The 104,699-nt window shown below is 62.5% G+C and carries 90 protein-coding genes and 3 pseudogenes; 27 read left to right on the top strand and 66 right to left on the bottom strand.

What is annotated here, in order from left to right:
• Nucleotides 1-39: 39 nt before the first annotated feature.
• Genes hisD through J1C49_RS10230 form a run of 3 tightly spaced genes read right to left on the bottom strand, consistent with a single transcriptional unit; the run spans nt 40 to nt 2,907 of the window.
• Nucleotides 40-1,368 (bottom strand): histidinol dehydrogenase, encoded by a 1,329-nt coding sequence (gene hisD / locus J1C49_RS10240; protein WP_227445721.1) that lies wholly within the window; start codon nt 1,366-1,368, stop codon nt 40-42.
• 1 nt (nt 1,369) lies between these two features.
• Nucleotides 1,370-1,858 carry a hypothetical protein gene (locus tag J1C49_RS10235; RefSeq protein WP_227445720.1) on the bottom strand — a complete coding sequence of 163 codons (489 nt, stop codon included), beginning with the start codon at nt 1,856-1,858 and terminating at the stop codon, nt 1,370-1,372.
• Complete coding sequence (locus J1C49_RS10230) at nt 1,855-2,907, bottom strand: ABC transporter ATP-binding protein (RefSeq protein ID WP_227445719.1); 1,053 nt, start codon at nt 2,905-2,907, stop codon at nt 1,855-1,857. Before J1C49_RS10230 ends, J1C49_RS10235 begins: the two co-directional genes overlap by 4 nt.
• Before the next feature lie 275 nt (nt 2,908-3,182).
• Between J1C49_RS10230 and J1C49_RS10225 the strand changes: the two genes are divergently transcribed.
• The 4 genes from J1C49_RS10225 to J1C49_RS10210 all read left to right on the top strand — a co-directional run bounded on the left by J1C49_RS10225 (nt 3,183) and on the right by J1C49_RS10210 (nt 7,601).
• Nucleotides 3,183-4,418, top strand: a complete 1,236-nt coding sequence (locus J1C49_RS10225) for an ABC transporter substrate-binding protein (RefSeq protein WP_227445718.1) — start codon at nt 3,183-3,185, stop codon at nt 4,416-4,418.
• Between the two features lie 129 nt (nt 4,419-4,547).
• Entirely contained in the window at nt 4,548-5,576 is a 1,029-nt protein-coding gene (locus J1C49_RS10220) for a carbohydrate ABC transporter permease (protein WP_227445717.1), read from the top strand.
• A gap of 4 nt (nt 5,577-5,580) precedes the next feature.
• Complete coding sequence (locus J1C49_RS10215) at nt 5,581-6,465, top strand: carbohydrate ABC transporter permease (protein WP_227445716.1); 885 nt, start codon at nt 5,581-5,583, stop codon at nt 6,463-6,465.
• A gap of 110 nt (nt 6,466-6,575) precedes the next feature.
• Nucleotides 6,576-7,601 carry an ester cyclase gene (locus J1C49_RS10210; protein ID WP_227445715.1) on the top strand — a complete coding sequence of 342 codons (1,026 nt, stop codon included), beginning with the start codon at nt 6,576-6,578 and terminating at the stop codon, nt 7,599-7,601.
• A 116-nt stretch (nt 7,602-7,717) separates the two neighbouring features.
• On the opposite strand, the gene J1C49_RS10205 is transcribed toward J1C49_RS10210, so the two are convergent.
• On the bottom strand, nt 7,718-8,110 hold the full coding sequence (locus tag J1C49_RS10205; RefSeq protein WP_227445714.1) for a DUF302 domain-containing protein: 393 nt from the start codon (nt 8,108-8,110) through the stop codon (nt 7,718-7,720).
• A 632-nt stretch (nt 8,111-8,742) separates the two neighbouring features.
• Between J1C49_RS10205 and J1C49_RS10200 the strand changes: the two genes are divergently transcribed.
• Genes J1C49_RS10200 through J1C49_RS10175 form a run of 6 tightly spaced genes read left to right on the top strand, consistent with a single transcriptional unit; the run spans nt 8,743 to nt 14,679 of the window.
• Nucleotides 8,743-11,601: a monovalent cation/H+ antiporter subunit A gene (locus J1C49_RS10200; RefSeq protein WP_227445713.1), complete on the top strand. Its 2,859-nt coding sequence runs from the start codon at nt 8,743-8,745 to the stop codon at nt 11,599-11,601.
• A 1-nt stretch (nt 11,602) separates the two neighbouring features.
• On the top strand, nt 11,603-11,983 hold the full coding sequence (locus J1C49_RS10195) for a Na+/H+ antiporter subunit C (protein WP_227445712.1): 381 nt from the start codon (nt 11,603-11,605) through the stop codon (nt 11,981-11,983).
• Nucleotides 11,980-13,530, top strand: coding sequence for a monovalent cation/H+ antiporter subunit D (locus J1C49_RS10190; RefSeq protein ID WP_227445711.1), 1,551 nt, complete (start codon nt 11,980-11,982; stop codon nt 13,528-13,530). The genes J1C49_RS10195 and J1C49_RS10190 overlap by 4 nt, the downstream gene beginning before the upstream one ends.
• Before the next feature lie 3 nt (nt 13,531-13,533).
• Nucleotides 13,534-14,025 (top strand): Na+/H+ antiporter subunit E, encoded by a 492-nt coding sequence (locus J1C49_RS10185; protein ID WP_227445710.1) that lies wholly within the window; start codon nt 13,534-13,536, stop codon nt 14,023-14,025.
• Nucleotides 14,022-14,291, top strand: a complete 270-nt coding sequence (locus J1C49_RS10180; RefSeq protein WP_227445709.1) for a K+/H+ antiporter subunit F — start codon at nt 14,022-14,024, stop codon at nt 14,289-14,291. Before J1C49_RS10185 ends, J1C49_RS10180 begins: the two co-directional genes overlap by 4 nt.
• Nucleotides 14,292-14,301: 10 nt before the next feature.
• Nucleotides 14,302-14,679 (top strand): Na+/H+ antiporter subunit G, encoded by a 378-nt coding sequence (locus J1C49_RS10175; RefSeq protein WP_227445708.1) that lies wholly within the window; start codon nt 14,302-14,304, stop codon nt 14,677-14,679.
• Between the two features lie 396 nt (nt 14,680-15,075).
• Here the strand turns inward: J1C49_RS10175 and J1C49_RS10170 are convergent, their stop codons facing one another.
• Entirely contained in the window at nt 15,076-15,492 is a 417-nt protein-coding gene (locus J1C49_RS10170) for a VOC family protein (RefSeq protein ID WP_227445707.1), read from the bottom strand.
• A gap of 308 nt (nt 15,493-15,800) precedes the next feature.
• Nucleotides 15,801-16,544 carry a hypothetical protein gene (locus J1C49_RS10165; RefSeq protein ID WP_227445706.1) on the bottom strand — a complete coding sequence of 248 codons (744 nt, stop codon included), beginning with the start codon at nt 16,542-16,544 and terminating at the stop codon, nt 15,801-15,803.
• Between the two features lie 378 nt (nt 16,545-16,922).
• Here J1C49_RS10165 and J1C49_RS10160 point away from each other — a divergent pair, with 378 nt between their 5' ends.
• Nucleotides 16,923-18,584, top strand: coding sequence for a thiamine pyrophosphate-dependent enzyme (locus J1C49_RS10160; protein WP_227445705.1), 1,662 nt, complete (start codon nt 16,923-16,925; stop codon nt 18,582-18,584).
• A gap of 216 nt (nt 18,585-18,800) precedes the next feature.
• On the opposite strand, the pseudogene J1C49_RS10155 reads toward J1C49_RS10160, so the two are convergent.
• Nucleotides 18,801-21,913, bottom strand: a pseudogene (locus J1C49_RS10155) (efflux RND transporter permease subunit).
• 4 nt (nt 21,914-21,917) lie between these two features.
• Nucleotides 21,918-23,063 carry an efflux RND transporter periplasmic adaptor subunit gene (locus tag J1C49_RS10150; protein ID WP_227445704.1) on the bottom strand — a complete coding sequence of 382 codons (1,146 nt, stop codon included), beginning with the start codon at nt 23,061-23,063 and terminating at the stop codon, nt 21,918-21,920.
• Between the two features lie 87 nt (nt 23,064-23,150).
• On the opposite strand from J1C49_RS10150, the gene J1C49_RS10145 reads away from it, so the two are divergent.
• The 3 genes from J1C49_RS10145 to J1C49_RS10135 all read left to right on the top strand — a co-directional run bounded on the left by J1C49_RS10145 (nt 23,151) and on the right by J1C49_RS10135 (nt 26,116).
• Nucleotides 23,151-23,765 carry a TetR/AcrR family transcriptional regulator gene (locus J1C49_RS10145; protein WP_227445703.1) on the top strand — a complete coding sequence of 205 codons (615 nt, stop codon included), beginning with the start codon at nt 23,151-23,153 and terminating at the stop codon, nt 23,763-23,765.
• 169 nt (nt 23,766-23,934) lie between these two features.
• Complete coding sequence (locus tag J1C49_RS10140) at nt 23,935-24,486, top strand: fasciclin domain-containing protein (RefSeq protein WP_227445702.1); 552 nt, start codon at nt 23,935-23,937, stop codon at nt 24,484-24,486.
• Between the two features lie 766 nt (nt 24,487-25,252).
• Nucleotides 25,253-26,116 carry an amidohydrolase gene (locus tag J1C49_RS10135; protein WP_227445701.1) on the top strand — a complete coding sequence of 288 codons (864 nt, stop codon included), beginning with the start codon at nt 25,253-25,255 and terminating at the stop codon, nt 26,114-26,116.
• 662 nt (nt 26,117-26,778) lie between these two features.
• Here the strand turns inward: J1C49_RS10135 and J1C49_RS10130 are convergent.
• The 22 genes from J1C49_RS10130 to J1C49_RS10025 form a co-directional block, all read right to left on the bottom strand.
• Entirely contained in the window at nt 26,779-28,500 is a 1,722-nt protein-coding gene (locus J1C49_RS10130) for an ABC transporter substrate-binding protein (protein WP_227445700.1), read from the bottom strand.
• 80 nt (nt 28,501-28,580) lie between these two features.
• Nucleotides 28,581-28,853 (bottom strand): DUF2160 domain-containing protein, encoded by a 273-nt coding sequence (locus tag J1C49_RS10125; RefSeq protein ID WP_227445699.1) that lies wholly within the window; start codon nt 28,851-28,853, stop codon nt 28,581-28,583.
• A gap of 253 nt (nt 28,854-29,106) precedes the next feature.
• Nucleotides 29,107-29,979 (bottom strand): carbohydrate ABC transporter permease, encoded by an 873-nt coding sequence (locus tag J1C49_RS10120; protein ID WP_227445698.1) that lies wholly within the window; start codon nt 29,977-29,979, stop codon nt 29,107-29,109.
• A gap of 1 nt (nt 29,980) precedes the next feature.
• Nucleotides 29,981-30,850 carry a carbohydrate ABC transporter permease gene (locus J1C49_RS10115; protein ID WP_227445697.1) on the bottom strand — a complete coding sequence of 290 codons (870 nt, stop codon included), beginning with the start codon at nt 30,848-30,850 and terminating at the stop codon, nt 29,981-29,983.
• Nucleotides 30,850-31,944, bottom strand: a complete 1,095-nt coding sequence (locus J1C49_RS10110) for an ABC transporter ATP-binding protein (RefSeq protein ID WP_227445696.1) — start codon at nt 31,942-31,944, stop codon at nt 30,850-30,852. Before J1C49_RS10110 ends, J1C49_RS10115 begins: the two co-directional genes overlap by 1 nt.
• A 9-nt stretch (nt 31,945-31,953) precedes the next feature.
• Nucleotides 31,954-33,042: an ABC transporter ATP-binding protein gene (locus J1C49_RS10105; RefSeq protein ID WP_227445695.1), complete on the bottom strand. Its 1,089-nt coding sequence runs from the start codon at nt 33,040-33,042 to the stop codon at nt 31,954-31,956.
• A 21-nt stretch (nt 33,043-33,063) separates the two neighbouring features.
• Nucleotides 33,064-34,656 carry a glycerol-3-phosphate dehydrogenase gene (gene glpD, locus J1C49_RS10100; protein WP_227445694.1) on the bottom strand — a complete coding sequence of 531 codons (1,593 nt, stop codon included), beginning with the start codon at nt 34,654-34,656 and terminating at the stop codon, nt 33,064-33,066.
• A gap of 285 nt (nt 34,657-34,941) precedes the next feature.
• Entirely contained in the window at nt 34,942-35,997 is a 1,056-nt protein-coding gene (locus J1C49_RS10095) for an ABC transporter ATP-binding protein (RefSeq protein WP_227445693.1), read from the bottom strand.
• On the bottom strand, nt 35,997-37,262 hold the full coding sequence (locus J1C49_RS10090) for a hypothetical protein (RefSeq protein ID WP_227445692.1): 1,266 nt from the start codon (nt 37,260-37,262) through the stop codon (nt 35,997-35,999). The genes J1C49_RS10095 and J1C49_RS10090 overlap by 1 nt, the downstream gene beginning before the upstream one ends.
• Nucleotides 37,259-38,476: a carbohydrate ABC transporter permease gene (locus J1C49_RS10085; RefSeq protein WP_227445691.1), complete on the bottom strand. Its 1,218-nt coding sequence runs from the start codon at nt 38,474-38,476 to the stop codon at nt 37,259-37,261. The genes J1C49_RS10090 and J1C49_RS10085 overlap by 4 nt, the downstream gene beginning before the upstream one ends.
• A gap of 409 nt (nt 38,477-38,885) precedes the next feature.
• Nucleotides 38,886-40,118 carry a carbohydrate ABC transporter permease gene (locus J1C49_RS10080; RefSeq protein WP_227445690.1) on the bottom strand — a complete coding sequence of 411 codons (1,233 nt, stop codon included), beginning with the start codon at nt 40,116-40,118 and terminating at the stop codon, nt 38,886-38,888.
• Nucleotides 40,119-40,284: 166 nt separating this feature from the next.
• The gene (locus J1C49_RS10075; protein WP_227445689.1) at nt 40,285-41,640 is read right to left on the bottom strand and encodes an ABC transporter substrate-binding protein; all 1,356 of its coding nucleotides are present in this window, start codon (nt 41,638-41,640) and stop codon (nt 40,285-40,287) included.
• A gap of 45 nt (nt 41,641-41,685) precedes the next feature.
• Nucleotides 41,686-42,783 carry a LacI family DNA-binding transcriptional regulator gene (locus J1C49_RS10070; RefSeq protein ID WP_227445688.1) on the bottom strand — a complete coding sequence of 366 codons (1,098 nt, stop codon included), beginning with the start codon at nt 42,781-42,783 and terminating at the stop codon, nt 41,686-41,688.
• 109 nt (nt 42,784-42,892) lie between these two features.
• On the bottom strand, nt 42,893-43,588 hold the full coding sequence (gene urtE / locus J1C49_RS10065) for an urea ABC transporter ATP-binding subunit UrtE (RefSeq protein ID WP_370639397.1): 696 nt from the start codon (nt 43,586-43,588) through the stop codon (nt 42,893-42,895).
• Nucleotide 43,589: 1 nt separating this feature from the next.
• The gene (gene urtD, locus J1C49_RS10060) at nt 43,590-44,330 is read right to left on the bottom strand and encodes an urea ABC transporter ATP-binding protein UrtD (protein WP_227445686.1); all 741 of its coding nucleotides are present in this window, start codon (nt 44,328-44,330) and stop codon (nt 43,590-43,592) included.
• Complete coding sequence (gene urtC, locus J1C49_RS10055; RefSeq protein ID WP_227445685.1) at nt 44,327-45,583, bottom strand: urea ABC transporter permease subunit UrtC; 1,257 nt, start codon at nt 45,581-45,583, stop codon at nt 44,327-44,329. Before urtC ends, urtD begins: the two co-directional genes overlap by 4 nt.
• Before the next feature lie 169 nt (nt 45,584-45,752).
• Nucleotides 45,753-47,708 carry an urea ABC transporter permease subunit UrtB gene (urtB, locus tag J1C49_RS10050; protein WP_370639395.1) on the bottom strand — a complete coding sequence of 652 codons (1,956 nt, stop codon included), beginning with the start codon at nt 47,706-47,708 and terminating at the stop codon, nt 45,753-45,755.
• Between the two features lie 102 nt (nt 47,709-47,810).
• A complete protein-coding gene (gene urtA, locus J1C49_RS10045) occupies nt 47,811-49,058 on the bottom strand; it encodes an urea ABC transporter substrate-binding protein (protein ID WP_227445727.1) in 1,248 nt (415 codons plus the stop codon).
• A 375-nt stretch (nt 49,059-49,433) separates the two neighbouring features.
• Complete coding sequence (locus J1C49_RS10040; RefSeq protein WP_227445684.1) at nt 49,434-50,627, bottom strand: CaiB/BaiF CoA-transferase family protein; 1,194 nt, start codon at nt 50,625-50,627, stop codon at nt 49,434-49,436.
• A gap of 489 nt (nt 50,628-51,116) precedes the next feature.
• Nucleotides 51,117-51,569, bottom strand: coding sequence for a response regulator (locus J1C49_RS10035; RefSeq protein ID WP_227445683.1), 453 nt, complete (start codon nt 51,567-51,569; stop codon nt 51,117-51,119).
• Nucleotides 51,554-52,798, bottom strand: coding sequence for an ATP-binding protein (locus J1C49_RS10030; RefSeq protein ID WP_227445682.1), 1,245 nt, complete (start codon nt 52,796-52,798; stop codon nt 51,554-51,556). Before J1C49_RS10030 ends, J1C49_RS10035 begins: the two co-directional genes overlap by 16 nt.
• Nucleotides 52,795-53,550, bottom strand: coding sequence for a response regulator (locus J1C49_RS10025; protein WP_227445681.1), 756 nt, complete (start codon nt 53,548-53,550; stop codon nt 52,795-52,797). Before J1C49_RS10025 ends, J1C49_RS10030 begins: the two co-directional genes overlap by 4 nt.
• A gap of 214 nt (nt 53,551-53,764) precedes the next feature.
• Between J1C49_RS10025 and J1C49_RS10020 the strand changes: the two genes are divergently transcribed.
• On the top strand, nt 53,765-55,702 hold the full coding sequence (locus tag J1C49_RS10020) for a HAMP domain-containing sensor histidine kinase (protein ID WP_227445680.1): 1,938 nt from the start codon (nt 53,765-53,767) through the stop codon (nt 55,700-55,702).
• 63 nt (nt 55,703-55,765) lie between these two features.
• Here J1C49_RS10020 and J1C49_RS10015 read toward each other — a convergent pair whose 3' ends face one another.
• The 10 genes from J1C49_RS10015 to J1C49_RS09975 form a co-directional block, all read right to left on the bottom strand.
• The gene (locus J1C49_RS10015; protein ID WP_227445679.1) at nt 55,766-57,106 is read right to left on the bottom strand and encodes a sigma-54 dependent transcriptional regulator; all 1,341 of its coding nucleotides are present in this window, start codon (nt 57,104-57,106) and stop codon (nt 55,766-55,768) included.
• 3 nt (nt 57,107-57,109) lie between these two features.
• Nucleotides 57,110-57,235, bottom strand: coding sequence for a hypothetical protein (locus tag J1C49_RS21715; protein ID WP_255670650.1), 126 nt, complete (start codon nt 57,233-57,235; stop codon nt 57,110-57,112).
• A gap of 4 nt (nt 57,236-57,239) precedes the next feature.
• Nucleotides 57,240-58,544 carry a c-type cytochrome gene (locus J1C49_RS10010; protein WP_227445678.1) on the bottom strand — a complete coding sequence of 435 codons (1,305 nt, stop codon included), beginning with the start codon at nt 58,542-58,544 and terminating at the stop codon, nt 57,240-57,242.
• A gap of 6 nt (nt 58,545-58,550) precedes the next feature.
• Nucleotides 58,551-59,771, bottom strand: coding sequence for a formate dehydrogenase subunit gamma (locus J1C49_RS10005; RefSeq protein WP_370639396.1), 1,221 nt, complete (start codon nt 59,769-59,771; stop codon nt 58,551-58,553).
• A 226-nt stretch (nt 59,772-59,997) separates the two neighbouring features.
• Nucleotides 59,998-60,591 (bottom strand): formate dehydrogenase FDH3 subunit beta, encoded by a 594-nt coding sequence (fdh3B, locus tag J1C49_RS10000; RefSeq protein WP_227445676.1) that lies wholly within the window; start codon nt 60,589-60,591, stop codon nt 59,998-60,000.
• A 13-nt stretch (nt 60,592-60,604) separates the two neighbouring features.
• On the bottom strand, nt 60,605-63,505 hold the full coding sequence (locus tag J1C49_RS09995) for a formate dehydrogenase subunit alpha (RefSeq protein WP_227445675.1): 2,901 nt from the start codon (nt 63,503-63,505) through the stop codon (nt 60,605-60,607).
• Between the two features lie 186 nt (nt 63,506-63,691).
• A complete protein-coding gene (locus J1C49_RS09990) occupies nt 63,692-63,895 on the bottom strand; it encodes a twin-arginine translocation pathway signal protein (RefSeq protein ID WP_370639394.1) in 204 nt (67 codons plus the stop codon).
• Nucleotides 63,896-64,003: 108 nt separating this feature from the next.
• Nucleotides 64,004-64,609, bottom strand: a complete 606-nt coding sequence (locus tag J1C49_RS09985) for a molecular chaperone (protein WP_227445725.1) — start codon at nt 64,607-64,609, stop codon at nt 64,004-64,006.
• 11 nt (nt 64,610-64,620) lie between these two features.
• The gene (locus tag J1C49_RS09980) at nt 64,621-65,274 is read right to left on the bottom strand and encodes a DUF3306 domain-containing protein (RefSeq protein WP_227445674.1); all 654 of its coding nucleotides are present in this window, start codon (nt 65,272-65,274) and stop codon (nt 64,621-64,623) included.
• A gap of 31 nt (nt 65,275-65,305) precedes the next feature.
• Nucleotides 65,306-65,842 carry a DUF3305 domain-containing protein gene (locus J1C49_RS09975; RefSeq protein ID WP_227445724.1) on the bottom strand — a complete coding sequence of 179 codons (537 nt, stop codon included), beginning with the start codon at nt 65,840-65,842 and terminating at the stop codon, nt 65,306-65,308.
• Nucleotides 65,843-66,214: 372 nt separating this feature from the next.
• On the opposite strand from J1C49_RS09975, the gene J1C49_RS09970 reads away from it, so the two are divergent.
• Nucleotides 66,215-68,164, top strand: a complete 1,950-nt coding sequence (locus tag J1C49_RS09970; protein ID WP_227445673.1) for a 4Fe-4S binding protein — start codon at nt 66,215-66,217, stop codon at nt 68,162-68,164.
• Here J1C49_RS09970 and J1C49_RS09965 read toward each other — a convergent pair.
• Nucleotides 68,158-68,895, bottom strand: a complete 738-nt coding sequence (locus tag J1C49_RS09965) for a cytochrome c (RefSeq protein WP_227445672.1) — start codon at nt 68,893-68,895, stop codon at nt 68,158-68,160. The genes J1C49_RS09970 and J1C49_RS09965 overlap by 7 nt on opposite strands.
• Nucleotides 68,896-68,963: 68 nt before the next feature.
• Here J1C49_RS09965 and J1C49_RS09960 point away from each other — a divergent pair, with 68 nt between their 5' ends.
• The 4 genes from J1C49_RS09960 (at nt 68,964) to J1C49_RS09945 (ending at nt 71,486) form a co-directional block, all read left to right on the top strand.
• On the top strand, nt 68,964-69,155 hold the full coding sequence (locus J1C49_RS09960; RefSeq protein ID WP_227445671.1) for a DUF6494 family protein: 192 nt from the start codon (nt 68,964-68,966) through the stop codon (nt 69,153-69,155).
• Between the two features lie 3 nt (nt 69,156-69,158).
• Nucleotides 69,159-70,223 carry an Mrp/NBP35 family ATP-binding protein gene (locus J1C49_RS09955; RefSeq protein WP_227445670.1) on the top strand — a complete coding sequence of 355 codons (1,065 nt, stop codon included), beginning with the start codon at nt 69,159-69,161 and terminating at the stop codon, nt 70,221-70,223.
• Nucleotides 70,224-70,296: 73 nt separating this feature from the next.
• Nucleotides 70,297-71,010: a biotin/lipoate--protein ligase family protein gene (locus J1C49_RS09950; RefSeq protein WP_227445669.1), complete on the top strand. Its 714-nt coding sequence runs from the start codon at nt 70,297-70,299 to the stop codon at nt 71,008-71,010.
• Nucleotides 71,007-71,486, top strand: a complete 480-nt coding sequence (locus J1C49_RS09945) for a DUF6505 family protein (protein WP_227445668.1) — start codon at nt 71,007-71,009, stop codon at nt 71,484-71,486. The genes J1C49_RS09950 and J1C49_RS09945 overlap by 4 nt, the downstream gene beginning before the upstream one ends.
• Before the next feature lie 50 nt (nt 71,487-71,536).
• On the opposite strand, the gene J1C49_RS09940 is transcribed toward J1C49_RS09945, so the two are convergent.
• Nucleotides 71,537-72,346, bottom strand: a complete 810-nt coding sequence (locus tag J1C49_RS09940) for a response regulator (protein ID WP_227445667.1) — start codon at nt 72,344-72,346, stop codon at nt 71,537-71,539.
• 76 nt (nt 72,347-72,422) lie between these two features.
• On the opposite strand from J1C49_RS09940, the gene J1C49_RS09935 reads away from it, so the two are divergent.
• Genes J1C49_RS09935 through J1C49_RS09925 form a run of 3 tightly spaced genes read left to right on the top strand, consistent with a single transcriptional unit; the run spans nt 72,423 to nt 74,919 of the window.
• Nucleotides 72,423-72,641, top strand: a complete 219-nt coding sequence (locus J1C49_RS09935; RefSeq protein WP_370639393.1) for a NepR family anti-sigma factor — start codon at nt 72,423-72,425, stop codon at nt 72,639-72,641.
• On the top strand, nt 72,638-73,189 hold the full coding sequence (locus J1C49_RS09930; protein ID WP_227445665.1) for a sigma-70 family RNA polymerase sigma factor: 552 nt from the start codon (nt 72,638-72,640) through the stop codon (nt 73,187-73,189). Before J1C49_RS09935 ends, J1C49_RS09930 begins: the two co-directional genes overlap by 4 nt.
• Complete coding sequence (locus tag J1C49_RS09925; protein ID WP_227445664.1) at nt 73,186-74,919, top strand: sensor histidine kinase; 1,734 nt, start codon at nt 73,186-73,188, stop codon at nt 74,917-74,919. Before J1C49_RS09930 ends, J1C49_RS09925 begins: the two co-directional genes overlap by 4 nt.
• A gap of 92 nt (nt 74,920-75,011) precedes the next feature.
• Here J1C49_RS09925 and J1C49_RS09920 read toward each other — a convergent pair whose 3' ends face one another.
• The 11 genes from J1C49_RS09920 to J1C49_RS09870 all read right to left on the bottom strand — a co-directional run bounded on the left by J1C49_RS09920 (nt 75,012) and on the right by J1C49_RS09870 (nt 87,609).
• Nucleotides 75,012-76,277 carry a glycerate kinase gene (locus J1C49_RS09920; RefSeq protein ID WP_227445663.1) on the bottom strand — a complete coding sequence of 422 codons (1,266 nt, stop codon included), beginning with the start codon at nt 76,275-76,277 and terminating at the stop codon, nt 75,012-75,014.
• A gap of 76 nt (nt 76,278-76,353) precedes the next feature.
• Entirely contained in the window at nt 76,354-77,352 is a 999-nt protein-coding gene (locus J1C49_RS09915) for a LacI family DNA-binding transcriptional regulator (protein ID WP_227445662.1), read from the bottom strand.
• Between the two features lie 94 nt (nt 77,353-77,446).
• Nucleotides 77,447-78,610 carry a dihydrodipicolinate synthase family protein gene (locus J1C49_RS09910; protein ID WP_227445661.1) on the bottom strand — a complete coding sequence of 388 codons (1,164 nt, stop codon included), beginning with the start codon at nt 78,608-78,610 and terminating at the stop codon, nt 77,447-77,449.
• 39 nt (nt 78,611-78,649) lie between these two features.
• Nucleotides 78,650-78,961: a Dabb family protein gene (locus J1C49_RS09905; protein ID WP_227445660.1), complete on the bottom strand. Its 312-nt coding sequence runs from the start codon at nt 78,959-78,961 to the stop codon at nt 78,650-78,652.
• Between the two features lie 162 nt (nt 78,962-79,123).
• Nucleotides 79,124-80,716 (bottom strand): GMC family oxidoreductase, encoded by a 1,593-nt coding sequence (locus J1C49_RS09900; RefSeq protein ID WP_227445659.1) that lies wholly within the window; start codon nt 80,714-80,716, stop codon nt 79,124-79,126.
• 16 nt (nt 80,717-80,732) lie between these two features.
• Complete coding sequence (locus J1C49_RS09895; protein ID WP_227445658.1) at nt 80,733-81,491, bottom strand: 3-ketoacyl-ACP reductase; 759 nt, start codon at nt 81,489-81,491, stop codon at nt 80,733-80,735.
• On the bottom strand, nt 81,488-82,966 hold the full coding sequence (locus J1C49_RS09890; protein WP_227445657.1) for a GMC oxidoreductase: 1,479 nt from the start codon (nt 82,964-82,966) through the stop codon (nt 81,488-81,490). Before J1C49_RS09890 ends, J1C49_RS09895 begins: the two co-directional genes overlap by 4 nt.
• A 1-nt stretch (nt 82,967) precedes the next feature.
• Nucleotides 82,968-84,071, bottom strand: a complete 1,104-nt coding sequence (locus tag J1C49_RS09885) for an ABC transporter ATP-binding protein (RefSeq protein ID WP_227445656.1) — start codon at nt 84,069-84,071, stop codon at nt 82,968-82,970.
• A gap of 344 nt (nt 84,072-84,415) precedes the next feature.
• Entirely contained in the window at nt 84,416-85,324 is a 909-nt protein-coding gene (locus tag J1C49_RS09880) for a carbohydrate ABC transporter permease (protein ID WP_227445655.1), read from the bottom strand.
• Nucleotides 85,324-86,226 carry a carbohydrate ABC transporter permease gene (locus tag J1C49_RS09875; protein WP_227445654.1) on the bottom strand — a complete coding sequence of 301 codons (903 nt, stop codon included), beginning with the start codon at nt 86,224-86,226 and terminating at the stop codon, nt 85,324-85,326. The genes J1C49_RS09880 and J1C49_RS09875 overlap by 1 nt, the downstream gene beginning before the upstream one ends.
• A gap of 135 nt (nt 86,227-86,361) precedes the next feature.
• On the bottom strand, nt 86,362-87,609 hold the full coding sequence (locus tag J1C49_RS09870) for an ABC transporter substrate-binding protein (protein ID WP_370639392.1): 1,248 nt from the start codon (nt 87,607-87,609) through the stop codon (nt 86,362-86,364).
• 246 nt (nt 87,610-87,855) lie between these two features.
• Here J1C49_RS09870 and J1C49_RS09865 point away from each other — a divergent pair, with 246 nt between their 5' ends.
• Nucleotides 87,856-88,899: a LacI family DNA-binding transcriptional regulator gene (locus tag J1C49_RS09865; RefSeq protein WP_227445653.1), complete on the top strand. Its 1,044-nt coding sequence runs from the start codon at nt 87,856-87,858 to the stop codon at nt 88,897-88,899.
• 29 nt (nt 88,900-88,928) lie between these two features.
• Here J1C49_RS09865 and J1C49_RS09860 read toward each other — a convergent pair whose 3' ends face one another.
• From J1C49_RS09860 to J1C49_RS09835, 6 genes are all read right to left on the bottom strand, one after another.
• Entirely contained in the window at nt 88,929-90,449 is a 1,521-nt protein-coding gene (locus tag J1C49_RS09860) for an aldehyde dehydrogenase family protein (protein ID WP_227445652.1), read from the bottom strand.
• On the bottom strand, nt 90,450-91,217 hold the full coding sequence (locus tag J1C49_RS09855) for an enoyl-CoA hydratase/isomerase family protein (protein ID WP_227445651.1): 768 nt from the start codon (nt 91,215-91,217) through the stop codon (nt 90,450-90,452).
• Complete coding sequence (locus tag J1C49_RS09850; protein WP_227445650.1) at nt 91,214-92,785, bottom strand: acyl CoA:acetate/3-ketoacid CoA transferase; 1,572 nt, start codon at nt 92,783-92,785, stop codon at nt 91,214-91,216. Before J1C49_RS09850 ends, J1C49_RS09855 begins: the two co-directional genes overlap by 4 nt.
• A complete protein-coding gene (locus J1C49_RS09845; RefSeq protein WP_227445649.1) occupies nt 92,785-93,786 on the bottom strand; it encodes a Gfo/Idh/MocA family protein in 1,002 nt (333 codons plus the stop codon). The genes J1C49_RS09850 and J1C49_RS09845 overlap by 1 nt, the downstream gene beginning before the upstream one ends.
• 179 nt (nt 93,787-93,965) lie before the next feature.
• The gene (locus J1C49_RS09840; protein WP_227445648.1) at nt 93,966-94,640 is read right to left on the bottom strand and encodes a cupin domain-containing protein; all 675 of its coding nucleotides are present in this window, start codon (nt 94,638-94,640) and stop codon (nt 93,966-93,968) included.
• 61 nt (nt 94,641-94,701) lie between these two features.
• On the bottom strand, nt 94,702-95,448 hold the full coding sequence (locus J1C49_RS09835) for a sulfite exporter TauE/SafE family protein (protein WP_227445647.1): 747 nt from the start codon (nt 95,446-95,448) through the stop codon (nt 94,702-94,704).
• Nucleotides 95,449-95,705: 257 nt separating this feature from the next.
• On the opposite strand from J1C49_RS09835, the gene J1C49_RS09830 reads away from it, so the two are divergent.
• Nucleotides 95,706-96,806 carry a molybdopterin-dependent oxidoreductase gene (locus J1C49_RS09830; RefSeq protein ID WP_227445646.1) on the top strand — a complete coding sequence of 367 codons (1,101 nt, stop codon included), beginning with the start codon at nt 95,706-95,708 and terminating at the stop codon, nt 96,804-96,806.
• Nucleotide 96,807: 1 nt separating this feature from the next.
• On the top strand, nt 96,808-98,397 hold the full coding sequence (locus J1C49_RS09825) for a thiamine pyrophosphate-binding protein (RefSeq protein WP_227445645.1): 1,590 nt from the start codon (nt 96,808-96,810) through the stop codon (nt 98,395-98,397).
• Nucleotides 98,398-98,433: 36 nt separating this feature from the next.
• Here J1C49_RS09825 and J1C49_RS09820 read toward each other — a convergent pair whose 3' ends face one another.
• The 3 genes and pseudogenes from J1C49_RS09820 to J1C49_RS09810 all read right to left on the bottom strand — a co-directional run.
• On the bottom strand, nt 98,434-99,045 hold the full coding sequence (locus J1C49_RS09820) for a glutathione S-transferase family protein (RefSeq protein ID WP_227445644.1): 612 nt from the start codon (nt 99,043-99,045) through the stop codon (nt 98,434-98,436).
• A gap of 386 nt (nt 99,046-99,431) precedes the next feature.
• Nucleotides 99,432-100,340, bottom strand: coding sequence for an NAD(P)-dependent oxidoreductase (locus J1C49_RS09815; RefSeq protein WP_227445643.1), 909 nt, complete (start codon nt 100,338-100,340; stop codon nt 99,432-99,434).
• Between the two features lie 223 nt (nt 100,341-100,563).
• Nucleotides 100,564-100,934, bottom strand: a pseudogene (locus J1C49_RS09810) (transposase); the annotation flags it as partial.
• A gap of 371 nt (nt 100,935-101,305) precedes the next feature.
• On the opposite strand from J1C49_RS09810, the gene J1C49_RS09805 reads away from it, so the two are divergent.
• On the top strand, nt 101,306-101,479 hold the full coding sequence (locus J1C49_RS09805) for a hypothetical protein (RefSeq protein WP_227445642.1): 174 nt from the start codon (nt 101,306-101,308) through the stop codon (nt 101,477-101,479).
• Between the two features lie 195 nt (nt 101,480-101,674).
• On the opposite strand, the gene flbT is transcribed toward J1C49_RS09805, so the two are convergent.
• From flbT to J1C49_RS09785, 4 genes and pseudogenes are all read right to left on the bottom strand, one after another.
• A complete protein-coding gene (gene flbT / locus J1C49_RS09800; protein WP_227445641.1) occupies nt 101,675-102,103 on the bottom strand; it encodes a flagellar biosynthesis repressor FlbT in 429 nt (142 codons plus the stop codon).
• Nucleotides 102,100-102,477: a flagellar biosynthesis regulator FlaF gene (gene flaF, locus J1C49_RS09795; RefSeq protein ID WP_227445722.1), complete on the bottom strand. Its 378-nt coding sequence runs from the start codon at nt 102,475-102,477 to the stop codon at nt 102,100-102,102. The genes flbT and flaF overlap by 4 nt, the downstream gene beginning before the upstream one ends.
• A gap of 69 nt (nt 102,478-102,546) precedes the next feature.
• On the bottom strand, nt 102,547-103,905 hold the full coding sequence (locus tag J1C49_RS09790) for a flagellin (RefSeq protein ID WP_227445640.1): 1,359 nt from the start codon (nt 103,903-103,905) through the stop codon (nt 102,547-102,549).
• Between the two features lie 398 nt (nt 103,906-104,303).
• Nucleotides 104,304-104,593: pseudogene (locus tag J1C49_RS09785) on the bottom strand (integrase core domain-containing protein); the annotation flags it as partial.
• Nucleotides 104,594-104,699 lie beyond the last annotated feature (106 nt).

Raw genomic sequence — 104,699 nt, 5'->3', positions numbered from 1 at the left:
CCGGGGCGGGTTTACCCGCCCCCACAATCAGGCAATCCGCTATTCCGCCGCATCGCGCGGGGCGGCCGCCGCACCGTATGGCACGTTGCGCCCGCCATAGCGCCGCACGCGGATATTGCATTGCTCTGCATGGCCGACAAAACCTTCGAGCATGCACAAGCGCGAGCCATATTCGCCCACCATCGCCGCCGCTTCATCAGTCAGCACCCGCTGGTAGGAATGGGTCTTGAGGAATTTTCCAACCCAAAGCCCGCCGGTGTAGCGCCCTGCCTTCTTCGTCGGCAGCGTATGGTTGGTGCCGATCACCTTGTCGCCATTGGCCACATTGGTGCGCGGCCCCAGGAACAACGCCCCATAGCAGGTCATGTTCTCAAGGAACCAGTCGTCGCGATCCGTCATGACCTGCACATGCTCGTAGGCCATTTCATCGGCCACGGCGAGCATCTCCTCATAGGTGTCGCACAGGATGACATCGCCATAGTCACGCCAGCTTGCGGCCGCGGTCTCGGCGGTCGGGATAATGCCCAGAAGCCGGTCAACCTCCGCCATGGTCTCTTCGGCCAGTTTGCGCGAATTGGTGATCAGACAGGCGGGCGAGTTGTAGCCGTGCTCGGCCTGCCCGACCAGATCCGTGGCGCACATCTCCGCATCCACCGTTTCGTCCGCGATCACCATGGTCTCTGTCGGCCCGGCGAACAGATCGATGCCCACCCGCCCGAAAAGCTGCCGCTTGGCCTCGGCCACAAAGGCGTTGCCCGGGCCGACAATCATGTGCACCGGGTCGATTGTCTCGGTCCCGATTGCCATCGCGCCCACGGCCTGAATCCCGCCAAGCACATAGATCTCATGCGCCCCGCCCAGATGCATCGCCGCCACGATGGCCGGGTGCGGCGCACCGTCGACCGGCGGCGCGGAAGCCACGATACGTGGCACACCCGCCACCGACGCGGTCAGCACGGACATATGCGCAGAGGCCACCATGGGGAACTTTCCGCCCGGCACATAGCACCCGACAGACTGCACCGGGATGTTGCGATGACCGAGCACGACGCCCGGCATGGTCTCCACCTCGATATCGGTCATGGACGCCCGCTGCGCTTCGGCAAAATTGCGGATCTGGTCCTGCGCAAAACGGATATCCGACATGTCCTGTGCGGAGACTTTCTGCATCGCCGCGTCGATCTCGGATTGCGTCAGCCGGAAAGCCGCCGGCTCGTATTTGTCGAACTTCGCGGAAAGCTCCCGCACGGCCGCGTCGCCACGACTCTGGATATCGGCCAATGTGGTTTCCACCATCGCGCGCACGCGCGCATCGTCCTCGGCAACCTCGTTGGCCGGCTTGCCACTCTTGAGATGTTCTACGGTCATGTCACGTCCCTTCCGCTGCCGGGGACCCATGCGCGTCCCGGCCCTGTCTGTCCCGTCCTGCGCTGCCAAAGGCATCGCGACCGGGTGTCTTCCGCATGACGGCGCCATCGCCAGAAAGCGCGCCATCCGCAATGTGCCTGTCTGCCACCCGGAGGGTCGCCCTGCCGGGGCTGCGCAGCCACTTGGTGGTGCGCATCACCCCCACGGAGATCCTGTCACGGGTTCCCTCGCAAAAATCGAAACGCTCCATCCGATTGCCAGCCGCGCTGCGACCAACACGCTCGGCACCGGCCGCGCCGAGCGATCCCGGCATGCGCTCTGCGGGACCGCCGATCCCGCGCCGCACGTCGTAGCCCACACCGCCAAACCGCAAGAAACCCTCGCGAAGCTGCAGCAACAGGTCCGTGTTCTCGCACCCCTTCGCATCGTCCCTGAACCGCGGCGCCAGAAGGCATGCAGCGCTTTGCCCGACATGCGTCGCCGGCGTCATCGCGAGATCCGCTCACCGGTGGTTGCGTCGAACAGGTGACAGGCTGATGCCGGGATGTGGGCAGAAAACGCGTCGCCGATTTCCGCACGGAACTCCTTGGACGCCTTGACCGATGCCAGCGCAGAGCCGGAGCGGACCGTCACCATGGTCGCATCACCCAGAAGCTCGATGGAATAGACCGGCGCGGCCAGTTCTCCGGCGGCTCCCTCCGCGACCGAGGCATCCTCGGCGCGATAGCCGAGCGTCACGGGGCCGTCGGGCCCGGTCAACCCTGCAATGCGGACGTTCTTTCCGGTAAAGACACCATCCTTGAGCGCGCCCTCCAGCAGGTTCATCGCCGGGTTGCCGATGAAACTCGCCACAAAGGTATTGGCGGGCGTGTCATAGATCTCGGTCGGCGTGCCAACCTGCTGCACCACCCCCTTGGACATGACCACAACCCGATCAGCCAGCGTCATCGCCTCGATCTGGTCATGGGTGACATAGATGGTGGTGACCTTGAGCTCGTGGCTGAGGTTCTTGATCTGCGCCCGCGTCGAAACACGCAGCTTGGCGTCGAGATTGGACAGCGGCTCGTCCATCAGGAACACATTGGGCTGGCGCACGATCGCGCGGGCAAGGGCCACGCGCTGGCGCTGGCCGCCGGAGAGCTCCGCAGGGCGACGATGCAGGAAATCGTCCAGCTCGACCATCGCGGAGGCCCGCCGCACGCGCTCGTCATGCTCTTCCTGTGGCACCCGGCGGATCTTCAGCGGGAACCGGATATTCTCGTAGACATTGAGGTTGGGGTAGAGCGCATAGCTCTGAAAGACCATCGCCACGTCGCGGTCCTTGGGGTCGAGGTCGTTGACCCGCTTGCCATCGACGAGGATGTCGCCTTCCGTCGCCTCCTCAAGACCGGCGATCATGCGCATTGTCGTGGTCTTGCCGCAACCGGACGGACCGAGCAGAACGAGAAATTCCCGATCCGCAATCGTCAGGTCGAAATTCTGCACGCCGACGAAGCTGCCCCAGCGTTTGGAGATGTTGCGCAGTTGGATTTCGGCCATGACACGCCCTTTCCATTGCATACGTTTGCATAAGTGTAGAGGCGATTCTCACGTTCCAGCAAGGCATATTTGCATGCAGCATGAATTTTGGTCACAGGCCAAGAATTTCTTGAAATGACGCTATGACCTCGCGCATGCTTGCAAACGAATGCAAGCTCCGCCGATTCGATCTGGCGTGCCTGCGTCCCCGGGGTCGCGTCACGTGCGGGTCCGGGCACAAACAGATCGCGCCCCTCCCCGGGGTGCGCGGCCAACAGGGAGACATGGGGACCATGATGACTTTGAGACTGGGTGCGCTCAGCACCGCCTTCGCCGCGCTCGCGGCCACCACGGCAATCGCATCCTGCCCGATCGAAAGCGGATCGATCCGCGTTCTGTCGAACGAGTTCGGCGCGCTCCGCGCGGTCAATGCGGCTGCGGCGGACTGTGCGGGCGAAGGGGTCGAGGTCGTGCTCAACCAGACAACCGAGCACCGCGACCTGCAAGTCGCCGCGCTGACGCCGAATCCGGCGGAATACACCTCCGCCGTCGTGGCGAACTCATCCATCGTTCCGCTCATGAACGAAGGTCTGATCCGTCCGCTGGACGATCTGATCGCTGAATACGCCCCCGATCTGCCCAAGCTGAACCAGGTCAGCGTCGGCGGCAACGTGATGGCCATCGCCTTCATGGCCAACGCCCAGCACCTCTATGTGCGCACCGACATCCTCGAGCAGGTCGGCAAGGAGATCCCGACCACCTACGAGGAGGTGCTCGACGTGCTGGCGGCCATCGAAGAGGCCGGCATCATGGAGCACCCCTTTGCGATGAACACCAAGACCGGGTGGAACCTCGGCGAGGAATTCATCAACATGTATCTCGGTCACGGCGGTGAATTCTTCAAACCCGGCACCGCCGAGGTTGCGATCAACAATGAGACCGGCCTCAAGACGCTGGAAATGCTGGCCGCACTGAACGCATACGCCAATCCCGATTTCCTGACCTTTGACAGCAATGCGACCCAGGCGCTCTGGGAATCCGGCGAGCTGGCGGTGGCCTACATGTGGGGCTCCCGCGGCGGCGGCATGCTCGATGACGAAGGCTCCACGCCCGAAGTTGTGAACAACACCAAGCTCGTCGCGGCGCCCACCGTGGATGGCGGCTCGCTGCCGGCCTCGACCCTGTGGTGGGACGGGTTCACCATCGCCAAGAACATCTCCGACAAAGACGCCGCGGCGACCTTCCAGGCGATGGTGCATGGGATCGGTCCGGCAACCGTGGAAGCCAACCAGAGCGAAGCGGTCTGGCTGAGCTCCGCCTACCAGCCCGGCCCTCAGGCCGAAGGCGTCTCTGCAACGGCGCAGGCCGGTGCAAAACCCTACCCGATGCTGCCCTATATGGGTCTGTTGCACACTGCCCTCGGCAACGAGCTCTCCGCCTTCCTGCAAGGGCAGGAAAGCGCGGAACAGGCGCTTGCCGATGTCGAGGCGGCCTATACCGAGGCCGCGCGCGAGCAAGGCTTCCTGCAATAAGCGTCCGGGCCTGACCACGGCCCAACCCTGACAAGCGGACGGGGCGCGCTACGGCGCCCCGTCCCTCCCCAGCCCCTACCGCGCCGCCCGGCCATTCCGGCCCCTGCGGGCGAGACACGGGATCCAGCCATGCCCCATCGCACGTTCCTCTGGTTCATCCTGCCGTCACTGGCGGCGATGATCCTGTTCATCTTCTTTCCGATCATCTCGGTTGTGATCCAGTCGCTCTATGTGGAGCATGAACAGGTCGTGATCACTTCGGAAAACTGTGGCCCCTTTGGCTGCCAGACGGAAACGACCGTTGATCTCGAAGCCACGCAAGAGCTGCGCGACGCACAGCCGCTCGGCCGGTTCAACGGGCTTGGCACCTATGTCAATCGCGGCCACCTCGCCACGCAGGAACTGGCCACCGCCTGGGCGGAGAGCGAAAGCCTCGGGGCGTTCTGGGGTCAGGTGATGAACCTGCCCTTCTACCGCGCGCTGGCCTTCACGCTGACCTACACCTTTGTCTGCACGCCGCTGGTGCTGGGGCTTGGACTTGCCATCGCGCTCGGGGTCAACGGCCTGCCGCGTGTCTTCCGCGGGCCGACCATCTTCTTCTCCCTTTTGCCAATGATCGTGACCCCGCTGATCGGCTCGCTGATCCTGTTCTGGATGATCGACGCCGAAGGGATCATCGGCAAATCGCTTCAGGTGCTCCTCGACGATCCGGAGCTGTCACTCAAGGCATCGCCCACGCTCACCTGGATCACGCTGATCATCTACGGCGTCTGGTCTTCCGCGCCCTTTGCCTTCGTGATCTTCTATGCCGGGCTGCAAACCGTGCCCGGCGAGACCCTCGAAGCCGCGATGATCGACGGCGCCAGCCGCTGGGAACGCATCCGCTACGTGGTGATCCCGCATCTCGCGCCGCTCGCGGTATTCGTGACGCTGATCCAGCTGATGGACAACTTCAAGGTGTTCGAACCGATCGTCGGCTTCTCCGCCGAGGCCTCGGCGCAATCGCTGAGCTGGATCATCTACAACGACCTGCGCGGCGACACGCAACGGTTCGGATCCGCGGCCGCCACGTCGATGCTGACCATTATCGGGGTCGCCATCCTGCTGTCGCCTGTGCTGATCCGCACATGGCGCGACTTCAACCGCAAGAGGGTCTGAGAGCATGAGCAGCGTTACCGCACAAAAGCGTTCCCAAACGCTTGTCATCGTCTCGACAACGCTTGTCGTGATCTGGCTGATCCTCGCCGCCTTCCCGTTCCTGTGGACCCTCTGGGGCAGCTTCAAGGTGCAGGCGGATTTCTTCTCCAAGGCCGACTGGACCAACGCGCTCACCGGCACCTTCACCGAACAGGCCACCGGCTCCGCCTTTACCGGGCGCGCCTATTACGGCGCTTGGGTGCAGGAGGAGTTCTGGCTCGCCGCGGTGAATACCGTGATCGTTGTGTTCTGCGTTGTGGTGATCTCGCTCACGCTGGGCACACTGGGCGGCTACGCGCTTGCGCGCTCGGGCTACCGCTATGCGTTCTGGCTGCTGATGGTGGCGCTGGTGTTCCGCGCGATGCCGCATATCACGCTGGTCTCCGGCTATCTGTTGCCGTTCTTCGAATGGAACCTCTGGGGCCATCTGCCGACCTCGATCATCGTGCTTGTGGCGATCAACCAGCCCTTCACGCTCTGGATGCTGCACTCGTTCTTCCTCAACATCCCCAAGGATCTCGACGAAAGCGCGATGGTCGACGGCTGCACCCGTTTCGAGGCGTTCCGCCATGTCATCATCCCGGTGATGTGGCCCGGCGTGATCACCACCGGCCTGTTCAGCTTCCTTCTGGCCTATAACGACTTCGCCGTGACCGCGATGCTGCTCAGCCAGGACAACCAGACCATGGTGCCGAAGGTGGCGAGCTTCCTCGGCTCCACCTTCGAGGAAGGCAACGTGATGTTCGCCGTGGCCTCCGTGGTCTCGGCCACCGCGCCGCTTTTCGTGCTGGTGCTCTTCTTCCAGCGCCAGATCGTCTCCGGCCTCACCGCAGGCGCGGTCAAGGGCTGACACCCGGCGCGGACCGCACCCCAAACCACGGCGGCGGGATGGTCCCGCCGCCTTTTTCATCCCAAAGCCCCCTCACAAGCCCGCCACCGGCACCCCTCACAGGCACCATCATGAACGACCAAGCCGCCACACTCGACCCGGCCCTGCAAGACGCCAAGGCCGTTGCCACGCGCTACTACACCGCTATCGACGCCGCCGATCCGGCAGGCATCGAAGCGGTCATGGACTATCTCACGACGCCCGATTTCACATGGCACGGCTATTGCCCCTTCGAGGAGATCAGCGCCGCGCCGGACGTCGCGCGCGAGTTCTGGGCCCCGCTCAAGACTGCGCTGGTCCATATTCAACGACGGCAGGACATCTTTTTTGCCGGGCGCAACCACATGGACGACAACGCCAGCATCTGGGTCGTGTCCATGGGCCATCTCATGGGTCTGTTCGATGCGCCATGGCTCGGCATCCGCCCGACGCGCAAACTCACCATGCTGCGCTATTGCAGCTTTGTGCGCGTCGTGGGCGACAAGGTGGCCGAAGAGGCGATGTTCTTCGACATCCCCCACCTGATGATGCAGGCCGGCCAAAACCCCTTCCCGCCGCAAACCGGCGCATCGCTGGTGCAGCCGGGCCCGATGACCCATGACGGCCTGCTGATGGACGCGCAACCCGCCGCCGAAGGCGAGAAAACCCTCGCCCTGATCAATGCCATGATCTCCGACCTCGGCACATGGAATCTCGGCCTGCCGCTCACGGAAGAGCTTGCGCGCACATGGCATGACGACATGCTCTGGTGGGGCCCCGCGGGGATCGGCGCGACCTACACGATCGAACGCTACGCCGAACAGCATTCCGGCCCGTTCCGCGCCAGCTTCACCGACCGCGCCAAGACAAAGCACATCGCGCGTCTGGCCGAAGGCGCCTATGGCGGGTTTTTCGGCTGGCCCAACTTCACGGCACGGCCCACAGGCGGCTTCATGGGTATGCCCGCGACCGACAAACCCGCGGAACTGCGGGTGATCGACATCTACCGCCGCGACGGCGACAAGCTGGCCGAGAACTGGATCTTCATCGACATCCTGCTGTTCTGGAAGCAACAGGGCGTCGACATCCTTGATCGCGCGGTGAAGATCGGGCTTTGAGCCCGCTCTCCGTCCTCCGGCCGGCGCAAGACAGGGGGGCGTGACGCGCGTGGTGTCATGCCGAACGGCTTGAAACGTGCCCGGAGCCCGGCAACCCACCACGCCGGGCCCGAGGGCTAGTCTCCCGTCCCCGCAACACAGAACCGCTCCAGCGCGCCGCGCATCGCAAGAACCGCCGGATGGTCCGCGGCCAGACCGTGCGACGGAGCAAGCGCCGTCGATTCATCACAGGCGGCCCATGTCTGCCCGTTGACATCCTCGTAGAACAGGATCCGCAGTGGCAGGTTGAGCGCCATGGTCTGTCCGTGCTGCAAGGCCTTGGCGCCGATCTTGGGGCTGCCGAATATCACCACTGTCGTGGGGCGCAGGCTCTCCCCCACAAAGGCAGACCCGCGGGCGAAATCAACAGTGGTGAAAACGCGCGCACCGGCGGCTTCCACGGCTTGCGTCAAGCGGTCCACAGAGGCGGCGACGGTGGCATCGTTTGCCAGGCGGATGCGGTCTGCCATGGCGGTCCTCACGCAACTTGTCGCGATAAAGGCTAGTGTGATCAGGCTTTTCAGGGTTGTCTCCTTGTTGATCGGTGTCCCGAGCCGCGTTCGCCCCATCCAAGGTCTAGCCTTCAGGAAGGCAGGTTTCTGGAGGATTTTTGGAGGAATGCGCCCTGGCCCGAAGCGACGCCCAGGTCTGGACATTCGGGACATTCACGCTTGACGAGGGAGCCGAAGCGCTCTCCACACCGCCCGCATGTTCCCCTGTCCTCGCCCCGACCAGAAAGACGCCCTGATGCATGCTCTGTCCGGCGCGGGTCTGCGCTAGACATGCCCGACCGACCGTGCAAGCCGCAGCCGAAAGCCCATGGATGCGTGGGCGCCAGCCCCCATCGGAATGGCTCCGTGGCGACCGGTGGGCGCCACGCATGGCCCACCCGCCTGCGCCGCATGCGGTTCACCTGCCGACCGAATCCGGCAATTGCGGCCTTGGGACGGTCCCACCGGTCCGGGTCTCCAACGCAACAGGCGAGCCAAGAAGCCGCGCGGCCTTGGCCAGACATATGATTGCGCGGCAAAGTGCTTCGTTGTAGTGCCTTACAGCGCCCGATACGAGTGAACGCAACAAACAACAAAGAGAAGAACGCACCATGGATGACGGGGGGCCTCTCCTTTTTCTGATCGCACTTGCGCCCTTCATCGGTGCGTTGCTGCCGGGACTCATGATCCGCGCGGGGCGCACGGTCTGTGCAATCTCTACAGCCGTTCCCACGGTGATTGCCTTGACGATGCTGATGGTTCTCGCCCCCGCGGTGCTGCGTGGTGAGGTGATTCAGGCCGAAGTCGACTGGCTTCCACAACTCGGGCTGTCTGCCTCCTTCTTTCTTGACGGGCTTGGGCTTCTCTTTGCGTCGATGATCCTCGGGGTGGGTCTTCTGATCACGCTCTACGCCCGGTTCTACCTGTCGGGCGAAGATCCGATGGGCCAGTTCTACACCTATCTCCTGCTGTTTCAGGGTGCGATGCTTGGCATTGTCATCTCAGACAACATATTGCTTTTGCTTGTTTTCTGGGAGCTGACCTCGCTGAGCTCCTTCCTGTTGATCGGCTATTGGAAACACCTGCCCGAAGGACGACAGGGCGCGCGCATGGCGCTCGCCGTCACCGGCGCAGGCGGGCTTGCCATGATCGGCGGGATGCTGATCCTCGGCAACATCGCGGGAAGCTACAACCTCACGGACATCCTTCAGGCCGGGGACGCAATCCGCTCGTCGGAGTGGTATCTGCCGGCGCTGATCCTGATCCTGCTGGGCGCGTTCACCAAATCGGCGCAGTTCCCGTTCCACTTCTGGCTGCCGCATGCGATGGCCGCCCCCACGCCGGTGTCTGCCTACCTGCACTCGGCCACCATGGTGAAGGCAGGCGTGTTCCTCATGGCGCGCATGTGGCCGGTGCTTTCCGGAACGGATGCGTGGTTCTATATCGTCGCCACCACGGGCCTTGTGACCATGGTGCTTGGCGCGCTGATCGCGCTCTTCAAGGATGATCTCAAGGCGCTGCTGGCCTTCTCGACGGTCAGTCACCTGGGCCTTCTGACCATGCTTCTGGGCTTTGGCACACAGGCTGCCGCGGTCGCTGCGGTGTTTCACATCATCAACCACCTGACCTTCAAGGCCGCGCTCTTCATGACGGCGGGAATCGTGGATCACGAAACCCATACCCGCGATATCAAACGCTTGGGCGGGTTGCGCCACCTGATGCCCATCACCTTCCTGATCGGCACGGTTGCCGCCTTGTCGATGGCCGGCATTCCGCTCTTCAACGGCTTCCTGTCCAAGGAAATGATGCTCGAAGAGGCCTCGCATACGGACTGGTTCTCGAGCCCTTATGCCGTCCCCGTGATGGCCACGATCGGGGCGCTGCTCTCTGTCGCCTATTCCTTCCGGTTCGTGAGTCACGTGTTTCTTGGTCCGGTGCGCGACGACTACCCGCACAAACCGCACGATCCCCCGTTCGGCATGTGGGCCGCGCCCGCGCTGCTGGTTGTTCTGGTCATCGTTATCGGCGTTGCGCCCTTCCTTGCGGAGGGCATCGTCACCGCGGCCGCCAGCGCCGTGACCGGAGCCGATCTGCACCCGCATCTCAAGATCTGGCACGGTGTCACACCGGCGCTGTGGATGTCCGTGATCGCCGTGGTTGGCGGCGCTGTGCTGCTCGCGCTGCATGGCCCGCTCGACAAGATCTGGGCCGCCGCACCGCGACCCGAGGCCAAGGCGATCTTCGACCGCCTGATGGCCGCCATCGTTGCCCTGAGCCGTGGCATCACCGAGATCGGCCATAACGGCGCGATCAGCCGCTACCTCGCCATCTTTACCGCAGCCTCCGTCGGTCTTGGCTGGGTCGCCTATGCCTCCAGCGGCCTGTCCGCGCCGACACGTGGTCTGTTGCCGGTCGAACCGGTTATCGCGGTGGGCTGGATCATGCTGGTTGTGGCCACGGTGTCCGTCGTGGTCATGCACCATCACCGGTTCCGGGCGCTGGTCCTCCTCGGGATCATCGGCCTGTCAATCTCTGCCGGTTTTGCCTATCTCTCGGCTCCCGACCTCGCGTTGACGCAGATCTCGGTCGAGACCGTGACGATCATGCTGTTGCTTCTCGCACTGCATTTCATGCCCAAGCTGACCCCCCGGGAAAGCCCCACCGGCCTGAAGTTCCGCGACGCGGTCATTGCGCTGGGGGCCGGTGGCGGCGTCGGTGCTCTGGCCTATGCCTTCATGATGCGCGATATCGAAACGATTTCGGACTACCATGTCGCCAACAGCTACGAGGGCGGCGGCGGGACCAATGTCGTCAACGTGATCCTCGTGGATTTCCGGGGCTATGACACCTTCGGAGAGATCATCGTCCTCGGGATCGCCGGCCTTGTGATCTATGCCCTGATGCACGCCCTTCTGGACGGGCCCGCGGCCCGGCGTCTGAAGAATACCGACTTTTCACAGGACCGCTCGCGCGACCGGCATCCACTGATGATGGTGGTGGTCACGCGCGTGCTGATGCCGATCGCGCTTGTGGTGGGGCTTTACATCTTCCTGCGCGGGCATAATGAACCGGGGGGCGGCTTTGTCGCCGGTCTGGTCGTGGCCATCGCATTGCTGATGCAATACATGGCATCCGGCTTTGCTTGGACGCAGGAGCGCAAGCGGATCGAATACCACACGATGATCGGCCTTGGCGTGGTGATCGCCGGGCTTACCGGCGTCGGCTCCTGGCTGTCCGGCTCGCCCTTCCTGACCAGCGCCTACACCTATGTGCATTTGCCGCCTATCGAGGAATTCGAACTGGCCACGGCGATGCTCTTTGACCTCGGGGTTTTCCTCACGGTTCTCGGCGCGGTGATGCTGATGCTCTACAGCCTCAGCCGTATCGCACGCTTTGCGGGGGCCACCGTGAACGAAGGCCCGATGGACTACGACCCGGGCCTGAAAGACGAACAGGAGGCGGAGCGCTGAGATGGAAATCCTCGTCGCAAGCAGCATTGGCGTTCTGACCGCCGGTGGGGTCTACCTCCTCCTTCGGCTCAGAACCTTCCCTGTCATCCTCGGCCTCGCGCTTTTGTCCTATGCGGTCAACGTCTTCCTGTTCGCCAGCGGCGGGCTGGCCATCGACCAGTCGCCGATCCTGTCGAAATACGGCGATGCCACCTATACCGATCCGCTGCCGCAGGCGCTGGTGCTCACGGCAATCGTGATCTCTTTCGGCATGACCGCCGTTCTGGTGATGATCGGGCTTGGCGCCTATCTCGAAGCGGATAGCGACCGGATCGACATCGCCGCCCAGGACATCGAAGACACCGATGACACCGATCAGACCGAACCGGAGGGGCGCGCGTGATGCACTGGATCATTCTCCCCGTCGTTCTTCCCGCGCTGCTTGCGCCGCTGATCGGCTTTGTCATGCGCCACGACATCACGCTTGCGCGCGTCGCCTCGGTAGCCGGAACGGTGCTTCTGGTGGCTGTCGCCATCGGGCTGGCGGTGATGGCGGCGGACGGCACAACCCATGTCTACAGGCTCGGGAACTGGCCCGCGCCTTTCGGCATCGTACTGGTGCTCGACAGGCTGTCCGCACTCATGGTGCTGCTCACCGCCGTGCTGGCGATGATCGTCCTGATCCATGCCATCGCCACCGGCTGGGACGCCCGGGGGCGGCACTTCCATGCGTTGTTCCAGTTCCAGCTGATGGGGATTTGCGGCGCGTTCCTCACGGGTGACGTGTTCAACCTGTTCGTGTTCTTCGAGGTTCTGTTGATCGCCTCTTACGGGCTGATGATCCATTCCGGTGGCAAGGAACGGGTGCGCGCGGGACTGCAATACGTGGTCATGAACCTTGCGGGCTCCACCCTCTTTCTGTTTGCACTAGGAACGCTCTACGCCTCCACCGGCACGCTCAACATCGCCGATCTGGCGGTGCGTATCCCACAGATCCCCGCCGACGAGGCCGCATTGGTGCGCGTCGCCGCCATGCTGCTGATGATCGTCTTTGCGGTGAAGGCCGCGCTCTTCCCGGTTCAGTTCTGGCTGCCCGCGACCTATGCCAACGCGCCCGCACCCGTTGCCGCCCTTTTTGCGATCATGACCAAGGTGGGCGCCTATGCGATCCTGCGGGTGCACACGGTGGTCTTCGGACCGGGCGTGCCGGGAACGGAGGACCTCGCCGGGGCCTGGTTGTTCCCCGCCGCCATCGTGACCATTGCCATCGGGGCCTTTGGCGTGTTGGGCGCGCGTCGCCTGATGCCGCTCATCGCCTTCTCGGTTGTCGGGTCGATGGGCACGCTTCTGGTGGCCGTTGCGGCTTTCTCCGTTCCGGCGACCACGGCGGCGCTTTACTACCTCGTGCATTCGACCTTTGCCGCCGCCTGCCTGTTCCTGATCGCGGATCTCGTCCTGTCCCGGCGCTCGTCGGACACGCTGCGCCCGCAAACGCCCACGGTGCAGAACGGACTGTTTGCGGCGCTGTTCTTTGCCGCCGCCATCGCCATGGCGGGCATGCCTCCCCTGAGCGGGTTCCTCGGCAAGTTGCTCGTTCTCGATGCGCTCCGGGCGCCGGGGATCATCGGCTGGGCATGGACCGCGATCCTTGCAGGCTCGCTGCTGACCATCGTCGGTTTCGTGCGCGCCGGCAGCACGCTGTTCTGGAAATCCACCGCCCTTGTCACGTCAGAACCCGATGCCGCGGACAAGACACCCGCAGAAGTCGATGCCGCCCAAGCCCCGGCCACGGCCATGCAGGTCGCGCCCGCGATGGTCGGGCTGGCCATGCTTGCCGGCCTGGCGATCTTCGCCGGTCCGGTCGCGGCCTATCTGGAAGACACATCGACACAGCTTTTTGACCGCGCGGGCTATGTCAACGCTGTCCTGAGCCCCGCAGAGGAGCGTTGAGCCTTGTTTACCCGCCTGGTCCCGCATCCGATCCTGAGCCTGACGCTGCTTCTGGTCTGGCTTGGACTCGTCAACACGTTCACGCTGGGCAACCTGCTGCTGGGCGCGTTGTTCGGTCTTGTCATTCCGATGCTGACAGCCCCCTACTGGCCCAACAGGCCGACCATTGCCCGCCCGCTGAAGATCGCGGAATACATGCTGGTCGTGCTGTGGGATATCGTCGTGGCCAATGTGCAAGTGGCGGCGATCATCCTGTTCAAACGCGAACCCGACATTCGCTCGCAATGGATCACGGTGCCGCTTGAACTGACCTCGGCCGAGGCCATCACCGTTCTGGCCGGAACGATCACGATGACACCGGGAACGGTGTCCGCGACCCTGGCGGCGGATGGCAGCGCCATCCTCGTGCATTGTCTGCACACCGACGACCCAGACGATGTGCGCACCGAGATCAAGACCCGCTACGAACGCCGCCTTCTGGAGATCTTCCCATGATCGAATACGCCCTTGCCTTCGCGGCCAGTTGCTATGGCATCGCGCTGCTTCTGGATTTGTGGCGCATTGCCGTCGGTCCGGATGCCGCCGACCGGATCCTCGCGCTCGATACCATGGTGATCAACATCATCGCGCTGCTCGTGCTCTACGGGATCTGGCGTGGCACGGCGATCTATTTCGAACCCGCGATGCTGATTGCCATGGTGGGCTTCGTCTCGACGGTGGCCTATTGCCGCTTCCTGCTGCGCGGCGACATCATCGAATAGGGGCAGGACCATGAATTTTTTTGCAGAACTCCTTATCTCGGCCGCCCTTGTCGTAAGCGGCGTCTTTGGCTTTGTCGGCTCTTTCGGGCTGATCAAGCTCAAACATCCCTTGCAGCGCCTGCATGCGCCGACCAAGGCCACAACACTTGGGGTCGGCGGCGTTCTGATTGCGTCGATGATCTTCTTTTTTGCCAAGACGGGGCATGTCTCGGTCCACGAACTGCTGATCACCTTGTTCCTTTTCCTGACCGCGCCGATCACGGCAAATTTTATCGCCAAGGCCTATATGTCGCGCAACCTGCGCAAGGGCGACTTGCCGGACCCGCCCGGCGAATACGGCTGGTCCGTCTATGACGATCCGCCGGAGTCGCGCTCCGACCGCCCATAGTCACAGCCGTCCGGGACAGGACATAACCGGCTCCGACTGCTGCGCGAGATATCAAGGGCGGCAGCCGGTGATATGGCTTGCACCACGACGGTTACACCATGTCGGTTGCACGGCCACGGTTGCACCACAACGGCCCCAAGCCGCGCCCGGTTTGATCGGGCCGATCCGTCCCCCCCCCCGCCGCAATACGCCGTTCAGTCAACCGGGTCACCCGCCGCCACGGCGTGCCCCGCCTGTTGGGAAACCGGCCCCCTCACACGGCGACGCACATCAAGGCGAAAAACACGCTTTCCGCCGCCTGATAGCCCTTCAGCCGAAGACGGCCTTCCCTGATCCCCGCTGCATCCGCCCCGGGACAGCGCCCCGTGCCCCTCACGCGGCATCCGGTGCACCGCGCTACGCGTCCCGCCCCGGTTCGTCAGGGTTGCTTGAAAAAAGCGCAATCTTGTTGCCCTGCGGATCGCGCAGATACCCCACATAGAATTGAGGCCCGTAAGCGTCCCGAAACCCCGGTGCGCCTTCGGACCTGCCGCCAGCCGCCAGCGCAGCGGCATGCAGCGCGCGCACCGTGCGTTGGTGCGGTGCCTCAAAGGCAACCATCGCCCCGTTGCCCGTCGAAGCCGGACGCCCGTCAAAGGGCGGTTTCACGTAAAAATCCGGAAGAGCCACCTTGTGCCCCGGCACGGCGGGCAAGGCAAAGCTCAACCCCTCCGGTCCTTCTTTGAGCCCGTAGCCCAGCACGGGCAGAAAGGCCGTGTAGAACCGTTTCGCTTGCGCGAGGTCATCGGCACCAACAGTGACATAGGCAATCATGCAAGCGGTCCTTTCAGCGCCAAACGCGCCATGATCCGGACTACCGCACGTCTCTGCGGCCACATCAAGCCTGCGTTTCGAGCCATGACGCGGTCCGCGTCCCGCCAGACCGCGCCCGCGCAAGCCCGCAGCCCCGACCCAAAGCGCCACCGTCCATCCTGTCCGACCGCACAAGCCGATACGCCACCGCCCATCCGGCACGCCGCACAAGACGAGACGCCGCGCTCATCCCGTCCGACCGCACAATCCGATAGGCCACCACCCGTTTTGTGCGCGCCACCCGAAGCGACAGGCTTCGCGCCAAGCCCCTACTGACTGAGGCGCACACCAACCCGCTGCGCAAAGGCGAGCGCTGTTTCAAGGTCATGCGCCACGCAATCGACTAGTCCCGCACAGTCACCGTCCGCGACCTTCGCGGCCGCTGCCCCGCCAAGGATGATGGCCGGCGGATTGGCGCTCTCCTTGACCCGGGCCGCCAGTGTCGCGATGGCGCCAAGCCGGTCTTCCCGCCCCGCCGTCAGCCCCAACAGGGCGACCCGGCCAAGGCGCAGGTCGAGCACGATATCCTCGCCCGCAGCCCCCAGAAGAAGATCGACACGACAGCCTTGCCGGCGAAAGGCCTGCGCCGCACAGATGATCCCGAGGGTATGTTTTTGATCCGGCAAACTGGCAAACAGCGCCTGCGCACCAGACCCCGGCTTGACGACCTGTTGCACGTCGCGCAGCGCCGCGTTCGTCTGCAGGAGGGTGGCGACACCACGGCCCATGGCCACAAAAGAAAAGGCGTCCTGCTCCCATGCCGCCCCGAGGCGCCGCGCGGCGTCCGCAAACAGTGTGTCAACGATGGCGTGATAGGATTGTCCCTCAGCCAGAAGCCCCCTGACCAACGAAAAGGCCGCGTCGACGTCTCCTGACAGGATCAAACCCTCAAACCGCTCCTGCAAGGCGGCTTCCGACGCGGAACGCGGAGCCGACAAACCGGTCGCCGAGCGGCGCGACGCCAGACAGGCAAGCGCGTCCAGCGCGAGTGCATCCATGGTGATTTTCGACATGCGCCCTACTCGGGTATTCTGAACCTGGCCAGCACACGCCGCAGAACCGCCGTCATCCCCAAAAGAGCGGTCATCTCGGAACACTGCGTGAACTCCCCATCTTCAAACCTTGCGGGGAATCACGGTTTGCGGTCATTGAGGTCGATCAAATGCCTCTTTCGGTTGTATTTGACAGGACCGTCGCGACCCCGTCTGCTTGAGGACAGCGCCGCCCTGATCAGGGGGCATGTCGATGCGCCGCAAAAGCGCGCCTCCCGCCCCGACATCGAAGCCGACCCGACGGGCGCCCGGCCCAGGAAGCCGTTGCGGACTTGCAACGCCCCGGTCTACGCTCCGTCTTAAGGCTGACCCGCCCGACCATTGCGCAGGAGACAGAGGATGACAGAGCTCGTGACAGGTGGCGAAGCCATTGTGCGCGCAATCAAAGCCCATGGGGTTGATACGGTCTTTGCCCTGCCGGGCGTGCAGACCTACCCTTTGATGGACGCGCTCAAGCGAGCAGAAGGCTCCCTGCGGGTCATCGGCCCACGGCATGAACAGGCGGCCGCCTACATGGCCATGGGCTACGCGCGGGCAACAGGCCGTCCCGGTGTCTATTCCGTCGTGCCCGGTCCGGGGGTGCTGAATACAGGGGCGGCGCTCTGCACAGCCATGGCGGTAAACGCACCGGTGCTGCTGCTCACCGGTCAGGTGCCTTCCGGCTTTCTAGGCAAGGGGCGCGGGCATCTGCACGAAATTCCGGATCAACGCGCAACGCTGTCCTCGTTCATCAAATGGGCAGAACGCATCGAGGATGCGGCGTCGGCACGGGCTCTGGTCGATCGGGCCTTCGAGACGATGACAAGCGGACGACCCGGCCCGGTATCGCTCGAGATGTGCTGGGACCGCATGGCGCAAAAAGGCCCCGTGACCGACGCCGACATCCCTGCACCAGCCCAACCCGCCGCGCCGGATCCCGCACAGATTGCCGCCGCCGCCACGCTCCTGAAATCGGCCAGACATCCGATGATCATGCTCGGCTCCGGTGCGCAACATGCCGGCCCCGAGGTCCGGGCTCTTGCGGAACGGCTCAACGCGCCGGTCACCGCCTTCCGGGGCGGGCGCGGGGTTCTCCCAGCCGACCATTCGCTGAGCGTCGACTCCGTGACCGCCTACGACTTATGGGGCGACACCGATGTGCTGATCGGGATCGGGTCGCGCTGCGAATTGCAGGCCATGCGCTGGCGCGGCATGATGGATCCGTCCGACAGGATCACCGCCGAGCGTCGGTTGATCCGGATCGAGATCGACCCCGAGGAGATGCTGCGGCTCAAACCCGATGCAGGGGTCCTTGCGGATTCCGCTGCCGGCACCGCCGCGCTGAACGACGCGCTGGCCGCCGAAGGCATCGCCCGAACCGGCGATCCGCAGCGCATCGCAGAGGCCCGCACACACGCCAGGGAACAGATCGCGCAGATCCAGCCGCAGGTCGCCTATCTCGATGTCATCCGCAAGGCGCTGCCCCGCGACGGGATCTTCGTGAAAGACATGTGTCAGGCGGGCTACGCCTCGTATTTTGCGTGGCCCGTCTACGCGCCGCGCACCTACATCACCTCCGGCTATCAGGGCAATCTCGGCTTCGCCTATGCCACGGCACTCGGCGCCAAGGTCGGCTGTCCGGACAAGGCGGTGGTGACGGTCCTCGGAGATGGCGGGTTCATGTTTGCCGCTTCCGAACTGTCCACCGCCGCACAGCATGGCATCGGAGTCGTCGCGATTGTGTTCAACAACCAGGCCTATGGCAATGTCGCCCGGGACCAGATCACCAATTTCGACGGGCGCACCGTCGCCAGCGACCTGCCCGGTATGGATTATATGAAACTCGCCGAGGCCAGCGGCGTTGCGGGCCACCGCGTGGCCACGCCGGAAGCGCTCGGGCCGATCCTCGAAGAGGCCATCGCGGCGGACAAGCCCGCGCTCATCGAGGTGCAGATCGACCTCGACGCGGAAACGACGCCATGGCCGCTGATCCTGCGCCCCGACCTGCCCTACACGCCCTGATATCAGAGGGGCTGCGTGCCGCGCTCGCCGCGTGCCGCGCTTCATCTGTCCCGCCGCTCCGTCTGTGCCGCCCGGGTGGCCCGCTTTTGCCCGGTCGCTCGCCATCACGCGACCGGCACGGGTTCCCGGCCCGCCCCTGCCTCACGCCGGCGGCAGGCTCGCCCGCTCAAGGGCACCCCGGCACATCCGCCAGCCGCATCGCGGCCCGGCCCGCGCTCACTCCGCCGCCAGCGACAGCACCGGTTCCGGCTCCCGCTCCGTCACGACCGCCGCCCTGACACGCGGTCCGCGCCGTCGGACAAGCCGGAACACCGCCGGCGTGAAGTAGAAAGACACCACCGCCGACAACAGAACCCCGCCAGCGATCGCAACCGCGAAGGGCGGCCAGAACCCGCCCCCCTCAAGGATCAGCGGCAGGAACCCGCCAAAGGTCGTCAGCGTCGTCGAAAAGATGTGCCGCCCCGATCCGCTGACCACGCGCGCCATGGCGTCTGGCTCGCCCGCCGCAGCGTCTGGATCGCCCTGCAACCCGGTCAGAATGATGATCGCCGCATTGATCGACACACCGATCGACCCGATCACCCCGATGATCGCATTGATCCCGAACGGGTATTGCATCACCGCAAGCGACAGCATCGACAGCCCCGCCGACAGGACACACACGACGAGCGCCACCGCTGTCAGGCGGAAGGAGTTGAAGGTCAGCGCGATGGTGGCAATGGTCAGTGTCACGATCAGACCGATGGACGCCAGCAGGTTGCCCACCGTGCTCGACCGGGCATCGCTGTCGCCGCCAAGCTCGATCCGGTATCCCGCCGGCACCGCAAAGCCCGCCGTTTCGAATTCCGCGAGCACCGATTGCAGGGCCTCCTCGGGCAGGATATCCGGCAGGATGAACGCCTGCACCACGTTGACCCGCTCGCCATTGCGCCGCGTGATCACGCTTTCCGCCGGTTCCAGAACGGGCTGCGCCAGCGCCGAAAGGGGCACCGCCGGGAACGTCCCGTCCGTCGCGATGCCCGGTGCACCCGGCAACAGGATCGGCAGATCCGAAACCGTTGCCAGATCCGGAAAGGTCGTGCGATCGAACCGCACTCGCACCGGGAGTTGATCGGTGCCTTCCACGAGGCTGCCGCCGGTGATGCCGGTCATCCCCGCCTCAAGCTGTGCCGCGATGTCGGTCACGTCGAGCCCGACAAGCCGCGCCGCCGTCTCGTCGATCTCGAACCGAACCTGCGGCGCGCCGCCGGACACACCCGTGCGCACCTGTGTGACAATCGGCAGACCCGCCATCAAGGCCCGCGCCTGATCGCCCTGTTCGCGCAGGATGTCGAGATCGGGGCCCACAAGCCGCACCTCGATCGGGGCGGCCACCGGCGGCCCCTGCACCAGCCCGCGCACGATGATGCGCGCCTGCGGGTAGGCCGCGTCCAACCGCGCCTGCAAGGCCGGGACAAGGCGCGCGGCATCTTCGGCGGTGTGTGTCTTGACCATGCCAATCGCATAGCCCGGCTCCTGCGCGCGCCCGCCGGTGATGTTGTAATAGAACGCCGGTCCCGATTTGCCGACGGACCAGTAGACGCTCTGCACCCCTTGCGTGCCGCGCACCTCCGCATCGATGGCCTGCGTCACCGCGGCCGTTTCCGCAAGCGCCGTGCCCGGCGGCAATTCAAGCTCGAGATAGAACTGGTCACGATCCACGCCGGGGAAGAACTGCGCCGTCAGCGTCGGAAAGGCGGCGAAGCCCATGACCGGAAGCACCAGCGACAGCGCGATGGATTTGACCGGGTTGCGCACGGACCAGCGGATCGAGGTTGCAAAGGCGCGCGCCAGCGGCGCAACCGTGATCCCGCCCTGGCCTCCGGACCGGATGAACCAGCCGGCGAAGGCCGGCGTCACGGTGAGCGCCACGAACAGCGACCAGATCAGCATGATGACCACCGCAATGGCGATGGAGCCGACAAAATCGCCCGCCGGCCCCGGCAGGAGGATCATCGGCGTGAAGGACAGGGCCGTGGTTACGGTCGAGGCCAAAAGCGGCGCACCGCGTCGCCCACCGCCACGTCGCGCGCCATGCCGCGCGCCAGACGTTGGCGGATCTCGTCCACCATCACGATGGCCGCATCGACCAGAAGACCAAGCGCCACGATCAGCCCGGTTACCGACATCTGGTGGATCGGCAGCCCGATGATATTCATCGTCGCAATCGTGGCCAGAGACACGACCGGCAACACAAGCGCCACAATGGCCGCCGCCCGGAGGCCCAGCGTGACAAAGAGCACCGCAACCACAAGCACAACCCCAAGCGCCATATTGGTGCCAACCTCCGCAAGACGATTCGCGGTATAGGTCGACTGGTCAAAGATCAGCGTCTCCGAAAGCCCCTGCGGCACCATTTGCGCGCCGCGTGCCAGCGCCTCGCGCACAAAACCCATCCAACGGTCGATCTGCACCCCGTCCTGCGCCAGCACCGCCACCAGAACCGCGGGCCGGCCATTCGCAAAGGCCAGTTCCGTCGCCGGATCGCGCGGCCCGCGGGAGATCGTTGCAATATCGGCAAGCGTCACAGTGGCCCCGGCATCGCCTTCGCGCAGGACGACCCGGCCCAAGCGGTCAAGCGCTGCAATTTCGCCCGAGATGGTGATCGTCAGCCCGGTTTCCGCACCGTTGATCGCGCCCGCGCGCACCTTGCCATCAGCGGCCGCGATGCGCCGCGACACGTCTGCCGCCGTCAGGCCAAGCGCTGCGGCGGCAAACGGGTCGATCTCCACGAGCACCTCGTCCTCCGGCGCGCCGAACAGGTCAACCGCGCGCGTTGCAGGGATCGCACGCAAGCGATCCCCGAGCGCCTCGGCATGGGCATGGGTCAGCGTCAGCGGCACATCGGCATGCTCCGCCGTCACGGCGATCACCGCCGAATAGGCCGAGATGCCCTCCGCGTTGAATTCCGGCGCCAGAACTCCGCCGGGGAAGCGGCGCCGCGCATCCTCTACCGCGTCCCGTGCCTCCGACCAGACCTGCTCGATGCGCTCCCCGTCCAGCGTTTCGATCAGTTCGACCGAGACCACGGATACGCCCGTGCGCGATACGGACGTGATCGTGTCCACCTCCGCGATCTCGCGCAGCTCCTCCTCGATCTCCGCGGTCACCAGCGCCTCGACGCGGGCCGGATCCGCGCCGGGAAACTGCGTCGTCACGGTGGCAAAGAGGTTGGTGATGGTCGGGTCTTCCTGCCGCCCGATGGAGAGGAACGCCGACAAGCCGGCGGACACGAGCACAAGCAGGATCAGGGCGACCAGTCGGGGCTGTCTGTAGGGCAGGCTGTGCATGGGCTTACTCTCCATCGCCATCGGTGAGAATCTGGACATGCTGGCCCGGCACCACGCGATGCGCCCCGGAACGGATCATCAACGCCCCGGGCGCAAAGGTTCCCGCGACATAGGCACGGGTTTCCGCCGCATGCAGCACCTCGACCATCGCCACGCGGACGACGCCCTCTTCGACCACAAGCAGCGTCCAGCCCCCGCCCGCGCCCTCCTGAAGCGCGTCGAGGGGCACCCATGTGCCACGCGCCGCGACCCGGGTGTCCAACTGCAGGGTTGCGGTCTGGCCAAAGGTCAGCGGATCGTCGGTCGCGAGAACAAACAGCGCCGTGCGCGTCCGTGTCACCGGGTCGATATCCGGGCGGACCCGCGCGAGCGTCGCGGGATAGGCCTCGCCATTGACCGCGATTGTCGCGTTTTGCAGCCGGGCCGCGTCGATCGACAGCGGCAGACCGATACGCACTTCGGGCGCCTCTGTCTCGATCAGCGTCAGAACCGGCGTCCCGGCCGCAAGGGTCTCGCCCCCGTCCACGCCACGCCGCCCCACGCGGCCCGCAAACGGGGCATAGAGCACCGATTTTTCAAGGGAGATCCCGACAGAGGCAAGCGCCGCATCGGTCTCTTGCATGCGGCTGGCCAGCTCATCGCGCGTCGCGCGGGCCTGGTCTACCGCTTCGACGCTGACATGACCGCCTTCGCGAAGGGCCTCCGCCCGCGCCAGCCGGCTCTCCGCCAGCAGCAGCTGCGCGGCAACGGCCGACCGCGATGCCTCCAGCCGGTCCCGGTCCGCCTCCAGCAATGCCGTATCAAGCCGTGCAAGCACCTGCCCCGCGCGCACCGCCGCACCCTCATCCACAAGAAGCGCGCTCAAGCGCCCGCCAAGCTCAAAGGACAGATCCACGCTGGCCGCCGCTTCGACCTGACCGACAAAGCGGCGCGGCAGATCGTACCCATCCTCAAGCGCCAACCGTGTCACGGCCACCGGTGTCGGCGTCGCGCGATCGGTCGGGCCGGTCGTCTCGGCGCGCTCGGCCAGCTGGTCCGAGCCCAGCACCACCGCCGCCGCAGACCCCGCCACCACGACAAGCGTGAGGCTGACCGTCACCACACGCCGCAGCGCGCGCCGCCATAGCGGAATTTTGTTGTGCTCCGTCATGTCCCGACCTTTCAATGTTAGAGACTCTAACATATGTTAGTGTCTCTTACTTTGACAAGAGGTACGAAACCTGAAAGCAATTGGATCATGAAAAATGACCCGGACACCAAACCGCGCGCCAGCTATCACCATGGCGATCTGCGCGCCCAGTTGATCGAGGCCACGCGCCAGCTGGTCGAGGAAAAAGGCCCCGATCACCTCTCCGTGTCAGAGGCGTCCCGCCGCGCCGGCGTCTCGACCGCCGCGCCGTACAAGCACTTCAAGGACAAGGATGACCTGTTGCGCGCTGTCGCGTTCGAGGGCATGGCGCGCCAGCACGATCAGATGTGCGCCGCCCTTGGCCCCCTGCCGCCGCGCAGCCTTGCGCGGATTTCGGCGCTGGGGCATGTCTATATCGGGTTTGCACGCGCCGAACCGGCGGTGTTCCGTCTGATGTTCGGCCTGTCGGACGATCACGCCGGCGATGCGGACCTGGTGCAAAAGGGGCACGAGACCTTCGAACTGGTGCAACGCGAAGTCGCCGCCTTTCGCGGCAGCGACGTGATCGAAGAGATCGACCTGCGCCGCGCGTTTCAGCTCTGGAGCTTCGTGCACGGGCTGTCCTTCCTGATGATCGACGGCAAGCTGCAACAGATGGATCTGCCGGTCGATATCGACGCCATGCTCGACGATATCGGCCGCCGGGTCATGGCCGACGCCTAGCGGCTGCGCGTCGCCGCACCCGCGTCTTCGACCGCAGCGAGGCCCGCTCCCTCTCACCGGAAAGCGCGGTCAGGAAGAAAATTCCAGCGCCCCTGAAACTTTCCGGACCGCCCTCCCGTGGCTTCTCCATCGCAGGCTCAAACGGCCCGCTCTCAACAAGGAGAATACCATGACCCTCAAGACCATGCTCACTGCCTCCATTGCAGCGCTCTGCCTCACCTCCACCGCCTCCGCCAACAACCCCGATGTGGGCGGCGCCGCGATGCTCGAAGCGCGCAACATCATCGAAAACGCGGTGAATTCACCCATTCACACGACGCTTGTGGCCGCGGTGCAGGCCGCAGACCTCGTGGACACGCTTCAGGGCGATGGTCCGTTCACTGTCTTCGCGCCCGTCGACGATGCTTTTGCCGCCCTGCCCGCGGGCACCGTCGAAACGCTGCTCAAACCGGAAAACAAGAGCATGCTGCAAAAGGTTCTGACCGCCCATGTGGTCGCCGGAGACTGGTCCGCCGCCGACATCATTGCCGCCGCCCGCGCGAGCCATGACGGGTTTTACCATTTCAACGCGGTTTCCGGTGACGCGCTGTCCGCGCAGGTCAAAGGCTCCAAGGTCTATATCTACGACGAGAGCGGCAATGCCAGCCTCGTCACCGTGGCGGACGTGGAGCAGTCCAATGGCGTGATCCACGTGGTCAACGCGGTGCTTGTGCCCAAGTAAACCCATCGCGCGCCGTCTTGTGCGGCGCGCCGTTCCTGCCGGGGGCGCTCATTTCTTGGCCGCCATCTGCGGATCATGGCGCCTCGCGGCGCTGCGTTTCTCCCGGCTCGCCGCTAATTCTTCGGCGGCTGCCGGTCCAAGGCGCGCCTCGCGACGCGCTTTCGCCCCCCCCAACCAAAGACCGCCCCCCGATCCTGCGCGCCGGCGCCATACGCGCCTGGCCAAGCCCCACCTGCCACAGTCAGCCGGGCTCCGCGCAAGGGGCATCCCGCGCGGCAGGTGGGTCCAAGCGGGTTACGCCGCCCACGCGCGTGACGTCACGACCAAGTTCATGCGCAACCCCTCGCCCGACCGCGAGCAAAAGGCCCCCCGCAAAGCGCCGCTCATGCAACACGCCGCCCGCCACCGGGTTTTCCACCGACACGCGTTTATCACCGAACCGCCTTTGCCCCGCCGCCCAGGAGCGCCCCCGTCCACAGGCAATCGGTCCCGCGCATGGTATCTTCCGCGTGGCACCCTCCGCGGCGGGTCCCACGCCACGGTGCGGGTTCTGTCGGCGAGGGCACTCCGATATGCCCGGCCGGTTCCCGTGCGGCCCGTTCGGACAAGCCCGGTGCCGCAACCCGGTGCCCGCGGGCACCAGGCGCAGCCCGCAATGCCTGTTTGCGCCACTGGCTTGCCTTGGCGCATAAAGGCGCCAACCATCCGGCAGGACGCACAACAACCCCACACGCCACCACACCACAGCAGGGAACACGCCAAGACCATGCGAATCGATGCTCATCACCACCTCTGGGACTTATCCGCCGTGCATTACCCTTGGCTCATGGCGCGCGGCGTGCCCCGGTTCTTCGGAGACGCGACCCCGATCCAGCGTAATTACCTTCTGGACGAATTTCGCCGCGATGCCGAGGGGTTCGGCGGCTCCGTGCATATCCAGGTCGGCGCGGAGGACGGCATGGCTGAGGCGCGCTGGGTTCAGTCAGTGGCCGATGCCAACCCCGACTGGCCGATGAGACAGGTGGTCTTCTGCGATCTCACCGCCCCCGACCGCGACGCGCAGCTTGCGGCCTGTCAAGCGCTCCCGACCGTCGCGGGCGTGCGTCAGATCGTGGGGCGTGCGCCCGGCGAGGACGCCGCCACCGGCACCAACGCGCTGCTCGATGATCCGCGCTTTGCCGAAGGGCTGCGCGAGGCCGGCAATCGCGGGCTTTCCTTTGACCTGCAACTGTTGCCGGAATTGATGGAAAAGACCGCGCGCGTGTTGCAACGGGCGCCCGAAACCCCGGTCGCTCTGTGCCACGCAGGCAGCCCGCATGACCGGACCCGCGATGGACTTGCCGCCTGGGCAGAAGCGTTGCGCGCACTCTCCGCCCTGCCGACCGTGACCTGCAAGCTCTCCGGTCTGGGGATGTTCGATCATGGCTGGACCGTCGAGAGCATCCGCCCGATCGTCGACACGGTGCTCGATCAATTTGGTCCGGACCGCGTGATGTTCGGCTCGAACTTCCCGGTGGACAGCCTGAGTTCGGACTATGCCACGCTGCGCAATGCCTATGAAGCGCTGATCCCCGACGCCGCGAAGCAAGCGGTGTTCGGCGACACGGCGGTGCGCTTCTACGGGTTTTGAGGGGGCGTGGCCTGTGCCCATGGCCGTGCTGCTTGGTGGCCGACGAGGCCGGGTTGGCAAGGGCGCGCGGCAGGGTTGGAACCGCAGGCCACAAGGTGACACGGCGTCGGTCGCGCACAAGAGGACATGGCACCGAGACAACCGCGCGCCGGGCCGAGGATGGCCATGGGCTTGGTGAGGCCACATCATGGTTCAGGGGAAGCCCCGCAAGACCCCGACATCCGGGCGCTCCGATCTCCCACAGCGCGGGACAGCCCGAGGTCGCACCCTGACTGCGGGATGGATGGACGGCCATCCTCCGACCCCGGGATCGCTACGGAACCAGACGTCGGCACAGCACCATAGTTTGAGGGCCAGCCCGCAGACCACGGTTCGCGGGGGGCCAGCCGCCCGGACCGCAGCATCGCTGGGGGGCCAGCCCGCAGACCGCAGCATCGCTGGGGGGCCAGCCGCCCGGACCGCAGCATCGCTGGGGGGCCAGCCCGCAGACCGCAGCATCGCTGGGGGGCCAGCCCGCAGACCGCAGCATCGCTGGGGGGCCAGCCCCCCAGACCCCCCGGGATATTTCCGGCCCAAAGAAGCGCAAACCGGTGCTTTAGGGCCGTGATGGAAAAGAAAAAGGGGCCTCGCAAGGCCCCTTTCCAAGTCGTGGAGACGGCAGGTTACTGCCAGGACTTGATGAGCTCGTCATAGGCGACGGTCATCGGCTCTTCGTCCTCGTTCTCGAGTTTCGGGAACGGAGCACCCGGCTGGGCGAACCAGTATTCCGCGTCGCGCTCCTCGTTCATCACCGGACCCAGATCGCCCTGAACACCCGCGCGTTCGAGCCGCTCCATCACGCTTTCCTGCGCTTCGCACAGCGCATCAAGCGCTTCCTGCGCGGTCTTCTGACCGGACATTGCATCGCCGATATTCTGCCACCAGAGCTGCGCGAGACGCGGGTAATCCGGCACGTTGGTGCCCGTGGGCGACCACTGCACGCGCGCAGGCGAACGGTAGAACTCCACCAGGCCCCCAAGACGCGGGGCGCGCTCGGTGAAATGCTCGGAGTTGATCGTGCTTTCGCGGATGAAGGTCAGACCCACATCGGACTTCTTGAGGTCCACGGTCTTGGAGGTCACGAACTGCGCGTAGAGCCATGCGGCCTTGGCGCGGTCCACGGGTGTGCTTTCCATCAGCGTCCAGGAACCGGCATCCTGATAACCGATCTTCTGGCCTTCCTTCCAGTAGACACCGTGCGGCGAAGGCGCCATGCGCCATTTCGGCGTGCCATCCTCGTTCATCACCGGCAGGTCAGGCTTGACCGTATCGGCGGTGAAGGCGGTGTACCAGAACATCTGCTGGGCGATGTTGCCCTGCGCCGGGATCGGGCCGGCCTCGGAGAAGGTCATGCCTGCGGCTGCGGGCGGCGAATACTTCTCCAGCCATTCGATGGCCTTTTCGACCGCGTAGACCGCAGCCGGCGAGTTCGTCGCACCGCCGCGCGCCACGCAGGACCCGACGGGCTGCGAGTTCTCGTTCACCCGGATGCCCCATTCGTCGACCGGCAGACCGTTCGGCTCACCCACGTCGCCCATGCCAGCCATGGACATCCACGCGTCCGTGTAGCGCCAGCCAAGCGAGGGGTCTTTCTTGCCATAGTCCATGTTGCCAAAGACTTCGCCCTCGACACCCATATGGCTCAGGTCGCGCCCGGTGAAGAACTCCGCGATGTCCTCATAGGCCGACCAGTTGACCGGAACACCCAGCTCGTAGCCGAACTGCTCCTGGAAATCGGCCTTGTTCTTCTCGTCGTTGAACCAGTCATAGCGGAACCAGTAGAGGTTCGCGAATTGCTGGGTCGGCATCTGGTAGACCTTGCCATCGGGGCCGGTGGTGAAGCTCAGCCCGATGAAATCGTCCAGATCCAGCGTCGGCAGCGTCACATCCGCGCCTTCGCCCGCCATCCAGTCGGTCAGGTTGCGCACCTGCTGGTAGCGCCAATGGGTGCCGATCAGATCAGAGTCGTTGACATAGGCGTCATAGATGTTCTCGCCGGACTGCATCTGTGTCTGCAGCTTCTCGACAACATCGCCTTCGCCGATCAGGTCATGGGTGACCTGAATGCCGGTGATCGCGGTGAAGGCCGGTGCGAGCACCTGGCTTTCGTATTCATGCGTGGTGATGGTCTCGGAGACGACCTTGATCTCCATGCCCTGGAATGGCTGCGCCGCGTCGACGAAGAACTGCATCTCCGCTTCCTGCTCCTCACGCGTCAGAACCGACAGATCGCCGATCTCTGCGTCCAGGAATGCGCGGGCCGCGTCCATGTCGGCAAAGGCCGGCGCAGAGAGCATCCCGAACGCCAGCGCGATTGCCGTGCTGGATTTCAATGTAGGGTTCATTTAACGTCCTCCCGTTGATTTTGAACCTTGATTTTTATGTCCGCCGGGCCGGTCCTCCGCCGCCCCGCCGGTGAGTATGGCTACACCCAGCGGAATACCGCCGCGGCATAGAGCGCACAGACTCCGAGCGCGTAGGGTTGGTTCTCCCCCACCAGTCCGAGCCATGCGAGATTGATGAAAGCCGACCCAAGCAGCGTGATGAACAGCCGGTCGCCTCTCGTGGTTTCGATGCGGAGGATGCCCACGCGGGGCGTCTCCGGGAATTTGATCGCGAGGATCGTGAACAGGATCAGAAGCGAGGCGATGACCATGAAGAAAATCGCCGTCGGCCAGGTCCATGCCATCCATTCCATTATGCGGTCTCCTTGCTCATTGCAGTGAGTTTGATCGCCGGGCCCCGCGCGGAATCGAGGCCAAAGGCCGCCGCGCCATCGCCGGGCCGCCCCCCGGCGTGGCGATTTGGCTGAACCTGGCGCATCACTCCGGAGGTTTTCGGATTTGGCCGAGATAAAGCGCTGCAACACGGATGTTGGATCGCCCGTCCGCGGCCCATCAATGACGCGGCTGCGCCTTGAGTCCGCGCCTTCGGCAAATGGAAAGTCATCATCACACCCGCCCCAGGGCGAAGCCCTTCGCGATGTAGTTGCGCACGAAGTAGATCACCAAGGCCCCCGGCACGATGGTCAGGATCCCCGCCGCCGCCAAAACACCCCAGTCGATGCCCGAGGCGCCCTGCGTCCGGGTCATGATCGCCGCAATCGGCTTGGCGTCCACCGTCGTCAGCGTCCGCGACAGCAGCAGTTCCACCCATGAGAACATGAAGCAGAAGAACGCCGCCACACCGATTCCGCTCGCAATCAGCGGCATGAAGATCTTCACGAAGAACGCCCCGAAGGAATAGCCGTCGATATAGGCCGTCTCGTCGATCTCTTTCGGCACGCCGCGCATGAAGCCTTCGAGGATCCACACCGCCAGCGGCACGTTGAAGAGACAATGCGCGAGCGCCACGGCGATATGCGTGTCGAACAACCCGACCGAGGAATACAGCTGGAAGAACGGCAGCGCAAAGACCGCAGGCGGCGCCATCCGGTTGGTCAGCAACCAGAAGAACAGGTGCTTGTCGCCCATGAAGTGATAGCGCGAGAACGCGTAGGCCGCAGGCAACGCCACAGCCAATGAGATCACCGTGTTCATCACCACGTAGATCAGCGAGTTCACATAGCCCATATACCACGCCGGATCGGTCAGGATCGTGCGGTAATTGTCGAGCGTGAGATTATCCGGCCAGAGCGTGAAGCTGTTGAGGATCTCCGTGTTCGTCTTCAGGCTCATGTTCAGGAGCCAGTAGATCGGCAGCATCAGGAACAGCAGGTAGAGCGTCATCACGACGACCGATCCCTTGACCTTCACCCGCTTCTTCTGCCCCCCGGCGGTCAGGTTGCCGGGGATCTGCGCGGTTTGTGCAGTTGCGTCGGCCATCTCACCCGTCCCTTTTGTCGAGATTAGTCATCACGGTGTAGAACACCCACGAAATCAACAGGATCACGAGGAAATACATGATCGAGAAGGCCGCGGCGGGGCCAAGGTCGAACTGTCCCAAAGCCATCTTCACAAGGTCGATGGAGAGCAGCGTGGTGACAGAGCCGGGCCCGCCGCCCGTGACGACAAATGGCTCTGTATAGATCATGAAGCTGTCCATGAAGCGCAGCAGGATCGCGATCATCAACACGCCCATCATCTTCGGCAGCTCGATATAGCGGAACACCTTCCAGCGGCTCGCCTGATCGATCTTGGCCGCCTGGTAATAGGCATCCGGAATGGATTGCAGACCGGCATAAGCCAGAAGCGCCACCAGCGATGTCCAGTGCCAGACATCCATGACGATGATCGTGATCCACGCCGCCAACGGATCGGAGGTGTAGTTGTAATCAATCCCCAGCGCGTCCAGCGTGTAGCCCAGCAAGCCGATATCCACCCGGCCAAAGATCTGCCAGATCGTGCCGACCACGTTCCACGGGATCAGCAGCGGCAGGCTCATCACTACGAGGCAGAAGCTCGCCCAGAAGCCCCGCTTCGGCATATTGAGCGCCACAAACACCCCAAGCGGGATCTGGATCAGCAGGATGATGCCCGAGAACAGCAGCTGCCGCCCCAGCGCATCCCACATCCGGTCGTCGCGCAGCATCTGCTCGAACCATTCCAGCCCGGCCCAGAAAAACACGTTGTCGCCAAACGTGTCCTGCACCGAGTAATTCACGACCGTCATCAGCGGGATCACCGCCGAGAACGCCACCAGAATGAGCACCGGCAGCACAAGGAACCACGCCTTTTGATTGACCGTCTTGTCCATCAGGCCGCCTCCCCCCGTGCTGTGTGTTGCGGGGTGACCCGCCAGTCATTGGCATAAACGTTGATCCGTTCGGGATCGAAGGTCACGCGGGTCATATCCGCGCCAACCGCGTCGTCCTCTCCGGCGATGATGTTGATATCATGCCCGAAAAACTCCGCCCGGATGATCTTGTGGCGGCCCACATCCTCGACGCGCCGCACCGTGACGGGCAGGCCCCTGTCCCGGCTGAGCCGCGCATATTCCGGCCGCACGCCAAGCTCCACCTTGCCCTCCAGCGGACCGTAGCCATGGCCCAGCGCAATTTCCACCCCGTCCACATAGGCGCGGTTGCCCTCGACCTTCGCCGGGATCACGTTCATCCCCGGCGAGCCGATGAAATAGCCCACAAACGTATGCTCGGGCCTCTGAAACAACTCATCCGGCGTGCCGATCTGCACCACGCGCCCGTCATACATCACCACAACCTTGTCCGCGAAGGTCAGCGCCTCGGTCTGGTCATGGGTCACATAGATCATCGTGTGCCCGAACTGGTGGTGCAGCGATTTCAACTGCGTGCGCAGCTCCCATTTCATATGCGGGTCGATCACCGTCAAAGGCTCGTCGAACAACAGTGCGTTCACGTCCTGCCGCACCATCCCGCGCCCGAGCGAGATCTTCTGTTTGGCATCCGCCGTCAGCCCGCGCGCCTTGCGGTTCAGCATCTCTTCCATGCCGATCATCGCGGCGATCTCCGCCACACGCGCGGCCACATAGGCCTCGTCCCGCCCGCGATTGCGCAGCGGAAACGCCAGATTGTCGCGCACGGTCATCGTGTCGTAGACCACCGGAAACTGAAACACCTGCGCGATGTTGCGCTCCGCCGTGGGCGCGTGGGTCACGTCCTGCCCGTCAAACAGGATGCGCCCCTGCGAGGGCTGCAACAGCCCCGAAATGATGTTGAGCAGCGTCGACTTCCCGCAACCCGACGACCCGAGCAGCGCATAGGCCGCGCCGTCCTCCCAGTCGTGGTTGAGCTCCTTGAGCGCGTAGTCATCTTCGCTGCCGGGGTTCGGCAAATAGGAATGCGCGAGATTATCCAGTGTTATCTTGGCCATACCGTTCCCTCACGCCGCCATCGCATAGGCCGCCGGGGCGACAAGACTGCCATCTTCGGCAAAGACATAGACATGCCGCGGGTCGAGCCACACGGTCAGGTCCGCGCCGATCTCCATGTCGTGAATGCCATGGATCAGCCCCACCCAGCGTTCCCCATGATGGTCGAGATGCACAAAGGTCTCCGATCCGGTCAGCTCCGTGACCGCCAGCTTCGTGACAAAGCTCAACGCCTCCGGCGCGTGGCTCGCAATCTCAAGGTGGTTGGGCCGGAACCCGGCGGTGTAGCGCCCGTCTGCCAGTTCCGCGAGCTTTCCGGTGGCCTGCGTGCTCTGCCCGTCGCCAAACATGATCTTGCCACCGGTCTTGGAGATCGGCAGGAAATTCATCGGCGGATCGCTGAACACCCGCGCCGTGGTCGCGTTCACCGGCTGGCGGTAGACCAGCGGCGTCTCGCCGAACTGCGTGACCCGCCCCTCCCAGAGCGTCGCGGTGTTGCCGCCCAGCAAAAGCGCCTCTTCCGGCTCAGTCGTCGCATAGACAAAGATCGCGCCGGACGCCTCGAAGATCTTCGGGATCTCCACCCGCAATTCCTCGCGCAGCTTGTAGTCGAGATTGGCCAGCGGCTCGTCGAGCAGCACAAGCCCGGCATTCTTGACCAAGGCCCGCGCCAGCGCGCAGCGTTGCTGCTGACCGCCCGACAATTCCAGCGGCTTGCGGTCGAGCATCGGGGTCAGCTTCATCAGCTCCGCGCTCTCGCGCACCCGCCGGTCGATCTCGTCGCGGCTTGCCCCCAGAAGCTTCATGGGCGAGGCGATGTTGTCGTAAACGGTCATCGACGGGTAGTTGATGAATTGCTGATAGACCATCGCCACCTTGCGGTCCTGAACCCGCATCCCGGTGACGTCCTCGCCGTTCCAGATGATCTTGCCGGTCGCCGGCACATCCAGCCCGGCCATCAGCCGCATCAGGGATGTCTTGCCGGACGATGTCGGGCCAAGAAGGACGTTCATCGTGCCCTTCTCCAGTGTCAGATCTGTTGAGTAGATGTGGGTCTGCCCCTCAACCACCTTGGACACGCCCTGCAAATCCAGCGTCATCCCGTCCCCTCCCTTTCGCGGTTATTCCGCGGCCGCTCCGGCTCTGTCGCGCGCCTGCATCATGAAGGCGTCGATCCGGGCAATTTCTGTATCGTTCAGGCGCAGCCCCAGCTTTGAACGCCGCCAAACCACGTCCTCCGCGGTGCGCGCGTATTCATGGCTCATCAGCCAATGCAACTCGGCCTCCGTGATCGTGGCGCCAAAGGCCTCACCAAGGTCGTCGGCTGTCTTGGCATCTCCGAGGATCTCCCGCGCTTCAGTGCCGTAGGCGCGCACCAACCGTCGGGCCCAGAAATCGCTCAGAAACGAATATTCCGCGCGCAGTGACGAAGCAAGTGATGCCGCGCCGTCAACCGGGAAATCGCCGCCGGGGAGCGCCACGCCGGCGGTCCATTTACCCTTAGCGGGCAGGTGCTCGACGATCTTTTCCAGCGCGGATTCCGCAAGACGGCGATAGGTGGTGATCTTGCCCCCGAACACGTTCAGAAGCGGCGCACCGCCCTCGGCCTCCACCTTGATCGTGTAGTCGCGTGTCGCCGCGGTGGCGCTTGATGCGCCGTCATCATACAGCGGCCGAACCCCCGAATAGCTCCAGACGACATCCTCTTCGCTGATGTCGTTCTTGAAGTATTTGTTCGCAAATTGAATGAGATAGGCTTTTTCTTCCGGTGTGCAGACGGATTTTTCTCCGGGATCGAAATGCTCTGCATCCGTGGTGCCGATCAATGTGAAATCGGTCTCGTAGGGGATGGCAAAGATGATCCGCCCGTCTTCACCCTGGAAGAAATAGCACTTCTCGTGATCAAAGAGCTTCTTTGTGACGATATGGCTGCCACGAACAAGCCGGACACCTTCGCGCGTGTTCAGCCGCACCTTGGTCTGGAGGATATCGCCCACCCATGGCCCGCCCGCGTTCACGAGCATCCGGGCGTGGCGGACCTGCGTTTTTTTCGTTTCGGTATCTTGCGTTTCGATCCGCCAGAGGTCGCCCTCGCGCGCCGCGCTCAGCACCTTGGTGCGCGTCATGATCTTGGCGCCCCGGGCCTCCGCGTCGCGCGCGTTCAGCACGACAAGCCGCGAATCCTCGACCCAGCAGTCGGAGTATTCATAGGCCGTCTCGAACCGGTCCTCCAGCGGGGCGCCTTCCGGCGTGCCCTTGAGCGAGACCGTCTTGGTCCCCGGCAGGATCTTGCGCCCGCCGAGATTGTCATAGAGGAAAAGCCCGAGCCGGATCAGCCATGCCGGTCTGCGGCCTTTCATCCACGGCATCACCATCGAAAGGATGCGCCCCGTCGGCGTGTCGCCCTCAAAGCGCATATCCTTATGATAAGGCAGCACAAAACGCATCGGCCAGGAGATATGCGGCATTGCGCGCAACAAGGTCTCCCGCTCGATCAGCGCTTCGCGAACGAGCCGCACCTCGAAATATTCGAGATAGCGCAACCCACCGTGAAACAGTTTCGTCGACGCCGAGGAAGTCGCCGAGGCAAGGTCGTTCATTTCGGCAAGCTGCACGCTCAAGCCACGGCCCGCCGCATCGCGCGCGATCCCGCAGCCATTGATGCCGCCTCCGATGATAAACAGGTCCGTGATATCGCCGGTTTGTTCGGTCACCGGACAGCCTCCTCTCCCCAGGTTGGCCAGACTATGGCAAAAGAGGTGAGTCGGTTCAAGCGAATATCTTCGTTTATGTTCGTTTCTTCGGTAATTGCGAAAACGAAGGCGATTAAGGCATTCGTATCGGTTCCAAACCGGTTTGGACACGCCGCGATGCGCGCATGTCCCCGCTGCACCCGCCTCCAAGAACAAGGGGCCGGCCTCTCGACCCGCCCCTTGCGCCTGTCCTTGCTCTGTCTTGCGCCGCGCGGATCGCCCGCATCCCGCACAGGCTCGGCGTTCTCAGCCCGCGCGCACCGACAACCCGTCGGCATCGAAGAACCGCAGGCGCTCCTGCGGCGCAACCAGCCCGATCCGGTCACCCTCCCGCACCGGTGTGTCACCATCTGTGCGCACCGTGATTTTGCCCGCCGCGCCCGCATCCACAATCAGATACGTGTCCGCGCCGAGATACTCGAGCACATCCACCGTCGCATCGAGCACCCCCTCACCCTCGGCACCGATCCCGATATGCTCCGGGCGGATGCCCAGCTTCACCGCCGGATGATCCCCGCCATAGGCCCCGCTGCGCCCGCCGGGCACGCTGAATTGCCCGTCGCCCGTCTTGCAATCGAGGATGTTCATCTTGGGCGAGCCGATGAAGGTCGCCACAAACAGGTTCGCGGGATTTTCATAGAGTTCCCGCGGCGTGCCGACCTGCGCAATCGTGCCGAATTCCAGCACCACGATCCGGTCCGCAAGCGTCATCGCCTCCACCTGGTCATGGGTCACGTAAATCATCGTGCGCTGGAGCGTCTTGTGCAGCTTGGCAATCTCGTAGCGCATCTCGACCCGCAGCGCCGCGTCCAGGTTGGACAACGGCTCGTCAAACAGGAACGCCGTCGGGTCGCGCACGATCGACCGCCCGATCGCCACCCGCTGGCGTTGCCCGCCCGACAGCGCCTTGGGCCGCCGGTCCAGATAGGGCTCGAGCTTCAGCACCCGCGCCGCCTCAGCCACCTTGGCCTCGATCTCCGCCTTGGGCGCACCGGCGGTCTTGAGCGAAAACCCCATGTTCTCGCCCACCGACATATGCGGATAGAGCGCGTAGCTCTGAAACACCATCGCCAGCCCGCGCCGCGACGGCGGGGCCGCGGTCTTGTCCGCCCCGTCGATCATCAGCGCCCCGCGCGAGATATCCTCAAGCCCGCCGATCATCCGCAGAAGCGTCGACTTCCCACAGCCGGACGGCCCCACAAAGACGATGAACTCCCCATCGGCAATCTCGAGGTCGACCCCCTTGATGACCTGAACCTCGCCAAACCACTTTTCCACCTTGTCGAGTGTGATCGATCCCATCACGAATCTCCCTGCGACGGCGTCGCCCAAGCCAGCCAGACCGCCGCGGTCCATGTGAAGGTGCCGCCGCCTGCGGCCCCGCCGGTCTGCGGGTCGAAATACTCGGCAAAGCCGTGCTCCGCGATAAGCCCGGCAGTCAGGTCGCGCAGCGTCTCCGCGTGGCCCGCGTGCCCCATATCCTTCAGCCCGATCCCGATCAGGGCGTTCATGATCCCCCAGGTCGGCCCGCGCCAGTAGCGCTTGGGGTTGAAGTCGGGCGATGTGACGGCGAGGCTCGGCACCGGGTAGCGCACGGTCTCGAAGCAATGCTCGAGATGGCCGAGCATGGCGTCGTCCTCGATCCCCGCGTACCAGTTGAGGTAAGAGGCCGAGGTCAGATGCCCGGTATGCTCCATCGTCGCGAGGTTGATCGCGTCGAAAAAGCCCGTCTCGGGGTTTCGGAGGCGCAGCGCGCCCTCCTCCATCTCGCGGATCCAGGCGTCCACCTCGCCGCGTGCCTCGCCCAGCGCTTCGAGCATGTCCGCCAGGTCTCGATGCGCGCGCAGCAGGATGAAGGTCATCGTCGGATCGGCCACTTGGAAGGGCCAGTCGGCGGCCATGGTCGCGTCGTCCCAGCCCATCCGCCGCCCGCGCTGCACAAGCCAGATGTAGCGGTCGTAATCCTCTTTCGTCGGGCGCATCTCGGGGTTCACATGGCTTGTGTCCCGCCGCGTGTATTCGCCCACACCCACCGGGTCGATCATCGCCATGGCGCTGTCCCAGTCCGCGCAATTGTCGCGCCCCGCCTCCCAGGGGTGGGCGATGAAGATCATACCGTCCCGGTTTCGCCAGCGCATGAACCAGCGGTGCCAGGCCACGAGCTTCGGCAGGAGCGCCCGCAACCGCGCCTCGCCCGCCGCGCGATCCTGCTCCCAGATGGCGCGCATAAAGGGCGCGGCCACCGGCGGTTGGCTGATGCCCGAGGATGGGATCGGCCCGTTTGACGCGCCCCAGACATCCGGTCCGGGAAAATAGCCCGGATCTTCGCGATGGAACAGGATATGCGGCACCATCCCGCTGGGCCACTGCCCCGAAAGCAGCGTTTCGACCTCTTCCCAGGCGCGGTCGATATCGAAGGTTGCAAATCCCCAGGCGGCAAACGCGCTGTCCCAGTTCCATTGATAGGGATACAGCCCGTCCGTGGGCACGGTGTATCCGCCTCGGTCGTTCCCGCGCAGGATCGCGCGGGCCTGATCGTCGAGGGCGATCTTGTCTGAGGCACTCATCCCTTGACACTCCCTGCTGTCAAACCTTTGGTCATGAAGCGCTCCAGGCCGAGAAAGATCACCATGATCGGCACGGTGGCAATCACCGCCCCCGCCATCAGATGCTGTCTCGGGATTTCGGAGCTGTTGAGCGACGCGATCCCGCGCGTCAGCGTGAATTTCGACGGATCGTCGAGAAGCATGAACGCCAGCAGGAACTCGTTCCAGGCGATCATGAAGACATAAAGCGACACCGAGGCCAGCGCCGGCAGCGACAGCGGCAAGGTGATCTTCCAGATCACCGCGAGCCGCGACAGCCCGTCCATCAGCCCGGCTTCCTCGATCTCCGCCGGAAGCCCGCGGAAATAGCCCTGCAACATGTAGAGCGCGACCGGGATCGTCGTCACCGGATAGATCAGCAGGATGCCAAAGATCGTGTTGCGCAGCCCTGCCATGGAAAACGCGATATAGATCGGCAGCGCCAGAACGATCATCGGCACCATGTAGATGAGCAGGATCGAGCGCGAAAACGCCGCCCGCCCCTTGAACCGCAGCCGCGCGACCGCGTAGGCCCCGGGGATCGAAAACGCCAGCGTCAACAACACCGTCAGCACCGAGACATAGAACGACGTCCAGAGGTAGCTGCCGAAATTGAAGTCCTGAAACAGTTCCACATACGAACGGAACAGCCCCCAGCCCTGGCTCAGGTCGATTGAAAAATCGAGCGGGTTGGCCATCAACTCCGCCTGGTTCTTCAGGCTGGTCATCACCATCACGTAGAACGGGATCGCGACGATGGCCGTGAAGAAGATATAGCCGAACCCCGTCAGGAAGCGGATCACCGCCTCCTCGAACTCGTGCCGCGTGGCCGATCCTGTCGGCAACCCGTCGAGGATCACCAGCATCGAATAGCCGAAGATCGCCCCCAATACGACATGCGCAAGCCCCGCCGCCACAAGGCCAACGCCTTCGCCGGTGGCCACCGGTGCGACACCGGCCAGACCCGCCACCGCAAGACCGGCGCCCACCAGCGCTGCAACAACGAGACTCGGCACGCGCGGCGTCAGCAGTCCGAACCCGATCACCGCACCCCACATCAGGCTCAACAGGATCACCGGTCGAAACGGCGCGCCGGTCGAGAAGGACATGACCACGGCCACCGTGATCGCAAGCACCACCATCCACAGCGCCCCGAGCAATGGCGCCGTCACATATCCAAATCGCAACCGGCTCATGATGCACCTCCCTGTGGTGTGGCCATCGTTCTGGCCATCGGTCCCGGACGGGTCTTGCCCCGTGCTGTGGCCTTTGCCGCGCGACGACGCGCGCCTTGGTCAATCGTGCCTTGGTCAATCGGGCGCTGTTCGATCAAGAGGATGCTGATCTGCAAACGCGCAAGCGACCGGCGCTCCGTTGAACGCTCAGCCAGACTTAACATCGGACGGGCGCATGGCACCGCGCGGTCACCCCGCCCGGCCGGATCAGCCCCCGCGCCAAAAGCGCTTTGCCGCGACCTTGCCGGCCAGATGCGCAACCCTGCGCGCCTTGGCCGCTCGCGGCCCGTGCATAGGGCATGCGCATGGTTTGTGCATGGAATGTGCATGGATTGTGCATGCCCGTTTCGGACCGTTTTGCCCGCCCCGATCACAGCCCTTCCTCCTGGCTCACATATTTGAAGAAGAAGATCGAAAACAGGATCAGACAGCCAAAGATCACCACCGCCACCGCCGCGCCTGCGCCGATATTGGAGACCGCAAAAGCCTGTTCATAGACGTTCACCGTCAGCGTCCGGGTGCCTGCGTTCCCGCCCGTCAGAAGGAAGATGTCGTCGAACTTGTTGAAGGTCCAGATGAAGCGCAACAGGAACAGAACTGAAAGGATTCCAAGGAGTTGCGGAAGGCTGAGATACCAGAACTGCTGAAAGGGCGAGGCCCCGTCCATGTCGGCGGCCTCATACATGTCGCTGTCGATGCTCTGCATCCGTGCAAGGATGAACAGGAAGGACAGCGGGAAATACCGCCAGATCTCGAACACTGTCACCATGATCAGCGCCAGCGGGCGCTCGCCAAAGAAGTTGATGGCGTCGGTCGTCACCCCCATCTGCACCAACAGCGCATTGGCCGAGCCGGAAAACGGATCGAATAGAATGATCCAGGCGAACGCCACCGCGATCACCGGCGCCACGTAGGGAAAGAGGTAAAGTCCACGCAAAATTCCCTGTCCCTTGAAGGACTTATTGAGAAGCATCGCGGCAAAAAGGCCAAACACCAAAGCGCCGATCGTGCCGAACACGGTGTAGAACATCGTCACCCAAAGCACGTCCCAGAACTCGTCCCCGTCAAAGACGCGCGCGAAATTCTCGGTGGTGAATTCCATATTGGTCAGGATGTTGTTGCCCGATCCCGTAAGCTCCGGCTCGGTGCTTTCGGCAGCCTCTTCGGCGGCATCGGCGTCGCCGGTCAGCGCAACAAAGATCTCCACCTCGTCACGCGCGCCGCCTTCAAGATCGCCAATATCACAAAGGAAGGCCGCGCCATCAATCGTACAGCGCGGATCAGCCGAGACGACCCGCAGCGTGTCGGGGATCGTGTCCCGGATGGTAACGCCGGATATGACTTCTGATTGCGAGGAGTTGCGCAGCCGGTATTCCAGCCGCAGCGTATCGTCCGAACCGCGCAGCGCCTCGCGGACCACAGGTGCGGGCGGGCGCAGATCGGCCAGCCCTATGGGCTTGAAACTGATCCAGAAAATCGCCAGCAGCGGCAGGATAACAACCGCCGAAACAATCGTGATCGTCGGCAACAGCAACGACCACGCGAGACGGGCTTCGCGTTTTTCGAGGGCGCCGGTGCCCACAGGCGGTGTCGCTTGGCTCATGGTCTCAGCCCTCCTTGTTCGGGTCCGCTGTCGCGGATCTTCCAGACAAACGGATTCAGGTGCTCAACCCATCGAGACGCCACTCGATCCGGTTGAAATTGCGGCATTTTCGGCAACAGGTCTCCCGGTCCCGACCACACGGGGCCGGGACCGGGACGGCGGCGGATTACTCCAGCGCGCCGAGTTCTTCGTTCATCTTGGCAACCGCGCCAGCGGCATCGATGTCCCCATCGATATATTCGCGCACGATGCGGTTGATTGCCTGGCTGTTGATGATCTTGGAGGCCAGCGCAAGCTGCCCATCCGCGACACCCCAACGCTGTGCCACATCCAGACCGCCAACGATTTCGTCAATCATGGCCGCGTCATAGAGCTCGGAGAGCGGCGCGCGCCTGTCGACCCCCACATCCAGCTTGGACCAAGCGTCGACAAATGCCGTGGGGTTTTCGGCCGTGCCACGACGCACAGGGAACTTGCCCTCGGGCGCGATGGACAGCGTCTGCATATAGCCGGCATCCATGGAATACTGGATGAACTGCTGCGCCTCGTCGATATCGGCATCCGCCGTGATCCCGAAGTAGCGCACATCGCCCCACGCAGCACCATCGGGGTTCGACGGGCCGGAGAAGTTGGTTACGATACCCGTCGCCGCCGCGAGATCGCGCGAGGTCGGATCGTCGTTGATCGTCGGCGGTGCACTGTCGCGCAGACCGGCCAGCTCATCGAGGATGAACGGCGACCAGATGATCATCGCCGCATCGCCCGCAAAGTAGAGGGTGCGCGACTGATCCCAGTAGAGCTCGCCCGGAGGGGAAGCTTCCGCGATCGCCTTGTAGAAATCGAGCACCTCGATCGTGCGCGCCTCGTCAAAGCCGGTGAACCCCTCAGGGCCAACGGGCGTGGCGCCATTGGCAAGAAACACATGCTCCAGAACCTGGCTCATGAAGTTTTCGTCCACCTTCGTTGCGGCGACAAAACCAAACATTTCCGGCGGGTTGTGCAGCGCTTCGATGGCGGCGAGAACATTGGCATAGCTTGTGGGGGCTTCAAGACCCGCCTCGTCGAAAAGGTCCTTGCGATAGACGATCATCTGCGTCCAGCCATCGACCGGCACGGAGGCGACCCCGTCCTCTGTCGCTGCCATCTCGAGGGCACCGGCGGCAAAGGTATCGCGGCCCAGCGCATCGACCACCTCGGTCGCGGCCTCGGCGTCAAGAATGCCTGCCTCAACCCAGGGCAGCGCATATTGCAGCGTGTGATAGATCACATCCGGAAGGTCACCAGCGGCAAAGGCAGCAGTGGCCCGTGTGCCGAGGTCGCTTTCGGTCACGGGGATTACTTCGACGGCAATACCCGTCTCCGCTTCGAACGCGGCCGCCATTTCTTCTTGTTTGGCAAGGCGCTCGGGCTGTTCCTCCGTGGTCCAGAAGCGAATATCGGCACTTGCGGCCATCGCGCTCAGCGCAACGCCCACAGAGGCTGTCGTCAGAAGCCTGGCCGTTCGGGTCAAAGTGGATGTCATGTCTTTCCTCCCATGGATGACAGTGTTGGTTATCTGCGTTCTTGGTCAGCTTTGGATCCGCGCGGCCAAAGCCTCGGGCGCATGCCGAGGCGGACCGTCGGACCCGCCGATCTTGAGAAAGGCTTGAGCGGTTTCACGCAGCGCCTCCGGCGCAGCCCCCTCGATACGTCTGATGAGCAGGCCCGCGAGCCGTTGCCCGGCCGCACGGCTGTCCACGTTGAAGGTTGTCAGCGGCGGGCGGGCCCATGCCCCCTCGGGGATTCCGTCATACGAGATCACCGAAACGTCCTGCCCCACCTCCAGACCAAGTGTCTCGGCGGCGTCGTAAGCGCCAAGCGCGGCCGCATCGGTGGCAAAGACGATACCCGTGGGCGGCAACGGCATCGTCAACAGTCTGGACGTGGCCGCGGCACCGGATTGGCGCGTCATCGCACCTTCCAGCATCAGGGACTCATCCACGGCCAGAGCCGCTTCGGCCATACCCTGACGAAACCCGTCTTCGCGCAGCGCGCTGAAATTGTAGACCGCGCCACCATTGACAAAGGCGATGCGCCGATGCCCATGCCCCGCCATACGCAAGACGGCCTGCCGGATCGCATCCTCGCCAAGGATATCGAACCATGCGCATCCTTCCGGATCCGCGACGCGGCCATACAAAACGAACGGCACGTCGAGCTGACGCAACAAGTCCGCGCGTGGATCATGCCTGAGCGTCCGGGGCAGGATGAATCCGTCCGCCTTGCGCTCGTGCACAAGCCTTTCGAGGGTGCCCAGCATCTCCGGCCCACTGGATGCGGTTGCAAAGGTCAGGGTCCAGGACTGCTCGGAAGCCGTGCTGGAAATGCCGGCAAGGAAATCCGACAGGAAAGGCCGCTGACCGCCGGGGATGTCGGACTGAAGCACAAGGCCCAGCGCCCGGGTTCGGCCCGTCCGGATCGCCTGGGCCTGCGTCAGGGGGCGATAGCCCATGCGCTCCGCCTGCCGCTGCACCCGCAAACGCGTGGCATCGGCGATATCCGGATAGCCGTTAAGCGCGCGGCTCACCGTGCCTTTGGTCAGGCCCAGCTTATCCGCCAGCTGCGCAATCGTGACGCGCTGCGGCGGCAACCGCGATGTCGTGATGCTCCCATTCGTCTGGTCCAAGCCAAACACCTCCCGAATCAGAGCATCGGCTCCGAAACCGGTTTCGGCAAGGGTTGATATCGTTTTGTGCCCGAGCGCACGCGCGCTTCACGCGCTTGGTTGGGGCGTTTCAGACAGAGACGGCGGCGAGCAGGGTCTCGCGGTTCACATCCGTTTTGCGCGCCTCATAGGTCTTGGATCCGCGCTCCAGAACGGTGAAATGATCCCCAAGTTCAAGAGCAAAATCAAAGTATTGCTCAACCAGGATGATGGCCATGTCGCCCCGCGTCCGCAGGCGTTTGATGACTTCCCCGATCTGCTGGATGATGTTCGGCTGAATCCCTTCGGTCGGCTCGTCGAGAAGCAGAACCTTGGGACGTGTGATCAGGGCCCGCGCGATGGCGAGCTGCTGTTGCTGACCACCCGAGAGGTCGCCGCCGCGCCGCGCTAGGAACTCTTTCAGGATCGGGAAGAGCTCGAAAATCTCTTCCGGAACACCACGCTCGGCGCGCGGCAAACAGGCAAATCCGGTCTCGAGATTCTCCTGCACGGTCAGGAACGGGAAGATTTCGCGGCCTTGCGGGACATAGGCCACGCCCTTTTGCGCTAGCGCGTGGGCCGAGGCGCGGTCGATAGCCTCACCCGCCAGCACATACCGCCCGCCGGAGCGCGGGTGGGTGCCCGAGAGCGCCTTGAGCAGGCTGGTCTTGCCGACCCCGTTGGTGCCCATGACACAGGTTACCTCACCCTGACGCGCGGTCAGGTCGATCCCGTTGAGGATCTGGCTCCCGCCGTAATGCAGCGTGAGCGCTTCGGTTTTCAGGATCTCAGCGGCCAAGATATACCTCGATGACTTTTTCGTCCTGCGTGACGTGATCGATGCTGCCTTCTGCAAGAACCGACCCTTCGTGCAGCACGGTGACCTTGCAGCCGAGCCTGCGGACAAAGGCCATGTCGTGCTCGACCACAACGACGGCGCGGGTCTTGGCGGCCTCGACCAGCAGGTCGGTGGTGTGTTCGCGCTCCGCGGGGGTCATCCCCGCCGCTGGCTCGTCCACCAGCAGCAGGCGCGGCTCCTGCGCAAGAAGCATGCCGATTTCGAGCCACTGTTTCTGCCCGTGGCTCAGCTCACCGGATTTGCGGCCAAGATGCGCCGTGAGGCCGACTTCCTCGGCCAATTCGCCAACGCGGGTATGGTCTGCGCGGTTCGGAGACGAGAACAGAACGGCCAGAGGGTTGCGGTTGTTGCGGAGCGCGAGCATCAGGTTTTCGGCAACGGTCTGGTCTTCGAAGACGGTCGGGCGCTGAAACTTGCGGCCCACCCCCTCGCGCGCGATGCGCGCCTCGCTCAGACCTGTCAGCGACAGCGACTTTTCCCCGTAGAGCACGCGGCCCTCATCCGGTCTCGTCTTGCCGGTGATGATGTCCATGAAGGTTGTCTTCCCCGCCCCGTTGGGGCCGATCACGGCGCGCAGCTCGCGCTCACCGATCTGAAAGGCAAGATTGTTGATCGCCTTGAAGCCGTCAAAGCTCACCGAAACACCGGACACTTCGAGAAGCGTGCTCATCGCTCGGCCTCCTGTTCCCGCAGCGCGCCCTGATCGGGCCCGAGATCGGCGCCATGCCTGTCGGGACTGCGCTTGTCCGCAATCCAGTCGAACAGACCCCCGATCCCTTTCGGCGCGAAAAGCGTGACGCCAACGAAGCTGAACCCCAACAGGACCGTCCACCAATCAACCCATTTGATGGTGTAGAACCCCAGCGGGATATCGGGCGCCTGACCGCCGGTGAACCACGTGGAGAGCAACGATACGAACGCCGCGCCGATGACTGCGCCGTAAAGACGGCCACGCCCGCCGATGGCGACCCAGACCGCGAGGTAGATCGACGCAATCGGGGCAATCTCCGCCGGGTTGATGATCCCGGCCTGCGGATAGTAGAGCGCGCCTGCGATGCCTGCGATTACAGCCGTGACCGTAAAGATCACAAGCTTGTAGGCCTCCACGGGATAGCCGAGGAAGCGCACCCGCGTTTCATCGTCCCGGATCGCCCGTATGACGGAGCCGAACTTGCCGGAAACGATCCAGGTGCAAAGCAGGAAGCCCGCGCCGAGCGCGACAGCCGAGGCCCAGAAGAACCACATGGAAACGGTGGATTGCGGCACGTCGCCGAGGCCGGGCAGGTTTTGCAGACCGGACAATCCGTTGTTGCCTCGCAGCCCGCTGTCGTTTTGGAACAGATAAAGCGCCAGCGCGAGGGTCATGGCCTGCGTCAGGATCGAGAGATAGACGCCGGTCACGCGGCTGCGGAACGCAAGCCAGCCGAACACCAGCGCCAGAAGACCCGGCACAAGCACAACGGCCGCCAATTGCAGTGGCAGCGAATGCGCCAGAGCCCAGATCGGCGGGAATTCAGAGGCACCGACCACGCCAAAGATCTGGGTGGCGATACCGTCGCGTATTTCATCCGGTGTCGGAGGCAATGGCGCCTGTGCGAGGCTTTCGGCCACGATGATTTCCGTGCGGGCATACATCAGCCACATGCCGATCGCGTAGCCCCCCAGCCCGAAAAACGCCATATGTCCAAGCGAGAGGATCCCGCAATATCCCCAAACCAGGTCCATCGCCAGAGCAACGAGGCAAAGGCACAGCGTCTTGCCGAGGGTCTTGACGAAGCTGGTCGAGATCACGCCGGTCCCGGTTCCTTCCGCGAGCAGAGTGACAGCCAGCGTGAAGAGCGCGAGGCAGGCGAGAAAGACAAGAACGGCCGGATGCCGTTGAATGAAGGCTCGGCGGGGCATGGTGAGCGCAGCATCGGTCATGGGCGGCACCCTCGCGTTTTCTTGTGGGCGCCTGCGGCGCCGGATGGGGGCGCAGCCCCCAAACCCCCGGAGTATTTTCCGACAGAAGAAACAGAGCCGGTGCACCACGGGGAGGCCTGGGCGCGTAGCGTGTCGGACCGGGCGAGGCGGTGGTCTGGACGAAGAACGGTCATGCGTCTGCGGCCCTTCCCTTGAGGGCGATGATACCGCGCGGGCGAACCTGGATGAACAGGATGATGAAGAGGATCATGTAGGTCTGCGCTGCCAATGTGTTGGACGGGTTGAGCCATTCGATTCCCTTTTGCAGGGTGCCGACCAGCGTGGCCCCAAGCAACGTGCCCCAGATGTTCCCGACCCCGCCAACGACAACGGTCATGAAGCTTTGCACGATGTAATCAGCGCCCATTTCGGACGTGACCTTGGCGTAGAGACCAATGGCGACGCCCGCGATCCCGGCAATGCCGGAGCCGAGGCCGAAGGTCAGCATGTTGATCTTGTCGGGGTTGATGCCCATGGAAGCGGCCATCCGCGGGTTCTGTGTCACCGCCCTGACTTCGAGGCCGAGCCGGGTGCGGTTCATCACAAACAGAAAGAGAAGGAGAAAGAGGATCGCGAGCACAAAAATCGCGATGCGGATATAGCTGATCGAGACGATGTCATTGAAGACGAGGCTGCCATCGAGCCAGCCCGGCGATGTCAGCGGACGGGCTTGCGTGCCGAAAATGTTCTTGGCGATCTGTTGGAGGGCGATGGACACCCCAAAGGTTGCCAGAAGCGTTTCCAGCGGCCGGTGATAAAGCCAACGGATCACAAGCCGCTCCATGGCCACGCCGGCGGCGAAGGTGACCGCGAAGGCAATCGGAATCGCGAGGATGATCGACAGCGTGTAGTCGGGAACGACCTGTTGCACGACGAAACCGGTATAAGCCCCCATCATGATGAATTCGCCATGGGCCATGTTGATCACCCCCATCACGCCGAAGGTGATGGCCAGACCGATCGCGGCCAGGAAATAGATCGACGCGAGCGAAATCGCGTCCAGGGCCAGATCGGCCGCCTGGTTGAGCGCGACCTTGGCCTCGATTGCGTCCAACGCCTCCTGTGCGGCAAGCGCGACGGCAACGGGCGCGCCGGTGTAAATCTCGAAAAAGACAAACCGCTCCAGTGCCGTCTCGATTTCAAGCCCGGTGGCTGCGGGCTCGGCCAGCCCTTGTTCGACCAGCGCGGCATATGCGAGATCGCGGGCGGCTTCCGTGTCGAGGCTCGCAACGGCAATTCCGGCGACGGCAGATCCATCGCTGTTGTCGATGAGCGCCTGTCGCTTGGCATCCGGGGCAAGCGGCGGCGGGGCCAGTGCTTCACTGACGAGAAGATCATAGGCCTGATCCTTCGGCAGTGCCTCCGACCCCGGTGCGAGCACGCGCGCCGCGTCTTCGGGTGCGGCCTCCGCGACGCGCAGGCTGGTGTTGACCAGAGGATTGAGCGCCGCGCGCACATCGACCCCGAGGTCTCCCGCGAAGCTCTGGATGGCTTCGATTCGCGCATCTTCGGAGGCCCCGAATCGAATGGTCAGCAAGCGCTCCAGCCGCGCCTTGCGCACCAAGAGCGCTGGATCGGTTTCTTCTCCGGCAGCGCGCAGAGCCATGAGATGCGCGGGTTCCGGGTCCCTTTCGATTGCGTCCAGAGCCGTCGCCCGCACGGTTGCATCGGGATCGCCGAGCTGAAACTGCACCAGTGCCGCGGCAATCATACCGCGAATGCCGCTATTGGGTTTGAGTTGCTTGTAATCGTCATCGGGCACAACGCCGATCTCCGATCCATCCGCCGGATCGAAGATACGGATCGTATCGCGGTCGATTTCTTCGGCAAACACGAAGAGCCCGGTCTCCTCATTGACCCACATCGCCTTGTCCTGCCAGCGCTCCAGAACCGTCTGGGCCTCGGCGAAACCGCTGTTGGCAAGCGCGTCGATGGCTGGACCAATGGTGCGGCGCGAGGATTTTGCGATGACCTCACCCTGCTCCTGAAGCAACATCTGGATCGGGGCTCCGGGATCCTGCGCCATTGCGGGATGCGCGACCAAAAGCCCGAAACACACGGAGAGACGGCTTAGCCAAAGCCACATCGGGATTGTCCTTTTGAGGAAGACTGTCGGTCGAAGGGCCGGCGCACCGGCCCCTCGGAAAGCGCGGACGCTGCCACATGAGGCGACGTCGCGTTTGCGGCATCAGTAGTTGGATTTGATCTGCACGCAGGTCTCTGTCTCGGTGTTGTACATCCCGCAACCAAGATCCTTCCAGTCGGACTTCAGCACCGCGGATTCCGGGAGGAAGTCGGTCCATGCATCGCCGGGCACCTCTTCGGTTTGGGAAATGATGTCGAACTGCCCGTCTTCCTGGATTTCACCGATCAGAACCGGCTTCGCGAGGTGATGGTTGGGCAACATCACGGCGGTACCGCCGGTCAGGTTGGGGAATTCCTGGCCATGCATCGCCGTGCGCACGGCATCGACATCGGTGGTGCCCGCATCGGTCACCGCGTTCACCCACATGTTGAAGCCGATGTAATGCGCTTCCATCGGATCATTGGTCACGCGCTCTTCGCCCATGCGGGACTTCCACGCCGCAATCCATTCGGCATTGGCATCGGTGTCGGCGGACTGGAAATAGTTCCACGCGGCCAGGTGGCCCACAAGGTTTGTCGTATCGAGACCGGACAGCTCTTCCTCACCAACGGAGAAGGCGACGACCGGGATATCATCGGCGCTGACACCGGCGGCCGCGAGTTCCTTGTAGAAACCGACATTGGCATCCCCATTGATGGTCGAGATCACACCGACCTTCTTGCCATCTGCGCCGAGGGCAACCACATCCGCCACGATCTTGGACCAGTCGGAGTGACCGAACGGCGTATAGTTGACGAAGATATCCTCAGAGGCGATCCCCTTGTCCTGGAGATAGCTTTCGAGAATGTTGTTTGTCGTGCGCGGGTAGACGTAGTCCGTGCCGAGCAGCGCAAATTTCTCGACGCCGAGCTCTTCGAGGAAGTAATCCGTCGCGGGGATGGCTTGTTGGTTCGGCGCCGCGCCGGTGTAAAAGACGTTCTTGGAGCTTTCCTCGCCCTCATACTGCACCGGGTAGAAGAGCAGGCCGTTGAGTTCCTCGATCACGGGCAGAACGGATTTCCGGCTCACCGATGTCCAGTTGCCAAAGATGACATCGACATCATGCACCGTGAGCAGTTCGCGGGCCTTTTCCGCAAAAAGCGGCCAGTCGGATGCCGGATCGACCACGACGGCTTCGACGTCGCAGCCCAGAAGGCCGCCCGCGTCGTTCTGCTGTTCGATCAGCATCTCCATCGTGTCTTTGAGGGTTGTTTCAGAAATGGCCATGGTGCCGGACAAAGAGTGCAGAACGCCAACTTTGATCGGGCAGGACACGTCCTGTGCAAAGGCCGGAGCAGCAACACTGGTCATCAGGGCCGCGGCAGCGGACAGGGCAAAACGGTGGGTCAAGGCAGATCTCCCAAGGATCGTGGGGCGTCGGCGCTATTGTCATTGCGGCTGCAAGACACCATATCCACGCGACGCAATTTTGGTTGCGAGTGCGGTGGCGTTTGGAGTTCCAGGCCGACGCCGCCGCGCGATTACGACAAGCGCCGGAGCGCTCGCATCTGCACCATGATGTTGTTGCTGCCCCAACCGGAGTCCATCGGCATGGATTGCGTCCACGGCGGGCGAATAAGGCGGAATTTTAGGCGCAACGAACCCAGTCGCACAATTTTGAGGCGAAAAGGGCAGCAGGACCCCGTGCCGCGCAGGCCCTGACGCGGGTTATCCCGGCACAATTGCTCAAATTGCCCCAGACTTGCGCAATGCATGAACCTCTTGCGACGACAAACCCAGCTCTCGCAACACGTGATCCGTGTCCGCGCCAAGCGCGGGTGGTGGCGTCGCGACGTGAAGCGGTGCACCATCGAGCTTGATCCCCGTGCTGGCAACGGTCACCGGACCCGGAACGCCGGGCACGGAATCAAAGGTCTCAAGAAAGCCGCGCTCCGCAACCTGTGGCGCCTTGAGGACTTGCGGCACTGTCAGGACCGCCCCGGCAGGAATGCCCAATGCGTTCAGCTCCGCCTCCCAATCATCGGCGGCGCGGGTGGTCAGAACCGTTTCAAGCGCCTTCTTGAGGGCCACCCTGTTTGCCTTGCGGTTTTCGCGCGTGGCGTAATCGGGATCATCCCGCAGATGCGGCAGCCCGAGATGATCGGTCAGGGCGACCCATTGCTCCTCCTTGTTGGCCGCGATGTTCAGATCTCCTGCGGCGGTACGAAACAGGCCCGAGGGGGCCGAGGTGGGATTTTCGTTGCCCATGCGCGCAGGAGCCACCCCGGCAATGAGATGGTTGGAGACCGCCCAGCCCATTGTGGCGAGCACTGATTCCAGCATGGACACATCAATATATCCCCCGCGCGGTCGCGCGTTGAGCGCCGCCGCGACCGCAAAAGCCGCCGTCATCCCGCCCACCGTATCGGCCACCGGATAACCAATCCTTTGCGGACCGCCCTCCGGCTGCCCGGTGGTTTCCATGGCGCCCGACATGCCCTGGACGATCTGGTCATAGGCGGGCCGGTCTTTCCACGGCCCATCTTGCCCGAAGCCGGTGATCGCGCAGTAGACAAGCTCTGGCCGATCCTCCTTCAACGTCTCGTATCCAACGCCGAGCCGGTCCATCACGCCGGGTCTGAAGTTCTCGACCAGAACATCGGCACTCTTCGCAAGCCGGCGGAAGAGAGCCTTGCCGTCCGGATGCTTGAGATTGACCGTGACCGAGTGTTTGCCCGCGTTCTGCGCCAGAAAGGATACGCCCATTGCGTGTTCGCTGAGCGCCGGATCGGCGCCGAGCCTGCGCGCGAGGTCTCCACGCTCAGGCGTTTCGATCTTGATGACCTCAGCTCCCATATGGGCCAGCTGATGGCAACAGAACGGCCCTGCCAGCACATTGGTCACATCCAGAACCCGTATTCCCGAAAGTGGTTTGGTCATCACGGCATCCTTTCGGCTCTGGAATCTCGTCCGAAAAACGCTAACCGGTCTTCGCCGTATCGGAAAGCACTGCGGCCGCCGATTGCTGCTTTCGGAACAGCGCCGTGAGATCGATGCGAGCGGTCTTTCTGCACGGGGGCGCCAACATGGCTGCCACGTCGGGTTGCACGATGCCCGCCGCAGCAGTTCGACAAAGGATACGGTCCCCAACTCCATTCCTGCGCCGCCAGGGATGCGGGCGCCGACACTGGCGTGTGGCGTGAAAGGATTGTTGTTGTCCGCCAGCGCACGACGAACCTCGCACGACCAGACATCCGCAGATGCTCTGGCGGTCTGCAAAGCCGGGATCACCCTGGCTCTCTTTTACGATATGCGCAGATCCACGCGCCATTCAGTCCGTTCTTGCGGGGAGCGCGCTTCCTTCGCTTGACGTTGTGCACGCGCGATACACCGCGCCTCGTTAAGAGCGCGCCTTGCGGCACACCGGTTTCAATGCGCCGCCGCAGACCGATCGTCCAGAAGAGCCCTGATCCTATGGAGATCATCGAAATCCAGCGGCTTGGCGATATAGTCCTTCACAATCCCAAAAGCATTCGCGCGCGCGCGGTCCCCCGGATCCAGCGATGTTGTCAACATCACCACGATACAGCCCACGGAATCGAGGTTGCAGTTGCGCGCAGCGCTTTCGAGGAATTCGAACCCGTTCATACGCGGCATATTGATATCGAGAAGAATGACATCGATATGCGGATGGCTGGGGTCTTGCAAGAATTCCAGTGCGGCTTCGGCGGCGCGGAACTGGATCACGTCGCCAACCATGCCCGAACGGACCAAGATCCGCTTTATCAACATCTGCTCCACATCGTCATCATCGATTGTCAGAACGGTATCGATCTTTTGCGGCATGGCGCGGCCAAGGGCGGGTTTCAATGCGTTTTGCATGGGCTAGGCTCCTGAGGAAGGATCACCGTGAAGATACTGCCTTTTGCGGGGATCGACTCAACGACAATGCGCCCCATGTGATTGCGCGCCACCCGTTCGCACACAGCAAGACCCAGTCCATTGCCAGTATGGCGATCACGGGTATGGAGGCGCGCGAACATGGCGAAAATGCGCGTATAATGGCGCGGTTCGATCCCGCACCCATTGTCGGCAATCCGAATTTTGACCTGACCTTCGGAGCTGTGGCCGGAAACCTCAACATGTGGGGCGGTATCTTCGTCCACATATCGCAACGCGTTGTCGATCAGGTTCCGAAACAGAGTTGCGATCTGTTGAGCGTCACCCTCGATCGAAGGCAACGGCCCGATTTTGATGCGCCCTCCGGATTGTGCGATCAGAGGATCGAGATCGTCCAGCACATCCCGAAGGCAGAGGTTCAGGTCGAGCCAACGGGTCGTCGGTGCCTCCCCGACCAGATGCGCATACTCCAGGACGCCCTCGATCAGATCTCCCATGCGATCGATGGCGCAGCTGGTGTGATTGAGCAGGTCCGTCTGGTCGGCGGACAGGCATCCGACCTCGTCGGCGAGAACTTCACCGATCAGCATTTTGGCCATGTTCACCGGCGCTTTGAGATCATGTGAAACCCCATAGGCAAAGGCTCGAAGCTCGCCATGCCCGCGGGCGCAGTCACGTCGGCTTGCAAGAAGCTTCTCTTCAAGCCTCTTTTGCTCCGAAATATCAGAGTAGGCACCGATCACGCGCCGTGATTGGCCGCTGTCCTCGCGTGTTATGCTGCCGCGAAACCGCAACCAAACCGTTGCTCCGTTTACGTGTCGAAACCGGCAAATCTGATCAACGGGTCGGTTAGGATTGGCGCGCAATTGCACGAGGCTGTCCCGCATTGCCGGCAAATCACGGTGAAACATCAAAGCCCGAAAAGCGTCATACACGGCAAGCGGACCGGGCGTCTGCGCGCCCAGCAGACCCCAGAACTCATCATTGATCCAGAGGTTCCGGTCGTCTTCGATGTCCATGGTCCAGACGCCATCCACAGCGCCGGACCGCAGCATCGCCGACATCCAGAGATTGGATTCAAATCGCGTTGCGCAAGCGTCGCGCCGGTCAATCACAGGTCTGTCGGGATCAGGCCCAGGCGATGTCCCAAGCATGGGCAGCGGCTTCTGCTCATCGACCAAACAGGACAGCGCAACGGCCTCGCCCTTCAATTCCGGTTCTTGCCAGCGTCGTCAGATCGATGCGCCTCGTCCAGCGCGCCGTCCACCAAGCTGACAAGCTCATCAAGGAACACGACGATATCCTTCGCCCCACGTTCAAGCATGGTCAGTTCCGGGCGCAGGACCGGATCAATCGCATCTTGGCGCTGCAGCGAGCGAAGCGTACGGAGCATGGAGGATATGATCGCCCGCATCTCAGGCCCGCAGGTGCGCGAAAAGCGCGTGATCGTGCGCTCCACACTGTTCCGGAACGTGCGGGCGTCCATAAGCGCAGCCAACAAGACACGCCGCTCGATCGCGGTGGTTACCGACTTCCGGAGCTGATCCTCGCTCAGTTCTTCCTTGACGAGATAATCAGCACAGCCCCTGCGCATCGCTTCGACAACCACGTCGTGCCGCGCGATGCACGTCACCATGATCGGGATTGCCTGCTCCTGATCGGGATGGGCAAGAACAAGCCGGAGTGCGTCAAGTCCCGTATCCAGCCCCAGATTGTAATCCAGAAAGACAAGATCGAATTCGGTCTTGTCCATCGCCGCGCGCATCTCCGCAAGCGTGGCAGCCTCGACCACTTCAACCTTCATGCCGGATCGCAAACACAGCCTCTTGAGGCGGGCGCGGTCGAACCTGCTGTCGTCAACGATAAGCGCGGTCAGAAGCGGCTCATCGAATTGATCGACAATTGTGGAGGCCATATCGAACCCCGCCAAAACCGGTGCTTGCGCGTTGCTCCAAGTGTTCATGCTCAAATCCCCTTTGCTCGCCAATCCGGGGCGGCACCGATCGCGCTACGACACGACATGGCCATAAAGCGGCCCAAAGCCTTGAGAAAAGGTTATCCTTTTCTGATCAACTTGCTGAATTTCCATCCAACTTTAACAACCGGACCACAGCAGCGACGCTTTGCGGCGCGTCGGAAGACCGTTAAGCTGCCTTTGAAACAAAAAAGCTCCAGTTATGACCTCCGTCCGCCTTCGCCTGCTTGTTCTGGCGCTCCTGCCCTTGATCGTCTTGATGCCGCTGCTGCTGGTGGCAGGCATGGCGCGTTGGACCGCGGATTATGACCGTGTCCTGATCGCCAATGTGGAAAGCGATCTCAGGATCGCGGAACAATACCTTGCGCGCCTGCTTGCGGAGACCGGCACAGATCTCGAAAATCTCGCCGGATCGGCTGCCTTGGCCGCGGCGGCGGCCGATGGCGTGGATTCTCGAGATCGGTTCCTGGAATCCCGCCGCCGGGCCCTCGGCATGGATTTCTTGTATTTCCTGCCGGATCAGGCGGAGAGCCCGTGGCCGGTGATCGCCAAGGCCCGAGCGGGTCAGGCAAGCGCCGCCATTGATGTGCTGTCCCCCGAAGCGCTGGACGCCCGCGCGCCGGGGCTCTCGGACCGCGCGCGGATCGATTTGATCCCGACGCAAGCGGCGATCCCGACGGACCGCGCCGCCGAAGACCGCGGCATGATCGTTCATGGGGCCAGCCCGGTCTCCGTGCCCGGCATGCAGGGCGTGCTAGTTGCGGGCATCCTGCTTAACCGCAATCTCGATTTCATCGATACCATCAACGCGTTGGTCTATCTCAACGCGGTCACGGGCGGTGATCGCCAGGGCACCGCGACCCTGTTCCTCGACGATGTGCGCGTGTCGACCAATGTGCGCCTGTTCGAGGACGTCAGAGCGCTTGGCACGCGGGTCTCTGCTGCCGTGCGCGGCGCGGTGCTGGACGAGGGGCATACGTGGCTCGATCGCGCCTTCGTGGTTAACCGCTGGTATATATCCGGCTATCTGCCGATTCTCGACAGCTTCGGAGATCGTGTCGGCATGCTCTATGTCGGCTTTCTCGAAGCGCCCTTCGCCGCAGCAAAGCGGTCGGCCTATTTCTGGATGCTGGGCGCCTTCGGCTTTGTCCTCGTCCTGTCGATTCCACTCTTTCTGAAGTTGGCCAAGGGGATTTTCGCGCCGCTGGAGCGGATGACACAGACGATGAGCCGGTTCGAGAACGGCGACCTTTCCGCCCGGATTGGCGAAACGGGATCCCGCGATGAGATCGGGACAGTGGCGAGCCATCTCGACGCGCTGCTGCGCGAAGTGCAGGACCGTGACCGGATCCTCAACGAACGTGTAGAGGCCCGCACAGCGGAACTGCGAGACGCCAATGCGAAAATCGAAGCCACCTTCCGCCAGCTTGTGATGAGCGAAAAGCTCGCCTCTATCGGCGAAATCACCGCCGGGGTTGCGCATGAAATCAACAATCCGGTTGCCGTCATACAGGGCAATGTGGATGTGATCCGTGACGTGCTTGGGCCTGCATCCAGGCCGGTCGAGACCGAACTCGACTTGATCGACCGCCAGATCTCCCGGATCGGGGCGATTGTCGGCAAGCTTCTGCAATTCGCCCGACCGGGCGAGTATTCAGCCGATACGGAAACCGTGGCGCTTCGGGACGTGGTTACGGATTGTCTGATCCTCGTCGACCACGTTCTGTCGCGCAAGGCCATTACCGTGGACACCACCTTCGCTTCCGCGCCGCATGTGCGCATTGATCCCGGCGAGATCCAGCAGGTCATGATCAACCTGTTCATCAACGCAGCGCAGGCCATGGACGAGGGCGGGGTGCTTTCGATTGCCGTGGAACCCGCCCAGCAGAACGAAGTTGACGGGACGCGCCTGATCGTGTGCGACACGGGGCCCGGTATCTCGCCGGAACGGATCGACGCCGTGTTTGACCCCTTCTACACGACGAAGATCGGGGAAGGCACGGGCCTGGGCTTGTCCATCAGTCAAACGCTGGTGCAACGCGCCGGCGGCCTGATCAGTGTGGAGAACGGCTCCGCCGGTGGCGCTGTGTTCACTGTCTGGTTGCCCGCGGCGGAAGCGCTGGACGCGGCGGCGCAATAGCCCGCCCCCTTCCCGCCTGTCGCGGCATGGCCAGACCCGCACACCGCCGCCAAAGCCCCGACTTCAGAGATCCCAGGTGGCCACCTTCCGGTCGATCGTCTTGCGCGACACGCCAAGGCGTCGCGCCGCCTCCGCGCGGTTGCCACCGCAGCGGTCCAGGATGTGCAGGATGTGGCGCTGTGTGATCAGCTCGAGATCCTCAATGGCCCGTGCGCCAGTCACGGCACCACTGCCCGCAAACTCTTCCGGAAAGCCCCCGAGGATCAGCGAGCGTTCGATCACGTTGCGCAGTTCGCGCACATTGCCCGGCCAATCATGGCGCCGCAGTTTCAACAGGGTTTCCTCGTCCAGCGCGAGCGGCTCGACCCCCATACTCGTGGCAAGCTGCTCCATGAAATGCGCAGCGAGAGAGACGATGTCCTCGGCCCGGTCGCGAAGATGCGGCATCTCGACATTCACCACGTTGATCCGGTGATAGAGATCGGCCCTGAAACGGCCCTCTTCGACCGCTTTTCCCAGATCCGCGTTGGTGGCGAACATCAAGCGCAGGTTCAGCGGAATATCCCGCTCTCCCCCCACGGCGCGGATGCGCTGATCCTCAAGCGCGCGCAAAAGCGCGGCTTGAAGCGCGTCGGGCATCTGCGCCACCTCGTCAAGAAACAGCGTGCCGCTGTCTGCCAAAAGAAACAGACCGGGACTGCGGTTGCCCTCCGTCCCGATTACGCCGAACAGCTCTTGCGCGATCCGATCCGGCGCAATGGCGGCGCAGTTCACGGCCACAAAGGGTCTCAGGGCGCGGTCCGAAAGCTGATGCAAGGTGCGTGCGGCGACCTCCTTGCCGGTGCCGCTTGCGCCGGTAAACAGAACCGGCGTCGACATCGGCGCAAGCCGTTGCAACAGACCCCGCACGTCTTCCAGCTTCGGCGATGTCCCGAGCAATTGCCCTTTCAGCCCGTCGGCCGAAAGCTCCCGCCTGAGCAGCGTGTTGTCCCGTCGAAGGATCTTTCGGTCAAGCGTGCGCGCAAGCGCCCCGAGAATCTGGTTCCCCCGAAAGGGCTTGAGCACAAAGTCACTGACCCCCGCGCGCAGCGCGGCGATCGCGGTCTCGAGGTCGGCATAGGCCGTGATCAGGATCACGTCGGCAAAGAAGCCGCGCCTTTGCTGCTCCGTCACCCATTCGAGCCCGGTCTTGCCCGGCATGATATTGTCGAGAATGACAATGTCGAAATGCGCCTCGTCGAGAAGCCGCGTGGCTTCCGCCGGAGAGGCGGCCGCTTCGATCCGCTTGACGCGCGCCCCGACGATCTTGGTCAGGAAGTTGCGCATTCCGGGTTCGTCGTCGATTACGAGCACGGAAGCGGCCGCAAGCGCCTCGCCGTAGTCTTCCCCGGCCCGATCCTTCATGTTTCAGTCGAGCCGGACATTGGGACTGGAAAGCGTATCAGCCGCCGAAAACCCCATTTCGCCCAATACGAAATAGGCTCCGACGCCGATCACCACCATGGCCGCAAAGCCCGCAATCATTGCCTTCATTGCCTCAATTCTCCCCTGCTTCGGCCGCTCCCGTGGCCTCTTTCATAAACGCAATCAGATCCGCACGATCCTGCGGTTTCGTGATCACCTGCATCGGCATCTTGGATCCCGGAATGTAGTGGTCCGGCCCCTGATCGAACAAAGCGTCGATCGTGTCATCGTCCCAGACAATCGGAGATCCGCTGAGCGTGTCGCTGTAGGCATAGCCATCAACGCTGCCAGCCGCACGCCCGAAAACGCCGAACAGCGACGGTCCCGCCTTGCGTGAGGGTGCGTCTGTCAGGGCATGGCAGATCGAGCATTTGCGCATGAACTGACGTTCGCCGTTTGACATTGTGGCCGGGTCACGCAGGAAAGCGCGTTCGGTCTGGCCCATACTCTCGCCAAACTGATCGAGCGTGGCGACCGGCCAGGCATAGACGACATCATCCAGCCCCCCCGCGTGGATGATCGCGCCATCTGTCGAGAACGCCAGCGCCCAGACCGGTCCCTGACGTGTGGCCCGCGTGTCACTCACAATCCGCCAGGCGTTGGTATCGAGCATCATGATATAGCCCTGACCGTCCCCAACCGCGATCTGGCCCGTCTCGGCATGCCAGTCCATCGCCAGGATCGGGCGTCGGTCGAGCGTGAAATCCGCGATCGCGTCACCGGTTTGCGCATCCACCACGCGGGTGCCACCATCGACAGCGCCATAGGCAACCCATCCTGTCCCGACCACAAGTTCGTTGATGCCGAACCCGTGCTGCACCATGGGAAACGGCGCCGAACCGCCCACGAGATCGTAGCGGATCAAGGCACCATCCGTGGTGCCAGCGTAAAGATATGCGCCATCTGCGCTGAACCCGAGCGTGTTGACCCCGGAGCCGGGCCGGTCGATCAACAGGCCTTGTCCGCTCGCCGCAACCGGCCAGAGTTGGATCGACCCATCCCAGCTGCCGCTCACGACATGCTGGCCGTCCGGCGACACGGCGAGGGCGCTGACCTTACCCTCGTGATGCCCGAGCACCCGTGTGTCCGGAGTCCAGAGACGCACGGCAAAATCGTCACCGCCTGAGACCAGCACATCGCCGGGTCCAAACGCCACCGCAGAAACGGCGGCGTCATGGCCTTCGAGCCAATGGGGCTCCTGTCCGGACCAGAGCCCGACGGAATTGTCAAAACTCGCGGAGGCGACATTCCCCTCCGGCGACACGGCGAGCGCCATGATCGGCCCGCCATGCCCTTTCAGCGTCGTGAACTCCTGCGCCGCGAGCGGACCCGCGACACAGGCCAATATGGCCCAGACAACGGCAAGAACGCGGCGCATGACGGGTTACTCAGCCGGGGCTGCGCTGCTGCCGGAAGCGGTTCCCGACTCCGCCCGCTTGGCCTTGATCTCTTCGAGCCAGATCGAATGGTGCTGCGCCGCCCAAGCTTCGTCAACCTCGCCCGAGCCCATGGCGTCATAGGCACCCTCCATACCGACGGAGCCGATATAGATATGCGCGATGATGATCGCCATCAGAACGAAGCTGACAATTGCATGCCAGAGCTGTGCAAACTGCATCTCTTCCTGCGGCGCGAGATCCACCGGGAAGGCCCCCATGCCGAGCCAGCCGGGAACACCGATACCGTTAAGCACGGCAAAGGTCTTGGCAAAGAGCGGCAACTCATACGGGAAGAGGAGCGACAGGCCCGAAACGGAGATCGACCCACCCAGAAGGATGACGGACCAGAAGATGATCTTCTGGCCGCCGTTGAACTTCTTGGCAGGCGGGTGGCTGGAGCCCACGATGCCACCGGCCTGCGCAAACCACGTGATGTCCGTGCGGTTGGGAATATTGTGCCAAACCCACATGAAGAACACCATGACCAGCGCCAGCATGAACGCCCAAGAGACGTTGTTATGCACGAATTTCGACACCGTGAGGATAAGCGCATTGGCCTCCAGCCCGAAGACCGGCGCAATGAACAACCGTCCCATCAGAACCAGCAAGCCGGTCAGGCCCAGAAGAATGAAAGAGCCCGCAAGCATCCAGTGCGCGAAGCGCTCAATAAACTGGAAGCGGGTGACCGTGCGGCCTGTCTTTTCGTAGTCGAGCTGAACCCGCCCGCGCAGCAGGTAGAAGATCACCAGCAAGCCGATCGTCCCGAGCAACAGCCCACCGCCATAGGTGACAAGCGGGCCTTCCCGGAATTGCAGCCACGTCATGCCGCCGTCCTGCATCAGGACACGGGCCACCGGGCCACCTGCCGACACCTCAACGCCGTCATAACCGTAGCGCAGCGCACGCCAGACCTCGCTGTCGCTCTCACCGCCCAGCGTGCCGAGCTGTTGCGCCATGCCCGCGGCCGTTCCATCGTCAAGTTGCGACCGGCGGAAGGAGTCGTCGATCGGCAGTCCCTGCTGCCGGCGCAGAATGTCTTCGAGCGTCTGCGCACCGCCGGTGGTGGCTTCACGCACCTCTGCAAGTGCCGCAGGATCCGGCGTGGTCGACGGCGGTGTGGGTCGCAACACCAATGCCAGTGCACCCAGCACAAGCACAAGCCCCATGAACCATCCGAAACCGGTTTTTGTCTTTGTCATCTGTTTTCCCTCAAACCCCAGTCGGAGCCTCGCAGACCCCTTGTTGCTCTCGACGCCGCAAGGCGGAAAGCGTCTTATGGCGGCGGTTCGCAGCGCGGCACGCTATCGCGTCCGACAAGCCCGGTCCGATGCCATACGCATTCAACAAAAAGACGGGCCGAGGACATCCCCGGCCCGTCCGAATTGAGCGATATCAGCCGCCCTTTTGGTCGTAGGCGGTGCCCCAGCCCCAAGCGCCGGAGCCGAAGCCACGGGCCACGACGCGCTCGCGATAGATGTTGGCGACAATGTCGCCGTCACCCGCGAGGAGCGCCTTGGTCGAGCACATCTCGGCGCAGATCGGCAGCTTGCCTTCCGCGATCCGGTTGCGACCGTACTTGGCGAACTCCGCCGTGGAATGCGTTTCTTCCGGGCCACCGGCGCAGAAGGTGCACTTGTCCATCTTGCCGCGCGACCCGAAGTTGCCCGCCTGCGGGTACTGCGGCGCGCCGAAGGGGCACGCATAGAAGCAGTAACCACAGCCGATGCAGAGGTCCTTGGAGTGCAGGACCACGCCTTCCTCGTTCTGGTAGAAGCAATCCACCGGGCAGACGGCCATACAAGGCGCGTCTGAACAGTGCATGCAGGCTACCGAGATCGAGCGCTCGCCGGGCTTGCCGTCCTGGATCGTGACCACCCGACGGCGGTTGATCCCCCACGGCACCTCGTGCTCGTTCTTACAGGCCGTGACGCAAGCGTTGCACTCAATACAGCGCTCGGCGTCACAAAGAAATTTGGCTCTAGCCATAAGTCGTTACTCCTTACGCTGGCATGATTTTGCAGAGAGTCGCTTTGGTCTCCTGCATTTGCGTTACGCTGTCATAGCCATAGGTCTGAGCGGTGTTCGTGCTCTCGCCCAAGACATAGGGATCGGCGCCATCGGGATATTTGGACCGCTGGTCTTCACCCTGGAAGTGACCGCCAAAGTGGAACGGCATGAAGGCAACGCCCTCGCCAACCCGCTCGGTGACCATCGCCATGACCTTGACCTTGCCGCCTTCGGGCCCTTCGACCCAGACCTGCGCGCCGTCCCGCACACCAAGATTGTTGGCGTCACGCGGGTTGATTTCGACGAACATGTCCTGCTGAAGCTCGGCAAGCCACGGGTTTGACCGGGTCTCGTCACCACCGCCCTCGTATTCCACAAGGCGGCCCGAGGTGAGGATGATCGGATAGTCCTTGCTGAAATCCTGCTTCTGGATCGAGGCATACATCGTCGGCAGACGATAGAACTTCCGGTCCTCGTAGGTCGGGTAATCGGCCACGAGATCACGACGGTTGGTGTAGAGCGGCTCGCGGTGCACCGGCACTGGATCCGGGAAGGTCCACACGACGGCACGGGCCTTTGCGTTCCCGAAGGGCGCACAGCCATGCTGGATCGCAACCCGCTGGATGCCGCCGGAGAGGTCGGTCTTCCAGTTGGTCTTGGGTCCTGCCACCGCGTCGATTGCGGCGCGCTCCTCGTCGGTCAGATCGCCATCCCAACCGAGATCCATCAGCATCTGCATGGTGAATTCAGGATAGCCATCCTGAATTTCAGATCCGGCAGAATAGACGCCATCCGCCAGCAGGTTGTCCCCATCCCGCTCGACGCCGAAGCGCGCCCGGAATGTCAGACCGCCTTCAGCCACCGGCTTGGACATGTCGTAGAGGTTCGGCGTGCCCGGGTGGTTCATTTCCGCGGTGCCCCAGCACGGCCATGGCAGACCGTAGTAGTCACCATCTGCGGGACCACCAATCGCCTGCAACGTGGTGCGGTCGAAGGTGTGCTGGTTCGCCATGTGCAGCTTGAGACGCTCTGGCGACTGGCCGGTATAGCCCACCGTCCACATGCCCGAATTGATCTCGCGCAGCGTGTCCTCGATGTTCGGCGTGATGCCGTCATCCTCAAGGGCGATGTTGCGGAACATCCGATCGTGGAAGCCGAACTTCTTGGAGAACAGGCCGATGATTTCATGATCGGTCTTGGACTCAAAGAGCGGGTCCATGATCTTCTCGCGCCACTGGATCGAGCGGTTCGACGCCGTAACGGAGCCGTAGGTCTCGAACTGGGTGGCGGCGGGCAGAAGGTAGACACCATCGGTGCGGTCATGCAGCACGGCGGAGACGGTGGGGAACGGGTCGATCACGACCAGCATGTCCAGCTTCTCCATCGCCGTCTTCATTTCCTTCATCCGGGTCTGCGAGTTGGGCGCGTGGCCCCACAGCACCATCGCACGGACAGCGTTTGGCTGATCGGTGTTCTCAGGATCTTCGAGAACGCCGTCGATCCAGCGCGACACCGGAATACCGGTGAGGTTCTGAAGCGACTTCTCCTTGCCGTCGGCACCGGTGACAGTCTGGAACTGGCCGGCGAGCCATTCGGCGTCCTCGCCCCAGACACGCGCCCAGTGTGCCCATGCACCCTTGGACAGGCCATAATAGCCCGGGAGCGTGTGCGAGAGAACGCCAAGGTCGGTTGCACCCTGCACGTTGTCGTGGCCGCGGAAGATGTTGGTGCCGCCACCGGACGTGCCCATGTTGCCCAGCGCGAGCTGAAGCACGCAGTAAGCGCGGGTGTTGTTGTTGCCGTTGGTGTGCTGTGTGCCACCCATGCACCAGATCACGGTGCCGGGGCGGTTGTTGGCCATGGTCCGGGCCACGCGGCGCAGCTGCGAGCCCGGAGCACCGGTAACACGCTCGACCTCTTCAGGCGTCCACTTGGCCACTTCTTCCTTGATCTGGTCCATTCCCCAGACGCGGGTGCGGATGAACTCCTTGTCCTCCCAACCGTTCTCGAAAATGTGCCACAGGATACCCCAGACGAGTGCAACGTCGGTGCCAGGACGGAACCGCACATACTCGTCGGCATGGGCCGCCGTGCGCGTGAAACGCGGATCACAGACGATGACGGGCGCGTTGTTCTGTTCCTTGGCCTTCAGCAGGTGCAACAGCGAGACGGGGTGCGCCTCGGCAGGGTTGCCGCCGATGATGAAGATCGCCTTGGAATTGTGGATGTCGTTATAGGAGTTGGTCATGGCGCCGTAGCCCCATGTGTTCGCAACACCCGCAACGGTGGTGGAGTGACAGATCCGCGCCTGGTGGTCCACGTTGTTCGTGCCCCAGTAGGCGGCGAACTTGCGGAACAGGTAGGCCTGTTCGTTGTTATGCTTGGCAGAGCCGAGCCAGTAGACAGAATCCGGTCCGCTTTCCTCGCGGATGTTCATCATGCCGTCGCCGATCTCGTTGATCGCCTGCTCCCAGCTGATGCGCTTCCACTCACCACCCTCTTTCTTCATCGGGTACTTGAGACGGCGCTCACCATGGGCGTGCTCACGAACAGCCGCACCTTTTGCGCAATGGGCGCCGAGGTTGAACGGGCTGTCCCAGCCGGGTTCCTGGCCGATCCAGACGCCGTCGCTGACTTCTGCCACAACGGTACAGCCGACCGAGCAGTGCGTGCAGACGGATTTCTTCAGATCGACCGCACCGATCGCCGCGGCGCTCTGGGCGCTGGCCTGCTGGACGGTGCCGCCGGTTGCGGCGATGGCGGCAAGGCCACCGATGGCCAGACCCGATCCGCGCAGGAATGCGCGGCGGTCGACCGAGGTATTGGCCGCCTGACCCAGGATACTTGTCCGCTGGGGGCGTCGCGCAACCCCGTTGGTCTTTTTCCTCAACATGTTTTCTTCTCCCTCCTCGACACCAATGTCACGGCGCCGGGCTACGAAACGGCAGAACGGTCGGGCGTCACGCAACCAGTTGTTCTACCACGATGCTGCGTCCGAAGCGGGCCGGGCGTAGCGTGCGTCCCTCGAAAATCCGTGGTTCCCCCGGTGACCGTTTTCGGCCTCCCGGTTCCCCGGGACTTAGAAGCGGGCGCTGGCGAGATAGGCGCGTGTATGCGCCGTGTCCTGCATCTTTTCCGATGTCAGGTCGGGCTCTGCGGCTTCCGCAGCACCACCCGAAGTCGCAACCGCAACTGCCGCGAGCGGCGCCGTGGTTCCGGCCAGTTTGAGGAAATCGCGGCGCGAAGCCTCTTTTTCCTGTGCCATGATGGGTCTCCCAGTCATGTCTGAGGCCTTTCGGCCCCGGTTTCCGGCAGTCTCCTGCCGCTTGATCGGTGCGCCGGCAAAGGCGCACCGGGTGGCCGCGGGATCTCCCGCGGATTGCGTGGCGGCTTAGTCGCCGCTCATCCGAAACGCCTCGCTCTCGATCTCAATGAACGCGCGCCCGACGGTGCCCACGGGCGCGTAAAACACCGAGTTCTTGGCGCCTTCGAGGTCGGCAAAGAAATGGGCCGCCCAGGGACCGATATGCTTGTTGTAGAAGGTCTTCTGCTGAGCGAGGGTCGCAGGCGCCGTGAACCGTCCGACGATCATCGCGCCCATCATTTCCATCAGGCTGGCAATGTTGTCTTCCGGCTCGAAAGTATTATCCGCCCGCGCCAATCCCCGCGCCGACATGTCCTGCCGCAGAAGTGCGAGCGGTTTCTCATTCAGGAACCCGGTGATGTAGTAGCTTGCATAGGGCAAAAGCTCGCCGCGCCCCAAGCCGATGAAGAGCTTGGTGTATTCGCTTTCGACGGCCTTGGACTTGGAGACCTTGGCCAGCTTGGCCAAGGTGGTGATTGCCTGACCAAGATCGCTGTCGTCGCCGGACAGACCCGCGGTCTGTTCGAGCAGCATGTCATCCGGCGGGCCCGCAAGGATCACGCCCAGAAAGTTATAGAGATCCGCCCGCAGGCGGTCTTCTTCAGAAATGGTCGTATCGGGTGCGGCCGTCATCGGATCCTCGGTCATGTCTGGGCGCCGTCAAACGCAAACCGCATTCGGCGGCTGGACGGCGCAGGCATCGTGTCGGTTTCATCTGTCTCGGCCCAGGCATAGGGCTCCGGGTCATGCGCTGCCTCGGGCGCGGGCGCGTCGTCTTCGTCGCGCGCGAGGTCCTCGCCGTCGGTCAGGGTTGGCGCTTGCGCGACGTCGGCGCTTGCCTCTCCGGCCTCACCCTGTGAAACACCAGCCAGCGCTTCTTCTTGGGCGCGTTCCTTGGCTTCGGCTTCGGCGGCATAGGCTTCGATGGATTTCAGCATCCCTTTGCCAACCTGATACGCGGTCTGAAGATTCTCGACGACCGTGGCGGCGTCAGTGAAGTCTTCTCCGTAATCGACGAGACCGTCGAGATTGGCGAGCGTCGGGTTCAGCCGCCACATACGGCGCAATGCGCGGGTCTTGAGCCGCTGCGGCAAGGCCTCGTTCAGGAAGGCGCGGATTTCTTCGGGACTGTCGAGCGCTTCGGGCTCCTTCAGTCCTTTCTCGGCCAACAGCTCTTCGTCGCACTGCTCTGCAAGGGCGGCTTCCTGTTCAGCGGCAAGCGCGGCTTCGCGCTCAAGCCGCGCGGCCTCCTCTTCGGCCGCCACCGCGGCCTTGCGGCGTTCCCAGAACGCACTCATGTGCACACCATGCGGGCAAGCATCAAAGCCATCAATTCAGTCTCCGGCGCTTGAGGGCGGGCGATGCATAGACATCGGAGGACGAGGCAATGCGCGGATCGCCGATCCCGTCTTCCACAAGGTCGGTCCGCTTCTTGTCCCGACGCCGCTTCACGAAGACTTCCTCTTCGTGGAATGCATCGACAAAGTCTTGCACCCAGGCAATCATCGCCGGCGGCATCGGAAGCCGCTCCACGATCTCTTCGCCGCTGTCGGTATAATCCTGGGCCTCGTAGGGAGAAGCGGTCACCAGAAGGATCTCGAGAGGATCTTCACCCGCATCCGTTTCTCGCAGCACAACGTAAAGGCTTGGAACCGCCGCCTGAAGACCGTGCACATAGGCTTCGGTATCGGCACCATGCAGCTCCAGCGTGACGGTTGCGGCGTGATACTCGACCGCGTCGCCGTCTGTGCGCAGAACCCGCCAGTTCGCAGGTCCGGCCCCCGGCAAGGCTGCGGATACAGTCCAGTGATGCTTCACCCAACGCGTGACGCCGGGCGTCCGCCGCAGCACGACTCCGACGGGCATCGTCCGATACATGTTCGGGTTGTGGATCAAGACTGTCCTCCTCGGTTTTCATCGTGCGTCAGAATTAGGCAGTCTGAAAAGACCCAATTGGTGCACAACGGTATCCAATTGCAGATCCAGACAGTTCGGAACGGTTTTACCCGGCCCGACAGCCGATCAGGGACATTCTGTCTAAATAGATTATTTTTGTCAGGATTGGGTCGATGCAAATTTCCCGAATCACCCCGCCCGAATCACAGGCGCAGTTGGAGGTCCGGCACGGGCGCCGACACGGAAATGCGGTTGCCGAGCAGTTCGAATCGGGACTACGCTGTGGCGCCGGAACGGGGGGTTGAACGGCTTCGGAAAGCGCGTTCCATGGGGAGAGAATTCATGATCAAGTCACTGATAACATGTGACTGTTTGGGAAGTCAATCTGTTGACACCGAAGGCTTGGCAAAAGCGACTGGACTGGAGGTGAAACCAGCCTGTTCGGCACTGTGCACCACCCAGATCAACCAGGCCGCGGCCGCCTTGCAAACGGGGGATGCCGCAATTTGTTGCATGCAAGAGTCACGAATTTTCGAGGAGCTCGCCGAGGAGCTGGGCACCGACGTCCCCCCCTTGATCGACCTGCGCGACAGGGCCGGGTGGACAGCGGATGACGCCCCGACACTACCCAAAATGTCCGCCCTGGTGGCGGAGGCGATGTTGCCAAAGCCGCCCGAAAAAACGCTCGACGTCATCTCGGAGGGTTTGTGCCTCATCCTCGGGCCGGCGGAGGTGGCGCTCGCCGCGGCCGACATGCTGAAGGACCATCTTGGCGTCACCGTCCTGCTCGCCGGTGCATCGGAGATCCCCCCGTCGCGTGAATTCGATGTGGTCGTCGGCCGCCTGAAATCCGCAACCGGCGCGCTGGGGCAGTTTTCCGTGCGCATCGACGCCTTGCAAATGGTCGAACCCGGTGGCCGTGGCGGGTTTGGACTGACACCGCCGCGCGATGGCGCGACCTCGGAATGCGACATCATTCTCGATCTGCGCGGCGACACCCCGCTCTTTCCGGCGCATGAAAAACGCGATGGGTATGTCCGCGCCGACCCGTCCCACGCGCCAAGCGTATCGGCGGCGGTGATGGCCGCCTCGCATCTTGTCGGCACCTTTGAAAAGCCGCTCTACGTTAAGCTCGAAAGCCTGCTTTGTGCGCATTCGCGTGCCGAGCAGACCGGCTGCACGCGGTGCCTCGACCTCTGCCCCACGGGCGCGATCAGCCCGGACGGGGATCATGTGAGCGTCGACCCGATGGTTTGCGCCGGCTGCGGCGCATGCTCCGCAGTCTGCCCGTCTGGCGCGATTTCCTATGATGCACCGCCGGTGGACCTGTCGTTCCGGCGCGTTCAGACGCTGGCAAAAGCATATCTTGACGCCGGCGGCACAGCCCCGCGCCTGCTTGTCACCGAAAGCCACGGCGCAGAAATGGTCCGTCTCGCCGCGCGGTTCGGCCGGGGTCTCCCTGCCGATGTGATCCCCATGGAGGTTGCGGCGCTGAACGGTTTTGGCCACGCCGAGGCACTGGCCGCGCTGGCCGCAGGCTTTGCGAGCGTCACCATCCTTTGCGGCCCGAAGACCGACCGTGCCGCGCTCGACGCGCAGATTGCACTCGCGCAGGCGGTGGCGGGCACGGAGAAGGTCCACGCGCTCGACACGCCCGACCCGGATGCCGTGAGCGATGCGCTCTACGATGCTGCGGTGCCGGCGGCGATCGCAACGCCTGTGCGACCGCTTGGCACCCGCCGCCAGATCACACGGCAAGCCGCACGCGCGCTTCTGCCGGACACCGAACACGTGCCGCTGCCGCAAGGCGCGCCCTACGGCGCCGTGGTGGTTGACGACAGCGCTTGCACCCTGTGCCTTTCCTGCGTCTCGCTTTGTCCCTCCGGAGCGCTTGGTGACAATCCCGACCGCCCGCAGCTGCGTTTTCAGGAGGACGCCTGCCTGCAATGTGGGCTTTGCGCGAATATCTGCCCGGAAGATGCGATCACGCTGGAACCCCGGCTGGACCTCACCGACGCCGCGCTGCGCCAGGAAGTCATCAACGAAGAGGAGCCCTTTGCCTGCATCGAGTGCGGGTCCCTTTTCGGGGTGAAATCCACCATCGACAAGATCACCGAAAAGCTCAGCGCGCATTCCATGTTTGCAGATGGTGAAAAGCTCAAGTTGATCCAGATGTGCGACGATTGCCGGATCAACGCGCAATACCACGCCAAGGACAACCCGTTTGCCGCGGGGGAACGGCCCAGAGTGCGGACGACGGACGACTACCTCAGCAAACGGCGCGATCACTGATGTTCAAGCGGTGCTCCGAGATCGGCGGGGGGCAGGCTTTCAACATAGGCCAGCACCGCCTCGACCTCTTCCAGCGTCATCTGGATCGGAACTATCGGCGACGGGCGTTCCGGCGGGAACGGCTCCGTAACCCCGTCGATCTGGGTAAAGGCTCCATGCGGTTTGAGAACGTAGAACACCTCGAACCGCTCCTGCCAGTCACCCATGCCACGAAGCAGGAAAAAGGAGGGGGTCGAGCCGATGTCGTTCTTTCGGCCCGCCTCGGTCACTGCGTGGCAGCGGGCGCATTTGAGCGCGCTGACCTCCGCCCCAAGCCCGACATCACCGCTGATCTCGACGGCCACGACAACGGTTTCGGTCTTGGCCGGCGGCTGGAACAGAGCCGCCCCCTCCGGCGCGTAACCAAACAGGGTCCGTTGCCCCACATCGGACCGGAGCCATTCCGCGAAGCGCGCGACCTTCGCGTTGTCGGTGTCGCGTTGCTCAAGGTGCCAGGTGGTGACAGCGTCCTGAAACAGCGCACGCCCGTCGGGCCCGATCACGAGGTCAGCGTCGTTGGCGGCATCGACAAGGGTGACCCGAACCTGCGTCTTGAGCGAGAAGCGGGGGAGGATGTGTTTGAACACTCCCGTGTCCACAAGGCTCGGCGGAGCATAAAGGCGAACGGCATCCTCTTGCGCGAATGCGGCAAGAGGGAACAGGGCAAGGCACAGGGCAGAGAGAATACGCATGGCTGTATCGTAAGATGCAACCTTTCGATCCGTCAAATTCCAATCCGGTCCAAGGGGAGTGAGAGACCATGAGCGACGATTTCAACATGTCGATGCGGAAATTCCTGAAACAGGTGGGGGTCACCTCGCAGCAAGCCATCGAAGACGCCGTGCGCGAGGCCGAAGGAGGCGCAAAGACTTATGCCATCAAGGCGGTTGTCACCATTGAAGAGCTCGGCATGACCCATGAGGTCAATGGCGAGATCAAGGGACAGGAGTAACCCGTGGCCTCTCGTGAAGCAGTATTGGAACGGCTCAAGACCGTCCGCGACCCTGGTGGCGAGGATATCGTCAGCGCAGGCGTGATGCGCGCGCTGAATGTCGGCGAGGACGGGTCTGTCCGGTTTGTCATGGAAATCGCGCCCTCTCAGGCCGCGGCTTACGAGGCGGTCAAGGCAGAAGCCGAAAGGGTTCTGGGCGCGCTCGACGGCGTCACAAAAGTCTCGATCGTGCTGACCGGTCATTCCGCGCCCGCCGCGCCGCCTGACCTCAAGCCACAAAAAGCCGCGGAGCCCAGCGGACCGCAGAAGGTTCCGGGCGTGGATCGCATCCTTGCGATCGCTTCCGGCAAGGGTGGCGTCGGCAAATCAACCGTTTCCGCCAATCTCGCCGTTGCGCTTGCACAGGCCGGACGACGGGTCGGATTGTTGGATGCCGATGTTTACGGGCCGTCGCAGCCGCGGATGCTTGGCGTGTCCGGCAGACCCGCAAGCCCTGACGGCAAGACGATCCTGCCGATGCGCAACCACGGCGTCACGATGATGTCCATCGGACTGATGACCAACGAGGATCAAGCGGTCGTCTGGCGCGGGCCGATGCTCATGGGCGCCTTGCAGCAGATGATGAACCAGGTGCAATGGGGCGCGCTCGACGTGCTTCTTGTCGATCTGCCGCCCGGCACCGGCGATGTGCAGATGACCCTGACCCAGAAATTTCAGGTCGACGGTGCGGTCATCGTATCGACGCCACAGGACGTGGCCTTGCTCGATGCGCGTAAGGGGATCGACATGTTCAACCAGCTCAAGGTGCCAATCACCGGCATGATCGAGAACATGTCGACCCACATCTGTTCGAAATGCGGTCACGAGGAGCACGTGTTCGGCCATGGTGGCGTTGCCGCCGAAGCCGCCAAGCTCGGCGTGCCGTTGCTGGCGGAGATCCCGCTTCACCTCGATATTCGGCTTGCGGCCGATGGCGGGGCGCCGATCACAGCCAGCCAACCTGACAGCCCTCAGGCGCAAGCGTTCCGAAGCGTTGCCGACGCACTGGTTGCCAAGGGCGCGGCCTGATAGCAAAAGGCACGAGCAAGATCCGTCTGCCCGATGCACCTAGCACGGGCGGATGGGCAAAAAGGATGGAGAGATGTTGGAAACAGAGCACGATCTGAGCTTTCCGCCCGCCATGCGTGGCGAGGAGGTGAGTGCCGACCCGATGGAAATCGCGGTCATGCAGGCAGTGCGCGGCGTCGATGCCGGGCTGATCCCATGGCGCGTCACGGCGGATCGCGTCTCGGCGGCCATCGTTCTGGCGCCCGATGTTGCTCTCAAGGATGCCATTGCGATGCTCCCGCTCTGCGGTGTCGGCTTTCAGAACGCGCTTGGCGCTTTGGCGCCGCCGGAAGTGGCGGTGCATCTGGAGTGGACCGGTGGGATCCGCGTGAATGGCGCGTCCTGCGGCGCGTTTCGCTGTTTCGCCTCCGATCTTGACCCGGAGGCGATCCCGGACTGGCTGGTGATCGGCTTCGCACTGCCGCTCTTGCCGCTGGAGGCCGAGACCGGCAACACGCCGGATCAGACGGCTCTGTTTGTCGAAGGATGTGCCGATGTGAACCCGCACCAGCTTGTGGAAGCCTGGGCGCGTCATACGCTGAACTGGATTGCGCGCTGGGAAGAGAGCGGCGCGCAGCCGGTGCACGCCGAATGGCGGGGTCTCGCCCATGGCATTGGCGAAGTCATAACCCTTGATGGGCGGAGCGGGACGTTCCTCGGCGTGGATGAGCGCTTTGGCCTCCTGCTGCGCACCGATGAAAAGACCGACCTGATCCCGCTGACAACGCGCCTGGAGACCAGCCCATGAAACTTGCCAGAGCCATTCATTTCGACGAGTCCGATCAACGGGTGTTCCACAATCCCGCCCGCACCGGGGAATGGTGCGTGTCGGGCGGTTTCGAGTTTTCGAACTGGACAGAGGCAGACCTGACCGGGAAGGCTCGGCAGGCGTTTTCAAACGGCTGGTTTGGCCTTGAGACGGGCGGCAGGGTGACCTTTGTCGCCGTTACGCAGATCGAAGCGGGGGAAATCTCCACGCTCACGGACCTTCTGGCGCAGCATTTTGTCACCTATTACGGAGCGCCGGATATCGAGGCCGCGCGCCCCGTGGCCGCCGAAGAACTGGCGCAAATGGTGGATCTGTGCGACGAGCATGACCCCAATACGCTTCTGACGGTGGCGCGCGAGTTGTCGGAGGCGGGGGTGCGGGAAACATATCGGTCAATCCCGCCTCAGGATGCCGGGCTGGACCAGTTCGCCATTCATGGCTCCCTTGACGAGTGATCGCCGCCGTCAGAGGCAGCTTCCGCGCAAGCGCCTGAGCGATGCCACGTTCAGGTCTTGAGTGTTTCCGTCGATGAAAAGAACATCGCCTGGCTTACGGCGGACCGCACCTGATCCTCTGTATAGGGCTTCGAGATGAGGAATGCGGGCTCCGGCCCGTCCCCGGTCAGAAGGCGTTCCGGGAAAGCGGTGATGAAGATCACCGGGATGTCCCCCGTGCTTTCAAGGATCTTGTTCACCGCGTCGATCCCGCTGCTGTTATCCGCCAACTGGATGTCGGACAGGATCAGATCGGGCGTTTCGCGATTGGCGAGTTGAATTGCACCGGTTTCCGTTCGGGCCACACCGGTGATCTTGTGCCCCATGTCGGCAATGATCGCCTCAAGGTCAAAGGCGATGATTGCCTCGTCCTCAATCACCATCACCCGGCCCGAGACGGATTTGGCCATCTCATTATACGCGATTTCAACAAGCTCCTGTGCCTCGGAGGCGGTCAGCTCCATGACTTGGCCGATCGCCTCGAAAGACAGGCCCTCGATCGTGTGCAACAGCAAAGCCTCACGCGTTCCAAAGGTCAAACGCGACAGGTGCTCCTGCGCCTTGCTGGCCAGGGGATCGGCCTCATCCCCCAACGGGGCGCCCGAGCTGGACCAGATCCCGTGGAAAACCTTGAACAGAGCCGCCTTGGAACCAAGCCCGCCATCGAAGCTCGACGGGTCGCTCAGGATTGCCTCGAGCGTCGCCAGTGCATAGCTGTCCCCCCGGCTTTGCGACCCTGTCAGAGCGCGGGCATATCTGCGAAGGAACGGCAGATTTTCGGCAACAAGAGCGGAAAGGTCGGGGTTTTGATCGTTTTTCATTCTGTTCTTTCGGTCGCGTCGAACTAAATTTGACATAGTGGAGTTGCCGCGAAGAACTCCGACAAGTTAATAAAAGATGTTGCTCACTAACATGAATCCTTCGGACAAAGAATCAAGACTTCAGGATGAAATAGACGCGAACCTCAAGAAGGTTTACGACGATGTTCTGAATGAAGAGATCCCGGACAGGTTCACACAGCTTCTACAACGCCTCCGGGAAAGCGATCGGTCGGGCCCGGCCTCGGATGCCGACCAATCTGGCGCCAAGGCGGGACAAACAGGGTCCGAAGAATGACGCCGGACCCACGGGACGAGCTGGTTGAGCACGTCCGCTCGATGCGGGCCTTTGCCACGACCTTGACCCGCAATTCAGCGCTGGCTGACGACATCGTGCAGGACACACTTGAAAAAGCCTGGACGAAGATCGATCAATTCGAAGCGGGCACCAATATGCGCGCATGGTTGTTCACCATTCTGCGCAACACCTATTATGCACATTTCCGCAAACACCGCCGGGAGGTCGAGGATGCCGATGGCACGCTCGCCGGCGCCTTGACGCAAAGCCCGGATCATGACGGTCGGCTAGAGCTGCGTGACTTCAACGCGGCTTTTGCGACCCTGAACCCAGAACAACAAGAAGCGCTCATCCTGATCGGTGCGGAGGGTTTCTCTTATGAAGAAGCCGCCGAAACGGTGGGAGCTTCTGTCGGCACGATCAAATCGCGGGTCAACCGCGCCCGGGCGCGCCTGACGGAGCTGCTCGATGGCGACGGTGCCGGAGGCACGCTCTCGACGCCGCCTTCCCGATCGCGCGGCGCAGGCAAAAGACCATCCGCTGCATGAGCATAGAATATCGTTTTTTCAACAAGTTGACCGTCAAGTTGCTTGGCTTGTTGTCGCTCGCGCTCTTACCATTGGGCCTCATCTCGCTCTACCAGACCTACCAACTCCTCAAGGAGGCGCAGGATCTCAATATCGCGTCGCTGCGGGGGCAGGTATTCGAAGTGGCCGCCGATGAACGCCTGTCGATCGAACGGGCACTGGCCGTTACAAAGGGCCTCGGGATCGCGGGAAAGTTCCTGACCGAAGAGAACTGCGAGGCCGAAATGGCCGCATTTATCGACGACAATCCCGATTACAGCTTTGCAAGCCTCGCAGACAGTGGCGGGGAAATGCGGTGCTCCTCCACGGGCGCGCAGATCGCGTTTTCCCGCATCGCAACCCCTGGCCCGGACGGGGTCCGCCTTCCGATTGATGTTCGGCCGGAACCGGCGGGCATATTCGGCGATCAGCCCAGCTTTCTGGTGAGCCGGCCGGTCTATTCCGGCAAGAGGACGTCCGGCTATGCCGCACTTGCCGTGCCGGTCACGCTCTCCGAAGACAGCCTTCGCGATTTTTCTGCCGAGCAAGGCATGCGCCTTGCCATCCTCGACCTCGAAGGCACGCTCATTGCGGCAACGCATGATATCACCGAGGTCGAAGCTGCCCTGCCCGATCAATCGGCCCCGAAAGACTGGATCGCACTGGCCACGGATCGGTTCGACTCCAAAGCCGTAGATGGATCGGACAACAGCTATCTGGCTGTGCCGCTGATGCGGAATTCGGCGGTTCTGATCGGCATCTGGGCGCAGCCTGGCGGCCTGTTCGGATCACGTCTGCCATGGTTGACCACCGCTTTGTTCGTGCCGATGCTGATGTGGCTGACCGGCATAGTTGTCGCGTTTTTCGGTCTCCAGAAGCTTGTCATCAGACATGTGAAGCGGCTCCGGCTGGCCATGCGCCAGTATGCGGAAGGGGCGCTGCGTGCCGGGCAACTCAATCTTGGCAACGCACCGGAAGAGCTCAAGGACGCCGAAGATGCCTTCAACCGCATGGCGCTCAACCTCGACAAGGCGGATGCCCAACGGGAACAGGATCTGCGTGACAAGGAAGTGCTGCTCCGCGAGGTGCATCACCGCGTGAAGAATAATCTGCAGCTGATTGCCTCGATCATGAACATGCAGTCGCGCAAGGCGCGGAGCACAGAAACCCGGCGCGCCCTCGCAGGGTTACAACGCAGGGTTCGCGGTCTCGCCATGTTACACCGCTCAATCTACACCACGCCGGAGATGACCACCGTCAACGCCGCTGACATGATTGCGGCCATGGTCGATGACATGTCCGGGCTCGCTCCTGCTTCGCCAAAGCTCTTGCGCATCGAAACCCGACTCTCCGCGACCGAGCTCTATCCCGATCAGGCGGTGCCATTGTCAATGCTGCTGTCCGAGGCGCTCACGAACGCTCTGAAATATGCCGGGCGGCCTTCGGATAACGACCCCGCGCTCATCAGCATTGTGCTCGAGGAGGATGCTGACGGGAAAACGATGCTCCGGGTCGAAAACACAAAAGGCGCGCCCTTGCTTCCTGATGAAGAAGGCGACGCGTCCGAGATAACAGGACTCGGTGCGCAGCTCATGACAGCGTTTGTGAGCCAGATCGATGGCGTCTCGGAAATCGAGAACACCAACCGCTATTATCGGTTGACCGTCACGTTCATGCGCCGGGATTTCGAGTTGCCGCCCCATGGCGCCTGACATCGAAAGCGCCTGTCGCTGCACCACTCCATACCATTGGCCGTGCAAATCCGGCCTTGAAACGGCGACCATGCAACAGCTTTCCGCTTGGCCTATGCTTCTGGCGGCAAGATCAGGATAGCGCGGAAATCGTTGACATTTGTCAGCGTCGGCCCGGTGACGATCTGATCGCCCATTGCGGCAAAAAAGCTGTGGCTGTCATTCTTCGCAAGAGCCGCCTGTGCCGATAACCCGAGGGCTTCCGCCCGCGCAAGCGTGTCCGGACCGATGCGCGCGCCCGCAACTTCTGCTGCGCCATCCACACCATCGGTGTCCCCGGCCAGCGCAAAAATACCCTCAGCCGCGTCCAGAGCCACCGCAAGCGCGAGCGCATATTCCGCATTCGGCCCTCCGATGCCATCCCCCCGCCGGGTCACCGTGCATTCACCGCCCGACAAAAGCAGGCAAGGACGATCCTGCGCCGTCATTTCCATGCGGATTTCTTGCGCGAGCGCGGCGTGTTCCGCCGCCACCTCGCGCGCTTCCCCTTCGATCGCATCGCCGAGCATGCGCACCGTCAGGCCCTCCCCCTCGGCGATTCCGCCCGCCTCTTCGAGCGATTGGGACGGCGCGGCAATCACCGTGTTGATGGTTTTGGCGAGAAATGGATGCTCCGGGGGCAAAACGCCAGTGTTTGTGCGCAGGACCGCGTCGACCGATGCAGGCACGTCGATTGCATAGGCCTTGAGGATCGCACGCACATCCGCCGGCGTGCTGGAATCTCCAACCGTCGGACCGGAGGCGATAAAGGCGGGATCGTCACCGGCCACATCGGAAATGATCAGCGCATGCACGGTCGCCGGATAGGCGGCGGCCGCAAGCTGTCCGCCCTTGACGCGCGAAAGGTGCTTCCGCACCGTATTCATCTTGTCGATCGGGGCGCCGGACGCGAGCAACGCGGCATTTACGGCCTGCTTTTCCTGCAGGGTGATATCCCCGGCGGGCTGCACGAGAAGCGCCGATGCGCCGCCGGAAATCAGGGCGATCACGGTGTCGTCTTCGGTCAGCGGCGCAAGATCGCTCAACAGGTCGGCCGTGGCGGAGAGCCCCGCCGCATCCGGCACGGGATGTGCGGCTTCGACAATCGTGATCCCCTTGCACGGCCGCGCATAGCCATAGCGGGTGATCACCCGCCCGGCGCACGGCCCCCAGACGCTTTCCAGCGCTTCGGCCATGCGCGCCGAGGCTTTTCCAGCGCCGATGACAAAGCAGCGGCCTGCGGGTTTCGGCGGCAACGCGTTCGGGACACAGACCATCGGATCGGCGACTGCAACCGCACGCTCGAAAAGATGGCGCAGAAATGAATAAGGATCGGTCATGGCACGTCTCCGGATCGGGCTACTGTCGGAATGAGCGCAGGTCTGGCCCGTGCACGGCCGTTGCGCAAGCATCGTTTCATGGGCCTGTCGTCGATTGTCGCGCGATGAGCTGCACCGGTATGCGCGGCATTTCAACCGGTGCGATGCCGCTGTTCAGCCAGTCGAGAAGCACCTGTGCCGCGCGTTCGGCAAAGCTGGCGATATCACACCGCACGGAGCTGAGTTGTGGCCAGACGAGCGCGCATTCCTCGATATCATCAAACCCGGCGAGGCGAAAATCGACACCGAGCCGGACGCCGGCCTCCGCGAACCCGGCATGCATGCCCAGTGCCACGAGATCGCTGAAACACACCGCGGCATCTGTTTCACCATGCGCAATCTCGAGCGCAACGCGACGCCCGAAAGCGCGGGACGGACGCCCGGAGATCACTTTGAGCGGAAGACCGGCACGCTCCATGGCCAAGCGGTATCCCGACATACGCTCCAGCGTGACAGGACGGTTTTCAAAACCGCCGACAAAGGCGATGGACCGCGCGCCTTGTTCAATGAGATGCCGGGCCGCGCTTTCGCTGCCAGAGGCATAGTCAAGCGACAGGAACGGAAAACCTGGTCCCGCATCACCTTGGCGCAGGACCTGCAGCACCGGTAAGCCGGAACGCTTGAGCGCGGCAAGGCTCGTTTCATCCCGGTCATAGCAGGGGCAAAGGATCACCGCCGAAACGCCATGCTCAACCATGGAGCCCGTGACCTGTTCCTGCAAGCCGGGATCCTCGTCGGTATTGGCGATCACGGTCGCATAGCCCGCGCGCGCCAGCGCCATCTGCGCCGAAGCGGCAAATTCGGTGAAAAACGGATTGCGCAGATCGTTGATCACCAGGCCGATCAGCCCGGATTCCGCCCCGCGCAATCCCGCCGCAGAGCGGTTGTAGACGTAGTTCAGCGCGCGCATGGCATCGCGGACCTGCGCGCGCGTTTGATCCCGGACCAAGGGAGAGTTTTGCAACACAAGACTGACGGTCGATTTCGACACACCCGCGTGGCGGGCGACATCGAGGATTGTCGGGCGTTTTGTCATCTGGGTCGCCTATGGTTGAGCCGGTCACACCTGGCTTGGACCATCACGCGAGACCCGATCAAGGATCGCTTCGCGCGTCATGGCATGCATCCGGTTACCCGAGGCCATACAGTTTCAGCAAGAGCATCATGCGTTGCTCGGCCAGGTCGGGATTGACGAGAACCCGCGCCCGGTCTGCAAGGCGCAACACTTCGGCGTAATGCGTGATCTCGCGCGAAGACTGGAACCCCGCCGGCATGATGAAGTGGCCCTGCGCGCCGTTGAGCCATGCCAGAAAGGCGATCCCGGCCTTGTAGAACTGTGTCGGGGCCTTGAAAATCTCGCGACTGAGCGGCACCGTCGGTTCGAGCAGCGCGTCATATGTGGCCCGGTCGCCACGCGCCAGCGCCTCAAGCGCTTGGGTCGCGGCGGGCGCGATGGCGGTGAATGCCCCGAGCAGCGCATGGGAATGATGCGTGCCGTCACCCGCGATCAGCGCGGCATAGTTGAAATCGTCCCCGGTATAGAGCCGCACCCCGACGGGGAGGCGCGCGCGAAACGCTTCCTCATGGGCCTGATCGAGCAGTGAAATCTTGATACCGTCGACCTTCGCCCTGTTTGCCGCGATGATCTCGAGCACCGCATCCGAAGCGCTCGCGATATCGTTGGCGCCCCAGTATCCGCGCAGCGCGGGATCGAACATATCCCCGAGCCAATGAAGGATCACGGGCTCGGCCGCCTGTTCGATCAGCGCATTATAGACCTCCGCATAGGTGTTTGGCCCTGCGCCGATGGCCGGTAGCGCCCGGCTCGCCATAAGGATCACCTGCCCGCCTGCCGCCTCGATCGCTTCCATCTGTTCAGAATAGGCCCCGAGGATACTCCCGACCGTCCCCAGATCCGAAAGGGGTTTCTGATCAGTGCCCGCACCACAGGCGACACGCGGTCGGAGCGGATGCGCTTTGGCCTCTCGCATGGTGCGTTCGATCAGTTCTTTTGCCGTGTCCCAATCGGTCCCCATTCCGCGCTGCGCGGTGTCCATCGCCTCTGCCAGACCAAGGCCCTGATCCCAAAGCCAATGCCGAAACCGCAGCGTGTTGTCCCAGTCGACCGCCGGGCGCCCCATCCAGGGGCTGCGCTCGCGCATCGGGTCAGAAACGATATGCGCGGCGGCAAAAGCCGTGCGCGTGAGCGGCACTTCCGGTGCGCGCGGGATCAGCGGATCACCGGACAACGTATAGGGCTCCAGGTCGCCAGAATAGGTGGGCAGGGTCAGCATGGTTCAGGCTCCGCGTGTCAGGTCGGTCACAGGCTTCGGTCAGGCCACGAAAGGCAGGTCAAAGACGAGGATTCCGTCCAGACCGCCAATGGCATTGGCAACAAGGCGTGCGCCGAGTTTTTGATGCATCGGATGCTCTGCATAGGCGGCAAGAGCGTCCCAACTGGTAAAATCGGCGGTAAACCCATGGAGGTAGCCTCGTTCGATCTGTTCGGGACTTTCAGAGCGACCGGCATGGATGGCCACCAACCCGTCGACATGGTCCGTGATCGCGTGAAGCTCTTGCCAGATATCGGCAATCTCGCTGTCGGAGAGGTCCTTGAACTTGATGAGCACGATGTGGCGGATCATCTCTTTTCCTTCGTTCGGTCAGGCGTTCGGTCAGGCATGGGCAGGCACCCTGATCGCTGCGGATTGCGGGGGGGGGCGGTCCAAAATCCGCCGGTCGCGGCATATGCCGCACACCCCGGTGGCATGCGACCATGGCACAGACACGGTTTGGACCCGCGCGGATCATCGCGAAATGCCGTAATCCGCCTTGATCATGTCCGCGGCTTTCTCGCCAATCATGATCGCGGCGGCATTGGTGTTGGAAGAGACAACATCGGGCATGATCGATGCGTCCGCCACACGAAGCGACTCAATCCCACGCAGAGTCAAATCCGGATCGAGCGGCGCCGCCGCGTCCCCTCCCATCCGCACGGTCCCCGCGCAGTGATGCGACGTCTTGGAATGCTCACAAATGAAATCGAAATAGTCAGCATCGGTTTTGACCGATGGCCCGGGAAGGCGCTCTGCCTTGATGAACGGTTTGAGGGGATCAGCGTTCAGGATTGCCTGCGTCAGCTTCAGCCCTTCGATACTCAACTCCCGATCCTTTGGATCGCTGAGATAATTCGGGTCGATCAGGGGCGCTGCGCGGGGGTCGGCTGACGCAAGCCGCACCGTTCCGCGCGAGCGCGGCCGCAAGTAACACGAATTGAGCGTCACCCCGCCTTGCGGCATCGCCTCCACCCCCTTTTCGATCCCGGTCCCGAGACCAAGGTGAAACTGGATATCCGGTGAGCGCGCACTTGGGTCGGCATACCAGAACCCCCCGGTTTCAAAAAGCGACGAGGCCACCGGCCCCGTCCGGTTCAGCAAGTATTGCATGCCGGCCAATACAGAGAGGTGCGGCTTTGCAAACCGGTCATAGGTGTGCGGTCCGGACACCTCGCAAATGCAATAGAGATCGAGATGGTCCTGAAGATTGGCACCAATCTCAGGCTGATCCAATGCCACCGGAATTCCCAGAGCGTTCAGATGATCTGCCGGGCCAATCCCCGACAGCTGGAGCAGGCGTGGAGATCCGATCGCGCCAGACGACAACACAACTTCGCAGAGCGCCGCGAGCCGCGTTCCATCCATCAGCTCGACACCCATGGCACGGCCCTTGCGCAAGATAATCCGCCGGACTTGCGCCCCGGTTTTCAACGTCAGGTTGGAGCGCCACAGATTTGGCGCGAGAAAGGCCATGGCCGCTGAGGAGCGCCGTGCATTGCGTTGGGTGAGTTGATAATACCCGACGCCATCCTGTTTTTCGCCGGTCATGTCCATGTTACGCGGGATGCCAAGCGTGGCGGCCGCTTCGAAATAGGCATCACAGATGGGCAGGGGCGCGCGCGGCTGGGACACACCAAGCGGGCCGCCCTTGGCGTGATACCGGTTGTCATGGCTGTCATTGTCTTCCGACTTGCGGAAATAGGGCAAGACATCCTCGTAGCTCCACCCCTCGCAGCCCTTTTGCCGCCAGCCGTCATAATCCTGCGCTGCACCACGGGTGTATATCTGCGCGTTGATCGCGGAGCCCCCGCCGATCACCTTTGCCTGCGTGTAATTGAACACGCGGCCCTGCATGTGCCGCTGTGGCACGGTCGACCACCCCCAGGAGCCGATGCCCTTCGTCATCTTCGCGAACCCCGCAGGCAGATGGTAAAAGGGATGACGGTCGCGCCCGCCGGCCTCCAGCAGAAGAACCTCGACTTTCGGGTCCTCGGCAAGCCGTGCCGCAATGGTGCAGCCGGCGCTACCGCCTCCGATCACGATGAAATCATAGCCTTTTTGCATGGACCTGTTTCCTCTTTCAGAGCCGTGGGATGGACAATCCGCCATCCACGGCAAGCACCGACCCCGTGGCATAGGCCATCTGCCCGGTGACCAGCGGCACCACCATCCGCCCCACATCGTCGGCAAAGCCCCAGCGCCGTGCGGGAATGAGGCCGTCGGCAATGCGCGCATCATATTTCTCGCGCACCGCAGCGGTCATTGCGGTCTGGATGATCCCGGGGCGGACCTCGAACACGCTCACCCCGTCCGCCGCAAGCCGCGCGGCAAAGAGCTGGGCCATCATCGACCCTGCCGCTTTGGACATGCAGTAGTCCGAACGGTCGGTGGTGACCATCTCCGCCGAAACCGAGGTAATGAAGACCATGCTGCGCGGATCGTCCGAGGGCGCGCGCACCATGCGCCGCGCAACTTCCTGCGCGAGGAAAAAGCCGCCACGCAGATTGATAGCCATCACGAAATCGAAGCTTTCTGCCTGCGTATCCAGCAAGTCCACACGCTTCAGCGGTGCCACGCCCGCATTGGAAATGAAGGATGTCACAGGGCCCTGTTGTGCTTCGACGGCGTCAAGCAGACCGGCACAGGCCTCGATCTGTCGCAAGTCGTGACGATAGAACCGGGCCGCGCCGCCCAACTCGGACAAGGCTGCGACGACATCGGGGTCGTTGGGCGCACATTCAGAGGCAAGGGCGATTGCAAAACCCTGTTCTGCCAAGGCACGGGCGATGCCCAGCCCGATGCCGCGTTGACCGCCGGTGATGAGGGCAAGAGGCGTCATGGGAGCTCCTTTGCGATCGTATCCGCCGCGCGCAGGGCCAGCGCGGCAACAGTCAGGGCCGGGTTCACAGCGGCCGATGTGGGCAAGGCGGCGGCGTCGGTGATCCAGAGGTTGGGATGATCCCAGCTCCGTCCGTCAGGGTCGATCACGGACCGTGCGGGGTCGTCCCCCATCCGGCAGGTGCCGCATTGATGTGAGGGCACGCGCCCGTCGAAGAGCCGGGAGAGCACTATGGGGAAGCCGGCGCGCCGCATGGTGGCCTTGGTTTTCGAGACCAGCGCCCGGTGCGCCGCCATGTTGGAACGCCGCCAGGCCAGCTTGATTTTGCCGCCACGCACCGTCACGCGGCTGTCCGGATCGGGCAGATCCTCGGAGATGGCATATAGATCGACGGCGTGATGCGAGATCCAGCGCGCGACCGGGCGGGGCAACTGCGGCACCTGGATCTTGAGAATATCGGGCGTTACGCGGCCAAGCGCCTGCACATTGCCGAGCGGCGGGCCACCGGCCCCGTCCCCCAGATACCAGTCATTGATCCCGAAAGTCTTTTGGTAGACCGCATCGTTGCGGAACCGCGGATCAATCGCGATCAGCGCCGAGGCATTGTGGTTCATGAAGCAGCGACCGACCTGATCCGCGCTGTTCGCGATGCCGGAGCGCAGCAGCAACGCCGCCGATTGCACCGCGCCAGCGGCCAGGATCACGGTGCCGGGTCGCAATATGCGGGTTTCTCCGTTCTGGCGATAGACCACCTCGGCCACGCGGCGATTGTCCGTGCCGATATTGAGCGAAAGCACCTCCGCCCCTTCCTCAAGACAAACATTGGCACGTTCCAAAGCGAAGGCCAAAGAACAGGTCTCCGCATCCATTTTCCCGCAGCGCGTGTCGGGGTATCCGTCCCACCCCGTAGACCCGGCGGCAAGCCACCGATCGATATCGACGCCAAGCGGAAGGGTGAAGGCGGTGACACCGGCCCGGTTTAGGCGCGCGCGCACTTGCGCGATGGCCGGTTCGTCGGGCACCGGCGCAAACGGGTAAGGACCATGCGGCGGTTCGGTCGGGTCGTCGCGTGTGCCACGCACCCTGAACAAGGCCTCTGCCCGGTCATACCACGGCGCCAGCACGTCATACCCGAACGGCCATGCCGGCGAGATCCCCTCCGCATGGTGCATCTCGGCAAAGTCTTCGGCGCGATAGCGAATAAGGACCGCGCCATAGAGCTTCGAGTTGCCGCCGACATTGTAGTAATTGCCCGGCTCGAACGGTTGGTCATCGGCGTCGAGCCATGTCTCTTCGGAACGGAACGCGGAATTGGTATAGATGCGCCAGGGGTCCCGCGCGGGTGCGTCATCCGGAATGCGATAGCCCCGCTCAAGGATCACGATGCGCGCGCCGGTATCGGCGAGGCCTGCGGCAACGGTGGCGCCGCCGATGCCGGATCCGATGATCACGATATCAGGCTCCGCGCGGGTCATGTCAGGCGACGCGCTCTTCGGTTTTGGGGTCGAACGCAACAGCCTTGTCCATGTTGAAGGCAAACGGGAAACGGTCGCCCGCGCTGACATCCACATCCGCGCGGAACCGGCCGGTCACATCCTTGCCGCCCATCTGAAGCACCACGAAGGTGTCCGATCCTGCGGGCTCGGTAATCTCGACCCGGGCTTCGACAACATGAACGTTTTGGCTGTTGCGGTCCGCACCGTCGCGGTCGGTGATTGCCTCGGGACGGATTCCGAGAATGACATCGCGGCCCTCCTGCCCTTGAACCTTGTCAAAGGGGATTGTTGCCTTTTGACCATCAGCCAGAGCGATCTCGACAGCGGTGCGGCCGTTTTCCGAAACGACCTTCGCGGCAAAGAGATTCATGGAGGGCGACCCCATGAATCCGGCCACAAACATGTTGGCCGGGTTGTCATAGATCTCCTTGGGCGTTCCAAGCTGTTGAACATAGCCGCCATACATCACCGCGATGCGGGTGGAGAGCGTCAGGGCCTCGATCTGGTCGTGGGTGACATAGACAATCGTGGTGCCCAGCTTCTGGTGCAGCTTCTTGATCTCCGTGCGCATGTCGACGCGCAGCTTGGCGTCGAGATTGGAGAGCGGTTCGTCAAAAAGGAACACGTCTGGCTCGCGGGTCAGCGCCCGCCCCATGGCAACCCTCTGCCGCTGCCCGCCGGAAAGCTGTCCGGGCTTGCGGTCCAGAAGCTGACCGATCTGAAGAAGGTCGGCCACCTGCGCGATTTTCTTCTCCCGTTCCGGCTTCGGAACGCCCTGCATTTCCATCCCGAAGGAGATGTTCCCCTTCACGGTCATGTTCGGGTAGAGCGCATAGCTCTGGAACACCATCGCGATGTTCCGCTCGGCCGGTTTGACGTTGTTCATGGACCGACCCTTGATGGAGATGTCACCGGTCGTGACCTCTTCCAGCCCCGCGATCATGTTGAGCAAGGTCGATTTGCCACAACCCGAGGGGCCAACAAGGACCAGAAACTCGCCTTCTTCTACCGAGATGTCCGTCTCGTGCAGGACCTTGACGGGACCGTAGGATTTCGTGGCTTGCTTGATATCGAGAAAACCCATGTCTCAGGCTCCCTGTTTCTGCGGCGCCACTTCGGCGCGGAACGTGGTCTTGATGAAATGGGCCGCGACCGGCCCGTCGGGGTGGCGCAATCGCGCCGCCCCGGTGGGGGCGGGTCGGCGCGGCCCGGCGGTTCCCACCGGGCGGGCACATTTATTGGCAGGCGTGTGTGTCTTGGTCTGAGCGTCCAGTTGCGCAAAACCGCGGACGCCTCCGGCGCGTTCGCCACTTGAAACCTGCCACTGGCAGCTTTCATTTTGCTGCGCAAAACCGCGGACGCCTCCGGCGCGTTCGCCACTTGAAACCTGCCACTGGCAGCTTTCATTTTGCTGCGCAAAACCGCGGCTCATCCCTTTACGCTCCCGGCCATCAGGCCGCGCACGAAATAGCGACCGGCCACGATATAAACGAGCAGCGTCGGCAACGCCGCCATGATCGCCCCAGCGAAATGCACGTTGTATTCTTTTACGCCCGTCGAGCTTTGCACCAAGTTGTTCAGCGCAACGGTCATCGGCTGGCTGTCGAAATCCGAGAAACTCGCACCAAAGAGGAAGTCGTTCCAGATATTGGTGAATTGCCAGATGATGCAGACCACGGCGATCGGACCGGACGAGGGCAACAGAATTCGCCAGAAGATCGTGAAGAACCCTGCCCCATCGATTTGAGCCGCGCGCACAAGCTCCGTCGGGAAGGCGGCGTAGTAGTTGCGGAAATACAGCGTCGAGAAGCCGATCCCATAAACCAGATGCACAAAGACCAGCCCCGGCACCGACCCCGCCAACCCCGTCAGACCGAGGATACGTGCCATCGGGATCAAGACCATCTGGAACGGAATGAAACACCCGAAAAGCAGGAGGCCAAAGAGCAGGGTCGACCCGCGGAAGGCCCATTTGGTCAGCACGTAGCCATTGAGCGCCCCAAGGATCGTCGAAAGCGCAACGGCCGGAATGACCATCACCAGCGAGTTCACGAAATACGGCCGTAGCCCCGTCGCATCGACACCGATCTGGGCCGTGGACCACGCAGACCCCCAGGGGGCGATGGTCCATTCGTTGGGCAAGGCCATCATGCCACCCGCCGTGATCTCTTCGAGCGGCTTGAGCGAATTGACCACCATAACGTAGAGCGGCAGCAGGTAGTAGATACAGAAAAGCACGAGCACCGTGTAGAGAATGATCCGCGGCACGGCAGCAGACAGGCTCGACGCCTTGGTGCGACCAACCGCAGCGGAAGGGTTCGTGGACGTATTGGCCATCACTTCTTCTCCCGCAATTCGGACCACAGATACGGCACGATGATCGCTGCGATTGTCATCAGCATGATCACGGCGGAGGCCGCACCGATGCCCATCTGGTTCCGGGTGAAGGTGTAGGAATACATGAAGGTTGCGGGCACTTCCGTCGCCGTGCCGGGGCCGCCATTGGTCAGCGCGATCACCAGGTCGTAGCTCTTGATCGCCATATGCGCGAGCACCACGAAGGCCGACATGAACGCGGGGCGCAGTTGCGGGATCACGATACGACGGTAGAGCGCCAGGGTGGAGGCGCCGTCGATCTGGGCGGCCTTGAGCATTTCGCTGTCGATGCCGCGCAGCCCCGCCAGAAACATCGCCATGACAAAGCCGGAGGTTTGCCAGACTGCCGCGATGACGATGGTGTAGATCGCCATGTCGCCGTCCTTGATCCAGTTAAATTCGAAGCTTTCCCAGCCCCATCCCTGCACCACGGCCTCAAGACCGATGCCCGGATCGAGGAACCATTTCCACGCGACGCCAGTCACGATGAAGGACAGCGCCATCGGGTAGAGGTAGATCGTGCGGATGAAGCCTTCGGCACGGATCTTCTGATCCAGAAGGATCGCCAGCAACAAGCCCAGCGCACAGCAAATGATGATATAGAGCGAACCGAAGATGATCAGGTTGGTGACGGCCGTGTCCCACGCGCGAATGCGGAACAGGTTTTCATAATTCTGCCACCCGACCCAACCGAAAGACGGCAAGATACGGCTGTCGGTAAACGACAGATAGAGGGTGAAAAAGATGAAACCGTAAACGAAGATCGCGACGATTGCGACCGAGGGGCTCAGGACGAGTTTGGGCAAGGCATCGCGCAGTCGGTCGGCAAAACCGGGGCGGCCGCCCATGTCGGTCATGGACATGAGGATTCTCCTTGGCGGGAGCGCTGGGGACAAGTGCGGGAGACGGCGCTGGCGACCGGGACGAGACAAACCGCTCCGGGCCAATGATAGAGTAGAGGCGTCGCGGGCGCCCCGGGAAGGGACGCCCGATCCGGCTTACTTGTTGATCTGAACCGCGGTCACCAGTTCCTCGACAGCGGCGGCGCTGTCATACTCGCCGTTGAAATGCGCGGTGATGACGTCATACATCGCGTTTTTCACGGCTGCCGGGTTGGCGTGGCCATGCGCCATGGAGCCATACAGGTTCCCGGAGGCCGCAGCCGCCTTGAAATCCTCGTAGCCCTGCTGACCACAGGCATCCAGTTCGGAGGCGTCAAGGTCGGTGCGCGCGGGCACGGACCCTTTCACCTTGTTGAACGCGATCTGGAAGGTCGGGGACAGGATCGATTCCGCGAGGTAGGACTGCTCACCCGAGACCATGTCGCCTTGCTTGAACATCGCGAACTGGTCGGAGTTGAACGTGACCTGATCCTGCGTTCCGGGGAAGCGGAAACACGCGAAATCCTGGCCCGGCACCTTGCCCGCGTTGAGGAATTCACCCTTGGCCCAGTCGCCCATCATCTGGAACAGCGCTTCGCCATTGATCACCATCGCGGTGGCAAGGTTCCAGTCGCGACCAGAGAAGTTGTCATCCACAAAGCCACGCAGCGTGGCCATGCGATCAAACGCTTCCTTCATCGTGTCCGACCCCAGCGCTTCTTCGTCGAGATCGACAAAGGCCGCCTGGTAGAACTCCGGGCCGCCGGTTGCCATTGCGACCGCATCAAAAATGGTCGCGTCTTGCCACGCCTGACCGCCATGGGCCAAAGCCGTGTATCCTGCAGCTTCGGCTGCTTCCATGGCGGCAACGAGCTCGTCCCAGCTTTGCGGCTGTTCGAGGCCCAGTTCGTCCATCAGCGCCTTGTTCGCCCAGACCCAGTTGGTCGAGTGCACGTTGACCGGAGCCGCAACCCATGCGCCGTCATTGGTGGAGAAGCGCTGGATCGCCGCCGGAATGACGTCGTTCCACTTTTGCTCTTCGGCCAGTGCATTCAGGTTCGCAAGCGCGCCTTCGGCGGCCCAGTCCTGAATGTCGAAGCCAAGCATCTGCACGGCTGTCGGCGCGTTGCCAGACGTGACGCGGGCGCGCAGAACGGTCATGGCATTGCCTCCACCGCCACCGGCAACCGGCATGTCCTGCCAACCGATGTCGTTGCCCGCAAGGTCGTCCTTGAGAACATTCAGCGCGGCGGCTTCACCGCCCGATGTCCACCAGTGCAGAACCTCCACGTCCTCTGCAACAGCGGTGCTTGCGGTCAGAGCCACGGCTGCGGCCGTCAGCTTCAGCGTTTTCATCATGGTCATTGTCGTCCTCCCTGTTTGACGATGCCCGTTTCGGACTAAGCGTATTGAAACGTTATAATTGGTCATCAAGTCAACCTTATTTTTTCGCCAGAACTCCACAGCATTGGTATGAACCATCTGTTTTCAGGCGAATTTTCTGCACTGCAGAAATTCCTGCGTCGACGAATCCCAGTTGAATCGTTACAATTAATTCGACTATGGTGGAACTCGGCGCGGTGACAGCACCGCCTTGGAGGACCGAGCAGCATGACACGCGATTCGACGGCGGGCGGCCTGACCAACCGTCCAAAACGCAAACCCACTTTGCGCACGATTGCGCAGATGACGGGATTCGCGGTTGCCACCGTCTCGCGCGCCTTGGCCGACGATCCCCGGATAGCGGCCAAGACCCGCGCGACGGTCGCGGAAGCAGCGCGGGCGGTGGGGTACGTGCCTGACAGAGCCGCACGGCGCTTGCGCACCGGACGGACGCAGGTCGTGACTCTGATGCTCAATACCGAGCACGAGTTTCTCGGCTTCACCCATGAGTTCCTGTCCGGCATTACCGCAGGTCTTGCCGGCACCGGGTATTCCGTGACGGTGGTGCCGGATGCGCTTGGCGCGGATCGGCTCGATCCGGTCAGAACGATCTTGCGGAACCGGCTTGCGGATGGGCTGATCTTCACGCGAACCGAAAGCTTCGACCCGCGCGCCCGCCTGCTCATGGAAGCTGATTTTCCATTCGTCAGCCATGGCAGAACCGAATTCACCGAACCGCATCCGTGGGTCGATTTCGACAATGAAAGCTTTGCCCGCGCCGCTGTGGAGCGCCATGTGCAGCGGGGCCGTGAGCGCATCGCCTTTGTACCGCCATCCGACAAGTTCACCTTTGCGCAGCATCTCCGCTATGGCTTCTTGAGCGCCGTCCGCGCCGCCGGGGTGGGATATGAAATCGCCGATACGGTCACAATCGACTCGCCCAGCGCCGTGGTCGCCGACTGGGTTCGCGCCCGCACCACTGCTCCGGAGCCACCGGATGCCTGGGTTTGCGTCGGCGAAGCCACCGCCCTCGTTACGCTCGGCGCGCTCTCGGATTGTGGCGTTTTGCCCGGGCGCGACGTGGATGTGATCTCCAAGCGTGCCTCGCCGATTTTCGACAACATACGACCACGCATCGAAACCGTGTTCGAAGACGTGCGCCTGACGGGCAAGACCATGGCAAAAATGCTGGTTCGTCGCATGCAAGGCGAAGATCCTGCGATGCTGCATCACCTGTTTTCCGCCGAGCCGGACTTCGCGCTCGAGCCCTGAGCCTGGACCGGCCTGCGCGGCACGCCCTGTCATCGCACCCAAGCTCCCCGCGTCTTGCCGATCCGCATGGTGAGCGTCTTGGTCTCAAGGAATTCCTCAAGCCCGTAGCGGCCAAGCTCACGACCCTGTCCGCTTTCCCGCATCCCGCCGAAGGGCATTTCGGGGAAACCGTCCATCCAGGTGTTCGTCCATATCGTGCCAGCCTTTGCCCGGCGTGCAAATTCGAGACAGGTATGGACATTCTCGCTCCACACACCAGCGGACAGTCCGTAGGCGGAGCCATTCACGATCTCCAATGCGTCGTCCATATCGCGGAATGTCAGGACAGCCAGAACCGGGCCGAACACCTCTTCGGTGGCAATCGGCATGTCGGGCGACACCGGCCCGACCACGGTGGGTTGATAGAACTGACCCGCCAACCCCGGGACGCGCAGAATTTCACCGCCGATCGGCACGGCGGCACCTGCCGCGCGGGCGGCGCGCACGTAGCCGTCGATCTTGGCCTGATGCTCCGGGGAGATGATTGCGCCGACCTTGGTCGCCGGATTGAGGGGATCGCCGAAAGAGACCGACCGCGACATGGCGGTGATCCGCTCGATCACCTCGTCTGCGATGTCCTGCTGCACAAGGATCCGTGAGCTGGAGTTGCAGCACTCACCGGCATTGAAATAGACGCCGAAGGCAATGGCATCGATCGCCTGCTCAAGATCTGCATCGCTGAATATGACCTGCGGATTTTTGCCTCCGAGTTCCAGCGAAACCTTTTTGAGAGTCGCGGCGGCGGCCTCCGAGATATGCTTGCCCACAGCGGTCGAGCCCGTAAACGTCACCATGTCGACGCGCGGATCGGTCGAGAGGGCGATGCCCACCGGGTCACCATAGCCCAGCACGATGTTGACAACGCCCGCCGGAACGCCCGCCTCAAGCAGCAATCCCCCCAGGATCACGGTTGTGGATGGCGTCAATTCGGAGGGTTTGATCACGCAGGTGCAACCCGCCGCGAGCGCAAACGGCAGTTTTTGACTCACGATCAGGAACGGAAAGTTCCACGGCGTGATGATGGACACAACGCCAATCGGCTCCTTGAGGACAACCCCGAGCATGTCGGGACCAAGCGTGTTGTGGCTTTCCCCGTGCATCGTGCGGGCCAACGACGCGGCGTAGCGCCAGAGATCGGCCGCGCCCTCGATCTCTGCCTCGGCCTGCGCAATGGGTTTGCCTGACTCCAGAACTTCCATCCGGGCAATCCGCGCCCGATCCCGGTCGATCAGGTCGGCCACCTTCAGCAAGAGGGTGGCACGCTCCTTGCCGGAGCGGCGAGACCAGTCATCGGCGTCAAACGCCGCGCGTGCGGCGGAGATGGCCGCATCGGTTTCCGCCCGGGTCCCCCGAGCGGCGCGGCTGACCACGAGGCCATGAGCGGGCGAGAGACGTTCAGACACCTCCCCGCTTGCGCTGTCGCACCACGCTCCGTTGACAAGATGGCGCGCCTCGAACGGGGCGTCGGAAAAGGCCTCGGTCGGGCCCGCGATGACAGTCAGATCGTTCATTTAAGCCCCTGTAAAATCGGGTTTACGCTTGTCCCGGAAGGCGGCGACGCCCTCTTCCCGGTCGTCCGTGGCCCCGACCATGCCGGAGCCGAGCGTTTCAATCATTGCGGCACTGTCTTCGCCCGCACCTGCATGAATCATGGCCTTGGCCACCTCGATTGCGCGCGGAGAGGCGTGCGTGGCTTTCTCGGCGATGGCAAAGGCGCTCGCGGTTGCGTCCTCGGCGATCTCCGCCACGAACCCCAGTGCAAGGCAGCGTTCCGCAGAGATCCTGCGGCCAAAGAGCGCCATTTCCTTGACCGCGGGCTCGCCGATCAATCGGGTCAGCCTTTGTGTGCCACTCCACCCCGGGACGATGCCAATGGACGCTTCTGGCAGCGCGATGGTCGCGCGTGGGGCCATCACGCGGGCGTCGCAACAAGCCGCGAATTCCAGTCCCCCGCCAAAGGCATGCGCACCCAGCGCCGCCACGGTCGGCTTTGAGAGCCGCGCCAGCCTGTCAAAGACGCGATGTCCGTCACGCACCCAGTGGCGCGCGAAGTCACGCGGGCTGAGCGCCCCCCATGCGAGAATGTCGGCCCCGGCACAAAACGCCTTGCACGGTGCGGCCGTCACAACAACGGCGCGCACGGAGGGATCCCGCTCGACCGCGCCCAGATGCGCGTCCAGTGCATCGAGCATATCGCGGGTGAACGCGTTGAGTTTGTCGGGATTGTCCAGTCGCAACTCGAACACCGCCCCGTGCTGAATCAGATGAACGCGGCTCACAGGGCCAACTCCATGGGCGCTTCCGAGAGCAGGGCTTTGGGCATCTGCACCGCATTCTCCGCCACGCGCACGCGGCCGTGCGATGCCTCAACGATATCACGCTCGGCATTGATGCCCGGCATGATCTCCGTCGCGAGGAGGCCCTGATCCGTCAGTCGGATCACGCAGCGCTCCGTGACATACAGGATGTCCTGCCCGGTTTCACGCGCACGGCGGCCAGAAAAGGTGACGTGCTCGACGCGATCCACCATTTTGGTGAATTTGCCCGGGCGCTTGACCGTCAAACTGTTTTCGGTGAGCGCAAGATCGGCGCCGGCCTCGAAATAGCCCGAAAACACGATGCGTCGGCCATGCGCGGTGATATCCACGAAACCGCCGCACCCGGCAGTGAGATAGGGCTTTTTGCCAAGCTTGGAGACATTGACATTGCCGTCCGTGTCAACCTCCAGGAAAGACAGGAAAGACAGGTCAAATCCGCCGCCCTGAAAATAGGTGAATTGTTGAGGCGACGGCACGTAAGCGTCGGCATTGGAGGCGCATCCAAAGGCAAAACCGGTGAGCGGCATGCCCCCCGCGGCCCCTTGTTCGATCGCCCATGTCACGGCCTGCGGTTCACCGGCCTCCAGCAGAATCCGGGGCACCTGCGCCGATATGCCAAAACCGAGATTGGCCGTCATGCCGCGACGCAGTTCCATCGCCGCACGTCTGGCCATGACCTTTTCAACCCCGTGCTCCGCAAGGCTGAAACTGTCCCAGGGCCGCATGATCTCGCCAGAGATGGCCGGGTCGTAAGAGGTCTCCGTGGTCTGCCGTTGATCGGGATCCACCACGATCAGATCCACAAGATGCCCCGGAACACGCACATCATGGGGGCGCAAGGATCCAGACGCGGTTACGCGCTTCACCTGAGCAATCACGAGCCCCCCATGGTTGCGCACGGCAATCGCCTGCTCCAACCCGCCAAGATAGGCCCCCTCATGCTCATAGGTCAGGTTTCCGCGTTCGTCTGCGGTGGTGGCGCGGATGATCGCGACCTCGGGAACGATGTTCGGAAAATGCAGCCAGGTTTCGCCGTGCATCTCGTGGCGATGCACGATGGGGCGCTCTTCTGCGCGCGCATTCATGGCGCAGCCCTCGCGGATCGGATCCACGAATGTGTCCAGCCCAACCTGGGTCAGCACGCCGGGCCGCCGCGCGGCCACATCGCGGTGCATGTCAAAAAGGATCCCGGACGGCACGTTATAGGCCGCAACGCGGTCTTCGGTGAGCATCTTCCAGATTTCGGGCATGGGCAGAGAAGACGGCCCGGAGGGGTAGCTTCCCGCGATGATCGTGGCAAGCAAACCGTCTTTTGCAAGATGGTCGATCCCCTTGATGCCATACATATCGCCCGCCGCAATCGGATGTAGCGTAGTCAGGTTGCGGGGATGCCCTTCCAAGTCAAACCGCTGGCCTATGGCTTCGAGCACCTTGTCAGGACACCCGAGCCCCGAGGAAGACGATACGGTCACAACGGCACCATCCGCGATTTGCGCGACAGCCTCTGCAGGGGTGACGACCTTTGACATCAGCGCCCCCCGTAATCGACGACGACCTCGCGCCCGGTCTCGGCGGCTTCCTTCACCGCAAGAGCGACCGCAAGGGATTTGATCCCGTCAACCCCGTCGGCCGACGGACGCCCCTGCCCGCGCGTGGCAGCATAGTACAACCCAAGCGAACGCACGTAGAGGTTATGCGCATCAAAGGCGATCGGTCGAGGGCCGTCGGCATCCGTCAGCGTGATCTCTCCAACGGGTCTTTGGGTCATCACGTCGCGCGCAACGATCGACCCGCGAGTGCCGTGCACCTCGAAGCCGGTCCTGGCAAAAGCATGGGTAAAGCTTTCATGGGTCATGACCATGGCGCCGGACGGCATCGTCCATACCGACATCACGCTGTCTTCCACCCCCTCGCCGAGGCCTGACGCAGTGGCCTTGGCCACCACGGAGACCGGGTCTTCGTCAAGGTGAAAGCGCACGGTGTCGGCATCATGGACGACGATATCGGGAATCACGCCACCGCCGGCCTCGGGATTGTCGATGCGCCAGCCCTGCAAATCCTGTGGCAATTGAACGGCGTGGAAGACCCGGATGGACAGCACGTCACCAACCGCCCCTTTTTGGATCTGTTCGCGAATCGCGAGATGTGTCCCGGCGTTCCGGAGATGGTGGTTGGTTGCGAACACGACGCCTGCGTCTTCTGCGGCTGTGACCATCTCATTGGCATCGGACACCGACATGGCGAGGGGCTTTTCACAAAGCACGTGCTTGCCTGCCGCGATGCATGCAAGCGCCTGCGCATGGTGTTTTTCATTCGTCGTGGAGATGTAAACGGCATCGCAAGGCGCCCCGGACAACAGCGCATCGAGATCCGTATAGCTTTGCGCAACCCCGTGGGTCTGTGCGTATTCTGCGCCGCGCTCGGCGCTGGATGAAAGGACCGCAGTGATCTCTGCCCCGTCCTGTGCGCGGATTGCGTCGATCATATAGCTTGATGCAATCCGGCTCGCTCCGATCAATGCCCAGCGCATGCGTGACCAACCTTTCGCTCATAGGTCCATCTGCGACGTGATTCTCGCCCGAAATTGGACCGTTCCAAATTATGCACACAGCGATACTGGATCGTTCCAAATTCGTCAACAGAAATCGAAGTTGCTGGCGCGCAGTCCGCTGCGGTCGCGTTCACAGGAGCGTCGCGTCGTGCAGGGGGTCAGCCTTCTGTCGAAGGCGCCTGCACGTAGCGAAGATGACCCGTCTTGAGCCAGATCTCGGCCCCTTCCGGCCCCGCTGTGGCAAAGAGTGGCGCACCCTCGGGCAAGCGCAGCCAGCCACGCGGGCCAAGCGTGTCGCCGTCCATCTCAAGAGACCCGTCGATCACGAGACACTCGATGCCACCGGGCGCAGAAACGGCCAGGGTCGCGCCCGGATCCGCCTCGGTATAGGTTACGGTCTCGCGTGCATCTTCGAACAAGGTCTTCTGAAACAGACCCGCACCGGTTTCTTCGAGGTCTTCGGTCATGTCGGTGCGCATCTGGTGGCGATCTTCCGGATCGAACTGCCAGAGCTTCACGAAGATGGTGCAGCCCTCTTGGGAATGGGGCGTGTGACGCGAGGTCGGCGGGTTGCGCACATAGGTCCCTGCCGGGTAGTCGCCATGCTCGTCCTGAAAGACCCCCTCCAGCACGATGAATTCCTCGCCACCCCCGTGGGTATGCGCGTCGAACGCGTGGCCCGGTTTGAAACGCACGATGGATGTCGCCCGGGCGACCTCGCCTCCGATCCGATCGAGCATGCGGCGCTCAACCCCGGCAGCGGGCGATCCGTGCCAGGCCAACGTATCGGTGGCCAACAATACCGGCTTTGTGAAATCTGCGTTTAGTTCCATGTCGGACACCCTTCCATCGCACGATCCACAAACTAGAACCGTGTCTTGGGGGCATCAAGGATCATAGCATGATGGCCCGGCGCATCAGGTCCAGCCCAAGTAGAAAGAACACCCAGATCAGCGCCTTGCGGAAGCCTTCTGGATTGAGCCTGCGCCGCAGCGTTTCACCAACCGTGAACCCAAGCAACGTCGGCACCAAAAGCGCCGCAGAGAGCGCAAAGACCGGGCCCGAAGCCAAGCCGAGCGCGGCATAGCTGCCCAGGAGCGGCACGCTTCCCGCAGCGATCAGGAAGCCGGACGCCCGGATGAACTCTTCGGTTTCGACCCTGCGGGCAGACAGATACATCGCCAAGGGGGCTCCCCATCCGCCGGTCAGTCCGCCGATGACGCCGACAATGATTGCCGTGACAACCTCCGTGATCCGCAGCAGGCGCGGAGGGATCTCTGGCACCATCCGCTTCCAGCTTGCCCCGGCAAAAATCAGCAACGCGATGCTCAGCATTGCAAGCAGGAGCCGGTCTGAGGCTTCGCGAGTCAGGTAGACCGTCAATCCGACCGTCACCATCAACGCGACGGCAAACCGCCAATGGCGGCGCATGACGCCCATCATATCGCCACCGCGTATCATCTGCCAAAGGTTGCTCATCAGCATCGGCACGAGGATCAGGGACAAGGCAAGCCGTGGCTCCATGCCAAAGGTCAAAAGCCCCATGGCGACGGTCGGCAGCCCAAGGCCCACGAAGCCTTTGACAATTCCGGCCGCAAACAGCGCGACGGCTCCGTAGTTCAGCAATGACATGACATCCATGCGATCTGCCTTAGGGCCTAAGCACGGCGAGGTATAGATCGGACGGCACAACCGACCGACGGATTATCACGCGGCGCACCACGTGGGAGGCGGTTTCGACTGCGCAGCGCGTGACTGTCGCTTTTGCGGTGTTGGTCAGAATGCGTTTGCCAATGCCACGCTCGCCGGACCAAGATCGGCTCACGCAAAGCCGTCACCGGATGAAAAAGCCGACCCCCACCGGCTTTGCAACGACGCCCAGAGAAGGACCACGAAACATGCGCAACCCGTTCGAACCCGGGCAGCCAAAACCCAAAACCGAGGATGGTCTCTTTTCGCGCCACGAGGTCGGCTTGGCCAATCGCAATTCGGGCGCCCTGCTGGAAACCCTGACGCGCGATATCACGCCAACAGGCACCCACTACCTGCTAACACATTTCGACGTCCCCATGATTGACGAAACCACGCATAGGCTGTGCTTCGAGGGGGCATTTGAAGCGCCGTTTTCCCTCGACATGGACGAGATCCGCGGCTTGCCCGTGCAGAGCATGCCCGTCACCCTTGAATGCGCGGGCAACGGTCGGTCCAACATGTCGCCGCGCAGCCATTCCATGCCATGGCATTACGAGGCTGTCGGAACATCGGAATGGACCGGGACACCGTTGGCGCCGCTGATCACGCGCGCCAAACCCCTGAACGGTGTCGTCGATTTCGCCTTCCTTGGCGCTGATGCAGGCTTTGACAAAGGCGTTCCGCATGCGTTTGGCCGCAGCCTGACACCGGAGGAGATCGATGCGCTTGACGTCCTGTTGGTCTGGGGCATGAACGGCGCGCCGCTTTTGCCCCAGCATGGCGCGCCGCTGCGCATCATCGTTCCGGGATGGTATGGCATGGCGAGCGTGAAGTGGCTCACCACGATCCGGGCCCTCACCGAACGGTATGACGGGTTTCAGCAGGTTCAGACCTATCGCTTCCGCAAGCACGAGAATGATCCGGGCGAACCCGTAAACGCGATCCGCGTGAAATCGCTTCTGGTGCCGCCGGGTGTGCCGGACTGGATCACGCGCGAACGCTGGCTGCGCGAGGGTCCTGTGACGCTGCAAGGCCGCGCGTGGTCCGGAAACGGGGTGCCGATTACGCGGGTCGAGGTCTTGCTCGATGAGACATGGCAAGAGGCACATCTGACTCCCCCGGTTGGCCGTTACGCCTGGACCGGCTGGACGATTGAGTGGGCCGCGCGTCCGGGCCGCCATATGATCGCCTGCCGCGCAACCGATGCCAATGGGGCAACCCAACCGCTCGAAGCGCCGTTCGACATGGCGGGGTTTGCCAATAACGTCGTGCACCGGGTTACGGTGCATGTAGCCGAAAGGACATGACATGAAAGACGGCCAAGGCGCGGCGCGCGGCGCCGATTTGCTTTGCTCCGCTTTGGAGAGCGAAGGGGTTGAAACCATATTTGCGCTCTCTGGCAACCAGATCATGCCGGTGTTCGATGCAGCTTTGGACACGGGGCTGCGGTTGATCCACACGCGCCACGAGGCCGCCGCGGCATATGCTGCGGAAGCCCACGCACAGATCACCGGCGGGCTTGGGGTCGCGCTGGTGACAGCCGGCGCGGGTCTGGCGAACGCTTTGGCCCCCTTGTTGACCGCACGCGCATCGCAGACACCGCTTCTGCTTCTGTCAGGCGACAGCCCGCGCGCCGGAGATGGCACCGGCACTTTTCAGGAAATGGATCAGGTCGGATTGACGCAAAGCCTTACGAAACGGTCCTATCGCCTGCGTTCGGCGGATGAGATTCCGCGTGTGCTGGCGGAATTGGCGGGGGTCGCACAGTCGGGCACGCCCGGCCCGGTTCATCTCGCTCTGCCCGATGATATTTTGCGCCAGACTGTGCAGGATCCGCTGCCCCCCGTAGCCCGTGCGACAACGCCCGCACCGGATATCGGCGTTTTAACCGCTGCGGTGCGCAATGCGACGCGTCCCCTGATCCTGCTCGGTCCCCATTTGTCTGAAAGCCGCGCACCCGGTTTGCGCAAAGCGCTTCGCGAGGCGACAGGAGCCCCGGTCCTTTGCCTCGAAAGCCCGCGCGGGCTGCGTGATCCGGCGCTTGGTGCGTGGAAACAGGCGATGGCGCAGGCGGATCTGATCTTGTCCATTGGCAAGCCGGTGGATTTCACTCAGGGATTTGGCACTGCCGCGGTGGCGCCACAGGCGTCCTGGCATGTCATCACAGAAGACACCGAGGACGCGAGCCGGGCCGAAGTGAACCTGTCTGACCGGCTCGAAACGCTGACCATTGCGGACCCGGGCGTCACGGCCCGCGCGTTTGCATCACATCCGGCGCGAGGCTCCACAGCATCCGAGTGGTTGGCTCAGGTTGACGCCCTTGTGGCCAAACGCCCCGAGCGAGGGGGCAACGGGCTTACTTCACAGTCCCTCTGCGACGCCGTGCAAGGGCGGATCGCCCTCGTCCGTGAGCCAGTATTGATCTGTGATGGCGGAGAATTCGGTCAGTGGGCGCAGTCTGTCTGTCATGCACCGACTCGGATCGTGAATGGTGTATCCGGCGCGATTGGGGGCAGCATCGGATATGCCATTGGCGCACGCGCGGCGCGGCCAAACGCGACGATCTATGCGCTGATGGGCGATGGCACCGCGGGCTTCCATCTTTCGGAATTCGAGACAGCCGCGCGCGAGGCCCTGCCGTTTGTTGCGGTCATCGGGAATGATAATCGGTGGAATGCCGAACATCTCATACAAGCCCGAGACTATGGCACCGATCGGACTCATGGATGCCAGCTGAGCGACGCACGTTACGATGAGGCTGTGTGCGCCTTGGGGGGCTTTGGGGCTTATGTCGAGCGGCTTGATGACCTCGAGCCCGCACTCCGCGCAGCGGAAGCGTCAGGCTTGCCGGCCTGCGTCAATGTGAAGATCGACGGATTGGCGGCACCGGACCCCTGACCAGCCCCCTGACCGGAGCAACCGGTTTGGCCGAAGTCACAAACCGTGTAACCTCATCGCTCTCTGCGTTGCGGGACGCGCCTTCACAGTCTCGAAAAGGGTGTGAAGCTTGGGATAGGCGTCGAGGGATACCCCGCCAGCCTGTATCCAGCGGCAGGCCTGAAAGACGTATGGGTCACAAAAGGAATACGCGTCCCCCAACGCGTACGGACCGAGAATGCCGTGATCCTCAAGGTAACGCGCACCATCAGCGAGGTTTTGGGGAACCTTGACTTTCATACCTTCGATGATCGCGGGATCGTCGCTCCACCGGGTGCCACGCTGCTGATGCGCAAATGCAATATGAACCGTGGTTGCGATATAGACACAGAGGGCCATGGCCTGAGCGAATGCAAAAGGATCGTCCGGAGCGAGCTCTTTGGCATGCGTTCTCGCCAACCAAGACAAGATGGCAGGGTTCTCGGTGAGCACGCCCCGGTCGGTTTCCAATGCAGGCAAACGGCCCTTCGGGTTCACCGCAAGAAAATCGGGAGCTTGATGGGCCGCCTTGGGGATCGGCACTTCATGCGGGGTGTAGGCGCAACCGACTTCTTCAAGCAGAACATGAACGGCCAACGCGCCCGACCCTTTGGAATAGTGAAAAATCATTGCTTTACCTCAATCCATTTCTCGACCAGGGCTGTCGGTCTCTATCGTTCAACGCGGCGCGACGCTCCCCCGCTTTTGGCAATGATATGGCACAAACGCCATCCTGGCCATGTGCCGCTGCGAGACCTTGCAAGCGGCGGGATGAGCCGGCTCCGATAGTCGCCAGCGCGCCAGGGGTCGCGGCATGTGCCAGGCCCCATCGAAAGCTGCGGCACTGTTCGGCGTATCCGCCGTTTGGTGGGACGCGACACTGACTTTGGCGTGAAAAATGCAGGCCCGCCCCATTCGAACCGAAAAGCGTAACCGCATCGTGCCGTCTGGCAAGCGTGCAGCCCTGGCCGGCAGACGTTCCCTCGCAAACCGTTTTCGTAACATGATCCGGTTCGTCATGCCGGGTAGCGGGCGATTGTGCGTGCCAGACCTTCCGACAACGGGATTTTCGGAGCCCATCGGAACAGCTCTTTTGCGCGGGAAACATCCAGCACGATATCCCCGACGACCGACGGAGCATGCACATCTACGGTTCTTATCTGACGCCCGGTTTGATGCTCAATCTCTGAAATCAGTTCGAGGATGCTGGTTCCAACGCCACTGCCCAAATGCACGATATCAATCGCTTCAGAGCGCTTCCGCCTGAGAATGGCATGGATCCCCTCCACCATGTCGTCGACATGCAAGAAATCGCGTTTCGCCTTGCCGCCGTTCTGGATGGTGAAAGGCTTCCCGCTGCGCGCCGCCTCGATCAGCATGGACACAACACCGCGCCCGCCAGTCTGTAACTGTGCACCGAATGGGTTGGACAGTCGCAGGATGGTCAATGGAAAGCCGTGGCGCAGGGCAAGGTGAGAGAGCTGCGCCTCCACCGTGAGCTTTTGCAGGGCATAGTGCGTTTTCGGCGCTGTCTGGTGTGTTTCGGAGATGGGTAACTCGGGCGCATCGCCGTAGATCGCTCCGCCACTGGAGATATACACGAAATGCCCCAACCACCCCGCATCCAGCAGTCGTGTGACGAAAGACACCTGGGGGCGTATGGTCTGCTGCCAAAGATCGTCCAGGTCGTGAAACGGCTCTCGTGGGCTGGACAGTCCAGCAAAGTGAATAATCGCAGCACCTCTGTCAATCTCACGCGCCCAATCGGCGTCCAGAAGGTTGGGGCGTGTGAGATTGGTCAGACGGTCGTTGCCAAGCGGCCCGCGCCGCGAAACGCCAATCGCGTCAAGGCCCGTGACGCGATCCAAAACCTGTAAGGTTTCAAAGCCCAAGACGCCCGTCGTGCCAGTAACGATCACCTGCATAGCGTTTTCAGCCCGCACCTCGTTTGCATTATCGAAGATCAGGATAGACCGGACTTGTCAATGGAGTGGCGTTTTCCTGTAAAGCTTTGGATTTGTATCGGCCAAGCCTTACCGTTAGTGGCAGTGCGCTCGTCCCACCCCAATGGCTTGAGCCCTTTTGGGGTCTCCCAATCTGGCGGAGAATATGTCGGATATTTCTGCCATTTTTGAGTTTTGGACTTTATCTGTAACAGGTCTCGCTGACATCGAATACCCGACTGGCCAGCGCGACCCTGACGCCCATCACCGCCATCGTTTTCACGGCCAACTCCCGGCGTTGAGCTGGCCGCGTCACTTTTTTCCCAGTGCCGCTTTGAGCAGATCATTCTGCATTCTGACGCAAGCATAGATGCGCTTCAGGCGGCAGTTCTTCTCCGCCATCGCCGTCTTCTCGCTGATGACGCTGGCGTCAATCCCGCCATGCTTCGCCCGCCATTTGTACAGAGTCGGACTGCGCATGCCGTGCTCGCGACACAGCTCGGCAGCAGGCATAACGCCCTCCATATGGTGCAGCACACCCATGATCTGAGCTTTTGTGAAATGTGTCCTCTTCATCGGAATCTCCCCGTTCATTCCGCCGAGAAAACTCTACTTCCGCATCTCTTTCAGATCCGAGGGACTACCCGCTGCCCAGTGTTTTTGTTGAACCCCAGAAGCCTTGCAGCGGTGCGATAGCCGACAGGCGGTTCTTCTTCGATCAACGCTTTTGGGCCTAACAAATTTGTCGTCCAGTTTGGGCCGAGGCTTCGTAGATTTTTAGTAGACCGTGCGGCGCGGAACACTAAACCGGGCGCACAGCTTGGAGATAGGTTCATTGTCACCGGCAGCGAGAAGGCCTTCATGAAGCGTCCGGATCAATTGTCATCCTCCCGCCCCATGAGTGCCGGCAACTTTTTTTGTGCTCTGACGTCCAGCACGGCCTCATCATGGGCTTCTTGCAATTCGCGGAACTGCTTCTCCTACTGCTGGCGCACATCAAGCGGGTTGGCCTTCAGGGCATCCTACATACCCTTGCGCGCATCATCGTTTCAGTTCTTTTTTCGCTGATGGTGCCTGAACTTCAAGACGGGCTGGCCACAGCCATTGTCGTCTTGCCGTAAATGATCTCAATGACGAGGCGCGGATTACCCGTTCGCCACCAATCTCCTGATACCGTTTTCCACTGGTCCGCTCCTCGCTGTGCTTTCCCCCTTGCAGCATGAGCAAGGTTTCATCGGGTCGTTGCAATAAACGCGGCTTGAGCACAAAACACCCGATGGTTTCTCTGCGAAGCAGAAGGCAAGTGGGGTTTCAGGTCACTGAGTTTGCATAAATGCAGGATTATCGCGACGAGCGGCAATCAATCGATCCTCTCTTGCAAGGAGGCCGCGAAGCGCCTTCAGACATCGGTACGGATGATCTTCCAACAAGGCTTCGGTCGCCTGGTTGAGCAAGCTTCGACTGTCATAATCGGTGAAAACGCGGCTCAACTCCTCAATTTCTCGCAATAATCTCGTCTGATGCCCGGCCCCTGAAGTATCACCTGTCAACATCAGTTGGGCCGAGTAGCAAACGCGGCGAACTGGGGTCGTTGCTTCATCAGGATGAATGGCATCACGAAGTCGAAGAATATTCGCATTTGGAGTGACAATAGACAATCTACTGCGGCGGTCGCCATTTTCAATGACCGCACCATTTATCAATACCCTTTCTCGCGGCCCCAACTTTAATACCAAGCCAGTCATCTAGTGGTTCCTTTTCCCGATAGTCCGCGCAAAATAGCAGAATTGATATCCAATAGTGGACGGACAGAGGCTCCATCAAGCAAAACCTTTCGGGTATATACTTGAACAAATTCAGACAGATAGAAAATTCTTGCCCGAAGTTCTTGCGGAAGCCGATTATTCTCATTGGCTACGTCAACAGCCAAAGTCGTCCATACCCGTTGATTATCGGACAATGCCTCCACCAAATCCGAATATTTCAAAGCACCAGCCTCAGCGGAGGCCTTAATCCTATGAGTAACTTTCGCAATAAGCAGATACTCTGTGCTACGATCTGTCCTCGTTGTTTGGACGGCTTGACCGTAGGCCTGTCTTGCCAGACTTGAACTATTCACAATGATACCCAATATGATCGACCGAAGATAATGACCGAAGACCCAGCAGGGCCCTCGGTCAAAGATCTATTACCGGAAGAGAGAAAGAAGGGACTGAGGCGCCTGGTTTGCGATCGAAAGTGCCTGAACCCCAAGCTGCTGCTGCACCTGCAGAGCCTGCAATCGAGCAGAAGCCTCTTCCATATCGGCATCAACAAGCGTACCGATACCCGACTTCAGGGCATCAGTGAGCCCCGAGATAAACTCGGATTGCGTTTCGATCCGGCCTTGGGCTGAACCGAACTGCGCTGCCGAGTCGATGGAAATCTGGATCAGCCCTTCAATTTCATCGAGCGCCGAGTCAGCACCTGCATCCGTTGTCACATCGATATCGGTCAAAGCCTCAAGCCGCCCACCGATTGTGGTATCGTCTGCGTCAAACTGTTCCGCATTGACAGAAAACGTATCGGCCGCTTGATCATCAAATCCTTCGATTACAAGGCTAAAACCATCATCGCCAACTCTGGCCTGAATTTTTCCAGAACCCTCGCCAACAAGTTCGGAGCCGAGCGTCTCCTTTGCATACTTGTTGAATGCGTTAGCGAGGCCAGTGGCTACATCATTCGCCGTATCACCGTCACGCGCAACATAGGTGACATCCCCGTCCGCTGTGTTGAAACCTGCTGGAACCTGTCCACCCGAGGCGGAGATCACGATTTGAAAACCGGTACCGGCTTCTACGGCGTCATCAGCACTAAAATTCGCCAGAGACGGTGCGGTCGCTGCCGCTTCCGATCCGATATTGATCGTCAGGGACGCGTTGGCGCCGGTGTTGACGGCCGTTACTGCCTGTGCGGCAGTTGTACCGAATGCAAACAAGTCTGCGTTCGTAGCAGGGCTTGTACCTGTGTAGTCAATGGAAGACGCCCCTGTCCCCAGATCCTGCTTACCGACCGTAATATCGCTTGCAGCAACACCGTCAGCAGAGCGATCCAAGGAAGCAAGTACGTTGACCGAACCGGAACCAGCGGCGGTTTCCGTGTTTGACAAGAGGTTAAGACCGTTGAACTGCGCGGCACCGACAACCGCACCAATTTGATCGCGAAGCGCCGATATATCAGTTTGGATCTTGGCGCGATCAACGTTTTCCTCTTGAGCTGCAACAACCTTTCCTTTGATCTCAGTCAGCAACTCAGTCACTGTCTCTGCTGCTTGGCGTGCAACTGTGACAGTTGATTGTCCCAAATTAAGGCTGTCGGAGATCCCTTTGAAGCCTTTGACATCTGCTTCCATAGTTTTCGAGATCGCCCAGACCGCGGCGTTGTCTTTAGCATTCGCTACGTTCTTGCCGGTAGAAATCTGAGATTGAGTTTCGGCAAGATTGGAGTTGATGGATCGAAGTGTTTGCAGCGCCACCATCGCGCCGTTGTTGGTCAGAATACTGGACATTTTAGTTTCCTAGATTTTTCTTGATGATTTTACATCAACTGGTCAAACCGTTTCCGGTCATGTCAACGCCTTCTGACGGCTACAGACAAAAATGCCTGCACAAACTTTCTGTGGTGTGTGCACCATGAGCCATGGTTGCTAAAGGAAGCCTAACAAAAGCAGAGAAGATCATATGATTTAACAAATATTTGAGTTATCCCGAACGAGCACCAATGCAAATCTCGAAAAATCAGCAATAGCCTTGGCTCTGGACCCCCCAAAGGCTCAACAAGATCGAATTCAGATAAAATTAATACTGACCTGCCCCCAAGGTCATCCCTCACTCATGATGAGTGTCTGCGGGTCTTTGCACTTTTCCCCAACCTTGGACCGCCGGAAGCTGGATTTTTCCGGCTTCTTCACGGCGACGGGCTGGTGACGTCATCGGGATAATGTATGGGAATAAGCACGTTGTATCCGATCGCGCTGCGGGGTCTGCCCTCGTTGTAGTTCCTACGTCGATCCCGCAGCTTGTCCCGCGCATCCGCAAGGCTGATGAACCAGTGCGCGTTCAAACACTCCGCCCTCAGCATGCTTCTGAAGGCTTCGATGACCCGTTGTCCGCAGGTTTGCCGGGCCTTGAGAGGTCGAGCGTGACGTCGTTGGTATAGGCCCAGAGATCAAGGTCACGGGAGACGAACTCTGGGCCATAACACCTTTGGAATGACGTTGATTTAGAGGCTATGATTGCCTGCGCAGCCATCAAAAAGCGCAGCAGGTGATCATAGCCGGGTCTCGGGTCCCTACAGTGGTTT

Source organism: Cognatishimia sp. F0-27, from assembly GCF_020667845.1.
Lineage (GTDB): Bacteria > Pseudomonadota > Alphaproteobacteria > Rhodobacterales > Rhodobacteraceae > JAFMPQ01.
This window is presented reverse-complemented; position numbering and strand designations above follow the sequence as displayed.

Bases quoted from the DNA above. Each gene is read 5' to 3' on its own strand.
- hisD (WP_227445721.1), bottom strand. From the start codon at position 1,368: ATGACCGTAGAACATCTCAAGAGTGGCAAGCCGGCCAACGAGGTTGCC.
- J1C49_RS10235 (WP_227445720.1), bottom strand. From the start codon at position 1,858: ATGACGCCGGCGACGCATGTCGGGCAAAGCGCTGCATGCCTTCTGGCG.
- J1C49_RS10230 (WP_227445719.1), bottom strand. From the start codon at position 2,907: ATGGCCGAAATCCAACTGCGCAACATCTCCAAACGCTGGGGCAGCTTC.
- J1C49_RS10225 (WP_227445718.1), top strand. From the start codon at position 3,183: ATGACTTTGAGACTGGGTGCGCTCAGCACCGCCTTCGCCGCGCTCGCG.
- J1C49_RS10220 (WP_227445717.1), top strand. From the start codon at position 4,548: ATGCCCCATCGCACGTTCCTCTGGTTCATCCTGCCGTCACTGGCGGCG.
- J1C49_RS10215 (WP_227445716.1), top strand. From the start codon at position 5,581: ATGAGCAGCGTTACCGCACAAAAGCGTTCCCAAACGCTTGTCATCGTC.
- J1C49_RS10210 (WP_227445715.1), top strand. From the start codon at position 6,576: ATGAACGACCAAGCCGCCACACTCGACCCGGCCCTGCAAGACGCCAAG.
- J1C49_RS10205 (WP_227445714.1), bottom strand. From the start codon at position 8,110: ATGGCAGACCGCATCCGCCTGGCAAACGATGCCACCGTCGCCGCCTCT.
- J1C49_RS10200 (WP_227445713.1), top strand. From the start codon at position 8,743: ATGGATGACGGGGGGCCTCTCCTTTTTCTGATCGCACTTGCGCCCTTC.
- J1C49_RS10195 (WP_227445712.1), top strand. From the start codon at position 11,603: ATGGAAATCCTCGTCGCAAGCAGCATTGGCGTTCTGACCGCCGGTGGG.
- J1C49_RS10180 (WP_227445709.1), top strand. From the start codon at position 14,022: ATGATCGAATACGCCCTTGCCTTCGCGGCCAGTTGCTATGGCATCGCG.
- J1C49_RS10175 (WP_227445708.1), top strand. From the start codon at position 14,302: ATGAATTTTTTTGCAGAACTCCTTATCTCGGCCGCCCTTGTCGTAAGC.
- J1C49_RS10170 (WP_227445707.1), bottom strand. From the start codon at position 15,492: ATGATTGCCTATGTCACTGTTGGTGCCGATGACCTCGCGCAAGCGAAA.
- J1C49_RS10165 (WP_227445706.1), bottom strand. From the start codon at position 16,544: ATGTCGAAAATCACCATGGATGCACTCGCGCTGGACGCGCTTGCCTGT.
- J1C49_RS10160 (WP_227445705.1), top strand. From the start codon at position 16,923: ATGACAGAGCTCGTGACAGGTGGCGAAGCCATTGTGCGCGCAATCAAA.
- J1C49_RS10150 (WP_227445704.1), bottom strand. From the start codon at position 23,063: ATGACGGAGCACAACAAAATTCCGCTATGGCGGCGCGCGCTGCGGCGT.
- J1C49_RS10145 (WP_227445703.1), top strand. From the start codon at position 23,151: ATGAAAAATGACCCGGACACCAAACCGCGCGCCAGCTATCACCATGGC.
- J1C49_RS10140 (WP_227445702.1), top strand. From the start codon at position 23,935: ATGACCCTCAAGACCATGCTCACTGCCTCCATTGCAGCGCTCTGCCTC.
- J1C49_RS10135 (WP_227445701.1), top strand. From the start codon at position 25,253: ATGCGAATCGATGCTCATCACCACCTCTGGGACTTATCCGCCGTGCAT.
- J1C49_RS10130 (WP_227445700.1), bottom strand. From the start codon at position 28,500: ATGAACCCTACATTGAAATCCAGCACGGCAATCGCGCTGGCGTTCGGG.
- J1C49_RS10125 (WP_227445699.1), bottom strand. From the start codon at position 28,853: ATGGAATGGATGGCATGGACCTGGCCGACGGCGATTTTCTTCATGGTC.
- J1C49_RS10120 (WP_227445698.1), bottom strand. From the start codon at position 29,979: ATGGCCGACGCAACTGCACAAACCGCGCAGATCCCCGGCAACCTGACC.
- J1C49_RS10115 (WP_227445697.1), bottom strand. From the start codon at position 30,850: ATGGACAAGACGGTCAATCAAAAGGCGTGGTTCCTTGTGCTGCCGGTG.
- J1C49_RS10110 (WP_227445696.1), bottom strand. From the start codon at position 31,944: ATGGCCAAGATAACACTGGATAATCTCGCGCATTCCTATTTGCCGAAC.
- J1C49_RS10105 (WP_227445695.1), bottom strand. From the start codon at position 33,042: ATGACGCTGGATTTGCAGGGCGTGTCCAAGGTGGTTGAGGGGCAGACC.
- J1C49_RS10095 (WP_227445693.1), bottom strand. From the start codon at position 35,997: ATGGGATCGATCACACTCGACAAGGTGGAAAAGTGGTTTGGCGAGGTT.
- J1C49_RS10090 (WP_227445692.1), bottom strand. From the start codon at position 37,262: ATGAGTGCCTCAGACAAGATCGCCCTCGACGATCAGGCCCGCGCGATC.
- J1C49_RS10085 (WP_227445691.1), bottom strand. From the start codon at position 38,476: ATGAGCCGGTTGCGATTTGGATATGTGACGGCGCCATTGCTCGGGGCG.
- J1C49_RS10080 (WP_227445690.1), bottom strand. From the start codon at position 40,118: ATGAGCCAAGCGACACCGCCTGTGGGCACCGGCGCCCTCGAAAAACGC.
- J1C49_RS10075 (WP_227445689.1), bottom strand. From the start codon at position 41,640: ATGACATCCACTTTGACCCGAACGGCCAGGCTTCTGACGACAGCCTCT.
- urtD (WP_227445686.1), bottom strand. From the start codon at position 44,330: ATGAGCACGCTTCTCGAAGTGTCCGGTGTTTCGGTGAGCTTTGACGGC.
- urtC (WP_227445685.1), bottom strand. From the start codon at position 45,583: ATGACCGATGCTGCGCTCACCATGCCCCGCCGAGCCTTCATTCAACGG.
- urtB (WP_370639395.1), bottom strand. From the start codon at position 47,708: ATGTGGCTTTGGCTAAGCCGTCTCTCCGTGTGTTTCGGGCTTTTGGTC.
- urtA (WP_227445727.1), bottom strand. From the start codon at position 49,058: ATGACCAGTGTTGCTGCTCCGGCCTTTGCACAGGACGTGTCCTGCCCG.
- J1C49_RS10040 (WP_227445684.1), bottom strand. From the start codon at position 50,627: ATGACCAAACCACTTTCGGGAATACGGGTTCTGGATGTGACCAATGTG.
- J1C49_RS10035 (WP_227445683.1), bottom strand. From the start codon at position 51,569: ATGCAAAACGCATTGAAACCCGCCCTTGGCCGCGCCATGCCGCAAAAG.
- J1C49_RS10025 (WP_227445681.1), bottom strand. From the start codon at position 53,550: ATGAACACTTGGAGCAACGCGCAAGCACCGGTTTTGGCGGGGTTCGAT.
- J1C49_RS10020 (WP_227445680.1), top strand. From the start codon at position 53,765: ATGACCTCCGTCCGCCTTCGCCTGCTTGTTCTGGCGCTCCTGCCCTTG.
- J1C49_RS10015 (WP_227445679.1), bottom strand. From the start codon at position 57,106: ATGAAGGATCGGGCCGGGGAAGACTACGGCGAGGCGCTTGCGGCCGCT.
- J1C49_RS21715 (WP_255670650.1), bottom strand. From the start codon at position 57,235: ATGAAGGCAATGATTGCGGGCTTTGCGGCCATGGTGGTGATCGGCGTC.
- J1C49_RS10010 (WP_227445678.1), bottom strand. From the start codon at position 58,544: ATGCGCCGCGTTCTTGCCGTTGTCTGGGCCATATTGGCCTGTGTCGCG.
- J1C49_RS10005 (WP_370639396.1), bottom strand. From the start codon at position 59,771: ATGGGGCTTGTGCTTGTGCTGGGTGCACTGGCATTGGTGTTGCGACCC.
- fdh3B (WP_227445676.1), bottom strand. From the start codon at position 60,591: ATGGCTAGAGCCAAATTTCTTTGTGACGCCGAGCGCTGTATTGAGTGC.
- J1C49_RS09995 (WP_227445675.1), bottom strand. From the start codon at position 63,505: ATGTTGAGGAAAAAGACCAACGGGGTTGCGCGACGCCCCCAGCGGACA.
- J1C49_RS09990 (WP_370639394.1), bottom strand. From the start codon at position 63,895: ATGACTGGGAGACCCATCATGGCACAGGAAAAAGAGGCTTCGCGCCGC.
- J1C49_RS09985 (WP_227445725.1), bottom strand. From the start codon at position 64,609: ATGACGGCCGCACCCGATACGACCATTTCTGAAGAAGACCGCCTGCGG.
- J1C49_RS09980 (WP_227445674.1), bottom strand. From the start codon at position 65,274: ATGAGTGCGTTCTGGGAACGCCGCAAGGCCGCGGTGGCGGCCGAAGAG.
- J1C49_RS09975 (WP_227445724.1), bottom strand. From the start codon at position 65,842: ATGCCCGTCGGAGTCGTGCTGCGGCGGACGCCCGGCGTCACGCGTTGG.
- J1C49_RS09970 (WP_227445673.1), top strand. From the start codon at position 66,215: ATGATCAAGTCACTGATAACATGTGACTGTTTGGGAAGTCAATCTGTT.
- J1C49_RS09965 (WP_227445672.1), bottom strand. From the start codon at position 68,895: ATGCGTATTCTCTCTGCCCTGTGCCTTGCCCTGTTCCCTCTTGCCGCA.
- J1C49_RS09960 (WP_227445671.1), top strand. From the start codon at position 68,964: ATGAGCGACGATTTCAACATGTCGATGCGGAAATTCCTGAAACAGGTG.
- J1C49_RS09950 (WP_227445669.1), top strand. From the start codon at position 70,297: ATGTTGGAAACAGAGCACGATCTGAGCTTTCCGCCCGCCATGCGTGGC.
- J1C49_RS09945 (WP_227445668.1), top strand. From the start codon at position 71,007: ATGAAACTTGCCAGAGCCATTCATTTCGACGAGTCCGATCAACGGGTG.
- J1C49_RS09940 (WP_227445667.1), bottom strand. From the start codon at position 72,346: ATGAAAAACGATCAAAACCCCGACCTTTCCGCTCTTGTTGCCGAAAAT.
- J1C49_RS09935 (WP_370639393.1), top strand. From the start codon at position 72,423: ATGTTGCTCACTAACATGAATCCTTCGGACAAAGAATCAAGACTTCAG.
- J1C49_RS09930 (WP_227445665.1), top strand. From the start codon at position 72,638: ATGACGCCGGACCCACGGGACGAGCTGGTTGAGCACGTCCGCTCGATG.
- J1C49_RS09925 (WP_227445664.1), top strand. From the start codon at position 73,186: ATGAGCATAGAATATCGTTTTTTCAACAAGTTGACCGTCAAGTTGCTT.
- J1C49_RS09920 (WP_227445663.1), bottom strand. From the start codon at position 76,277: ATGACCGATCCTTATTCATTTCTGCGCCATCTTTTCGAGCGTGCGGTT.
- J1C49_RS09915 (WP_227445662.1), bottom strand. From the start codon at position 77,352: ATGACAAAACGCCCGACAATCCTCGATGTCGCCCGCCACGCGGGTGTG.
- J1C49_RS09910 (WP_227445661.1), bottom strand. From the start codon at position 78,610: ATGCTGACCCTGCCCACCTATTCTGGCGACCTGGAGCCCTATACGTTG.
- J1C49_RS09905 (WP_227445660.1), bottom strand. From the start codon at position 78,961: ATGATCCGCCACATCGTGCTCATCAAGTTCAAGGACCTCTCCGACAGC.
- J1C49_RS09900 (WP_227445659.1), bottom strand. From the start codon at position 80,716: ATGCAAAAAGGCTATGATTTCATCGTGATCGGAGGCGGTAGCGCCGGC.
- J1C49_RS09895 (WP_227445658.1), bottom strand. From the start codon at position 81,491: ATGACGCCTCTTGCCCTCATCACCGGCGGTCAACGCGGCATCGGGCTG.
- J1C49_RS09890 (WP_227445657.1), bottom strand. From the start codon at position 82,966: ATGACCCGCGCGGAGCCTGATATCGTGATCATCGGATCCGGCATCGGC.
- J1C49_RS09885 (WP_227445656.1), bottom strand. From the start codon at position 84,071: ATGGGTTTTCTCGATATCAAGCAAGCCACGAAATCCTACGGTCCCGTC.
- J1C49_RS09880 (WP_227445655.1), bottom strand. From the start codon at position 85,324: ATGGCCAATACGTCCACGAACCCTTCCGCTGCGGTTGGTCGCACCAAG.
- J1C49_RS09875 (WP_227445654.1), bottom strand. From the start codon at position 86,226: ATGTCCATGACCGACATGGGCGGCCGCCCCGGTTTTGCCGACCGACTG.
- J1C49_RS09870 (WP_370639392.1), bottom strand. From the start codon at position 87,609: ATGACCATGATGAAAACGCTGAAGCTGACGGCCGCAGCCGTGGCTCTG.
- J1C49_RS09865 (WP_227445653.1), top strand. From the start codon at position 87,856: ATGACACGCGATTCGACGGCGGGCGGCCTGACCAACCGTCCAAAACGC.
- J1C49_RS09860 (WP_227445652.1), bottom strand. From the start codon at position 90,449: ATGAACGATCTGACTGTCATCGCGGGCCCGACCGAGGCCTTTTCCGAC.
- J1C49_RS09850 (WP_227445650.1), bottom strand. From the start codon at position 92,785: ATGTCAAAGGTCGTCACCCCTGCAGAGGCTGTCGCGCAAATCGCGGAT.
- J1C49_RS09845 (WP_227445649.1), bottom strand. From the start codon at position 93,786: ATGCGCTGGGCATTGATCGGAGCGAGCCGGATTGCATCAAGCTATATG.
- J1C49_RS09840 (WP_227445648.1), bottom strand. From the start codon at position 94,640: ATGGAACTAAACGCAGATTTCACAAAGCCGGTATTGTTGGCCACCGAT.
- J1C49_RS09835 (WP_227445647.1), bottom strand. From the start codon at position 95,448: ATGGATGTCATGTCATTGCTGAACTACGGAGCCGTCGCGCTGTTTGCG.
- J1C49_RS09830 (WP_227445646.1), top strand. From the start codon at position 95,706: ATGCGCAACCCGTTCGAACCCGGGCAGCCAAAACCCAAAACCGAGGAT.
- J1C49_RS09825 (WP_227445645.1), top strand. From the start codon at position 96,808: ATGAAAGACGGCCAAGGCGCGGCGCGCGGCGCCGATTTGCTTTGCTCC.
- J1C49_RS09820 (WP_227445644.1), bottom strand. From the start codon at position 99,045: ATGATTTTTCACTATTCCAAAGGGTCGGGCGCGTTGGCCGTTCATGTT.
- J1C49_RS09815 (WP_227445643.1), bottom strand. From the start codon at position 100,340: ATGCAGGTGATCGTTACTGGCACGACGGGCGTCTTGGGCTTTGAAACC.
- J1C49_RS09805 (WP_227445642.1), top strand. From the start codon at position 101,306: ATGGGCTTCTTGCAATTCGCGGAACTGCTTCTCCTACTGCTGGCGCAC.
- flbT (WP_227445641.1), bottom strand. From the start codon at position 102,103: ATGACTGGCTTGGTATTAAAGTTGGGGCCGCGAGAAAGGGTATTGATA.
- J1C49_RS09790 (WP_227445640.1), bottom strand. From the start codon at position 103,905: ATGTCCAGTATTCTGACCAACAACGGCGCGATGGTGGCGCTGCAAACA.